Below are 110,688 nucleotides of genomic sequence, written 5' to 3'. Positions count from 1 at the left end.
TGGCGACGCGGAGAAGCTGGCCGAGCTGGAGCGGCGGGTCGCCGCCCACCTCGGCTTCGCGCAGGCGTTCACCTCCGTCGGCCAGGTCTATCCGCGCTCGCTGGACTACGACGTGGTCACCGCGCTGGTGCAGCTTGCCGCCGCCCCGTCCTCGCTGGCCAAGACCATCCGGCTGATGGCCGGACATGAGCTGGTGACCGAGGGCTTCAAGCCCGGCCAGGTCGGCTCGTCCGCGATGCCGCACAAGATGAACACCCGCTCCTGCGAGCGCGTCAACGGCCTCGCCGTGATCCTGCGCGGCTACGCCTCGATGACCGGGGAGCTGGCGGGCGACCAGTGGAACGAGGGCGATGTCTCCTGCTCGGTGGTGCGCCGGGTCGCGCTGCCGGACGCGTTCTTCGCCTTCGACGGGCTGCTGGAGACCTTCCTGACCGTGCTCGACGAGTTCGGCGCCTTCCCCGCCGTGATCGCCCGTGAGCTTGACCGCTACCTGCCCTTCCTGGCCACGACGAAGGTGCTGATGGGTGCCGTCCGGGCCGGGGTGGGCCGCGAGGTCGCCCATGAGGCCATCAAGGAGAACGCGGTGGCGGCGGCGCTGGCCATGCGCGAGCAGGGCGCGGAGCGCAATGAGCTGCTCGACTCGCTCGCCGCCGATGAGCGCATCCCGCTGGACCGGGCCGGTCTCGACGCGCTGATGGACGACAAGCTCTCCTTCACGGGCGCGGCCGCGAACCAGGTCGGCGCGGTGGTCGCCCGGATCGAGGAGATCGTCAAGGAGCGCCCGGCGGCCGCCGCCTACACCCCCGGCTCGATCCTCTGACGCCCGCGATGACCCCCGCCGAACTGGAGGCCGCCCGCGACCGCCTCGTCCCCGATGTGGTCGCGGACGGCCTGCGGGTCCTCTTCTGCGGTATCAACCCCGGGCTGATGACGGCCGCCACCGGCCACCACTTCGCCCGCCCCGGCAACCGCTTCTGGCCCACGCTGCACGCTTCGGGCTTCACCCCGCGGCAGTTGCACCCGTCCGAGCAGTCGGAGCTGGTGCGCTACGGCCTGGGCATCACCAATGTGGTGGCGCGCGCCAGTGCGCGGGCCGATGAGCTGAGCGACCAGGAGTACCGGGAGGGCGGCCGGATCCTGGAGGAGAAGGTGCTCCGGCTGCGGCCGCGCTGGCTGGCGGTGGCGGGGGTCACCGCCTACCGGGTCGCGTTCGGCGACAAGAAGGCGAAGATCGGCCCGCAGACGCGCACGATAGGCGACACCCGCATCTGGGCCCTGCCGAATCCCAGCGGGCTCAACGCGCACTGGACACTGACGACGATGGCGGAGGAGTACGGCCGCCTGCGCACCGCCGCCGAGGCGGACGGCTAGCCGGACGCCGAGACGGGACGGAGGGGCGTCATATCGTGCCCTCCTCCCCTATCGCCACCAGCAACTGGAACGGCAGCTCGCGGTCGCCCTGCCCCACGCCCAGCCCGACCCAGCGGCCGTCGAGGCGCCAGATGCTCAGCTCGGGCACATAGCCGCACAGGGTGTCCAGCGGGGGCGGAACGGGCTCGCCCATCGCCGAGCGCTCCAGGGAGTCGGTGAGATCGAGGACATCGGGGGCGCCCCACCGTAAGGTCAGCACCTGGACCAGCACGCTCAGCTCGGCCTCGAACTCCTCCAGCACTTCCTCGACCCGGGTCAGATCGGCGTCCCAGAATTCCTCGCTGACGCGGAGGTCGGCGACATGGAAGCCGGGGCCGCTCGCCACCCGCCCGTCGGCGGCCCGCTGCGCGGGGAAGTCCCGCGCGCGCAACTGCTCGATCGTGGCCACGTGGTCCGCCGTACTGGTCATGATGTCAGTAAACCGTGCGGGTCGGACATCTGGCCGCCCGTCAGATGACCATCTCGGTGACCGGGCGGTCCGGGTGGGAGGAGACACTCGCCGCCTCCCCGTCCAGCGGATACGATCCGGCAGATACGCACTGGGAGGGAGGCCGACGTTGGGGCGGCTCACCGGCGGGGATCCGTCTCTGCTGCGACGCATCAACTCCGCCGTGGTACTGCACGCGTTGCGCGCGGCGACCGCGTCCGGCACGGCCACCGGCGATGGCCCGGACGACGCGGGCGGCTGTGCCGGTAGCGCGAGCCTGACCGATCTCACGCGGGTGACCGGGCTGTCCCGGCCCACCGTCGAGGGCGTGATCGACGGGCTGGCCGACAGCGGTCTGGTGGTCGAGGTGCCCGCCGAGGAGGGCGGCGTCCGCCGCCAGGGCCGCCCCGCGCGCCGCTTCCGCTTCCGGGCCGAGGCCGGGCATCTGCTGGGCATAGAGATAGGGGCGCACCGGGTCGCCGCGCTCCTGTCGGACCTCGATGGACGCGCGCTCGGCTCGATCGTGCGCGAGGTCTCGGAGAAGGCGTCGGCGGACGAGCGGCTGGAGCGGGTGCGCACCGCCGTGGCGGATCTGCTGCGGCGTGCGGGGGTGGCCCGGTTCTCGCTGCGCGCGGTCGGGGTGGGCAGCCCCGGCATCGTCGAGGCCGACGGCACCGTCCATCTGTGCACGGCGCTCCCCGGCTGGACCGGGCTGCCCCTGGGCGAGCGGCTGCGGCGGTCCTTCCGCTGTCCGGTGCTGGTGGAGAACGACGCGAACACGGCGGCGGTGGCCGAGCACTGGAAGGGCGCGGCGGTCGGCTCGGACGATGTGGTCTTCGTGCTGGCCGGGTTGAGCCCGGGGGCCGGGTCGTTGATCGGCGGTCGGCTGCACCGCGGCTTCGGCGGCGCCGCCGGGGAGATCGGGGCGCTGCATCTGCTGGGCCGCGAGGCCGCCCCGGAGGAGGTGCTCTCCACGACCGGGGAGCCGCTGAGCCCGCTGGACGAGGCGCAGGTCGCGCATGTCTTCGCGCTGGCCCGCGACGGCGACGTACGGGCCACCGCGGCCGTGGACCGCTTCGTCCGCAGGCTGGTGCACGACACGGCGGCCCTGGTGCTGGCGCTGGACCCCGAGGTCGTCGTGGTCGGCGGCTGGGCCGCCGGGCTGGACGGGGTGCTGGCCCCGCTGCGCGATGAGCTGTCCCGCTACTGCCTGCGGGCCCCGGAGGTCACGCTCTCGCTGCTGGGCGAGGCGGCGGTGACCACGGGGGCACTGCGGCTGGCCCTCGACCATGTGGAGCAGGAGCTCTTCGCGGTCGACAGCACGGTGACGACCCGCCGCGCGAGCCGCTGACGCGGGACGCGGGGCGGGCTGGGACGGGCCGGGACGTTTCGGGTTCGGGCCGCGGAGTGCGTACGCGCCGACGACGCGGGGCGGGCCCACGGCACAGAGCGGGCGTCGACAGGGAGCGGGCCCGGATCAGCCCGCCAGCAGCTCCTCGCCCGCCGGGTCGCCGAAGGTGAGCCGGCAGGTGTCGGCCCGGTAGGTGGCCACGGCGACGGCCGCGGTGCGGCCCTCGGCCACATAGCGGGTGGTCACGAGGAGGACGGGGGCGCCGGGCAGCCGGTCGAGCTCCTTGGCGTCGTCCGCGCGGGCCGAGCCCAGCTCCACGGTCTGCTCACGGCCCTCCAGCTCCAGCCGGCGCAGCTCGCGCAGCACCGCGCGGGCGCGGGCCAGCCCGCTGGGGGTGTCGATGGCGGCGAGGCCGGGGACGGAGCCGGCCGGTACGTACAGCAGCTCGGCGGCGAGCGGCTGGCCGTGGGACATCCGGGTGCGGCGCACCCGGTGGACCGGGGTGTCGGGGTCGAGCTCCAGGAGCCGGGCGACCTCGGCGGGCGGCACGGCCTCGGTGCTGTCCACGGTCTGCCAGGTGTCCTCGCCGGAGGTGTCGGTCCAGCCGTGGGCGTAGTCCCCGACGGCCACACCGACGCGGGGCGGGGCGACGGTGGTGCCGACGCCGCGGCGGCGCTGGAGCCTGCCCTCCAGCTCGAGCTGCTCGAGGGCCTGTCGGAGGGTGGCGCGGGCGACGCCGAAGCGGGCTGCCAGCTCACGCTCGTTGGGCAGGATCTCCCCGACCGCGAACTCGGAGTCGAGCGCGTCGCTGAGCACGGTCTTCAGATGCCAGTACTTGGGCTCAGGCACCGATTCAAGCTGCGTGGTCCCCACGCTGTCCCCCTTGATTCCGACGGCCGACAGACGTGCGCGCCTTCACAGTTATGCGCGCTTCTTTATTAAAGGTTGTTGCAGTATCAATGTGACCATAAGGCGGCGTGCGAACTTGGTCAAGACCAATCCTTTGACCGGTTATCGTCGGTGACCGTCGGAACGAAATGCGTAACGGGGCGGGAGCTGAGCTAGCGGATGGGCATGGACCAGGTCACGGTGGTCACCGGGGGCAGTCGCGGGATCGGAGCGGCGGTGGCGGTGCGGCTCGCCCGTGCCGGGCACAGCGTCGCCATCGGCTATGAGAACGCCGAGGACGCGGCCGAGCGGTGGGCGGCGGCGGTGCGCGCGGAGGGTGTGCGGTCGGTGGTCGTCCAGGCCGACACCAGTGACGCGGATCAGGTCGAGGCGATGTTCGACCGGGTGCGGGAGGAGCTGGGCCCGATCACCGGCCTGGTCAACAACGCGGGGATCACCGGGCCGTTGGGCCGTTTCACCGAGACCTCACCCGAGGTGATGCGGCGCGTCGTGGACGTCAATGTGACCGGGGCCCTGCTGTGCGCCCGGCGCGCGGCGCGCGAGATGTCCACGCGCCACGGCGGGCAGGGCGGCGCCATCGTCAATATCTCCTCGGGCGCGGCGACGACCGGCAGCCCCGGGGAGTATGTGCACTACGCGGCCAGCAAGGCGGCGGTCGACACGATGACCGTCGGACTGTCGAAGGAGTTGGCGGCGGAGGGGATCCGGGTCAACTCCGTCCAGCCCGGGATGACGCTGACCGACATCCACGCGCGGATGGGCGACCCCGAGCGGCCGTGGCGCGTCCAGGGGCGGGTGCCGATGGGGCGCCCGGGCGAGCCTGAGGAGATCGCGGGCGCGGTGGCGTGGCTGCTGTCGCCGGAGGCGTCGTACACGACGGGCGCGGTGCTGCGGGTCGCGGGCGGGCTTTGACTTGCTCCTCGGGCTGAAGCCCGAGGATTCTGGCCTTCTCTCTCGTTGCTGTGCCGCTACGCGGCACAGGCTTCGGGAGGGAATCCGTGGCTTCCTGCTTCGTTGCGCTGTGCCAGAACGGGTTCTGGTCTTGTCGGCGCTCCACAGGCCGATACCGCCAGTCCGGCGGCCTTTTTCACGTTGCGTGCCGAGTTGATGTCCCGGTCGAGGAGGGCTCCGCAAGCGGGGCAGGTCCATTCCCGGATGTGGAGGGGTTTGGGTCCGTCCACGTGGCCGCAGTACGAGCAGGTCTGACTGGTCGGCACGAACCTGCCGATCTTGATCAGGGTGCGTCCGTACCGGTCGGCCTTGTAGACGAGCATGGCCACGAACTGTGACCAGCCCGCATCGTGTGCACTCTTGGCCAGTCTGGTGCGTGCCAGTGCGTTCACCGCCAGGTCCTCCACGCCGATGGCTTGGTTCTCGCGGATCAGCTTCGTGGAAAGCTGGTGGTGAAATTCACGGCGCGCGTCGGCGACGTGGGCATGCGCGCGGGCGACCTTCTGACGGGCCTTCTCCCGGTTCCTGGATCCTTTCTGTTTGCGGGACAGCTCCCGCTGGGCCCTCTTCAGCTTCTTCTCCTTCTTCTCCGCGCGGCGCAAAAACCGCGGAGAGTCGATCTTCGTACCGTCATCGAGGACCGCGAAGTGCGTCAGCCCCAGGTCGATGCCGACGGTCTGGTCACTGTCGGGCATCCGGGCAGCGTCGGCAGCCGGGTCGGTGTCAATGCCGAAGGAGGCGAAGTACCTCCCGGCCGCGTCCTTGATCACGGTGACGGAGGTGGGGGTGGTGGGCAGGGTGCGTGACCACTTCACCTTGACGGCCCCGATCTTCGGCAGGCTCAGTCGCCCGCTGCCGGTGACCGACCAGCGGGCGTTGGCGGTGAACCGGATCGACTGCCGGGCATCCTTGCGGGACTTCAACCTCGGCGCCCCCAGTCCGGGCCCCTTGCGCTCGCCCTTGAGGGAGGCGAAGAAGTTCTTGTAGGCCGTCTCAGCATCGCGCAGGGACTGCTGGAGCACGACCGCGGAGACCTCGCCCAGCCAGGAGCGGGCCCCGGTCTGTTTGGCCTGGGTGATCAGACGCGTGGACAGCTCCCCGGCTTTCGGGAACGGGCCTCCCGCCGCCCTGGCGTCCTCACGGGCGCGCACAGCGTCGTTGAACACGACGCGGGCGCACCCGAATGCCCGTGCCAACGCGCCGCGTTGGGCGTGATCCGGGTACAGGCGAAAGCTGTACCGAAGCCGCACGAGAGGCACCGTACCCACTTGGGCTATGGGAGAGATGCAGGAGATCAGAACTGGTCAGCACTGTACTTTCGTATACACGTGCACTTGGCCTTTTGCATAGTTCCGGCACAACGTGTTCACGGACGATCACCTGGTGCGGATGGAGGAGACCATGCGGTCGGTCTGCGCGGACTTCGAGTGCGAGCTGGTGGAGTTCAACGGCGAGGCCAACCATGTCCACCTGCTGGTGAACTTCCCCCCAAGGTCGCCGTCGCAAAGCTCGTCAACTCTCTCAAGGGCGTCTCCTCACGCCACCTGCGTCAGGAGTTCCCAGACCTGGTGCGCCACTACTGGCGGGCCAACAAGCTGTGGTCGGGCTCCTACTTCGCCGGGACCGTCGGCGGCGCCCCGCTCTCCGCGGTCAGGCAGTACATCGAGCAGCAGAACCGACCGGTGTGAGCCCTGCCCGGCTCCGCCGGACCAGATGCGGCGACGCTCCGCGTCGCCACCCTCAGATTCGCTTCACCACCGGGCTGAAGCCCGATGCACTGCGAATGAATCCCGGTAGCGGCGCCCGGCCGGCCGCGCGCATCGCGCACTCGTTCACGGTCGGCGCCGCGCCGTTGATCCGGCCACTGGGACTACCTTCCGGTAACTCTTGCTGACATGCTGTCTCATACGCCGCATGCGCGCCTGCCCGAACGCCGATCGCGAGGAGCCATCCCATGCCCGCGTCCCTCTCCTTTGCCGTCGCCTCCCCCGGCGGCCCCCGCACCGCCCGGGTCGTCCTCGAACGGCGCGGCGCGGGGGGGCCGTTGGTACTGCTGCACGGCATCGGCCACCACTGGCAGGCGTGGGAGCCGGTGCTGGACATCCTCGCGGTCGACCGCGAGGTGATCGCCGTGGATCTGCCCGGCTTCGGGGCGTCGGACGCGCTGCCGGACGGCATCCCCTACGACCTCGACGGCGTCATCCCCGTGCTCGGCGCGCTCTTCGAAGCCCTTGGCGTCAAACGCCCCGACGTGGCCGGGAACTCGCTCGGCGGGCTGTTCGCGCTGGAGCTGGGCCGCCTCGGCCTCGTACGGTCCGTCACCGCGCTGTCCCCGGCCCAGTTCTGGAACGAGGCCGAGCGCCGCTACGCCTTCGGCGTGCTGTCCGCGATGCGGGCCGGCGCGCGGGTGCTGCCGCCGCCGCTGGTCGCCTGGCTGGCCCGCGGCGCGGCCGGACGGGCCGCGCTGACCGGCGCCATCTACGCCCGGCCCGCGCGGCGTTCCCCGGCCGCGGTGGTCGCCGAGACGCGGGCGATGCGTGAGGCGGTCGGCTTCGACGCCATGCTGGCCGCCGGAGACTCCGAGATGTTCACGCATGACATCCCGGATGTCCCGGTCACCATCGCCTGGGGCTCGCGCGACCGGGTGCTGCCGCGCCGCCAGGGCGTCCGCGCCAAGCGGGTCATCCCCGGCGCCCGGCTGGTCCGCCTCCCCGGCTGCGGCCATGTGCCCATGAACGACGACCCCGCGCTGGTCGCCCGCGTCATCCTGGACGGCAGCCGCTGACGACCGGCCTTCCGCCCGGCACCCCGGATCTCCCGCTGTTCCCGCGCGCCGCCCGGTGCGCGGCCCCGTGGGTGTTCCGCACCGGGCCGCGCACCGCGCCGCATACGGCTACTGGCCGACCAGCCCCGGACGGAGAACCTTGGTGAAGAGCACCTTGCCGCCGTCCTCGCGCAGCCGGACCGTCATCTCGGCGCTGTCGCCGTCGATGTCCACCTCGCCGTAGAACTGGAAGCCCTCGGCGGGCGAGACGTTCGCCACGGTCGGCGCCTTGACGTAGGGCTGCTCGGGGCCGAACGTGCCGTCCAGCTTCACCGAGGGGAAGGCACCCGCGTTCAGCGGGCCGGAGACGAACTCCCAGAACGGCGCGAAGTCCTTGAACGCCGCCCGCGAGGGGTCGTAGTGCTGCGCCGAGGTGTAGTGGACGTCCGCCGTCAGCCACACCGTGCCGGTGATCTTCCGGTGCTTGATGTGCCGGAGCAGATCGGCCATCTGGAGCTCCCGGCCGAGCGGTGCGCCCGGGTCGCCCTGCGCGACGGCCTCGAAGTCGGTGTTCCCGTCCGGGACCACCAGACCCAGCGGCATATCGCAGGCGATGACCTTCCACACCGCGCGCGACCGCGACAGCTCGCGCTTGAGCCACGCCAACTGCTCGGCGCCGAGGATGCCCTGGGCGTCCTTCGGCTGGCGGTTCGGCGAGTTGGGGTCGCGGTAGGTGCGGCAGTCCAGCACGAAGACGTCCAGCAGCGGGCCGTGGTGCTGGACCCGGTAGACCCGGCCGCTCGCGTCCGGCCGCAGCGTGCTGATCGGGAAGTACTCGGCGAACGCCTGCCGCGCGCGGGCGGCCAGCACGTCGACGTTCTTCTCGGTGTAGCGGTCGTCGACCAGGATCTCGCCCGGGTACCAGTTGTTGAGCACCTCGTGGTCGTCCCACTGGGTGATGGTCGGCACCTCGGCGTGGAAGCGGCGCAGCGCGGCGTCGAGGAGGTTGTAGCGGAAGTTGCCGCGGTACTCGTCGAGCGTCTCGGCGACCTTGGTCTTCTCCGGGGTGATGAGATTGCGCCAGGTGGAACCGTCGGGCAGCTTGACGGTCTCGGTCATCGGGCCGTCGGCGTAGATGTTGTCGCCGCTGCACAGGAAGAAGTCCGGCTCGCGGCGGCGCATCTCCTCGAAGATGCGGTAGCCGCCGTGGTCCGGGTTGATGCCCCAGCCCTGCCCGGCCAGATCGCCCGACCAGACGAAGCGCACGTCCTTACGGCGCTCGGGAACCGTGCGGAACGTGCCGTGGACCGCCTCACTGGTGCGGCGCGGGTCCTCCGGGTCGGCCAGCAGCACCCGGTAGTGCACCTGGCTCCCGGCGGGCAGGCCGTGCAGTGCGGTGCGGCCGGTGAAGTCGGTGCCGGGGCCGACCAGCGGGCCCGGCCACCGCTTGGCCCGCGCGAAGGACTCGGTCGCGGACGTCTCCACGATCATGCGGGCCGGACGGTCCGAGCGGACCCACACCAGCCCCGAAGACGTCGTCACATCGCCCACCTGGACGCCCCACTGGGCGCTTGGCCGCCCCGACAGCGCCTGAGCGGGCGCCCCGGACGTGCCGGACGTGGCCGATGCGGCCGATGCGGCCGATGCCACGGCGGGCACCGCGAGCGCCGCCGACGCGGCCGCCGATCCCGTCAGTACCGTGCGCCGTCCGATCCCTCTGCCGGATTCCCGCCCCATGGTGCCCTCCGTTGCTCGTAGAACTGCTGTGCTGGTGTGTTTGTTATCGGTGCAAGATGCCGCTCTTACGAACGCCCAGTGAATAACCGGGCGTCCGCACGGGGGAAGTGCCCCGCGCGGCATCCCCGAGAAGGTCCACGGTGTGGGCGATCCGGGCGGGCGCCGGATGGGCGGATCCGGTCGCCGAACGGTGACGGCGTTCAGCGGTGGCGGCCTTCAGCCGGAACCTCGGACTTCAACCTTTTGATTTCGGACAAAATAAGCTTCTGTTATCAGATGCGCCCTTAACCCATAGGTCACAGTCCGTTCGTGATCACGCAACACCTTTGCGCGAGGGTGTTTGCATGACATTTCGAGCGACCCCCGAGCCCCCTTCCCGGCACCGCCCCCGCTGGCGGCACGAGCTGGTCGCATGGTGGTCACGGCGCCAGGACCACGCGCCCCCGGGCAGCTCACCCTCGCCCGCGGCCGACGCGCACAGCGCCCACGCCGCGGGCGCCCCGGAGACCACGGCCCCCGAGGCCACCACGCTGTGGCGGATGCGCACGACCGTAAGAGACGAGCCGGGCGCCCTCGCCGCGCTGTGCGCGGCACTGGCCGGGCACCGGGTCGACATCCTGGCCCTGCAAACCCATCCGCTGACGGACGGCACGGTGGACGAATTCCTGCTGCGCGCGCCCGAGGTCCTGGCGTCCGCCGAGCTGACCGACGCCGTCGCGGCCGCCGGGGGCAGCGACACCTGGGTCGAGCGGGCCGACGCCCACGACCTGGTGGACGCGCCGACCCGGGCGCTGACCCTGGCCACCCGTACCGCCCTGGACGCCGCCGAACTCCCGCTCGCCCTGCGCCAGTTGTTCGGCCGCTGCACCATCCGCTCGGTTCCCGCGAAGTCCTTCAGCGGCCGCTCCCCGGAGAGCACACCGCCCGCCGAAGGTGTCCTGGAGGAGACCGTGATGCGGCTGCGCGACCCGTCCGGCGGCGCGATCGTCATCGAGCGGCCGTATCTGCCGTTCACCCCGACCGAGTTCGCCCGGGCCCGCGCGCTGGTCGAGCTGGACGCCCGGCTCGGCCCGCGGATCCCGCACGACGGCGATGTGCTGACGCTACCCGAGGGCAACGCCATCACCGTGCGCCGTGCCGACAGCGGCGACCTGGCTGCGGCCCGCGACATGCACGCCCGCTGCTCCCCCGCGACGCTCGCACTGCGCTACCACGGCCCGGTCGGCGACGCCGACCGCTACCTGGCCCATCTGCTGAGCCCGCGCTTCGGCCGCACCCTGGCCGCGTACACCGCCTCCGGGCGGCTGGTCGCCCTCGGCCATCTGCTGTGGGACGGGGACGAGGCCGAGGTCGCGCTGATCGTCGAGGACGAGTGGCAGCGGCGCGGCGTCGGCGGGCAACTGCTGGGGCGGCTGGTCGCGATGGCCGCCGAGACCGGCTACGAGAGCGTGTACGCCGTCACCCAGTCGGCCAATACCGGCATGGTGACCGCGATGCGCTCCCTCGAACTGCCGCTGGACTACCAGATCGAGCAGGGCACGCTGGTGATCAGCGCCCGCCTGGACCCGGCACCGGAACCGGCACCGGTCCCCCCGCTGCCGCACTCGCGCTGAGACCGGCCGCACTCGCGCCGACACCCGCCGGGACATCGCCGTAGGCCGCGCGCTTGGCCCGGTGGGCGCCGCGCCCCGCCGGGCCGCCGTCGAGCGCCTGGTCCAGATCGCGCCAGACATCCTCGACGTCCTCGAGCCCGACCGACATCCGCAGCAGCCGGTCGCCGATCCCCGAGGAGTGGCGGTCCCCCTCGGCCACGATGCGGTGGCTGATGGAGGCCGGGTGCTGGATGAGGGTGTCCACACTGCCCAGGCTGACCGCCGGGGTGATCAGCCGCACCCCGGCGATCACCGCATGCGGATCGCCGTGGGTCTCGAAGGCGACCATCGCCCCGCCGATCCGCGGATAGTGGACGCGGGCCACCCGGGGATCGGCGGCCAGCCGCCGGGCCAGCTCGGCCGCGGTCGCCGAGGCGGCCCGCATCCGTACGGGCAGCGTGGACAGTCCGCGCAGCAGCAGATATCCGGCGAGCGGATGCAGCACCCCGCCGGTGGCGAACCGCACCTGGCGCAGCGCCCGGGCGAACTCCTCGTCGCAGGCCACCACGCCGCCCATCACATCGCCGTGTCCGCCGAGGTACTTGGTGGCGCTGTGCAGGACCGCGCTCGCGCCCCGCTCGGCCGGGCGCTGAAGCACCGGTGTGGCGAAGGTGTTGTCCGCGAGCAGCGGGACCGTGCCGCAGGAGTGGGCGACGGCTCGCAGGTCGACTTCGGCGAGGGTCGGATTGGCCGGGGTCTCCACCATGACGAGGCCGGTGTCGGGGCGTATCGCCTCCGCGATCCCGGCCGGATCCACCCAGGTGACCTCGGTGCCCAGCAGCCCGGCGTCCAGCAGATGGTCGCTGCACCCGTACAGCGGGCGGACCGCGACCACATGCCGCAGCCCCTGGGCCCCGCGCGCCAGCAGACACGCGCTGAGCGCCGCCATGCCGCTGGCGAACGCGACCGCGCTCTCGGTGCCCTCCAGCCGGGCCAGGGCGGTCTCGAAGCGGGCGACGGTGGGATTGTCCAGGCGGGCGTAGACGGGCGGGCCGTCCGGCCGGGCGCCGGTGGCGGCGAACGCGTCGATCCTGGCGGCCTCCTGGCGGCTGTCGTACGAGGGGTAGGTCGTCGACAGGTCCAGGGGTACGGCGTGCAGTCCCATGGCCGGAAGGTCCTCGCGCCCGGCGTGGACGGCCTCGGTGGCGAACGCGTGCCGTCCGGTCCCGTCGCGCGGGCCCGGTGCGCCCGGCGCGGTCCCCATGCTCTCCGTGCTCTCCCTGATGTCCATGGGTGAAGGGTGAACAACCACCGGACGCTCGCGGCCGATATCCGTGCTACGTTCGGCCGATGGCCGAAACCGTCGCTCTCGATCCGGTGGACCTCCAGATTCTGCGGCTGCTCCAGAACGACGCCCGGACCACCTACCGCGATCTGGCCGCCCAGGTCGGCGTGGCGCCCTCGACCTGTCTGGACCGGGTGACCCGGCTGCGCCGCTCCGGCGTGATCCTCGGCCATGAACTCCGCCTGGACCCCACCAAGCTGGGACGCGGTCTCGAGGCCCTGCTCTCGGTCCAGTTGCGGCCCCACCGCCGGGAGCTGGTCGGCCCGTTCGTGGAGCGGATCCGGGCGCTGCCCGAGTCCCGGGCGCTGTTCCACCTCGCCGGGCCGGACGACTATCTGGTGCATGTCGCGGTGGCCGACACCGCCGATCTCCAGCGGCTGGTGCTGGACGAGTTCACCTCGCGCCGCGAGGTGGCCCGGGTCGAGACCAGGCTGATCTTCCAGCAGTGGAGCTGCGGCCCGCTGCTGCCGCCCGCCCGAGACGGCTCAGCAATCTCGTAGCACACCTCTGTTCCCGCTCGTCACACTCCCGTGGTGCTGACGCCGCACCCCGGAACGTACGAGGATGGGCCGCATGTCCGATACCAAGAACGCTCCGCTGCCCCGTCAGGTCGCCGACAGCTATGTCGACGCCCTCATCGAACTCGACCCGATCACCGGCACCTACCTGGGCGTTCCCGAGAGCTCCCGGCGCCTCCCGGACTTCTCCCCCGCCGGGGCCGAGGCCGTCGCCGACCTCTCCCGCACCACCCTGGCCCGGCTGGCCGAGGCCGAGGCGCGCCCCGGCGCGGACAGCGACGCCGAGCGGCGCTGCGCCCGGCTGCTGCGGGAGCGGCTGACCGCCGAGCTCGCCGTGCACGACGCCCACGAGGGGCTGCGCGCGGTCAGCAATCTGAGCTCCCCGCTGCACTCGGTGCGCGGCATCTTCACCGTGATGCCCAGCGAGACCGAGGAGGACTGGGCGGCCGTCGCGGCCCGGCTGCGCGCCGTACCGGCCGCGCTGGAGGGATACCGCGCCTCGCTCGCCGAGGGGCTGCGGCGGAGCCTGCCGGCCGGTCCCCGGCAGGTGGCCACGGTCCTCGATCAGTTGACGGAGTGGATCGGCACGGACGGCGGCTGGTTCGCCGACTTCACCGCCGAGGGGCCGGACGCGCTGCGCGGTGAGCTGGACGAGGCCGCCGCCGCGGCGACGGGCGCGCTGGTCGAGCTGCGCGACTGGCTGCGCGGGACCTACGCCCCGGCCATCGAGGGCGCCCCCGATGTGGTGGGGCGCGAGCGCTACCGCCGCTGGGCCCGGCTGTGGAACGGCACCGATCTCGACCTGGACGAGGCGTATGCGTACGGCTGGGCGGAATTCCACCGTATCCACGCCGAGATGCGCACCGAGGCCGAGAAGATCCTGCCCGGCGCCAACCCGTGGGAGGCGCTGCGCCACCTCGACACCCACGGTGCGCATATCGAGGGCGTCGAGGAGACGCGGGTGTGGCTTCAGGAGCTGATGGACGAGGCCATCGAGAAGCTGAACGGCACCCACTTCGACCTGGCCGAGCGGGTCAAGCGGGTCGAGTCGATGATCGCGCCGCCGGGCAGCGCGGCGGCGCCGTACTACACCCAGCCGTCGGTGGACTTCTCCCGCCCCGGCCGGACCTGGCTGCCCACGATGGGCGAGACCCGCTTCCCCGTCTACGACCTGGTCTCCACCTGGTACCACGAGGGCGTCCCCGGCCACCATCTACAGCTCGCCCAGTGGGCGCACGTCTCCGACCAGCTCTCCCGCTACCAGGCCACGGTCGGCATGGTCAGCGCCAACGCCGAGGGCTGGGCGCTGTACGCGGAGCGGCTCATGGACGAGCTGGGCTTCCTGTCGGACCCGGAGCGGCGGCTGGGCTATCTGGACGCGCAGATGATGCGGGCGCTGCGGGTGATCGTCGACATCGGGATGCATCTGGAGCTGGAGATCCCCGCCGATTCGCCCTTCCATCCCGGTGAGCGGTGGACTCCGGAGCTGGCGCGTGAGTTCTTCGGGCTGCACTGCGGCCGTCCGGCGGAGTTCCTCGACAGCGAGCTGGTGCGCTATCTGGGCATTCCGGGCCAGGCCATCGGCTACAAGCTGGGCGAGCGGGCCTGGCTGACGGGGCGGGAGGCGGCCCGTAAGGCGCACGGCGACGCCTTCGACGCCAAGAAGTGGCATATGGCGGCGCTGTCGCAGGGTTCGCTGGGGCTCGACGACCTGGTGGAGGAGCTGTCGGCGCTCTGAGCTCGGTGTCGCCTCCGCGCCTGTGGTGAGGGCGGGCCGCATCCGTACGGGTGCGGCCCGCCCACTACAGGCTGTCCGTCGGACCACGCGGGGGCTTCGCCCCTGCACCTTCCAGCCCCTCCAGGGGGCACCTCCCAGCGGTAGCTGGGGGAGTTTGAGGAGCGGGGTCTGGGGCGGAGCCCCGGTCCGGGGTCTGGGGCGGAGCCCCAGTTGTTGGAAGGGGCGGGGAGGGGAAAAGCAGCCCGCCGCAGGCGTCACGATCCGCCGGACACCCGCTAGTGCGCGGCGGCCATCCGATGCCGTACGGCCGAGCCCTCGCGGCCCTTGACGACCTCCAACTGGGCGGGGATCCGCCGGCGCAGATCGGCGACATGGCTGACGATGCCGACCGTACGGTCCCGCTCGCGCAGCGAGTCGAGCACGTCCATGACCTCGTCCAGGGTCTGCTCGTCGAGGCTGCCGAACCCCTCGTCGATGAAGAGGGTGTCCAGACGGACCCCGCCCGCCTCGTCGGTGACCACGTCCGCCAGGCCCAGCGCGAGGGCGAGCGAGGCGGAGAAGGTCTCGCCGCCGGAGAGGGTGGCGGTGTCGCGTTCGCTGCCGGTCCAGGCGTCGATGACATGCAGCCCGAGGCCGGAGCGGCCGCGTCCGCCGGAGCGGGCGTCGGAGTGCACCAGGGTGTAGCGCCCGGAGGACATATGACGCAGCCGCGCGCTCGCCGCCGCCGCGACCTGTTCCAGCCGGGCCGCCAGCACATACGCCTCCAGCCGCATCCTGCGCTCGTTGTCCGCGGAGGTGCCCGCGGCGAGCGAGGCGAGGCGGGCGATCCGGTCGTGCTCCGCGCGCAGCGGGGCGAGCCGGCGGGCGTCGGCGACCGCCTGCGCGGAGAGCGCGTCGAGGTCCTCGCAGCGGGTGCGGGCCGCGGCGTCCGCGGCCGAGACCTCGCGCAGCGCGCGGGTGGCCGCGTCGGCCGCCGTCTGCGCCGCCGCGGGGTCGGCCGGGGGCGCCTGCGCGGCGGCGAGCACCCTGGCGTCGGACAGCTCGGCCGCGGCCGCCGCCGACTCCGTCTGCCAGGCGTCGAGACGGCGGCGCGCCTCGCGCTGCCGGTCCGGGGGCAGCACGGCCTCGGCGGCCTGCTCCGGAGTCTCGAACCCGGCCCGGTACGCGGCGTCGGCGAGCCGGGCGTCGGCCTCCTTCAACCGGCTCGCGGCCGCCTCGGCACCGCGCACCGCCTCGGCGGCGCGGGCCAGCAGCCCCGCCTGCCGCTCGAGCCGCGCCGCGCGCTCGGCGACGGTGGCGTCCGCACCGCGTGCCCGCTCCAGCTCCGCCAGCAGCGCGGCCCGCTCCCGGGCCAGGGTTTCGCGGCGCGAGGTGCGGGCGGCGGTCCGCCGCTCGGCCTCCTGCCGCTGCGCCGTACGCCGTGCGTGCTCGCCCTCGGCCCGGTCCAGGGCCGCGCGGGCGGCGTGCCCGTCGGCCGCCGCATCACGGGCCTCGGCGTACCCGGCCCGCAACCCGGCCAGGGCCCGGCCGAGTTCGGCCGCGTCCTCGCCCTCCGCCGTGGCCTCCGCGCCCGCGTGGGCCTCGCGGAGTGCGTTCCGGGTGCGCTCGGCCTCCTCGCGGACCTCCTCGGCGCGCTGGTAGTCCGCCAGCGCGGTCTCCTCCGCCGTACGGTCCACATGCCCGGCCCCGGGCCGGGCCGGGCCGGGGTGCTCGGTCGCCCCGCACACCGCACAGGGCTCTCCCGCGCGCAGCCCGGCCGCCAGCTCGGCGGCGATGCCGCGCAGCCGGGCCTCCTTGAGGTCGAGCCAGTTCTGCCGCGCGCCGGCGGCCTCTTCCCGCGCCCGCAACAGCTCGTCCCACGCCGCCCGCTCCTGCCCGGCGAGCCGGTCCCGCCGCCTGGCGGCCTCAAGGCGCCGCTCGGCGGGCTCGATCCGCCCGCCGAGCTGCTCGGCCCGGTTGACGGCCTCCTGTGCGGCCTCGACCCGCCGCTGATGCGCCCGGTGGGTCTCGTCCCACCCGGCGAGCCACTCGGCGGCCTCCTCGATCGTCTCGTCGTCGGCACGGGCCTCCCGGTCGAGCGCACCGATCTCGCCGACCACGGCCTCCGCCCGCGCCTCCCCCCGTCGCGCGGCCCCCAACGCCCCAAGCTCCTCCCGCACCCGCCGCTCAACCCGCCCCAACCACTCGGCATCGGCCTCGCCGAGCACCGCCGAGGCGTCAACGCCCCGCGCCCCGGCCCACCGGTCCCGCTCGCCGTACGCACCGCCCGGGCCCGGAGCCGTCCCGCCACGACTCGCCGAGTTCGCGAACCGACCCGCCGCATCAGGGTGTGACGCACCCTCGCCCCGGGACGTGGGCCCTGACGCCTGCAACGACGCGCCCCGCGCCTCCGTGCCGGCGGTTTCGCCGTCGGACGGCCCCGCCTGGGGCACAGCGCGTCCCCGCGCACCGGGCTCACCCGAGCCCGGCCCCTGTGACGGCACGCTCGAAGCCGCCGCACCGGACGACGCCGGGTCCGGGACGGCACCCCCGCCGCCCGCCGCGGCCGCCCCGGCACCTGCCTGCCCATCCGGGAGGCCCTCGTCCGGCACCCCGCTCTCGGAGGCCGTGGCCCGACCGGTGGCGCGCCCACCCGACGCGCCTTCTTCCGCGGCGGAGACAGCCTCCGGCACCTGCGACGGCATGCCCGGGGCTCCCGCCACCGCGGGCGGCTCCTGGTCCGGCGTGCCCGGGGCCACCCCTGCCTGCGCGGCGGTGCCTCCCACCCGGGCGAGCGCGCCCGTTCCGGTACGCCCGCGCCTGACCGACTGCGCATCGGTGGGCCGCGGCGGCTTCGAGTCTCCAGCGTCACCGAGCGACGCCCGGCCCCGCACGTCCGCCGCGGGATCCTCGTCCGGCACCGCACCCACAGCGGCGGCGGCCCCCGCGGACGCGGTGGCCTCTTCCGGGGACGCGGGGATCTGCGGCGGCAGGGACACGGCGGGCGCAGTGGCCCGGCCAGGAGGTGTGCGTTGGCCGGGGACGTCCGGGGTCGCCGCGAGGGCCGTGGCCGCCAGGCCGGGTTCGGCGGTCAGCCGGGCGCGGGCCTGGCGTTCGGTGGCTTCGGCGGCGTGGTGGTCGCGGGCGGCGGCGGTGCGCAGGTCGAGTGCGGGAACCACCGCGTCGGCCGCGCGGGCTCGTTCCAGCAGCTCGCGCAGCCGGTCGTGGTCGGGCCGCTGCCGTTCGAGGTCGTCCGCCCGGCGGCGGGCCTCGGTGTGGCGGCGCTGTAGCTCGGCCCGTTCGCGTGTCGCGTCGGCGGCCCGCTGGGCGGCGTCGTGGGCCGACTCGGCGGCGCGTACGGCGGAGAGCGCGATGTCCCGCCGTTCGCGCGCGCCGGTGCGGGCGACGGCGGCCCACTCCAGGACGGCGTCGGCGAGCCCCGGTTCCCCGGGGGTCATCTCGGGCAGCGGATGCCCGTCGAGTTCCGTGGTGCGGCCCGCCGCCTGCGCCATCCGGTGGGCGAGCGCGAGCAGCCGCTCGTCCCCCGTCGCGACCCGCTTCTCCGCCGCCCGCCGCAGCTCCGCCAGCCGTTCCTCGACGGCGGCGAAGCGGCCGGTGTCGAACAGCTTGCCCAGCAGCTTGCCGCGCGCCATTTCGTCCGCGCGCAGAAAGCGCGCGAAGTCGCCCTGCGGCAACAGCACCACCTGGCAGAACTGCTCCCGGCTCATGCCGAGCAACTGCCCCATCTCCTCGCCGATCTCCTGGTGGGAGCGGCTGAGTGCCTTCCACTGCCCCGGCCCGGAGGCCGAGCCGGATGCCGAAGCGGGCGCCGCTGCCGGGGCGTACTCGCGCAGCAGGGTCTGCGCCTTCTCCCGCGTCATCCCCGTGCCCCGCTTCTTGGGGCGCGGCTGCTCGGGGCGGCGGGTGATCTCCAGGCGCCGCTCGCCGACGGTGAATTCGAGAACGACCTCGGTCGGGGTCAGCGGTTGGGCGTGGTCGCTGCGCAGCGAGAGCCCGTTGCCCTGGCGGGCGCCGGGCACCTGGCCGTACAGCGCGTAGCAGACCGCGTCCAGGACGGACGTCTTACCGGCGCCGGTCGGCCCGTGCAGCAGGAAGAGCCCGGCGGCGGACAGCTCATCGAAGTCGATCTCCTGGGTGGCACCGAACGGGCCGAAGGCCGTGACGGCGAGCCGGTGCAGCCTCATCGCGCCGCCTCCCCCGCCGTGGCCCGCGCCGCCGTGGTCGCCGCGGCGCCGTTCGCCTCACCGGCCACAAGGCCCTCGTGCGCCTCGCTCCGTACGGCCTCCAGCGCAGCGCCGAGCAGCGCGCGCTCCGCCTCGTCCGGGCCGCGCCCGCCCCGCACATGGGCCACGAAGTCCTCGGCGATCTGCCGGTCCGAGCGGCCGCGCAGCCGCTGTGCGTACGAGGCGAGCGGATCCTCGGGGGGCCGCTCGGGGTCGAAGACCAGCGTGAGTACATGGGGGAAGCGCCGCGCCAGCCGGGCCATCGGCTCATGCGGCCGCATCGCGTCGGTCAGCGTGGCCTCGACCCACGCCTCCTCGTGGCGGTCGAGATCCGGGTCGGCCAGCAACTCCTCGATCGGGCCGCGGATCCGGGCCAGCGGGCGCGGCACCGGGCAGTCCACCCGTTCGCACGACGGGGCCTCGCCCGCCGCCCCCAGCTCCACCACCCACATGGACTTGCGGTGGGCCGCCTCGGAGAAGGAGTACGCCAGCGGGGAGCCCGAGTAGCGGATGCGCTCGGTGATGGTCTGGCAGCCGTGGAGATGGCCGAGCGCGGCGTACTCGACGCCGTCGAAGACATCGGCGGGTACGGAGGCGACTCCGCCGACCGTGATGTCCCGCTCGCTGTCGCTGACCGCGCCGCCGGTGACGAAGGCGTGCGCGAGGACGACGGAGCGGGTGCCGGACGGCCGGGTGGCGAGGTCGGCGCGCACCCGGTCCATGGCGGCGCCAAGCACCGCCGTATGACCGGCCGCGGAGGCGCCCAACTCCTCGCGCACCAGGCCGGGTTCGAGATACGGCAGACCGTAGAAGGCCACCTCGCCGTGGTCATCGGAGAGGACGACGGGGGTGGCGCATCCGGCGGGGTCGGTGCGCAGATGGATCCCGGCCCGGTCGATCAGCCCGGCGCCGACGCCGAGGCGGCGGGCCGAGTCATGGTTGCCGGAGATCATGACCGTGGGCACGCCGAGGTCCGCCAGCCGGTGCAGGGCGTCGTCGAACAGCTCGACGGCGGCGAGCGGCGGCACGGCCCGGTCGTAGACATCACCCGAGACGACCACCGCGTCGATGTGCCGCTCGCGCACGGTGGTGACGAGGTGGTCGATGAACTCCCGCTGCGCGGCAAGGAGGCTGACCCGGTGAAAGGACCGTCCGAGGTGCCAGTCGGAGGTGTGCAGCAATCTCACAAGCGGTCTCCGACCTGCACTTCTGTCCTTCCTCCACCCCAGTGGCCAGCATCACACCCGCGACGTACGCACGGCGCGGGCACCGACCACGTTAGCCGCGGTCGGTGCCCGGTCTCTCATGGACCTCGTATTTCCCGCCCGTGTCCCGGCCGATGTCCTGGCCCCTGCCTAGCCGTGGTAGTCCCTCCACCGCGCTTCCTCGGAGTCCTGGAGTCCCTCGAAGGGGCGAGTGTCCAGGTAGTACCACTCGGCGGACGGGCCCGGCCGGGAAGGTGCGTAGAACGCGTCGTACAGCGCACCGGACGACGACCGCTCGTACGCCCGCTCGTGGGGCTGGGGCGGCGGCCACGACGGGGACACGGGCTGCCGCCGGAGTCCGGACCGGGACTCGGACCGGGACTCGGACCGGGACTCGGGCGAGAACTCGGGCCGCGATTCGGGCGAGGACTCCGGCCGCGGCCTCCGCTTCGGCTTCTGCTTCTGCTTCGCCGCCGGGAGGTCGGGCAGCAGCAGTTCCACGCGTACGGTCTGCGACGCCCGCTTCTGCGCCACGAACTCCTCGATCTGGCTGCGGCACGCATGGTCCAGATGGGTCACCCCCATCAGGTCCAGCCGGATCCGCGGAGTCCCGGCCGACCCCACGGCCTCCAGCGCGTCGATGACCTTGGGCAGCCGCAGGAAGGTGGCGTTGCCGGTCATGACCAGCTCGGCGGCGTCGCCCTCCACTCGGTGCTCGACGGAGGTCTGCGACATCCGCAGCGCCGCCAGGACGATCCCGGCCGCGAGCCCGACCAGCACCCCCTCCAGCAGCGCGGTGGCGACGATCACGCCCGTGGTGATGGTCATCACGACGAACTCGCCGCGGTCCTGGCGCCACATCTTCGGGAACTGCTCGGGCGCGAGCAGCTTCCAGCCGCTGTGCACCAGCACACCCGCCAGCACCGAGATCGGGATCAGGGCGAGGACGCTCGGCAGCAGCAGCGCGAAGGCGAGCAGCCACAGGCCGTGCAGGGTGCGGGAGAGCCGGGTCTTGGCCCCGGCCTGCACATTGGCCGAGCTACGGGCGACGACGGCGGTCATGGGCAGCGCGCCGAGGATGCCGCAGACGGTGTTGCCCGCGCCCTGGGCGATCAGCTCGGTGTTGTAGCGGGTGCGCGGACCGTCGTGCATCCGGTCCACGGCGGCGGCCGTGAACAGGCTCTCCGCCGACGCGATGACGGTGAAGGTGAAGACGGCGGTGAGCACCGCGGGATCGGCCAGGCCCGCGAACTGCTCCGGCCCGGGGAACTGGACGGAGGCCAGCAGATCGCCGACCTGAAGGGTCTTCACCTCCACGCCGGGCAGCGCGGCGACCAGGATGCCGATGGCGACGGCGACCAGCGCGGCAGGGATCTTCCTGACCGGCCCCGGCACCTTCTTCCAGACGAAGCTGAGGACGACCGTGGCGATGCCGAGCAGCGCGGCGATCGCCGTCTGTGCGTCGGTGAAGGTGTCGAGGACGTGTGCGGGGAAACCGAGGATGTTCTCGATGGCCGTGCCGGGGGCGGCGGCATCGGCCAGCGGATAGGACTGGCTGAACATCAGCGGCAGCCCGATTCCGGCGAGCATGCCCTGGACGACGGCGATGGAGATGGCCTGGAACATACGGCCCAGCCGGATCATCCCCAGGCCGATCTGGAGCAGCCCGGACATCAGCACGATCACGCCGAGCATGGCGATGCCATGGGCCTCCACAGTCTCCGCGACGAGTGCGGTGAGCCCCGCGGCGGGGCCGCTGACCTGGAGGGCGCTGCCCCGGGTCATACCGACCACCAGCCCGCCGACGACACCGGAGATGATGCCGAGTTCGGCCGGGGTGCCGGAGGCGACGGCGACACCGATACACAGGGGCAGGGCCACGAGGAAGACGACCAGCGAGGCGGTGATCTCGGTGCCGAGGTCGACGCCCTGACCGGTCCCGCCGAGCTTTCCCCCGACCTTGCCCTTTACCTCGCCCTTGGCCTTGCCCCTGGCGGTGTCTCCCGCCCCGCCATCGGCCTTATGGAAGCCGGGAGCAGATTCCCTTACGGTTCCCGCGGCGGGCGCATATGCGGGCATCGGCTGAGTCGACCGGGCGTCGCGCACCCCTTCCGGCGGGAACACCTCGTCGATGTCGTAGGACGGCGATGAAACGGGCTGAATCCGGCCACGGGCATGTCGTCCACTCGTCATGACCGTGCCCGGACGTCGCCGTCGCTATCGAGATCGAGTTCCTTGTCCGCGTTACGCAGCCGGAATTCGGGAAATTGTCCGTCGGCCAGTTCCCGGTATTCGCCATGGCCGAAATCGGCACGGCGCCGGAACGAGCGGGCGTGTTCGAGCAGAGCCCTCATCATGCCTCCCTGACGGGTGGTTGAACCAGATGCGAATCACCGTAGGGAGGGCTGTACCAGGCGAAGGCTAAACGAACACTAGAGCATGACAAGTTCTTCTCCAATATTCGGACCCGCACTCGCAACATTACAAAAACCAGAAATCCATTCCGGCATTGAGGTACACAGGTCCCCATGACCGTACGAGCGCTGCTCATCGAGGATGACGACACGATCGCCGAGCCCCTCGTCGAGGGACTGGGGCGGTATGGACTGATGGTCGGTCATGTCGGCACAGGAGCTGCCGGGCTGGAGGGGCCGTACGGGGACATCGTTCTGCTCGACCTGGGACTGCCGGACATGGACGGCATCGACGTCTGCCGCCGCATCCGGCAGGTGTCGGACGTGCCGATCATCATGCTCACCGCGCGGGGTGAGGAGGCCGACCGTGTCCTGGGGCTGGAGCTGGGCGCGGACGACTATTTGGCGAAACCGTTCAGCATGCGGGAGCTGATCGCCCGGATCCGCGCGGTGACCCGGCGTACCCAGCGCACCGCCACCGCCACCACCACGGCCACCGCCGCCGACCCGGCCCTCACCGCCACTCCCCCCGCCGCACCCGCGTCAGCCGCCGTGCAACCGCCGCCCCGGGAACAGGAGCCGCTGGTCGTGGACCGCCGGACCCGTCAGGTGTGGGTGGGGGGCACACCCGTCACCCTCACCCCCAAGGAGTTCGAGCTGCTGGCCCTGCTCACCGAGGATCCCGGCGCCGTGTACTCGCGTCAGCAGATCCTCGACCGCGTCTGGGACCCCCACTTCCATGGGCCGACCAAGACGCTGGATGTGCATGTAGCCACTCTGCGCCGCAAGCTGGGCGATCCGGCCTGGATCCAGACCCTGCGCGGGGTGGGCTTCCGTCTCGCCGTCCACCCGGGAGTCCCTTCGGGGGTTCCGTCCGGGATGCCGGGAGTCCCGGAGGCCGCCCGGCCGTGACCCGACGTCTGCTGCTCGGGTATCTGAGCCTCGCCGTTCTGATCCTGCTGAGCCTGGGGATACCGCTGGGCTACGTCTACAGCAGAGCCGAGAGAGAGCAGATCATCTCCTCGGCGGAGGACGAGGCCGAGTCGGTGTCCGCGTTCGCCTCGCTGTCGATCACGGCGGGCCGGGAGCGGCGCGAACTGCCGCACCGGGCGCGGCACTGCGCCGAGCGCATCCGCGGCAGGGTGGTCATCGTCGGCGGCGACGGCAAGCTGCTGGCGACCTCGCATGCGCTGTCCGCCACGGAGTCGCGGAACCTGGCGTCGCGCCCCGAGATCGCCACCGCCCTGCGCGGCCGGGACGCGATCGACGTCCGGACCTCCACCATCGGCGGCGTCCGCTATCTCTCGGTCGCCGCCCCCGTCGTCCACGGCGACGTTCTCCAGGGCGCGGTGCGCCTCACCGTGCCCACGGACGCGGTGGAGTCCCGCGTCCACCGGATCTGGCTGCTGCTGGCCGTGGGCGGGCTCGCGGTCCTTACGGCCATCGCCGCCGTGGGGCTGGTGTTCGCGCGCTGGACCAGCCGCCCCATCCTGGAGCTGGAGCGGTTCGCGCACCGGCTGGCCGACGGACAGTTCACCACGCCCGCCCCGGTGACCTCCGGCCCGCAGGAGGTGCGCAGCCTCGCCGCCACGTTCAACCAGACCGCCGCCCGGCTGGAACATCTGCTGGCCTCCCAGCGCGCCTTCGCCGCCGAGGCGTCCCACCAGCTCAAGACGCCGCTGGCGGCGCTGCGACTGCGGCTGGACAACCTGGAGGCGGAGATGACCGGACACGCCCGGGACAGCCTCAACGCCGCGATGACCGAGACCGACCGGCTGGCCCGGATGGTCGAGGGGCTGCTGGCGATGGCACGGATGGAGGAGAGCGCCGTCACCCCCGAACCGGTCGACCTGGACCAGGTGTGCGCCGAGCGCCTGCACACCTGGACCCCGCTCTTCGAACGGCACGGGGCCCATCTCGCCCTGCTCGGCGACCCGGCCGGCCATGCGCTCGCGGTGCCCGGAGCCATGGAGCAGATCCTGGACAATCTGCTCTCCAACGCGCTGCGTGCCACGCCCCTGGGCTCCACCGTCACCATCGTGCTGCGCTGTACGGCCCCCGACCGGCGCCATCTCCCCGCGCGGCCCGCCTGGATCCAACTGCATGTCATCGACGAGGGGCCCGGCATGACCGCCGATCAGCGCCGCCGCGCCTTCGACCGCTTCTGGCGCGCGCCGGACGCCCCGAAGGGCGGCACCGGCCTGGGGCTGTCGCTGGTGCAGCGGCTCGCCCATGCGAGCGGAGGGGAGGCCACCTTGGCCCGGGCACCCGGCGGCGGCCTCGACGCCGCGATCCGGCTGCGGCCCGCGCCCCGCGCGGGCCAGGGCCGCCCAGCCCAGGGCCGCCCGTCCAGAATCGGCCTGCCCCGGAGAGTGCGGAGCGACCGGAGCACACCGGAGTCCGCTCCGTCCCCGCCCTCGGTGCGCTCACCGGCGTAGGCCAGGGCCGTCCTTACGCGTCCTGGTACGCCTCGCCGCCCAGCTCCAATGCGGCGGTGCCTGCGGTGGCGTCCGCCAGCCAGTCGCGGAAGGCGTCCACATCGGCCTCGGGCAGGCCCAGTTCGATGGTCACGGCCTCGGCGTAGCGCACCTCCCGGACCGCCCGCCCCGTGGCCCGCAGATCGTTCTCCAGCTTTCCGGCCCGCTGGTGGTCGACGGTGACGGTCACCAGCCGGAACCGCTGCCGGGTGACGGTGCCCAGCGCGTCGAGCGCCTCGCCGACCGCGCCGCCGTACGCCCGGATCAGACCGCCCGCGCCGAGCTTCACGCCCCCGTAGTAGCGGGTGACGACGGCCACCGCGTACCGGACCTCGCGGCGCAGCAGCATCTGGAGCATCGGCACCCCGGCCGTACCGCCCGGCTCCCCGTCGTCGCTCGCCTTCTGCACACCGCCGTCCGCGCCGATGACGTAGGCGAAGCAGTTGTGGGTGGCGGTGGGGTGCTCCTTCCTGATGCGCTGGATGACGTCCTGCGCCTCCTGCTCGGTCGCGGCGGGCGCGAGCGTGCAGAGGAAGCGCGATCTGTTGATCTCGATCTCGTGCACGCCCTCGCGCGCGACCGTCCGGTACCGCTCCTGCATCGGGCCAGCTTATGTCCCGGCCCGGGTGCGCTGGTCATGCGTATGTCCCGCCCGGCCCCGCCCCGCCCCGCTGTTTCGCGGGGAGGGCGGCGCACCGCGGAAAGGTGCGGCGTATCCGGGTCAGCGGCCCAGGGCCTTGGCCAGCTCATCCTTGGTCATGTTCGAGCGGCCCTCGATGCCGCGCTGCTTCGCCTCGTTGTAGAGCTGGTCGCGCGTCGGGCCCTTGGGGCCCGTCCGGCTGCCGGAGCGCTGGCCGCCACGCTGCGGCGCGGACTTCGGGTCCTTTGTCGAGGTCTTGCCGGCGGACTTGGACTCGCCCGCGCGGGCGCGCTCCTTGTTCACCGTACGGGCGGCCATTTCCTTCGCCCGGCCGGTGGAGGCGCCGCGCTGCTCGGCGCTTTCCTTGATGTGCTCGTACTGCCGCTCACGCTTACGGCTGGATCCTGCGGGCATGGTCTCTTCCTCTCCTTCCGCCCCCTCGGTCGGTCGCGGTCGGCGGTTCATGATTGCCGAGCGCATGAGTCGGGTTCCCTCCGCTTCCGCCCCTATAACCAGCATGCGTCTCCTGGGCGTCGGCCGGATGCCGTGCGGCGTGCGCAGATGGGGATTGGTCTTTCGGCAGTGTCCGCCGGTCCACGGTTTTCATAAGGTCACCTCTGCGAGTCGGCTGATCACGCAGGTGGGGGACATGACGACACACAGAACCGGATTCATCGGCCGCCGACCGGGGGCCTTCTTGAGCCGCCCGGGGGCTTGCTCGACCGGACACCTTCCGCTCGCGGCCACCGTCGCCGCCGCCGGATTGAGCGTGGTCAGTCTGTGGTGGGTGGTGCCCACGGCGCTGTGCGCGTTCATGGCGGGGTGGCGGCCCGGGCGGACATGGGCCACGGCGGTGGGGCTGACCGGGGTGGTCGCGGGCGTTGTGGTGGCGGTCGCCGCGGTGCCGTCCTGAATCACGTGGGCCGACCGCTTCGTGGCGGTGGTGGCGGGGGCGGTCGTACTGCCGTGGTTCGTGGGGCGGTTCTGCCGTCAGTACCGGGAGTTGGTCCGGGCGGGGTGGGAGCGGGCCGCGCGGCTGGAGCGCGAGCAGCGGCTGATCGCCGAGCAGGCCCGGCTGCGGGAACGGGCCCGTATCGCCCAGGACATGCACGATGTCCTGGGCCACGAACTCAGTCTGATCGCCCTCTCGGCCGGGGCCCTCAAGCTGGCGCCCGGGCTGGCGGACGGCCACCGGGAGGCCGCCCGGGACATCAGGGCCAGGGCGGCGGCCGCCGTGGACCGGCTCGGCGAGGTGATCGGCGTACTGCGCCAGGAGCCGGACGGCGCGCCGCCGGAGCCGGGCTGCGACGGGGTGGCGGAGCTGGTGGAGCGGGCGTCGGCGGCGGGGCTCACGGTCCGGCTGCGGATCGACGGCGAGCCCGGCGAACTGCCGTCGGACGTGGAGCGCGCCGTGCACCGTGTGGTGCGGGAAGCGCTGACCAATGTGGCCAAGCACGCGCCCGGCGCGGAGGCGGCCGTACGGGTCCGGCATACGGCGGCGGAAACCGAGGTCCGGGTGGCGAACGGCCCCGCGCCCACCGTCGTCCCCCTCCGCTCGGGCGGCGCGGGCTTCGGTCTGATCGGCCTGGACGAGCGCGTCAGGCTCGCGGGCGGCACGTTCGGCTACGGCGCCGAGTCGGGCGGTTTCGCGGTCCGCGCCACGTTTCCCCGTAACCCCGTGGCGCGACGTACGGCGCAGGCCACGCCGCGCACCCTTCACGGCACGGACGCCCCGCAGGCCCCGTACGGCACGGACGCCCCGCGCAGCGGGGGCGCCCCGGACGTTCCCGGCAACCCGGACGGCGCGGTGGCGGATGACCACCGGCGCGCCCGCCGCCGGCTCGGCCGCACCCTGGTCGCGGCCCTCATGGTGCCCCTGGTCGCGGGCGCCCTGCTGATCGGGACACTGCGGGTGTGGGACACCCTGAGGGCCCGGCAGTCGGTGCTGGCCCCGGACGACTACGCCCGGCTGCGCATCGGACAGGACCGTGACCGGATCGCGGAGTATCTGCCCGGGCGCCAGACCGGCCACCGGCCGACGGCGGCCGAACCGAGGGGAGCCGGTCTTGTCTGCGAGTACTACGCGATGACGGCCGATCCCTTCGACGACCGGTCCGGGGACGTGTACCGGCTGTGCTTCCGGCACGGCACCCTGGTGACCGCCGACGCCTTCACCGGGAAGGGCGTCCGATGATCCGGGTCCTGATCGCCGACGACGAGCCGATGATCCGCGCGGGCATCCGGGCGGTGCTCACCACCGATCCGGACATCACCGTGGTCGCCGAGGCCGGCGACGGCCGCCAGGCGGTGGAGCTGGTGCACCGCCACCGCCCCCGGGTGGCGGTGCTGGACATCCGCATGCCCGGCACCGGCGGGATCGAGGCCGCCCGGGAGATCCACCGGACGGCGCCGGACACCGGCGTCATCATGCTGACCACCTTCGGCGAGGACGACTACATCCTGCGGGCGCTGGGCGGTGGTGCCACGGGCTTCCTCATCAAGTCCGGTGAACCGGAGGAGCTGATCGCGGGGGTGCGCGCGGTGGCCGATGGCGCCGCCTATCTGTCACCGAAGGTCGCCGCCCGCGTGGTGGCGCATCTCGCCTCCGGTGGCGCGGCGGCCCTGGCCGACCGCCGCACCGCCGCCCGCGAGCGGGTCGGCGCCCTGACCGCCCGGGAGCGCGAGGTGCTGGCCCTCCTCGGCGGCGGGCTGTCCAACGGTCAGATCGCCCGTCGGCTCCATGTGGTGGAGGGAACGGTCAAGGCCCATGTCAGCTCGATCCTGGCCCGGCTGGGCGTGGAGAACCGGGCGGCCGCCGCCGTGGTGGCCCATGAGGCCGGAATCCTTCCCCCACCGGCGTCCGAACAGCGCTGACACCGCCCGCGCGGCCGGAGGGCTCGCCACGATCAGCGTCGCCACCACCACGGCGGCGGCCAGGAGCGCACCGGCGGCCACATCGTGCGGATAGTGCACCCCCACCGCCACCCGCAGCAGCGCCGCCACCCCCGCCAACGGCAGCGCCACGGCGGCGAGCCGGGGCCTGAGCACCGTCAGCCCGACCGCGATCCCGGTGGCCAGGGTGGCGTGGTTGCTCGGAAACGACCAGTCCCCCGCCTCGGGACACTCCGCCGACGCCGCGACTCCCCGTACCGCCCGGCACGGCCGCTCCTCGTCCACCACCAGCTTCACCGCCTCGCTGGCCGCGTAGGCGGCCACGGTGCCGATACCGGTGAGGACGGCCCCGGCCGCACCGGAGGCGTCCGCCCGCCGGAAGGCCGACCACCCCGTCCACAGCAGCAGCAGCCCCAGCGCCACCAGCGTGCCCGCGGTGGCCACCTCCAGCAGCGCCCCCGCCCACGAGGGCGCCCCGGCCACCACATCGGTCACCTCGCGGTACACCGACACCGAGGCGCCGCCCGTGACCTCCTTCCGATCCGCGTCGCCCAGCCCACCGGGCGACAGCCACCTCACCGCTCCCGCCCCGGCGGCACACAGCGCCGCCGAGGCCGACAGCCGACGGCCGAAGCCGTATCGCGTCCTTGATTCCATGGCCAGTGACCGTAGGAACGGCGAAGGCCCGCCACCTCTGGCGAACGGCGAGGACGAGTACCTGACCTTCGTCGGGGTTGACACTCTGGCCGGCCCCCGGCCCCCGGCAAGCGGCAAGCGGCACATCGGCCCGTCAGGTCACCAGGGCACGACACCCCCGTCGTCGAAGAAGCCGCCGCGCGGCCCGTCGTCCGGCAGGGTGGCGAGCCGGATCGCTGTCGCGGCGCCCTGCTCGGGTGTCCGCGGCGCGTTGAAGCCGGTGAAGTCGGTCGCTACATAGCCGGGGCAGGCGGCGTTCACGATGACGTTCGTGTCGGCGAGGCGGCGGGCGTACTGTGCCGTGACGCTGTTGAGCATCGACTTCGACGGTGCGTACGCGGCCATGACCGGGCCGGTCCGGAGTGTCAGTCCCGCTTTGAAGCCGGTCAACATTGCCGCCGGTCAGGGCTCTTTGAACGTCACGCAGATGCAGTTGGAGAACATCAGCGCGACCGTCGTCGACGCCGTCACCGGACAGCCCGTCCGCGGCGCGCAGGTCCATTTCTACGCCGCCGGCGGTCGACTGGAGCCGGTAGGGGTGCGGTTCTTCCGTCTGCGGTCCTGGGCGGCTGACCGCGGCGCCCCGCATCGGCCTTCGGCCGAGGCACGGGAGAGCGGCGGTGTGGCCCCGGTCGGCGCGGTCAACGGCTACGCGGTCCTGCGGACCGTGGCCGCGCCGCCCGTCAGCACCTGGCGCTACCACTGGGAGCCCGAAAGCGTGCGTCACCTCGGACCGATGGCCCAGGACTGGCACGCCGCCTTCGGCTTCAACCAGGACGACACCAGAATCCCCGTCGTCGACGGCCTCGGCGTCGCCCTGGTGTGCGTCCAGGCGCTGCACCGCCGCGTGGAAGAACTCACGGCCGAAGTGGACCGTCTACGGGAGGCCGCGAGCGGAAACGAGCCCGAGACCGTGCGCGAGAAACCCGCGTAATGACTCCGTCGATGCGCCCTCTCCATGGCAGGAGCCCGCTGAAAACCACGCGCGGGCGCACCACTTGGGAGGGCTTGCTCATGGACGGTCAGATGGACCAGCGGACAGCGCTGTTGCTGCTGGCGGGCGGTGGCTCTGTGTACGTCGCATTCGAACATCCTTCCTTCGGCACCGCTCTCCTGGTCGGCGTCGGTGTCGTGACGCTGCTGCACCTTCTGCTGAAGGACCACTGACCCGTGCCTCCGGTTCGGCTGATCCCCCGCGTCGCCCCACCGGATCAGCCGCGCGGTGGAGCGGACCGCGAGCACCGCCGCACGATCCTGACCGATCGGGGCGTCCAGGGAGTCACCCTGCCGACGGATGCTCGCGAATCGAACATCTAGGCTGGCACGGTGACTGATGAGCAGGAGCGGGTGCGGCCGTCGGGAGTGTGGGCCACGGCGGTGGGGGTGGCCAGGGTGCGGGCGCTGGAGACCGAGCGGGAGAACGCGCTGTTCCGCGACCCACTGGCACAGGCATTCGCCACCGCCGGCGGCCTGTGGCCCTCCTCGCCGCCGCCCGATGACGAAGCGGCGCGACGCCGCCGACTGGCCGTGTCGTTCTCCATCGTCATCAGGACGAAGTTCCTCGACGACCTGTTGCGGCAGGCAGCCGCGTCCGGAGTCCGGCAGGTCGTACTGCTCGGCGCCGGCATGGACAGCCGGGCCTTCCGAATCGACTGGCCCGAGGGCACCCGGCTGTTCGAGGTCGACACTGCCGCGCCACTGGACTTCAAGGCTTCGGTACTGCGCCAGGAGCGGGCCGTCGCACGCTGCGAGCGGATCACCGTCGCGGTGGATCTGCGCGAGGACTGGCCGGGCGCGCTGGCCGCCGCAGGGCACGACCCGACCGTGCCGACCGCGTGGATCGCCGAAGGACTACTGATCTATCTGCCCGACGACGCGGTGGAGCTACTGCTGGCCCGGATCAGCACGCAGTCGGCGGCAGGCAGTCGGATGGGGCTGACATTGGGCTCGCGCGGCGTGATCGAGCGCTTCGGCGCGGACGCCGCGCCGGGATCGGCGGCGTCCATGTGGGTCTCGGAGATGCCCGACGACCCGGTGGGCTGGCTGGCCGGGCACGGCTGGGACGCCGACAGCCACACCCTGCGCGAGCGCGCCGCCGCCTACGGCCGTCCGATCAGCACCCCGCCGCAGCGCGAGGAGGGGCCCGGCGGACTGATCTCGGCGGTCCGCCGGTAGAACGCCTCCCGGCTCCCTGGATGATCGATGCCAAGGGGGCCTGATGAGTGGAGCCAGGCGACGGCACACAGCGGACGTGATCCGCCACCCGTCGGGCTGAGGCCAGTGCTCACCACACCACGCCTCCGTCTGCGCCCGCTCTCCGAAGCCGACCAGGGACGGCCCAGGACGCTGCTCGATCCGTGCCCTCGTCCTGCGTCTGGCCAGGGAAAATGCCTCGTGGGGATATCGCCGGATCCACGGCGAACTCGCCGCGCTGGGGATCGACGTCGCCGCCTCCACCGTCCGGGAGATCCTCCGCGAGCACGGCATCCCACCCGCACCCGAACGGCAGAACACCACCTGGGCCGACTTCCTCCGCGGCCAGACCGAGGCCCTTCTCGCCTGCGATCTCTTCGAAGTCCGCACGCTGACCGGAGCGCGCCTGTACGCCTTCGCCGTCATCGAGCACAGCACCCGTCGCATCAGGATTCTGGGCGCCGGCGCACATCCGACCGGGGACTGAAAAACGCCGCCCCATGCCGCCCACTACCCGCACCCATCCCCCAACAAGCCCAGCCCACCCACCTGGAAGTCCACAGACGAGACCGGCTCGGCGGAACGCTCCACCAGTACCTGCCCAAGGGCGCGGACCTTCGCACGTTCAGTCAGGCCGACCCGGACGACATCGCCCACGAACTCAACCACCGTCCGCGCAGGACCCATGGCTATCGCACTCCGGCAGAGGTCTACGCCGGCCTCCTGAACAGCGGTGATGCGCTGACCGCCCGCGCGTCTCGCACGAGCTTTGGCCGTCCGTGCGACGTGACACACTGGCGGCGCAGGCGGCGCAGGCGGCGGTGAACGGGGGCGATCCGGTTGGGTCTGGAGATCGAGAGTCGGCCGTCGGAGTTGCCGTCCATCGAGAGGGTATGGCGCAGCCGCAGCATCGCGGTTGGCCGGATGACGTCGATCGCGGCGTCGCATTGGGAGCTTGTCTTCTGGGAGCACGACGGCCAGGTGCAGGCGGCCGTGCTGGGCCCGGAGCCCAGGGCCTGTCTGGCTCCCGTTCCCAAGGACGCCACGTTCTTCGGTATCAGCTTCGCTCTCGGCACCTCGATGCCTCACGTGCCGATCAGCCGGCTTGTGGGCGGCAGCGCGGAGATCCCCGACGTGACGCGGCGCTCCGTGTGGCTGAAGGGTTCCGCCTGGCACGTGCCCGATTACGACAACGCGGAGGCGTTCGTGCGGCGCATGGTGCGTGAGGGCATCGTGGACTGCGACCCGATCGTGCCCGCGGTGCTCGGCGGCGCGGCCCCCGATGTCTCCGAGCGGACCCTCCAGCGGCGTTTCGTCGCGGCGACGGGCCTCACCCGGGGTGCCATCCGGCAGATCCACCGTGCCCGCGAGGCGGCGGTTCTGATCCAGGAGGGGGTGCCGGCGCAGGACGTCGTGCACCATCTGGGCTATTTCGACCAGCCGCACCTGGCGCGGTCCCTGACCCGGTTCATCGGCCGGACCGCCACTGAGCTGAGTGCTCCGGGCCGGGCGGAGCCGCTGTCGCTTCTGTACAAGCCCTCCTCCCCGGTGCCCGCATAGTCTTCCTGACGTAGCCGACGGGGTCGGCCCGCCCCGCCCGGAGCGCTATTCGGCCGGGACCGGGCAGACGACCCCGAACTCATCACGGAGGAATCATGCGCAAGGTTGTTTCGGGTCTGTTCGTCTCGCTCGATGGTGTCGCCCAGTCGCCGAACGAGTGGCAGTTCGATTTCGACGAGGAGATGGGCGCGGCGCTGGGAAAGACGCTGGAGACGGCCGACACGATTCTGCTGGGCCGGGCGACCTTCACCGAGTGGGCCGGGTACTGGCCGACGGTGACCGACGGCGAGGACGCCGGCTTCGCCAAGTGGATCAATGATTCGCCCAAGTACGTCGTCTCCTCCACGCTGGACAGCGTGGAGGACTGGGCGAACAGCACGCTGATCAACGGCGATCTGCCGGCCGCGATCGAGGAGCTCAAGTCGGGCGAGGGGAAGGACATCACCGTCGCGGGCAGCCCCACGCTGGTGCGTTCGCTTCTGGAACAGGACCTGTTGGACGAACTGGTACTGCTGATCCACCCGGTGGTGGCCGGCGAGGGCCGCAAGAAGCTGTTCGCCGACGACGCCACCCTGAAGAAGCTGGAGCTGGTCAGCGCTCAGCCGACCAGCAGCGGAGTGATCATCGCGACCTACCGTCCGGCGCGCTGAGCACTGCTCGACGAGGGCCGGGTACAGGGACGGGCAGGAGGTCGAGCCGCTTGTCCATGTCGTGGCGGAACGTTGCGAGTGCCGAAAAGGCCATCCGCGCAGGTGAAAGAACGGATCACGTTGTCTTGCCGACGGCTGGTGGGCGGTGTCCCGGGGCTGGGCTGCCTGGGCCAACCCCGTGGGCTTCAAGTTCTACCCAGGCTCATGCGCTCCCACCGGCACAGGGTGATCCAGCCATGAAGTTTCCGTCGATCACCCCGGCGCCCGGGAATCCCTCGCATGCGGTTTCTGTTGTGCTGCGGACAGGGCGACTCTCGCACTCGCAGGAGGCAAGCATGTACGGCGATCCGGCGACGGTCCGCAAGATCCTCACGGAGCTGGGAGACACCTGGGCGGTAGTCGGCCTGTCCTCCAACCAGCAGCGCGCGGCCTACGGGGTCGCGGGGGTTCTCCAGCGCTACGGCAAACGGATCATACCCGTACATCCCAAAGCCGAGTCGGTGCATGGCGAGCAGGGATACCCGACACTCTCCGCAATTCCGTTCGAATTCGATGTCGTGGATGTCTTCGTCAACAGTGACCTGGCGGGCGCGGTCGCCGATGAGGCCGTTGCCATCGGCGCCAAGGCCGTCTGGTTCCAGCTCGACGTCATCGACGAGGCCGCGTACGAACGCACCCGCGCCGCCGGGCTCGCCATGGTCATGGACCGCTGTCCCGCCATTGAGATTCCACGACTGGGCTGAGGACATTCACGGCGCGCATTCCATACGAAATGGGATGGCACCTGATGCGGAGGGATGGCAGAGCACCAGCGGCGGGCACCGGAGTCGCCTTCTCGTCCGCCAGAACCTCCATGATCTCCTGCCACAGTCCTGAAGCCATCCAACGGTGGTAGCGAGACTAGCGTGCGCTCAGCGGCTGCTCAGCGGCTTGCCGTACTTCTGAACCGTGGACAGGTACGGGAGGCGGAGCGTGCGGGGCGAGAAGGCCGTCGAGCCGGCGGCCGAGCCGCTGCGGAAGAGCCATGCGGCGCCCAGGGAGGCATTCTCGCCGGGGGATCCGACCGTGACATCCGGTACACCGTCGGCGTTGCAGTCACCCGAGGCGACCGCCGCGCCGAAGGTGTCGCCCGCCTCGGCGACGCCTGGGACACCGGGCGTGTCCTGGTTCCAGGAGACGGATGTGGCAGCGCCGCCTGCGTCGAGCAGGCCCTGAGCGCTGCCGGAGAGCAGCCAGGCGGCGCCCGCCCCCGCTCTGCTTCCGATGGCCTCACCAGGAGCGCCCGCGATCAGGTCGTCGCGGCCGTCGCGGTTGACGTCGGCGACCGCGAGGGCGGCGCCGAAGCGGTCGCCGTCCTCGGCCACGCCCGGGACACCCGCCGTGTCCTGGTTGAGAGTCTGGGTGCGGCTGCCGAACGAGCCGCTCGCGGGGCTTCCGTAGTGGAGGTGGATGCCGCCGCCCTTGGCGAGTTCTTCGGGGCCGCAGGGGTCGTCGATGTTCTCGTCGGCGATCTCACGGCACTCGCCGAGGGCCAGGTCGTCGTGGCCGTCGCCGTCGAAGTCGCCGGCGGCCAGGGCGGTCACGCCGGCGTTGTCCGTGTTCCAGAAGTTGGCCATCTCGGACCGGTCGGCGTCCCACTTCCACAGGCGCACGTGAGACTGCGTGTTGGGGTTGCCCGCGGTCCAGTACGCCACGGCCAGGTCCGCCGTGCCGTCGCTGTCGAAGTCGCCAGTGGCCAGGACGGGGGCGCGGCCGCCCATCGGGGCGGCGACGATGGTGGTGATCATGCTGTCTTCACCCTGGATGACACGAGCGACGACCTTGTCCGTGCCGCCGATCACGATCTCCTTGTTGTCGTCGCCGGTCAGCTCGGCTGCCGCGACCGATTTGCCGTACGCAGCCGACGGCGACGGCCCGGTCAGGACCGTCGCCCCCGGTCCCGGCTCGTCCGTCGAGCCCCCTATGGCGATGACCATGCCTGCGTCCGTACCGCGGTCGGTGACGTCCTCGCCGGGGACACCGGCGAGCAGTTCCGCGATGCCGTCGCCGTTGAGGTCCACCAGGGCCACGGACGCGCCGAAGCGGTCGCCCGCCTCCGGGGTGCCGGGAACCTCGGGAGTGGCCTGGGTGACACGGATGCTTCCGTAGGCGCCGACGCCTTTCGGCCCACCCCAGACGACGTTCACGTACCCGGCCTTGGCCTGGCCGCCGACGGTCCCATCCGGGACGCCGACAGCGAGGTCCGCGTAGCCGTCGCCGTTGAAGTCGCTCGTGGCGGTACGGGGCGCGGCAGCGGTGGCGCCGGACGGGAACACCAACCCGGCGGTGGCCACAGCACCGGCTGCGATGGCGTACGTCAGGACGCGGCATCTGTGTGGCACGGAGGCTCCCACTCGGTCGACGGGTGCGGGTTATCTGGTGTGACCGTCGAAAGGCGGAGCTGGTTGTACGGAGTTCACCGGTGGTTGGCGCCGGGTTATCGGTAGGCGGGCCTCGATCCGAGCGGACACGGACGGCGCAGCCGATGACTGTTACGCCCGCGTGGACGCGGACGGCTGCGAAGGCATCGCGTCCGTGTCCTGTTTCGAATCCTTTCGAAGCCGACCGGGCTCAGTGACGCGTTCGCCCACTACGGGCGATCGGCCGGAAATTCGGCGGGGTGCTTACACTGCCGGAAACCCGGAGCGGGCCCGGTCGCCGACGGAGCCGTCACCATCGGCGCCAAGGCCGTCTGGTTCCAGCTCGACGTCATCGACGAGGCCGCGTACGAGCGCACCCGCGCCGCCGGGCCCGCCCTGGTGATGGACCGCTGCCCGGCCATCGAAATCCCCCGGCTGGGCTGAGCGCACCGCCGTACTGCCGATGTTTGGAGTTCCGCGTTACCCAGGGCGCGCAGGCGTCACACTGTCGCGGTGAGGAATTGCGTCTGGATCGGGATGGACTGGCCGCCTACGGGAAGCTCGAAGTGATCGGCTGCCGTCACCTCGTCAGCGCCCTCGATCTGCCATCCGTTCCGCTTGAAGAGTGCCAGCCAGGCGTCGCGGGATTGGATCGTGCGCAGGGGACTGGCACCGCCGAACATCACGTCGTCCACAGTCGACACGACGAGGCCGGAGTCGAGGCCGACAGGATGCACTTCGGCGGTGATGGCCAGGGCGCTCCTGCTCGCGGCACGGCCGGAGACCCCGGCGAGGAGCCGCTCGACGTCGTCCGGTTCGAGGAACAGAACAAGATGTTCGGCGATGAAGAGGGTCGGCCGCCGAGCGTCGTGTCCGGCGCGGGCCAGCACCTCGGCGACATCGTCGGTGCCGAAGTCCACTGCGGCCAGGGTGACGTGCGTGGTCTCGGTGTCCATTGCTTCGAGCCGACGAGCCTTGTCGGCGACGATGTCGGGCAGGTCGAGGTCGAAGAACCGCACGCCGGAATGCCGGAACCGCAAGGCGCGGTCATCGTAGCCGGCACCGAGGTTGACGACCTGGGGAATCCCCGTCGCGACAGCGTCCAGCACGAGCTGGTCGAAGTACGGGGCGCGGGGCGCCAACAGCTCGAGTGACAGGGAGATGTCACTGGGCCCACCGCCCGGCTCGATCGCGTGCAGTCCCTGTACGAGCGCACGCCCGGCGTCGGGGTCGCCCTCGGCGGTGTGCGGTCGTTCGAACTCGACACGTCCGAGGGCGCACACCTCTCGGACCATGGTCAGTGTCTGGTCTGCTTGCGTCATGGTGACGGCACCTTTGCTTGCTGGGCACGCTTGTCCGGGCAGGTTCGAGCGCGTGTCGGCCGATGCCGGCACGGGGGAATGGGAAGTGGTTTTGGCGTCTCGGCCGAGCGCGTTACGAGTCGCCCGGGTTCGGCAGATGAGCGGTGATCTTGTCGAGCAGCGCCTGGAGAGCGGCTCGCTCCGACCTGGTGAGCGGCGCGAGGATCGACTCGTCCACAGCGATCATCGCCTCCTCATGTCCAGCGATGAGTTCAATGCCGGCATCGGTGGCGAAGACGCGCTTGCTGCGCTCATCGCCGTCTTCGAAGCGGCGTTCAACGAGACCCCGCGCTTCGAGTCCACGCAAGACGCCCGAGACATTCGCCGCGGTCGTACGCGTCGCCCGCGCGATATCGCGCTGGATGGCACCGGGGTTGTCGGCGAGGTAGCTGAGCACAAATGCCTGCTGCAAGGTGAGTCCCCGGGAGCGAATCCAATCCTGTCCGGCCCGCACCTGAGCCCAGTTGATGACCTTGAGCCGTTCGAGCGGACTGGTGGGAGCGCGTTCCGACTGGTCCATGCCTCGAACGCTAACAGTTAAGGACTTAACGGTAAACCCCCGAACCGACCCGCGCCGTCCCGCCCGCCTGGGACGCGCGGGCCACGACCCCGCCCGGCGCCACGAGGGAAGCGCACGGACGGGGTCGCCGTCGGAGCCGATGGTCTACGGAACGACACCCTTGCCGCCGCACCTGTTGCGGCGCCATGTCGGGGTTGTTGACCATGACCGTGTCGACGACGGCCGCTCGGTCCTCGTCGGACAGCAGAGCTGTACCGTGATTCATGCGCGTGCCTCTTCTCTGTGCGTGGTGCGCTTCTGTGCGTGGTGTGCTGCCCTCGCCCTGGTCACTGGCCTCCAAGCACGCGACTGGGGCGAAGCTGTGTGCGGCCCCCGCTCCTCCACTCGCCACACAACGGGAATCGGAGCGGAGGCCACGGCCCGGGACGGAGCCGACCAAGGCAATCCCGGACCGCTTCCTGCCCGCCCTGGCGTTCCAGCACCACGACAGGCAGGGGCTCTGGTGGATGAGGGACGAGGAAGCCAGTCAGGTACGCGGCTTGCCGTTCGCGTCGACGCCACGGATGGCCGCAGGTTCCGACCTGGGCTGCACCTCACCGGCCGCGTCGTCGACCGCTACGCACACCCCGTCGATATTGCTCACGAGCTGCCGCAGCCTGTCACTGGTGACCGGGTCGTAGGCAATGCGCTCCCAACTCGCCACGAGACATACGAAGCGCCGACCCCGGCCTTCATGGCGCATCGCGGCGATCATGCCTTGCCAGAACGGGCGGCGTTCGGATACGGCAGCATCTCCGCGATCAACCCACTGGCCGACCACCTCCCAATTCATCTGGGCGGCGAAGGCTCGGCAGAGGGCAATGCGCGTGTTCAGCCGATCCGTCTGCGTCGTCTCCTCCCGGTCGTAGATGAATACGAGGGTCCTTGGCTCGTCGTGAGTGGTCATCGCGGCTCCCGGTCACTTGTTTCCCCTGTGTGACCAGATAACTGCGGGTGGCTCGTGATCAGTTGACACAAAGCTTGCACAACAGACCGTCAGAAGCCGTTCGTGGCAAGGACGCAGGCGAATTGGCGTGCGACAGTGGACCTATGCACAGCGCACCGTCAGCCGGTGAGAACATCGCGGTACTCCGGAAAGTCCGCGGGACGAGTCAAGCCAGCCTGGCCCGACAGATGGGGATCTCCCTGTCGTATCTGAGCAAGATCGAGACAGGGCTGCGCCCGGCGACTCCGCCCCTCGTCGCCTCCGCGGCCTCCGCGCTGCGCGTGACAACGGCCAGGGTCTACGGCGATCCGTTCAGCGATCCGTCGAAGCAACACGAGCTGATGGACGCTCTTCGCACCGTCGTCCGCCGCCACACCTTGCCGCGCGAGGACGTTCCGCCACCCAGTGAACTCGCTGCCTCGCTCCAGCGTGCCGCCCGGCTTCGGGCGGACACGAACTACCTGGAGTTGCTCCAGCTCCTCCCCAGACTGCTCGGCCAGGTCACCGCGACGGCCATGGAGAGCGACGGCGACGCCACGGCGTGGGGGCAAGTTGCTGACGTCTATAGCTGCGCGTACGCCTGCGCCCATCGGTTTCGCCAGCCTGACCTGGCGGACATGATCGTCAGCCGTCAGCAGTGGGCGGCCCATCAGACGTGGAACCCTTCGGCCGAGGCGGCTGCCGCGTGGAACGAAGCGGGGACGTACCAGTCGGCCGGCGAGTACTCCGACGGGTTGGCGATCATTGAACGCGCCATCGTTCGCTACGAGCTGGCTCCGGGCGACGACCTGGAGCGGGTCGTCCATCTGGGCTCGCTGCATCTGCGCGGCGTCGTCCTGGCGTCCAGACATGAGGACAAGGCTGCCACCGCGGACCATGTCCGTCGGGCAACGGCACTCGCCGAGCGGATCACCGGCCCTGACGTCCTTCAGCACAATCTGACGTTCGGCCCCGGCAACACAGCGCTGTACGAGTTGGCCGCCCGCATCGAACTCGGCCAGCCGGACAAGGCGGCGGAGGTCGCGACACCGCTGTTGACGACGCCTCCCGCAGGTCTCAAGCCGTCGCGCATCGGCCGACTGGCCATCGACGCCGCCCGCGCTCGTCTCGCGACGAAGGATCTCGTCGGCGCGGAGGAGGCGCTGAAGCAAGCCTTCCGGGTCGCCCCGCAGATGGCGGAGATCCACCCGATGGCGCGGGAGGTGCTGCGCGTTCTGTGGACCATGCACCAGCGCAGCCGCCGGGACCTCCTGGCCATGGCGAAGCGGTCAGGGTTAGCGTCCTGACCCACGCAAACAGCCCCTGCCGGGGTCGCCAGTGCGGACGGGTTCAGGCGCCAGGGGCGCCCAGGCCCTCCAGGACCACCGCGCCCGGCAGGGCGCCCAGCAGCTTGCCCGGGACGATGAGTTTGCCGCGTCGGCTGCCGCTGCCGATGAGCGCGTAGGGGATGTCGGCGACGGCGGAGTCCACCAGGAGCGGCCAGGTGGCGGGCAGGCCGATCGGGGTGATGCCGCCGAACTCCATGCCGCTTTCGCCCGTCGCCGTGTCGATCGGGGCGAACGACGCCTTGCGTGCGCCGAGATGGCGGCGCACCACGCCGTTGACGTCCGCGCGGGTGTGGGCCAGGACCAGACAGGCGGCGAGGGTGGTCTCACCGCCGCGCTTGCCCGCGACGACGACGCAGTTGGCGGACTGCTCCAGCAGCCAGGGGCCGTAGTTCTCGACGAGCGTGGCGGTGTCGGCCTTGTCCGGGTCCGTGTCCACGAACAGCACCTGCTCCACCGGCTCCGAGCCACGCCAGTCGCGCAGCGCCTCGGCGACGGGGGCGGTCAGCAGGTCCAGGCACTCGACGGCGGGCCGGACGTCGTCGAAGGCATCCATCGGCGTACTCATGCCGTCAAACTAGCAGGCCGTGCGGGGGACGAAGGGGCGGATGGCGTCAGCGGGCGGGCGGTACCGACACGGCCATGGTCATCTCCACCGGCGCCGCCCCCTCGTTGCGGTAGGTGTGCGGGGTGTTCGCCTCGAAAGCCGCGGAGGTGCCGGCCGGGACGGTGTGCGCCTCGCCGCCGAGCACCAGGGTGAGCTCGCCCGCCGTCACATGGATCAGCTCGACCGTGCCGGACGGATGCGGATCGGAGGCGCTCTCGTCGCCGGGCATCAGCCGCCATCCCCACATCTCCAGCGGACCGCCCGCCTCGGTGCCGACGAGCAGCGCCGTATAGCTGCCCGCTTCGGTGGACCACATCCGCACCGCCTGCTCGGGCGGGACGAAGGTCACCCGCGGCCCGTGCTCGTAGTCGAGCAGGGTGGTGATGCTCACGCCGAGCGCGTCCGCGAGCTTGACCGTGGTGCCCACGCTCGGATTCGTACGGGCCTGCTCGATCTGAATGATCATGCCCCGGCTGACCCCGGCGCGGGCCGCGAGGGCATCGAGGGTGAAGCCGCGTTCATTGCGCCACCGCTTGAGGTTGCGGGCGAGCGACTGGGTGAGCTGATCGAGGTCCGTCACGATCCGGTCCGTCCAAAATAGTGAATGGCGTAGTCGAGTGCAGTGAACTACTGTGGGCTGTACTCCCACGTCCACCACACTGTACGGCGAGGTTTCACCATGTCCGCGCTCTTCGCTCTTGCCACCAGCCTGCTCTGGGGGCTGGCCGACTTCGGCGGAGGGCTGCTCACCCGGCGCACACCCGCGCTCACCGTGGTCGTCGCCTCCCAGATCATCGCGGTTACCGTCCTCGGCGCCATCGTGGTGGCCACCGGCGGCTGGTCCGAGGCGGGCCCGCAGTTGTGGTTCGCGGCGGCGGCCGGTGTGGTCGGCCCGGCCGCGATGCTGTCCTTCTACCGCGCCCTCGCGCTCGGCCCGATGGGCGTCGTCTCCCCGCTCGGCGCGCTCGGCGGGGTCATCGTGCCCCTCGGCGTCGCTCTGGTGCTCGGCGAGCGTCCCGGGCTGCTCCAGGTCTCGGGGGTCGTGGTGGCGGTCGCGGGCGTGGTCCTGGCGAGCGGTCCGCAGACCGGCGGTGCGCCCGTCCAGCGGCAGACGCTGCTGCTCACCCTGGTCGCCGCGCTGGGCTTCGGCTCGGTGATGGCGCTGATCGCCGAGGCGTCGTCCACCCTGACCGGGCTCTTCCTCGCGCTGTTCGTCCAGCGGGTGTGCAATGTGGCGGTCGGCGGCTCCGCGCTCCTCTTCTCCGTGCGGCGCGGAAACCCCGGGCTGCCCGAGGGCGGGATGGGCGTGGTGTGGGCATCGCTGCCCGCGCTCGCCTTCGTGGGCCTCGCCGACGTGGCCGCGAACGGCACGTACAACCTCGCCGCCCACCACGGCCCGGTCACCGTCGCCGCGGTGCTCGCCTCCCTCTACCCCGTGGTGACCGCACTCGCCGCCCGCGGACTGCTCGGCGAGCGGCTGCGCGTGGTCCAGGCGACGGGCGCCGGACTCGCCCTGGTCGGGACGCTGCTGCTGGCCACGGGCTGAGCGGGCCGCGGACCGCGGACGCGGACCGCTGGCCTGGGCACCCTGCTGATCCAGGCCCGGAACATCTGGCATGACATCACCCCGGACACCTGACCCCGCGCCTCGGCCTCCTCTCGGCCTCCTCCTCGGCCTCCTCCTCGGCCTCGGCCGTGGAGAGGGCATGGCACCCCCGCCGTCGGGGTACACCGCTCCAGTCCCCGCGGTGGTGTCGGGGCGGAGTGTGAGGAGTGGTGCCCATGAAGCCGATCGGCCACGCACGGCCGGGATTCCCCTGCTGGGTGAGTCTCGCCGCCCCCAGCCTCCAGGCGGCGCAGGAGTTCTACACCGCGGTGCTCGGGTGGACCTGGCGTCCCACCGGGCGGGGTGAGGAGTTCCGTACGGCGCTGTTCGGCGGCGCGCCGGTGGCCGGGGTCGGAGCACTCGCGAGCAGCCTCCGGAGCGCGGCCGCCTGGACGCCGTTCTTCGCCGTCGAGGACGCGGACGCCACAGCGGCACGGATCCATGAGCGGGGCGGCACCGTCGGCGTCGGCCCGCTCCCCTTCGGCCCGGGCCGCCGCGCCGCGCTGGCCGCCGACCGCGACGGCGCCGTCTTCGGCTTCTGGGCGGGCGAGGCGCTGCCCGGCTGGCCGTCGGGTCCGGACGGCGCCCCGCCCTGGCTGGAGCTGCGCACCCGTGACGCGTTCGCGGCCGCCCTCTTCTACGGCGAGGTCTTCGGCTGGGCATCCCCGGCGGGCAACTGCTCGATCGGGTACGAGAACGACGAGGTGACCGTGCGCAAGGCGGGGCGCAAGCTGGCGGTGGTCCACGGCGGCGCCGTCGAGCAGGCCCCCGACCCGGAGGTCCGGCCGCGCTGGTACGTCCACTTCCGCGTCCCCGATGTGACGGCCGCGGTGGCGGCGGCCCGCGCCGCCGGAGGCACCGTCGCCCTCGCGCCGACCGCCTCCCCCACGGGCCGTCAGGCGATCCTGCGCGACCCGGACGGCGGGCTGTTCACCGTCACCGCCGCCTGACGGACGACCCGCCCCGGCTTCACCTTGAACTGGCTCGGCCCGGCTGAGCCCCACCCGCTCCGGCTCGGCTCGGCTAAGTCCACGCCACCTCACCCCGCCCCGGCCCCGCTGAGCCCACGCCGCCCCGCCCCGGCCCGGCTGAGCTCACGCCGCCGGCTCCCGTCCGGGCTCGCCCCACCCCGCCCCGGCTCGGCGTATGGCGGAAAGACGGCGCGGACCGGTGACGAAGCCCGTCCGGCCGGGAAACCGTGGTGGCGACGGGCGCGCGGGAACACCCTGCCGTCGGGACCGTCGTCAGAACTGTCGTCAGGACGGAGAGCGGTGATGGCCACCACGGCGGACGAAACCCGGGCCGGTCTGCCCACACCGCACACCATCCGGCTGCCGGGGATCGTGCTGGGCGTGGGGCTCGGCGGATTCCTCGACGGGATCCTGCTGCACCAACTGCTTCAGTGGCATCACATGCTCAGCAGCACCAACCACGACCGCGTCGGGGTCAGGTACTACAACCCGCACACCGTCTCCGGGCTGGAGATGAACACCGTGTGGGACGGGATCTTCCACGCCGTGTGCTGGATCGCGGTCCTGCTGGGGCTGGCCCTGCTCTACGCCCGGGTCACCCACGACCGCCGCCGGGTGTGGGGCTCGCGCGTCCTGTGGGGCTGGATCCTGGTCGGCTGGGGCCTGTTCAACCTGGTCGAGGGGGTGCTGGATCACCAGATCCTCGGCATCCACCATGTCCGCAGCGGCCCGGAGCAGCCGTGGTGGGACGCCGGTTTCCTGATCCTGGGCGCCCTTCTGGTGGCCGGTGGCCATCTGCTGCAACGCGGCGGCACGGCCTCCGACCCCGAGGCGCCCCGCGCCACCGGACACGTGTGATGGGTGGCGGCGCGGCGCACCCCGCCCATGGGCACGGCGGGGGCGGTGGGGGTGGCGGGGGCGGCGGCCCCCTGGACGTATGGCTGCCCGCCCTCGCCCTGCTGGTGTGTGCCGCCGCCTACGCACTGGCCGTCCGCCGGGCCCGCCGCCGCAACCCCGCCCAGGGCTGGCCGCCCACGCGATCGCTGAGCTTCGCGGCCGGGCTCGTCCTCCTGGCCGTGGCGCTGCTCCCCCCACTCGCACCGTTCGCCCATCGGGACTTCCGCGGCCATATGGCCCAGCATCTGCTGCTCGGGATGTACGCACCCCTCGCGCTGGTGCTCGCGGCCCCGGTCACCCTGCTGCTGCGCGCCCTGCCCCCACACCGCGGCCGACGGCTGACCGCCGTGCTGCGCTCCCGCCCCGCGCGGCTGCTCGCCCACCCCGTCACCGCCCTGCTGCTGACCACCGGCGGGTTGGTGCTGCTGTACTTCACCCCCCTCTACGACACCGTCATGGGCCGACCCGGGTGGCACTGGTTCACGCACGCCCATTTCCTGCTCTCCGGCTGGCTGTTCGCGTATGTCATCGCCGGTCCCGACCCGGCCCCCGCCCGGCCCGGTGTGCCGGCCCGGCTGGTGGTCCTCGGTCTCGCCATCGCGGCCCACGCCACCATCGCCCAACTGATGTACGGAGGCTTCTGGGTCGGGGTCCACGCCCCGATCGCCGAGGTCCAGGGCGGCGCGGAGATCATGTACTACGGCGGCGACGTCGCCGAACTCCTGCTGGCCGCGGCCCTCGTCGCCACCTGGCGCCCGGTACGGACCCCTCCGAGTGGGTACGGGACACGGCTACGCTCGGTGCGGCGCCCGACCCGGCGGCTCGAGGAGGGGATTCGTGATGGCGGACCGTGAGGACCAAGACGGAGTGGTGGTGTACTGGCGGCCGCTGTGCCCGTTCTGCATGCACCTGCGTACGCGGCTGCGCCTCGCCAAGCTGCGGCACACCGAGGTGAACATCTGGCGGGATCCGGAGGCGGCCGCGTTCGTCCGATCGGTCGCGGACGGGAACGAGACCGTGCCGACCGTGACGGTGGCGGGCCGGCCCATGGTGAACCCGTCGATGGGCGAGCTGATGGAGGCGGTCAGGACCCACGCCCCGCACGTCCTGTCCAAGGACGGATGAGGGCGGACGGATGAGGGTGTCGCACCGGGCGGGCCGGGTACCCGCCCCGCAAGCCGTCGGCGAACCCCCGGGGGAACTCGGTGGCCAGGCCCTTCCGGTCCAGACCACGGGCCGGAAGAGCCGTTCGGCTGATGCGTCGGCTCCGGCCGATGCGTCAGCCGTCGATACCGCATACCGCCCGTCCCGATGCGTCAGCCGTCGATACCGCATACCGCCCGTCCCGATGCGTCAGCCGTCGATACCGCATACCGCCCGTCCCGATGCGTCAGCCGTCGATACCACCCGTCAGCCGTCGCACCGCCCGTCAGCCGTCGATACCGCCGCTCTCGCAGATCTGCCGGGCGAGGTCGCGCAGCTTGACGTTCCGCTCCTGGGACACCCGCCGCATCAGCGCGAAGGCGTCATCCTCGGTGATCTTCAGCCGTTCCATGAGGATGCCCATGGCCTCCCCGATGGTGTGCCGGGTCTCGATCGCCCGCTGGAGCTGGTCCGCGGTACGGGCGCTGGAGAAGGCGACCGCGGCGTGCGAGGCGAGCAGCCAGCCGGCCGTCTCGCTGGCCTTGGTGAAGGCGGCGGGGCGCGCCGAGTAGAGGTTCAGGGCGCCGAGGTCCTCGTGCTCGGTGTAGAGCAGGAATCCCATCATGCTGCCGATGCCGAGGTCGCGGGCCTGGCTGACGAAGGCCGGCCAGCGCTCCTCGGGCTGGGTGAAGTCCCTGATCCGGAAGACCCGCTCACCGCCCAGCCGCCGGGCGGCGTCGTAGCAGGGCCCCTCGCCGAGCCGCTCCTGAAGCCGGTCGGAGCGGACCACCAGACCGTCGGTGGGGGCGAGGGACTCCGCCCGCTTGCCGTGGAGCATCAGAATGCCGGCCGCGTCGCAGCCGTCCACGATGTCCACAGCGCACTCGGAGATCCGCTCGAGAGTGGCCTCCACGGATGCCTGCGCCAGCAGGTCCCGCGCCATGGTGGCCATGCGCTCGGCGAAGGCTTCCCAGTCCATGACCACCATCCGATCACATCGAGCTACTCGCCGCCTCTGAGCGCTTCCCGGTACTGCTTCGCCCGGTCCGCGTACACCTGGGCGTTGAGCTTGATGCCTTCCCGTTCCTCGTCGGTGAGGGCGCGCTTGACCTTCGCCGGCACTCCGGCCACCAGGGAGCCGGGCGGTATCTCCATCCCCTGCGGCACCAGGGCCTGGGCGGCGACCAGCGATCCGGTACCGACCCGGGCGCCGTTGAGGACCGTGGCCCCCATGCCGATCAGCACATCGTCCTCGACCGTGCAACCGTGCACGACCGCGTTGTGCCCGACGGAGACCCGCTCGCCGATCGAGACGGGGAATCCGGGGTCGACGTGCACCGTGCAATTGTCCTGGATATTGCTGTCGGCGCCGATGACGATGGGGCCGCCGTCGCCCCGTAGCACCGCCTGGTACCAGAGGCTCGATCCCGCGGCCAGCACGACCTCGCCGATCACCACCGAGGTGGGGGCGACAAACGCCTCGGGGGCGATCTGTGGCTCCTTGCCGCTGATTCCCATGATCAAGGCGTCGTGCACCGTTACTCCCACCTGGTCGTCCCCTTCACGTTCCTCGCCCTGGCCGGTCCCATCGCTTCGACCGGCGGGGGCCGCTCTGGTCGCCGGATCGCTTCGACCGGCGGGGCCGTCCTAGTCGCCGGCCGGGACCGGCTGCGGCGGCTCGGCCGTCTCGGAGTCGGCCGCCGTGACCGCGGCGGGCTTGGCCTTCTTGGAGCGCCACTTCATGACGAGCATCGAGCCGAGCCCGAAGAGCAGGGCCAGTACGAGCCCGAGCCAGGAGAAGCGCTTGAGCCAGTCCTCGGCGACCTTGCCCAGGGAGTAGATGACCGCGGTGGTGCCACCGGCCCAGATGATGCCGCCGAGCACATTGGCGATGAGGAACTTCCAGTACGGCATCTGAAGCACACCCGCGAGCGGGCCCGCGAAGATACGCAGCAGCGCGATGAAGCGGCCGACGAAGACCGCCCACATGCCCCACTTCTGGAAGGAGCGCTCGGCGGTCGCCACATGTTCGGCGCTGAAATGCTTGGGGAATTTACGGCCCAGCCAGGTGAGGAGTGGCTGTCCGCCCTTGCGGCCGATGAGATAGCCGATGGAGTCGCCGATCACCGCGCCCGCGATGGCGCTGGCGCCGAGGACGTAGGGGTTGATGTGGTCCTGCGAGGCCGCCAGCAGCGTCGCGCTGACGAGGACGATCTCACCGGGAAGCGGGATTCCCAGGCTCTCCAGGCCGATGACGAGACCCACCAGCAGATACACGCTGACCGCGGGTACGGTCTCAAGCCATTCCTCGATATGCAACGCCGGTTCCTCCCCATGTGGCGATCGCTTCCCGGCGTGCGCCGGACGGGAGTGCGGCGCACCCCGGGAAGACTACTCAATCGGCGCGCGGTCGCCATCATCCCCAGGTCGTGCTCCCGCTCGCGTCGACTCCGGCGAAGGGATGACCGCTCAGGACTGGGGACGCAGGGTCCATACGATGGACATCTCGCCCGTGACCGCGCCGTCCTCCCGGGTGATCGCGATGTTCACCGGGAATTCGGGGCGCTTCCCCGCGTCCAGCTCGGCGACCACCTCGGCGGCGGTCCGGCCGAGGGTGGCGGTCGCGGTGACGGGACCCTTGGCGAGCTTCTTGTAGCCGATCTCGGCGCGCACGGCCAGCGGCACGGCACGGCCGAGCTGATCGCCGAACGCCGCCAGCACGATCGCGCCGCTCGCGGACTCGGCCAGGGTGAACATCGCGCCCGCGTGGGGGCCGCCGACGTGGTTGTGGAAGTCGGGCTGGTCCGGCAGGCGCAGCACCGCTCGCTCGGGCGACGCCTCGAGGAACTCCAGGTTCAGGGTGCGCACCATGGGAACCGTGGCGGCGAGCATCTCACCGACGGAAGGCTGAGTTTCTGACATGCCACGGAAGTTACCATCCAGTAGCAAACGGCGGAAGGGGCGGTTCGCAGGGCAGACGTAGCAGCCGTCATCGGCCCCCTCTATCGTTACTCGCCATGTGGCCAGGACAGCAGCCGCCCGGGGGCGAGCAGAACAACCCGCAAGGTCAGAACCCCTATCAGCAGCCGGGGTACCAGCAGCCGGGATACGACCAGTCCAACCCGTATCAGCAGCCGGGATACCAGCAGCCGAATCCCTATCAGCAGCCTCCCCAGCAGCAGCCGGGGCAGCCGGGCCAGCCGCAGCAGCCGGGGTACGGGCAGCAGCCGGGCTACGGCCAGCCGCAGCAGCCCGATTACGGCCCGCCGCAGGGTCCGCCTCAGGGGCCGCCGCAGCCGACCGGCCAGCAGTGGGGCGCGCCGTCCGGCCCGCCCGGCGCGCCGCAGCCGCCGCGCGACAACAAGAAGCGGACGACGACCATCGCCATCGTCGCGGCGATCGCGGTCGTCGCGGCCGCCGCCATCACCGGTGCGCTGGTCCTGGGCAAGGACGACAGCGGCGGCGGTGACGAGTCCAAGGGGAAGGACAAGACGTCCACCGCCCCCTCGTCCGCTCCGGCCTCCGACGAACCGACGACCGAGGACCCGGCCGGCGGCGGTGCGGACAACCCGCGCGCCGGAGGCGACGCCGGCGACGTCAAGGCGGTCATACCCGGCTGGAAGCCGGTGGTCAGCCCCAAGCGGCACAACGCCTTCGACGTCCCCCCGGAGTGGACGGTCGAATCGCCGGGGCTGAGCACGGGCTTCGAGGACGACAAGGGCAAGCCGCTCGTTGTCATGTCCGCTCCGGCCAGGTACAAGAAGGACTACTGCTCGGTCAAGGACAAGGACGGCTACGTCAACAAGAGCCATGCCGCCGGAGCGGGCTCCAAGGGTGCGCAGGGCGCCAAGAGCGAGGCGTCGGCCGCCAAGATCGAGGCCGAGAACTGGGTCTTCGCCGCCTTCGACCAGGACCAGACCGGGACCCGTAAGGTCACCGACGCCAAGAAGTTCACCAGCGACCACGGCCTCAAGGGCTACACCGCGTCGGCCACCGTCACCGGCGTGAAGAAGACCGACAAGTGCACCACTGACGGCAAGTCCGTCACGGTGACCTACACGGACACCAACGGTGACTTCGCGACGTGGGTCCTCTACTCCGTCAAGGGCACCAAGGAAGAGGTCCCGGACTCCACCATCAAGAAGATCATGAGTTCGCTGCGGCCGGTGAAGTCGGAGGTCTCCTGACCACCGACTGACCGCCCGCCGACGGCGGCCGGAATACGGTTGGACGCCGGGGCCCGCCCCCAGGGATAGTCCCGATGTGACGACTCCTCCGGCCCCGCGCCGCCGACCGCGCCGCCCCGCGTGGGCGGGTCGCAACTACACACTGCTGACCACCGCCGCCGTGGTGACGGGCCTCGGAAACGCCGGAGCCCTCATCGCGGCGGCGTTCGCGGTGCTGGAGGCGGGTGGGGACGGCGGCGACGTCGGGCTCGTGGCGGCGGCCCGCACGCTTCCGCTGGTCGTCTTCCTGCTGATCGGCGGCGCGCTGGCGGACCGGCTGCCCCGCCACCGGGTGATGGTCGCCGCCAACAGCCTCAACTGCCTCTCGCAGGCGCTCTTCGCCGTGCTCGTCCTGTCCGGCGAGGCGCGGCTGTGGCAGATGGCCGTGCTCTCCGCGCTCGGCGGCACCGGGCAGGCGTTCTTCTCCCCCGCCGCCGAGGGCATGCTGCTCTCCAGCGTCACCGGCGAACAGGCCGCCCGCGCCTTCGCGCTGTTCCGGATGGGCATGAACGGTGCGCAGATCGGCGGGGCGGCGGTCGGCGGTGCGCTGATCGCGGTGGTCGGCCCCGGCTGGATGCTGGCCGTCGACGCCGCCGCGTTCGCGATCGCGGCCGCCCTGCGCGCCCTGCTCGACGTCAGCGCCGTGGCCCGGCGGAAACCCGGGGGCGGCATGCTGCGGGATCTGCGCGAGGGCTGGCACGAAGTCATCTCCCGGCCCTGGCTGTGGTCCATCATCGTGCAGTTCGCCGTCGTCAACGCGGTGGTGGGGGCGGCCGAGTCGGTGTTCGGCCCGCTGGTCGCCGAGGAGCATCTGGGTGGCGCGCGCCCCTGGGGGTTCGCGCTCGCGGCGTTCGGCGCGGGCACCATCCTGGGCGGTCTGCTGATGATGCGCTGGCGGCCACGGCGGCTGCTGCTCGCGGGCTCCTTGAGCATCCTGCCGCTCGCCCTGCCATCCGCCGCGCTGGCCGTCCCGGTGGCGATTCCGGCACTGGTCGTGGTGATGTTCCTGGTCGGCCTCTCGGTCGAGGTGTTCGGGGTGTCCTGGATGACCGCGCTGCACCAGGAGATCTCCGAGGACAAGCTGTCGCGGGTCTCGGCGTACGACTGGTTCGGCTCGGTCGCCATGGTGCCGGTCGCCACGGCGCTCGCGGGCCCGGCCGAGGAGACGTTCGGCCGGTCGGCGTCGCTGTGGGGCTGTTCGGCGCTGATCCTGGCGCTGACGCTGGCGGTGCTGGCGGTCCCGGACGTACGGCGGCTGCGCCGGCGCGAGACCACGCCCGTCACCGAGGGCGGACCGGCCGCCACGGACACCGCCCCGGAGCAGGTCAGCCCACGCTGAACGCCCCGTCCGGCGGTTCGGGCGACGGTGTGGCGTCCGCGTCCCGTACCGGCTCCGCGCCGCCCATGAAACGCTCCAGCGCCGCCCCGTACTCGACCCTGGCCGGGAAGGCGTCGGCCGCCGTGCGGCGGGCCAGCACGGCGACCGGCGGTTCGGACCGGGAGGCCACCAGCACGGCGTTGCCGAACCGGCGGCCGCGCAGCACGGACGGCTCCGCGATCAGGGCGAGATACGCGAACGCCGTGCGGTAGGTGGCCAGTTGGGAGCGGAGGAAGGCGAACGGCGCCCCGTCGGCCAGATTCGCGACGTACCAGCCGCCCGGCCGCAGCACCCGGGCCGCGGCGCGGGCGTACTCCACGGAGGTCAGATGCGCGGGCACCCGCGAACCGCCGAAGACATCGGCCACGATGACATCGGCGGACCCCTCGGACGCGGTCTCCAGCGCCGTCCGGGCGTCCTGCGGCCGCACCGTGATCCCCGCGTCGGACGGCAGTGGAAGATGCTCGGTGACCAGCTCCAGCAGCCCCCGGTCGGCCTCGATCACCACCTGGTGCGAGCCGGGGCGGGTGGCGGCCAGATAGCGGGGCAGCATCAGCGCCCCGCCGCCCAGGTGCAGAACGTCGAGCGGGGCGCCGGGGTCGGCGGCCGCGTCCAGGACATGGGCGATCCGCCGCGCGTACTCGAATTCGAGATGGACCGGATCGTCGAGGTCGACATACGACTGCGGGGCGCCGTCCACCGTGAGCAGCCAGGCGTGCGGGCGGTCCAGGTCCGGCATCAGCTTGGCGGTGCCGCCGTCCACGGCGCGGCTTACGGGTATCGGCTCGTTCACCGTCTCATTGTGCCGTCACGGGGCTCGTGCCCCGTGACGGCACGGGCTCCGTGGCTCCCGCTCGCCCGCCTCCTGCCGGAGGTGGCGGGCGAGCGGGACCGGTCGTCGCTACGCCTGGTCGAGCACGGTGGTCACCGTGCCCGCGCCCACCGTGCGGCCGCCCTCGCGGATCGCGAAGCCGAGCCCCGGCTCCAGCGGTACGGCGCGGCCCAGCTCGACCGCCATGGTGACGGTGTCCCCGGGGCGCGCCACCGCGACGGGCCCCAGGTCCACGGCGCCGACCACATCGGCCGTACGGAGGTAGAACTGCGGGCGGTAGCCGGTGGACACCGGGGTCCGCCGGCCGCCCTCGGCCTCCGACAGCACATACACCCGCGCGGTGAAGCGCCGCCTCGGCACGAGGCTGCCGGGCGCGGCCACCACATCGCCGCGGCGCACCGCGTCCCGCGCCACCCCGCGCAGCAGCAGCGCGACATTGTCGCCCGCCTCGGCCGCCGCCATGGACTTGCCGAAGGTCTCCACACCGGTGACCACCGTGGCCACTTCGGTGCCGGGCACCTCGACACGGTCGCCGACCCGTACCGTGCCGCGCTCGATGGCGCCGGTGACGACCGTGCCGCGGCCGGTGATGGTCAGCACGTTCTCCACCGGTAGCAGGAACGGGGCCTGGGTGTGGCGCACGGGCGTCGGCACATAGATGTCCACGGCGTCCAGCAGCGCCTCGATCGCCCCGGTCCACCGCGGATCGCCGTCCAGCGCCCGCAGCCCGGAGACCCGTACGACGGGCGTGGTGTCGCCGGGATAGCCGTGCGCGGAGAGCAGTTCGCGCACCTCCAGCTCGACGAGGTCGGTCAGCTCGAGGTCGCCCGCGTCGGCCTTGTTGAGGGCCACCACGATGTGGTCGACGCCGACCTGACGGGCCAGCAGCACATGCTCGGCGGTCTGCGGCATCACACCGTCGAGCGCGGAGACGACGAGGATCGCCCCGTCGATCTGGGCGGCGCCGGTCACCATGTTCTTGATGAAGTCGGCGTGGCCGGGCATGTCGACATGCGCGTAGTGGCGGGTGTCGGTCTCGTACTCGACATGCGCGATGTTGATGGTGATGCCGCGCGCGGCCTCCTCCGGCGCCCGGTCGATGCGGTCCGCCGGTACGTAGGCGCCGCCGGTGCCGCGCTCGCTCAGCACCTTGGTGATGGCGGCGGTCAGCGTGGTCTTGCCGTGGTCGACATGGCCCATGGTGCCGATGTTCAGATGCGGCTTGGTGCGCACATAGGTCTGCTTGGACATGCGACGGTCTCTCCTCGTCAGCGGGGGTGGGAAGCGCGGACCCCAGAACCTCGCCGACCCTCCCCCTGGGGGATCCGTCGGAGTTGTCCGAGGAGGGTCAGCTTCGGGCGCCGTGGAGGCGGACGGCGGGAACGGCGGCGGGCGGATCCGTGGTGAGGGCGGCGACCGCGGCCGGAGCGAGAGAGGGGACGGCAGCCTTCGGCGCGTCCGCGACCGCGGACGTCGGTGTGAGGAAGGCGAGCCGGAACATGCTGTGATCTTCGCGCACTGTACGGTCCGCGTCGAATGGTTTTCGGTGTGCACGGGGCCGGTGGGACCGGAGGTCCGGGAGCGAACGCCCGGTGCCCTTGAGATGGTTGGCCGGGGGTCCGGCCTGCCCGTTTCCGGTGGTCCGGCCCGGGCCCGGCGGCTGGTCTCGGACCGCCCGGCGGGGGCTCGGACCGCCTGCCGACCGGTTTCGGGCCGTCCGGCGGCTGGTTTCGGGCCGTTCGCCGACTGGTTCGAGACGGTCTGCCGACCCTCTGTCGACGGTCTGCCGACAATCGGACGACAACGCGACGACATCACGGTGCCCGCCCGGCTTGGTCGGTTACGCTCCACCGATGCTCGATGTCGCCGCACCGCCCGCGAAACCGGCCACGCGCCGCGCCCGCGCCGTGCTCCTCTCGCCGTGGTCGCGGCTGGGGCTGCTCGCCGCGCTGCTCATCGGTTCCGCGATCGCGGTCTGGCTGTGGGAGCCGCAGCGGCTGCTGACCCACGGCTGGCCGGAGCTGTCGGGCGGGACGGCCGTGCTGCTGTTCACGGCCGCGTACGGGGTGGGCACCGCCGCGCTGGTGCCCAGGCCGCTGCTGAACCTGGCGGCCGGTGCGCTCTTCGGCATCCAGGCCGGGCTGCTCACAGCCCTCGGCGGCACGGTGATCGGCGCCGGGATCGCCTTCGGTCTCGGCCGGCTGCTGGGGCAGGACGCGCTGCGTCCGCTGCTGCGGGGCCGCTGGCTCACGGCGGCGGACCGGCAACTGAGCCACCACGGGTTCCGGTCCATGCTGGCGATCCGGCTGTTCCCCGGCGTACCGTTCGCCGCCGCCAACTACTGCGCGGCCGTCTCACGGATGGGCTGGCCGTCGTTCCTGCTGGCCACGGGGCTGGGCAGTGTGCCGAACACCGCCGCTTACGTGGTCGCGGGCAGCCGCGCCACCACCCCCACCTCGCCCGTCTTCCTCCTCGCGATGGCCTTCATCACGGTGCCCGCCGTCGCGGGGGCGCTGGTGGCCTGGCGCAAACGCGGCCGACCGCGGCTCACGGGCCCCGGGGAGCGCCTCCGCGAGGACGCGACCGCGAGCGAGACACCACCGTCGACCTGACGAGCAGCGGACCCGCGGTGGGCGACCCGCTCAGCCCCCGGCCGGTCCGTGCGCGGAGGCGGAAGCGGCCGCCGCGCGGGCGGACAGCGGCTCGGCGATGTCCTCGAGCGGGCGCTGTTCGGCAGGGATGGCGAGGAAGGCGGCCACGAGCCCGGCGGCGACCATGAGCGCCGCCCCGATGGAGAAGGCCAGCGCGGTGTCGGCGACGACTCCGCTCTGTGTCAGATTCGAGAAGATCAGCGGCCCGGTGATGCCTCCGGCCGCCGTGCCGATGGCGTAGAAGAAGGCGATGGCCAGGGCGCGCGTCTCCATCGGGAAGACCTCGCTGACCGTCAGATACGCGGAGCTCGCACCGGCCGAGGCGAAGAAGAGGACCACACACCAGCAGGCGGTCATCGTGGTCGCGCTGAGCCAGCCGTTGCCGAACATCCAGGCGGTGATGAACAGCAGCACACCAGACAGGATGTACGTCCCCGAGATCATCACGCGGCGGCCGACCGTGTCGAAGAGCCCGCACAGCAGGGCCGGACCGAGGAAGTTGCCGAAGGCGATGACCGCGAAGTAGTAGCCGGTGTCGCCGCTGGGCACATTGAAGAACCGCACCAGGATCGAGCCGAAGCCGAAGGTGATGGCGTTGTAGAGGAACGCCTGCCCGATGAAGAGGGCCAGCCCCAGGACCGCGCGCCGGGGATACGCCCGGAAGAGCGTCCGGGCGATCTCGATGAAGCCGGTGCTCTTCCGCGTCTTGATGGTGATGGCATTGTCCGGCTCCGGGAGGCGCCGCCCGGTCTCGTCCTCGATCCGCCGTTCGGCCGCCGCGACCAGCTCCCCCGCGCCCTCCGCCCGGCCGTGGATGAACATCCAGCGAGGGCTCTCCGGGACGTTCCGGCGCACCAGCAGGATGACCAGGCCGAGGACGACGCCGAGGGCGAAGGTGAGCCGCCAGCCGACGTTCAGCGGGAAGAAGTCCGGGTTGAGCATCAGCACGGAGAGCAGCGAGCCGCCCATCGCGCCGAGCCAGAAGCTCCCGTTGATGACCAGATCGACGCGGCCCCGGTATCTGCTGGGGATCAGCTCGTCGATCGCGGAGTTGATGGCCGCGTACTCCCCGCCGATGCCGAAGCCGGTGAGAAAGCGGAAGAGGAAGAACCACCAGGCGGAGAAGGCGATGGCGGTGAGCGCGGTGGCGGCCAGATAGACCCCGAGGGTGATGAGGAAGAGTTTCTTGCGGCCGTAGCGGTCGGTGAGCCAGCCGAAGACCAGCGCCCCGGCGCAGGCCCCGGCCACATAGAGGGCCGCCGCGACCCCGGTGACCTGCGCGTCGGTGATGGGCAGCCCGCTGCCGGGCTCGGAGAGGCGGCTGGCGATATTGCCGACGACGGTCACTTCGAGACCGTCCAGGATCCATACGGTGCCGAGGCCGATCACGATCATCCAGTGCCAGCGTGACCAGGGCAGCCGGTCCAGCCGTGCCGGGACCTTGGTGGTGATCGTCCCGCCGGGCCCGTTCCCTCGGCCTCCCTGTCCTCCGTCGTGCCCGATCGCGGTCATACGGTTCGGCTCCTCGGCTCCTCGGCTGTCCGGGCTGCTGACTGGGCTGTCCGGGCTGTCCACGGCTGATCACAGCCGTCCACGGCTGATCCTCACCAGGACGCCCGCGGCCGGGCGGCCGAGCGCCGAGTACCCAAGGTCAAAGCGATGAACCGATGGTCCGACCAGGCCCTTGATGGGCCGCGCACCCGGGGACGCTACGCTGCCCACACCCGGCAGTTGATCCTCGACCGCCGGCTTCCCACCGACCACCCCGCCTGAATCGGTCACGCCTGGCCATCTCTGGCCAGAAATCGATCAGCGCACGATCAGCCTCTGGATAGCGAAGACTCAATGTCGTGGTTTGAATCATTCATCCTCGGGCTGGTCCAGGGGTTGACTGAGTTTCTTCCGATCTCCTCCAGCGCCCATCTACGGCTCACGGCCGCGTTCGCCGGCTGGAGCGACCCTGGGCCCGCGTTCACCGCGATCACCCAGATCGGCACGGAGCTCGCGGTGCTCATCTACTTCCGCAAGGACATCGTCAACATCGTGTCGGCGTGGTTCCGCTCGCTCTTCAGCAAGGAGTGGCGCGGCAACCACGACGCCCAGATGGGCTGGCTGGTGATCGTCGGCTCGCTGCCCATCGGTGTGCTCGGGCTCACCCTCCAGGACGCGATCGACGGTCCGTTCCGCGATCTGCGGCTCATCGCCACGACCCTCGTGGTCATGGGCGTCGTCCTGGGCTTCGCGGACCGGCGTGCGGCGCGCGATGAGTCGGGCGGCCGGCATCGCGTCGCCAACCAGCGCAAGACGCTGAAGGAGCTCAGCATCCGCGACGGCCTCATATTCGGCGTCTGCCAGGCGATGGCGCTGGTGCCGGGCGTCTCCCGGTCCGGCGCGACCATCAGCGGCGGACTGCTCATGGGCTACACCCGCGAGGCGGCGGCCCGCTACTCCTTCCTGCTCGCGGTCCCGGCGGTGCTGGCCTCGGGCGCCTTCGAGCTGAAGGACGCGTCCGAGGGGCATACGGCATGGGGCCCGACGATCTTCGCGACCGTTATCGCCTTCGTTGTCGGATATGTCGTTATCGCGTGGTTTATGAAGTTTATTTCCAGCAAGAGCTTCATGCCGTTTGTGATCTACCGGATTCTGCTGGGCCTCGCGCTCTTCGCACTGGTGGGCTTCGGTGTGCTGAGCGCCCACGCGGCCGAGTCGGCGGGCTGACGCGCTTCTCCACACGGACAGGGAGATGGGCCGCCGGCCGAGGAGGGAGGAGTCCGGCGGCCCCTTCGCTCAGGTCTGGCGCCCCCTGAGCGGCATGGGACGAGTCAATCGCCATGCGGGGCACCGGGGAAGGGTGTGCGGTAGATATATGCAAGCACTCGCATCACACCGGGTGTGAATTCCTCACCCAGCGCACGCCCCTGCCCTGAGCCGGCAGGCCACGGGGACGCTCACACCGACCGTTCGGCGACGATCTCCACCAGCTCACTCAACGAGTCGATCCGCCAGTCCGCCATCGCCGCGTCGGCGGTATCGGCCCACAGATAGGCCCACGGCCCCCGGCGGATATGCGCGGCCCGCAGCCCGGCGGCCTTCGCCGGCCGGATGTCGAAGGCCGGATAGTCACCCACGTACAGCGTGTCCCCCGGCGCGGCCCCGCCGAGCGCCACCACCCGCCGGAAGAACTCCGGATCGGGCTTGGCGACCCCCCACTCACTGGACGTCGCCACGGCATCGACCGGCAGCCCCAGCTCCCGCAGCAGCGCACCCGCCCGCAGCGTCTGATTCCCGGCCAGCACCACCCGCGGCCCCGACTCCCGCAGCCCGGCGAGCGCGGACCGCACATCGGGGTACACATCCGACTCGTCCAGCCACTCCCCCCGCCCCGCCGCCTCCCGCGCCCGCCACTCGGCGTCGATGTCCACGCCCGGCCGCACCAGACGGAGCGCGTCCTTGTCGTCCCGCCCCTGCGCGACGACGGCCCCCACCAGCGCGGACAGAGTGTGCCGCGGCACCCCGAGCCAGTCGGCCCAGGAACCCCAGTAGCGGTCCTCACGGACCAGGGTCGAGCCGATGTCGAACACAACGCTCTCGATCACCGCGGCCCCTTCCTCCGGCCCCTGGCCTCACACCTTCTCGGGCCCCTGACCCTCCCAGTCCGCGTAACGGATCCGGGCCAGATCCAGCACCTCACCGACCGTGCCCCACTCGTTCTTCCCCAGCCGGGACAGCGGCCGCAGCCGGGTGATCTCCGCATGCCCGTCGACCATCACCGCGTCGTCGATCGCGGCATGCACCACCCGCCCGAAGACCACCGTCGAATTGCCGAGCCCCATCGTGCTGTGCACCACACACTCCAACGCCACCGGCGACCCCGCCACCCGAGGCGGCTTCACCCGCGCACTCGCCTCCTGCGCCACCCCCACCGCCTCGAACTCGCTCACCCCGTGCGGAAAGTCCGTCGCGGTCGCGTTGATCTGCTCGAACAGCCCCTCCGGCGCGAGGTTCACCACGAACTCCCCGGTGTCCTCGACGTTCCGCAGTGAGTCCTTACGCCCCACGGAGGTGAACTGCACGATGGGCGGAGCCACGGCCGCCACGGTGAAGAACGAGTGCGGAGCGAGATTCGCGGAGCCATCCCGGCCCACCGTCGACACCCAGGCAATCGGCCGAGGCACGATCACCGAGGTCAGCAGCTTGTAGAACGGAGTGGGCCCCATGGCCTCGGGCTCGAAGTCAATACGCATGCGCCCAGTATCCGCGCATGCGGCGGCGCACCCCAACGACGGATCGCGGCATGGTCCAGCCCCTGGGCGTCGACCGTCGGCACAAAGACGCCGAGGATACGCGCCGTCGCCTGCGCTGGGGCCCCTTCGCCAAGATCTACAAGGAGAACGACACCTCCGCGTTTCAAGAAGCGCACGAGAACACAGAAATCCGGACGGCCCCGGGTGACCTGTGCCACGCTGATGGAACCGTTGGCACTGGTGGGATCACATGGGGGAGTTGGGCGTGCCTGAGGAACCGACAGAGCCAGTGCAGCGACTGCACACCGAGAACTCCTTGTCCGACCGTTCGCACGTGGACGGTCCGGTTGTCCAAGCGGGCGTCATTCATGGTGGCGTCACCATCCACCACGCCAACCAGTCGCGGAAACTCGAGACCCCCTGTATGGCGACCGGTTCAGGCATCCGGACGGCCAATGACGTCTACCGGTGGGCAGACGAACCAGCCGCCCCCCATGCGTGGGCAGGCACGTGGACTCCGGAAGATGGGGCCAGCGTGCTCGTGGAAGGGCTCGCTGCACAGGCCGTGGTGCTCAGGGGAATGCGTCCTGTCGTGCTCTCCCGTAAAGTCCCGCGTCCTGCACAACATTGGGGCCTGATCATGAGCCACCTGGAGACACGGGGGTTCACCACCGACCTGGACGCAGATCACCCGGTTCTCCGGCCCCTGGACGGCCCGGACTTTCCGTTCACCGTCACCAGCAGTGACCCTGAACTATTCGAGGTCCACCCCGCTGCCTCGGCCTTCGAGATCGAGTGGCTCCTTGAATTGGAGTGGTCGAGTGCCGGCCGTCACGGGACGCTCACTGTTGACAACGGCGGCCGTCCCTTCCACTTCGTGCCGCGCCCCCGGACGCCCGCGCAGTGAGCGTTTGGATCTTGAGACCACGAGCAGCCCATGGCAGGCTCATGCCGCGTGATCGATGAATTCGCGAAAGACAACCTGCACGGGAGGCTGCGGCGGGACCGCAAGGCGCTGCTCTGGAAACTCGACGGCTTGTCCGAATACGACGCCCGCCGGCCTTTGACAGCGACCGGGACCAACCTCCTCGGCCTGGTCAAACACGTGGCCACCGTGGAGGCCAGGTACTTCGGCGAGGTCTTCGACCGCCCTTCCCCGGAACCGCTGCCCCGGTGGCAGGACTCCAACGGCAGCGATCTGCGGGCGACCGAGGACGAGACTCGCGATCAGATCATCGAGTTCTACCGGCGCACATGGGAACACTCGGATGCGACGATCAACGAGCTTCCCCTCGACGCCCCCGGCCACGTGCCGTGGTGGCCGGAGCCTTATCCCAACACGAACCTGTTCGCCATCATGGTCCATGTCCTCGGCGAGTCCATCCGGCATGCCGGGCACGCCGATATCCTGCGCGAGGGCCTCGACGGCCGGACCGGGGTGCGCGCCGAGAACGAGCAGCAGATCGACGAGGAAGCCCGTGCGGCCTACTACGCGAAGATCGAGCGGGCCGCCAGGTCGGCCGCACCGATCAAGGCTTAGAGGTTGTCTCACGTGACGTGATGCTCGTGCGGCACGATGCCGGTCGTGGGTGCTGATCTATCGAAGCGTCTGGTTCCTGATGAACTCTGGGAGCTGACCGCCCCGTTGCAGCGTGGTCGGGGTGGTGTTGTCCCCGGCCATCAGGCGCCCTGGAACTCCGAGGCCGAGGATGCCAGTCGGCGCTCGGCGATCTGGTGGGCCGCTCGCAGCGGGGTGGTGCCCGTCGAGTGCGCCAGGTCAAGGATGTGGGTCACGGTGTCGCCGATGCCCTCCACCCGTTGCTGCGCGGCCTCGTGGCTGTAGCCTTCCGACTCCCGGCTCAGGGCGTAGGCGATACCGCCGGCACTGGCGACATAGTCGGGCACCCAGACGATGCCCCGCTCCGCGAGGACATCGGCCACCCGCTCCTCGGTGAGCTGGTTGTTCGCCGGGCCGACGACCAGGCGCGCGGTGATCCGGGGGACGGTCACGTCATCGAGTACGCCGCCGACGGCGGCCGGGACCAGGATGTCGGCCGGCGCGGACAGAGCCCGACCGGGCTCGACCCAGCCGTATCCGCTCGCCAGGGCCGCCTCCTTACGGGAGGCTTCCAGGTCCGACACGACGACCTGCGCGCCCTCGGCGGCCAGGCCGGCGGCGATACCGCTGCCCACCGATCCGAAGCCGCTGATCACCACGGTCCGTCCGGTGCAGGAGGCATCGCCGAATACATGCCGCGCACCGGCGCGCAGGGCCGCCAGGACGCCGGTGGCGGTCGGGCCTCCGGAGTTGCCGGTACCGCCGTGCTCCTCGGGCGCGCAGTACGCGTACGGCGAGAAGCGCCGCAGGACCACCATGTCCTCGGGGCCGGTGCCGACGTCGGGGCCGGTGCGGTAGGAACCCTGGAAGGAGGCGATCAGCTCGCCCAGGTCCTCCAGCGCTGCCGCACGCGACTGTGGGGTGAGCGCGGTGTCGTTGTCGAGGGCGACCACGCTCTTGCCGCCGCCGAAGTCCAGACCGGCCACCGCGGCCTTGTAGGTCATCGCCTCCGACAGGCGCAGCGCGTCGGCCAGTCCCTGCTGCCAGGTGTCGTAGCGGCGCAGTCGGCAGCCGCCGACCGCCGGGCCCAGGGCCCGGGAGTGGATGGCCACGATCAGCGGCAGCCCGGAACGGCGGCCACGTCGAATAGTCACGTCTTCGTGTGCAAGCGCTCGGCTCATGCCGCCAAAGCTAGGCTGATGCACGGAATGGTTGACGTGACGCCGAAGTAAGTTCGGTATGGCGATCCAGGAGGCAGTCATGGATGAACTTGATTCGGCGATCGTGCACCATCTACAGGCCGATGGTCGGCAGTCCAACCGGGCCCTCGCCGAGAAGCTCGGTATCGCCCCCTCCACCTGCCTCGAACGCACCAGGTTGCTGCACAAGCGCGGCATCATCCAGGGCTACCGGGCCCAAGTCTCGCTGCGGGCGCTCAACCGCTCCGTGCAGGCGATGGTCTTCACCCAGGTCCGGCCGCTGCGCCGGGAGGTCGTCGCCGCCTTCGAGCAGTCGGTGACCCAGCTTCCAGAGGTGGTCTCCGTCTACACGATGGCCGGCAGCGACGACTTCCTCGTCCACGTCACGGTCCCGGACATCGACCACCTGCACGCCTTTCTCCTGGACCAGTTCACCAACCGCCGGGAGATCGTCGGCTTCCGCACCTCGATCATCTACCAGCACCTCACCAACCCCGTGCTCGACCCGCTGCCCACGCAGACAGAGCGCCCGTGACACCACGCACGCCACGCGGTCACCGGAGCGGGCCGTCAGCGTCGTGGTGGCCGTTTTCAGTCCGCGCGCATGGCTGCTGGTGAACCGGCCGGACTGGGCGGCGTCGAGCGGCCGAAGGTGCGGCGGTAGGCGGTGGGGGTGGTGCCCAGTGCGCGCCGGAAGTGCAACCGCAGGTTGGCCGCCGTGCCCAGTCCGCAGTCCCGCGCCACCCGGTCCATCGGGTGGTCCGTGGTTTCCAGCAGTTCCCGCGCCCTGCTCAGGCGGGCGCCCTGCAACCACTGCAACGGGGTCGTGCCCGTCTCCTCGGTGAACCGGCGCATGAAGGTGCGCTGCGAGACACCCGCGTGCCGGGCGAGTACGCGCAGTGTGAGCGGCTCGCCCAGCCGGTGCAGGGCCCATCCCCGGGTACCGGACAGCGATGCCTCACCGGCCACCGCGACGGGAGCCGGTACGTACTGGGCCTGTCCACCGTCCCGATGGGGGGCGGCCACCAGACCGCGGGCGATCTCGTTGGCCACCACCGCGCCCAGGTCGCGGCGTACGAGGTGCAGGCACAGGTCGATACCGCAGCACACCCCGGCCGACGTGAGCACATCGCCCTCGTCGACGTAGAGCACATCGCGGTCGACCTTGACGGCCGGGAAGTCCCGTTCGAGCTCGTCGATGTGTTTCCAGTGGGTCGTGGCGTGCAGCCCGTCCAGCACGCCCGCCGCGGCCAGTGCGAAGGCGCCCGTGCAGATCGACACCACACGTGTGCCTCGGTCGCGGGCCTCGGCCAGCGTGCCGAGCACGGCGTCCGGCAGCCGGAGGTTCGGTTCGAATCCCGGCACGACCACGGTGTCGGCGGTGCGCACCTGCGCCAGCTCCCCGTCGGCGACCAGGGCGAAACCCGCGCTGGTGACCACCTTCGCGTCCAGCGCGCACAGGGTCATCTCGTAAGGGGTTTCCGGCCGGGTGGTGAAGATCTGCGTCGGGATCGCCAGGTCGAGCGGGGTGACCCCGTCCAGCGCCAGGACCGCGACTCGATGCACTGTCATGGCAAGATTCTATCGAAGTAAGGAAATTTTGCCTCTCGCCAGGTCAGGGCGGTCGCGGCGAGGCTGAGGACATGACCGGATCTACCCACGAGGCGGCCGCCGACCTGATCACGCTGCCCGGCACACCGCTTGCCGACGCCGTCGTGAACCTCGTCCGACCGCTGGAAACGCCGTCCGTGTTCAACCACAGCGTCCGCAGCTATCTGTTCGCCCGGCTGGTGGCCGGCCGCCTCGGCCTGGCCGTCGGCCACGACTACCACGACGACCTGTTGTTCGCCGCGTGCGCGATGCACGACCTCGGTGTGGCGTCGGACGGCCCGCACAGCCATCGGTTCGAGGTCGAAGGCGCCGACCGGGCGGCCGCGTTCCTCATCGAACGCGGAGTGCCCACGGCCGACGCCGACCAGGTCTGGCAGGCCATCGCCCTGCACACCTCGCCGGGTATCGCGGAACGCCACGGCACGCTGTGCGTGCTCGTCCGCGAAGGCGTCGCCCTCGACTTCGGCGGCCCACTGGGGGGCGGCCACATCGACGCCGTCACCGATGAGCAGGCCGACGCCGTGCACGCCGCCTATCCACGGCTGGACATGATCCGCTCACTCACCGACGCGATCGTCGCGCAGGCCGCGAAGAACCCGGCGAACGCACCTCGGTACACGATTCCCGGCGAATTCCTCCGCGAACGCGAAACCTACGGCCGGACCCGGCTGGAGCACGCCTGTAGTTCGTCCCGCTGGGGCAACTGACTCCGCCGACTCCACAACTCCGTCAACAAGGAAAAGGAAGCACCACAATGACCGTCCACACCGTCGAGATCCCCGAGGACAACGCGGTCTTCGGGCAAACCACCAGCGCCTTCGCGGGCTTCGGCTATTCCGCCGCGGTCCGCGCGCACGGCCTTCTGTTCATCGCGGGAACGATCGGCCGCCGAGCCGACGGAACCATCCCGGACACCATCGAGGAGCAGACCGAGATCGCCATCCGGAAGATCGAGGAGATCCTTCGGCTGGAGAACCTCGACCTGTCCGCCCTCGTCGACGTCACCAGCTACCACGTCGACATCCGCCAGCACCTGTCCGGCTTCGTCGAGGCCAAGCAGCGCCTCGTCGAAGCGCCCTACCCGACCTGGACGATCATCGGGGTCAGCGGCCTCGCCAGCCCGGGACTCCTCGTCGAAATCCGCGCGACCGCCGCGTACCCCGACTCATCCCGGTAGCCGCCGCCCGTGGGCCCGCTCCCCCGCCCGCTCGTGGGCCCGCGAGGGGGCGAGGAGGTAGGAGTGGAGCTGGCCGAGCAGTTCGGCGATGCCTTCCCGGTCGGCGCGGTAGCGGACCAGTTTGCCGCTGCGCGTCGACTGGAGCAGGCCACCGCGCCGGAGGACCGCGAGGTGCTCGGAGGTGGTCGACGGGCCGAGTCCGGTGCGCTCGGCGACCTCACCGACGGTCAGCTCCTCGCCGTCGAGGAAGTGTGCGAAGAGCCTCTGCCGGGTTCCGCTGGTCAGCGCCTTGAGGAAGACCTGGAGGTCGTCGCCGGGTACGGCGGCCCCGGGTCGTATCCCCTGCGCCGCACCGGAGTCGGCCCGCTCCGACGCCTGGTCACCGGCCACCGGCGGGAGCTCGTCCGGGCCCCGGTACGGGCGGGGGACGCGGAGGGGGCGGTGGAGGTCGAATTCGGTCGGGGGGATGTCCAGGGCCGAGCAAGCCTCGCGGACGACGTCCCGTTCGCTGTCGTCGAAGTAGCCGTCGGCGCAGCCGATGACGATGCCGATCTGGATGACGGCCCGGGCCTCGGCGGGCCTTCTCCTCGCCTTGCCGATCTCCCGCATGGCGCTCGCCATGCCGAGGGCGAAGTCCGTGGTGAGCGCGTCGAGGTGGTCCTCGAAGCGGCGGTGCAGCTCGTCCGGGGGAAAGTTCTGGAGCACGTCGTTGGTGGCGATGAGCTGGGCGACGCGCTGCCGTTCGGACAGATCGATCGTGCCGTCCGCCGCGGCCACCAGGGCGCACATCGCCATGCTCGCGTCCCGGAAGGCCCCGCTCCGCAAGTCGTTCTTCTTCGCCGTGAGCTGAGCCTGCATCGTCTGGACCGTGTCCTTGAGGCGGTCCCACAGCGTCATCTGCATCTCCTTCTCAGTAATACCTCCATTGTGAGGAGAAAACAGAATCTACAGGTTTGTAGAGTCCCCTCACGCGCCGCCGCGGCACCCCTCGCCCCCTTGGCTTCAAATGATCGGTTGCGGCACACCCCTGCTTCTACAGTGCTGTAGATTTATGGCCGGATCCGGCACCCGGCGACAGCGGAAATCTACTTCCGCGAGCCTTCGCGCCCGTCCGCCCCCCGTGTGTTGGTCACTTGAAACCCAGGAGCCGTGCCCCGTGACTGTGAGCCTGCCCAAAGGCGGCAATCCCGCCTCAGGCGGAGTCGGCCGTCTTCGTGGTGTGACCGCGGAATAAGAGGCATCCGTGAGCACGATCGACGAGGTGGGCTCGGCGGCGCCGCCGAGCCGCCCGCCAGGCAGATGCCTTCGGCCGCGGGGCGTGGTCGACCTGCGCGGGAGGGCCGACGCCCCCGCCGTCCTGGCCTACCCGGCCAACGCCGTGGTGGTCGTTTCCGGCCTGCCCGGCAGCGGAAAGAGCACGTTGATCGCACGCTGGTCCAAGGCGGCGCCCGCCATCGATCCGCGGGCGGTCCGGCTCGCCTGCGAGGCGGCCATGCCCGATTGGCTGCCGTACGGCGTATACCGGCCATGGTCTCGACTCAGACATTTTCAGGGGTTACGTCGGCGGATGCGCCGCCTGTCCCCCCTGCTGGTGCACGACTGCGGCAGTCGGCCCTGGCTCCGCCGCTGGCTGGCCCGGCACACCCGGCGGGAGCAACGGGAGTTGCACGTGGTGCTCCTGGACGTCGGGGCGGACGAGGCGCTGGCGGGGCAGAAGGCGCGGGGCCGGTGGGCTCCACCACGCGTCTTCGCCCGGCACCAGCGGGGTATTGACCGCCTGCTGCACGCGTTACCCGGGCCCGACACGGCATACCCGGACGGTGCCGTGCGGCCGGTCCCCGAACCGGTGGCGGAAGCGGCTTCCATCGTCCTGCTCGACCGGATATCGCGAAAGCACGTAGGGGCAGCGGTGTTCGGCCTGCTGCCATAGGTGGATACGGGGCAACCTCGGCTGCGAGTGGCGGCTCAGAACTGATGGAAGCGAGATGGTGAACGGTACTGCCGCGCCCAAGGTGCACGCCCTCGTGGAGGGTTCCCGCCGGGTCGTCGACTCGGGCTGGTTCGGTGGGGTGGTCTTCAGCGTCATCATGGCCAATGCCGCGGTCCTCGGCGTCGAGACGTACAGCGGTGTGGTGGCGGACTGGCACACCGAACTGAAGGCGCTGGAACACGGGTTCCTGGCGATTTTCACGGCCGAGATCCTCTTGCGGATGGTGGCCCACGGGGACCGGCCCGGGGACTTCTTCCGCGATCCCTGGAACCTGTTCGACATGGCCGTCGTGGCGCTGGCCTTCCTGCCCATCACACGCGAGAACGCGACGGTTCTGCGGCTGCTGCGCCTGGCACGGGTGCTGCGGGCCGCGCGGTTCCTGCCACAGATACGGGTGGTGATCACGGCCATCGGCAAGAGCCTTCCCGGCACCCTGAGCTTCCTGCTGGTCGGCACGCTGGTGCTGTATGTGTACGCCATGGTCGGCTGGGTGTTCTTCGCCGATGACGACCCGGAGCACTACGGCTCGATCGGCCGGGCCGTCCTGACCCTCTTCCTGCTCATCACCCTGGACGGGCTGGGGGACGCGGTACGGGCGGGACTGGAGATCTCCCGCTGGACCATCGTCTACTTCGCCTCGTTCGTACTGCTGGGCTCATTCGTCCTGGTGAACCTGCTCATCGGCGTGGTCATCAACTCCCTCGAGGAAGCCCGCGCCATAGAGGAAGCGGAGCAGGCCGAACCGCCGGGCCCCGCACCCATCGGACCCGCTCCGGAGCCGCTGCGTCAACGGATCGCGGCCGCTCGGCAGGCCCTGGACGACCTCGAAGCGGACCTGGGCACCACGAGCGGCAGGCCACACGCCCCTCGCGGCGGCGTCAGCGCGGTCCGGTGCCGCTGCTCCCGCTGCCCGGCTCGGGGTCCGTCGTCCGGGAGCTGATCACATCGCCGGGCTGGGCCTGGATGACCCTCGGGACGGAGGGGTCCCGCCGGCTGTCGTCATCGGATGCCATCGCCTTGGCTTCGCTCTTGAAGATACGGGCCGACTTGCCCATGGAACGGACCAGATCGGGGAGCTTCTTGGCCCCGATGACGACGATGACAACGATGAGGAGGAGGGCCAGCTCGCTTATCCCTAGCATGGGTGCCTGCTTTCTCCATGGATGAGTGGGGTGGTGGCATCGAAAATCTACAGCACTGTAGATGGCCGTGGCGCGTAGACCGAGTCCCCGCGCATGGCCGCGGCGCGATCGATGGCCGCGGCGCCGCCGGGGCGGACGGCATGAACAGCCGGTCACAGACCGGTCGCTACGCGGATCAGGTCGGCGACCGCGCGAAGTCGGCTCTGCGCGGGCCAAGCGATCACCGTGGTCACCGGCGGAGCATCCAGGACCGGCACGGCGGCGAGATCCCGGCGCAGGTCGGCGCCGGCGGACTCGGGGATGATCACGGTGCCACGGCCGAGCGCGATCAGTTGGAAGAGCTGTGTCAGGTTCCGTACCTCTGCCCCCGGTCCCTTCGGATAGGTGCCATCGGGACCGGGCCAGCGAGCCATCGGAAGTTCCGGCAATTCGGTGACCTCGGCCATCCGGAGCTGTGGGCGCCCGGCGAGTGAATGAGAGGCGGGCACGATCGCCACCTGTCGCTCGGTATGCAGAATTTCGGTGTCGAGTCCGGCCACCGAATCGAATGGCAAGTGCAGCAGGGCCACATCGGCTTGCCCATTCCGCAGCAGTTTCTGTTGCTGATGCGCCTCACAGAGCAACAGGTCGACGGTGGCCGCGCCGGGCTCCGCGCGATAGGCGTCCAGGAGTTTGGCCAGCAGCTCACCGGCGGTGCCGGATTTCACGGCGAGGACAAGGCGGGAGCACCTTTGCGCGGCCTGCTGGGTACGCCGCTCGGCCGCGGCCACCGCGCCGAGGATCGCGCGCCCCTCGGACAGCAGCACCGCCCCGGCCTCGGTGAGCGTGACCTTGCGGCTGGTGCGCTCGAGAAGTGTGACCCCGAGCTGTCGTTCGAGCCCGGCGATGGCGCGGGACAGGGGCGGCTGGGCCATCTCCAACCGTTCGGCGGCCTTGCCGAAGTGCAGTTCCTCGGCGATGGCGACGAAGTACCGCAGCTCGCGTATCTCCATCCACGCACCGTAACTCCGGTGGAGTTCGATCGATGCCGCCCGGGTATCGCTGCATGACCGAGACGGTGTTGGTGCCCGGTCGAAGCGCGGCCATGCTCGCTGTCATGAGTGAGAAGACCATCGCGCTGGTCACCGGCGCGAACAAGGGAATCGGGTACGCGATCGCGGCCGGGCTGGGCGCATTGGGCTGGAGTGTCGGTGTCGGCGTGCGAGACGAGCAGCGCAGGGTGGACGCCGTGGCCGCACTGCGCGCGGCGGGTGCCGACGCGTTCGGCGTGCCCTTGGATGTCACCGACGACGCGAGCGTGACCGGCGCGGCGCGGCTGATCGAGGAGCGGGCGGGACGCCTTGATGTGCTGGTCAACAACGCCGGAGTCGCGGGCGGTTGGCCGGAGGAGCCGACCACCATCGAGCTGGAGACCGTGCGGCGGCTGGTGGAGACCAATGTCTTCGGCGTCATCCGGGTCACCAACGCGATGCTGCCGCTGCTGCGCCACTCGGCGCACCCGCGGATCGTCAATCAGTCCAGCCATGTCGGCTCGCTGGCCCTCCAGACCACGCCCGGCGTCGACCTCGGAGGGATCAGCGGGGGCTACGCGCCGACGAAGACCTACCTCAACGCCGTCACCATCCAGTACGCCAAGGAGCTGAGTGGCACCAATATCTTGATCAACAACGCCTGCCCCGGCTACGTGGCCACCGACCTCAATGGGTTCAGCGGCACTCAGACCGCCGAGCAGGGCGCGGCGATCGCCATCCGGCTGGCCGCGCTGCCCGACGACGGCCCCACCGGTCAGCTCTTCGACGACAACGGAGTGGTGCCCTGGTGATGTGCCCAGGTTCACGGCGATGAGTGGGGTGGCCCGCCACCCCGCATCCCGTCTGAGGCAAATGGGTGAATTTGCGGGCCCTATCCCACCGTCCTAACGTCGAATTATGGCTATTGCGACGACGAGTCCTGTGACAGGTGAGGTCCTCAGGAGGTATGAGGAGCTGACTCCGGAGGAACTGGAGGACAAGCTCGCCCGGGCGGCGGCCGCGGCCGCCTCGTACCGGCTGACGAGCGTCGAGGAACGGGCGGCATGGCTACAGCATGCGGCCGAACGCCTGGAGAAGGAGATCGAGAGCGTCAGCCGGATGATCACCACGGAGATGGGCAAGACCTTCCGGGCGGCGGAGGAGGAAGTGGCCAAGTGCATCCACGGGCTCCGCTTCTACGCCGCCGAGGGCCCCGCGTTCCTGCGGGACATGGACGCCGACGCCGGGCGCGTGGGCGCGAAGCAGACGTTCGTCTCGTACCAGCCGATCGGTGTGGTGCTCGCGGTGATGCCGTGGAATCTGCCGTTGTGGCAGGCCATGCGGTTCGCCGCGCCCGCGCTGATGGCGGGGAACGTGGGCCTGCTCAAGCACGCCTCGAACGTGCCGCAGTGCGCCTTGTACCTGGAGGAACTCTTCCGTGACGCCGGGTTCCCCCAGGATGTGTTCCAGACTCTGCTGATCTCCTCGGGGAGGGTGGAGCAGGTGCTGCGCGACCCGCGGGTGGCGGCCGCGACGCTGACCGGCAGTGAGCCGGCAGGGCGGTCGGTGGCGACCATCGCGGGCAATGAGATCAAGAAGGTGGTCCTCGAACTCGGCGGCTCCGATCCGTTCATCGTCATGCCCTCCACGGATCTGGAGCGGGCCACCGATGTCGCGGTGAAGGCGCGGTGCCTGAACAACGGGCAGTCGTGCATCAACGCCAAGCGGTTCTTTGTGCACCAGGACATCGCCGACTCCTTCATCGAGATGTTCGTGGCGAAGATGGGGGCGCTGGTGGTGGGTGACCCGATGGACGAGGCCACCGATGTCGGGCCGCTGGCCACCGAGTCCGGCCGGCAGGATGTGGTGGGTTACGTCGACGATGCCGTCGGCAAGGGCGCGACGGTACTGCTGGGCGGCGAACGCCCGGACGGGCCCGGCTGGTTCTACCCGCCCACCGTGCTGACCGGCGTCACGCCGGAGATGCGGATGTACCACGAGGAGGTCTTCGGCCCCGTGGCGCAGGTGTGGGCGGTCCCCTCGCTGGAGGACGCCCTGCGCGAGGCCAACGGGCACCCCTACGGCCTCGGATCGAACCTGTGGACCGAGGACGAGGCCGAACGCGAACTGTTCGTCCGCGATGTGCAGTCGGGCATGGCCTTCGTGAACGGCAACACGACCAGCTACCCCGAGATCCCCTTCGGCGGCGTCAAGCGCAGCGGCTACGGACGCGAACTGTCGGACCTCGGCATGCGGGAGTTCATGAACGCCAAGACCGTCTGGATCGGCCAGGACGCCTGACCCCCTGGTGCCCGCATGGAGGCGCGACGATGAGCGCAGCGAACCGGACCTCGTCGTCCGGGCAGGGAAGGCCCGTGGTCGCGGTGCTCGGCACGGGCACCATGGGGAAGGCCATGGCACGCAATATCACGGCGGCGGGACTGGGACTGCGCGCGTGGAACCGCACCCGCGCCGCCGCCGAACCGCTGGCCGACACCGGCGCCACGGTGTGCGACACGCCTGCCGAGGCGTGCCGCGGCGCCGATGTCGTACTGACGGCGCGCTCCTCGGCAGCAAGGAACCGGCCGTGGCCGGCACCCTGACCATTCTGGCCGCCTCCCCCCAGCAGAAGGCGCGGGAAGAGGTGCGGTCCTGACCGCCGTCGAGGGCATCGCGGAAGTCGTGAGCGAACGCCTCCACCTCGCCGCCGACGACGGACTCGGCCGCGCGGGCGTCGCCGCGACCTACCGCACGTCCCGCCGCCAGGCCGCGTCCTGACCGGACCGCCGCCTCGAGGGATTCGCGAGAGGCGAGAGATTCGAGAGAGGCGAGGGAGGAACGATGACCCGTGCCGGCCTCGCCGCCGCGCGTTCGAGCACGGCGCAACTAGCCGAGATCGTCCCCCAGGTGGACGACGGGCAGTGGGAGCTGCCGTCCGCGTGCGCCGGCTGGCGCGTCATCGACGTGGTGGCCCACCTCGCGGCCCTCGCCTCCGAGGCGGTGGATCCGCCGCCACCCGACCCCTCCCTGCCGAAGAACCGCGAGCGCTACCACGATCTGCGCGTCGACGAACGCCGTGGCCGGAGCCATACCGAAGTCCTCGACGAGTGGCGGCACAGCACCCCCCGGCAACTGGACCTCCTGGAAGCGGCCCAGGAACCGCCCGGCGCAGACGAGCCCGTCGAGGTGCCCGGACTCGGGACGTATCCGCGCCATCTCCTGGCGAACACCATGGCGTTCAACGTCTTCTGCCACCTGCGCGACGACATGCTCGCCCCCGACGGACCGCTCCCCTTCACCCTGCCGGAACCGACCGACGACCAGGTCGCCCCCGCCATCGACTTCATGCTCGCCGGCCTCCCCCAGATGCAGGGGCCCGAACTCACCGCCACCGTCGGCCAACCCCTCGTCCTCGATCTGACCGGGCCGGGCGCCACCACCGTCACCATCCTCCCCGCGACCGGGCCGGACGGGCATCTGACCGTGGCACCCGGCGCGGACGCCACCACCCAGGTCCACAGCACGGCCCTCGACTTCATCGCCTGGGCCACCACCCGCAAACCCTGGCGCGACCACTGCCACATCACGGGGGACACATCCGCCGCGACACCGTTCCTCGACCGCCTCAACATCATCTAGACGCTGAGCCGATTGCCCGCACCTCTTCGTCGTCGAGGCACAGTGACGCGGCCGCGACATTCTCTTCGAGATCTCAGTTGACACCATTGAGTTCTCGGAGGGCACCGACGACTTCCTCGTACAGGATGAGCTGGTCGATGACACGGTCGCAGAGATGGGCCCGGTGGCACGGCTGCTGAGGGTGCCTGACATCGGGCACTACCCGCCGTTCGAGAACCCGGAGTGGGCCGCGCAGGTCGCGGACGATTCCGTGAGGACAGTAACGGTCATGGCGGGCTGATCATGTGTCCTGGACCACCGAGCGCGCTCAGCGGCACAGGGCGCTCAGGGCGGTGAGGCAGTCCGCGGCCCGGCGCTGCGGGTCGGTGTCGGTGCCGGCCCAGGCGATCCGGGCGTCGGGCCGGATCAGGACGGCGGTGACGTCCCGCCAAATCGGGTCCGCCGCTTCGGTGTTGACGGTGGCCGCCCGCTGTTCCAGATCACTCGCGGGGCACGGCGTCCGCGTCCCGCCGAGGTCCAGCAGCAATGGCCGGCCGTGGTGCATCAAGGGGTGGGCGGTGGGTGCCTGTGGCGTGTCCAGGGCGAGGCCGGCCAGGCGGGTGCCGTTCAGCGGGTGCGCGCCGGGTGCGGTGTCGGCGGTGAGCGGATCGCCGAAGCCGGCGATCCGGCGGGCCCACAGGCGGTTGGTCTCCGGTTCGGCCAGCGCGGCGGACCACACCTCGCGCAGCGCGATCTGCTCCGGGCTCGCCGCGGCGAACAGGGCGAGCTGCGCGCGGGTGTTGTCGATGACGGCGCGGGCGGCCGGCCGACGCTCCGTGTCGTAGCTGTCGAGGAGTCCGTCGGGCGCCCGGCCCTGGAGGGTTGCGGCGAGCTTCCAGCCCAGGTTGGTGGCGTCCTGGATACCGACGTTCATGCCCTGGCCACCGGCCGGGAAGAACATGTGCGCCGCGTCCCCGGCCAGCAGCACCCGTCCGGCCCGGTACCGTGCGGCCTGGCGGGTGGCGTTGCCGTAGCGCGACAGCCACCGGGGGTTGCGGATACCCAGCTCCCGTCCCAGCAGTGCGCGGGTCTGCTCGTGTACCTCCTCCAGGGTCAGCGGATCGCCGGTGTCGCGGTGCATGGTGGCCGTGGACAGGCCCGCCAGCCGGTGGACACCGTCGCCGATCGGGGCCGCCAGGAACGAACCGGCCGGTCCAGTGGCGGCGAGCGGCGCGGTGGGCGGATCGTCGAGTTCGACGTCGGCGAGCCACCCGGTCAGCGTGGTGTCCTGACCGGGAAAGTCGATGCCGGCCGCCTGGCGCACCGCGCTGCGGGTGCCGTCGCAGCCCACTACCCAGCGGGCCCGCACGGTCCGGTGGGTGCCGCCGGCCCGGATCACCACCTCGACGGCGTCCGGCCCCTGGGTGAGCGAGACGGCTTCCTCCCCGCGCAGCACCCGGGCGCCCACGGAAACCGCGTGCTCCTCCAGGAGCTGTTCGGTGACGGCCTGACCGAGCGCCAGCATGTACGGGTGCACCGCTCCGACCGTGGAGAAGTCCAGCCGGGTGGTCGCCGCGCCGAAGTGTCCGGTCGGCACCGGGGTGCCGCGTTCGATGAACCGCTCCGCGAGTCCGCGGGTGGCGAAGGTGTCCAGCGTGCCGGCCTGCATGCCGACCGCGCGCGACCGTCCGTCCGGTGCCGCGCGGCGTTCCACGACGGTCACTTCCGCTCCGCGCAGGCGCAACTCCGCGGCGAGCCAGAGTCCCACCGGGCCGGCCCCGGCGATGAGCACGTCGAGCATGACAACCACTTCCTCTCACCCTTGTCCGTTGGACAAGGGTGAGCATGCCCTAGAATTGTCCACTGGACAACAGGCATCTGGAAGCCGACCGGAAGGCGCATCGGATGGGCACGACACGGGACGAGATCGTCACCGCCACACTGGCGGTCCTCGACGAACACGGACTGGGCGGGGTGACCATGCGCACCGTCGCCGCCCGGCTCGGCGTACAACACAACACCGTCCGCTGGCACGCCTCCAGCAAGGGCCGTCTCCTCGAACTGGCCGCCGACGAACTCCTCGCGCACTGTCTCGACGAGCCGCTGCCCGAGGCGTTCCCCGACCGCCTCAAAGAGCTGAGCCGCCGCTGCCGCGCGGCGCTGCTCTCCCACCGCGATGCCGCCAGGATGGTCGCGGGCGTCTTCGCCGCCGAGCCCCACACGCTGCGCTACGCCGACACCGTGATCGCCACCTTGCTGGCAGCCGGCCACACACCATGCACAGCCGCGTGGACCCACTGGTCGATCTTCTATCTGACCCTGGGCCTCACCCAGGAACAGCAGGCCGCCCAGGAGACCGCACCGGCCCTCCCCCCGGACCAGGTCCCGGCCGGCACCTACCCAGCCCTGGCCGCGGCCCTGCCCTACGTCGGCCCCGACAACTTCGACCAACGCTTCGAATTCGCCCTCGACCTGATCGTCACCGGCCTTCCCCGAACGAAGACTCTCGCGATGGGCGGTCCGGACCTTACGGGACCGGCTGAGGCGCCCCGAGCCTGACGGACACGGCTCCCAGGGCCTCCGCCGCGAACCGGGGCATCCGCGAAATTCGTCATGCCGTCAGACGGCGGTCTGGGCGGCGGCAATGCGCAAGTACTCCAGCTTTTCCTCGTCCGACGTGCCCGGCTCTGCCGTGTAGGTGACGACCCTCACATCGTGGTCCGGCATCTTCAGCACATCGTTGTCGAGACTTATCTCCCCCACAAGCGGATGCCGCAGGCGTTTGTGGCCGCCCAGGCGGGAGCCGAGTGCTGGGGTGCTCCACAGGGTCCGGAACTCTTCGCTGTCACTCATGACCTCATCAATCAGAACTCCGAAGTCCTCATCATGAGGATATGCTCCGTGCGTTATCCGAAGGTCTGCGACGAGAGCGGCTTTGAATTCCGCGGTGCCCTGCTCGGCGGGAAAGAGCGGATGACCCGTGTCCGATGGCTCGTTGAATACCGCGCGCACCAGGTTTCGTTCTTCCGGCGATCGACGGGACGGGTCACCCAGCAAGGCCGTCCACATGGATGTCCATGCCAGCAGGGTCCATGAGGCGGAGAACACTCCCACCGGAATGTTTCCCCAGCGGCTGACGAGTCGTTGTACACCAGGCGGCATCAGTTGCGGGATTTTGGGAGGCGTCGGCGGAAGGAGCCTGGCCACCAGGTGCAGATGGCAGGTTTCATCCGTACTGAGTCGCAGCGCGCGGGCGAGTGAGGCCACGACGTCGCGGGATGGGCGCTGGGACCGGCCCTGTTCAAGACGGAGAAGGTAATCCGTGGATATTCCCGCCAGATGGGCAAGCTCCTCGCGGCGCAAGCCGGCGGTGCGTCGCCGGCGGGTGGCCGGCAGTCCCACGTCTTCCGTCGTGATTCGGGCACGCCAGGTACGCAGCGCGTTCCCCAGCGAGTTCTCGGGACGACTCATGTTCCCATTGTTGCCGACCCTGCGGTCGGTAGCATGGTACTGCCGTTCCTGGGATAAAGCCGCCGCGGTCGCCTTAGTCCTGGTGACCGAGATGGGCCGTCAGAAGATTCGCGTCACCGCCTGTGGTGAGCGCACCGCTGGCGACGTAGACCGCATCGCCGTCGACCGCCACCGATGTGGTGTTCTCCAGACCGTCGCTCTCATCGAGGACGGTACGGTCGGGCTTGCCCGGAGTGATGAGGAGCAGCTCGCTCGGGATATTGAGTGCGGCCAGTAGCTGATCACCGCGGCCGGTGAAGGCGAAATCATCGACGCTGTCGAGTCCGGATGCCATGACCTGATGGGGACCCGCGGTTCCCTTGTCCGTCAGCGGTATCCGAAGGATGGTTCCTCGATCGATGTTGGAGACCCAGACAGCTCCGTTGTGCACCTTCACGCCGTTGGCGCCGAAGAAGTGAGTCGGGGCGAGATCCTCTCCCGCGGCCCAGAGCTTGGCAGTTCCGCCGTGCGGTCCGACCTGCCACACTCCGCCCTGGGTGGAGTCGGTGAGGTAGAAGTTCCCCGTACGGCCGTCCCTGGCAAGTCCGTTGAGGAAGCTCGACGCCGGCAGGGCGGCGACGCGCTCCGGCTTGCCTCCCCGGCGCAGTTTCCATAGACCGGTGAGGCGTTCGTCCCCTGCCGAATACAGGAAGTAGAGGGTTCCATCTCCCGTTCGTTCGATGCCCGTCACCGAGGCGGATCCGGTGCCGGGGGTGTTCACTCCCCCATCCGCGGGGAGAGGCATGGTCGCCAATACCTCAACACGTCCGTCGAGCGCGACGTGAGCCACCTGCCGGGACAGGATGAGACCGACATCCGCCGACCCGTCCGGCCGCACGGTGACGCTCTCCGCCACCTGCCCGGCCGGACGGTCGAAGTGGGCGACGATCCGCGGGTGCGAGAGGGGCGGCGCGGCCGCTTCCGCCGTTGACGAGACCGCGGTAAGTCCGATCACGGCGCCGGCAGTGGTCGCCGCCAGGTGGAAGAGAAGGTGTTTCGGCATGATCGCCTCCGAAGGTGATGCGCTTCTTCACAGGCGGGCCGGCCTGTGGGAAGAAGCATCAGCGCACCCGCGGGGCTCAACCAGTACCCGGCTTATCCCCGGAATCGCAGGACCACGCTGTCCGGGGACTACTCCTGTTCGTGCCTGCGGCCCGCGCTGACGACGGTCCTGACCCGCCCCAAGGCATCCAGATCCTTGAGCGGGTCACCGTCGACAAGGACGAGATCGGCCCGGAGGCCCGGGGCGACACGTCCTGTCACCTCGCCGAGCCCCAGCGCCTCGGCGGCCCGGCGGGTGGCCATGTCGAGGACGGTGCCGTTCGGGATGCCGAGGTGTGCGTAGAAGGTCAGCGCGCCGGGCATGCCGTCGAAGCCGGTGCGCTGGACCCCGGCATCGGTGCCGACGATCACTCGTGCTCCGGCCTCGGCCATCTTTCGCACCTGGTCGAACATCACCTTCGCGCGCTCCTCGCCGAAGACCTTGGGCAGCATGCGCCAATGGGGGCTCACGGTCACACAGACCGCGATATCGCGGTCGACGATGCGCCGGAGGACATCACGGCGGAGGTCGAACCCGGTCTCGGTCATCCAGGTGCAGTGTTCGAGGGTGTCGACCCCGGCGTCGACGGCTTCGGTGATCGCGTCCGCTCCATGGGCGTGCGCGGCGACCGGCAGTCCCGCGGAGTGTGCCTCATCGACCAGAGCGTGGAGTTCGGCGCGGGAGAACTGACTCTGCCAGCTTCGCGGGCCGTCCTTGGTGAGCCCTCCCCCACTGGTCATGACCTTGATGACGGCGGCTCCCGCGGCGATGTTACGCCGGACCAAGTCGCGGGCCTCGGTCTCGCCCGAGACCTCACCGCCGAGAAAGTGGCAGTGACCACCCGGCGGGGTCGCCGGAGTTCCGGCCGCGAGGATACGCGGGCCGGGCAGGCTGCCCTTCTCGATCTCCCGGGCGACGCGGAACGCGAGTCCGTCGCGGTCTCCCAGATCGCGCGCCGTCGTCACGCCGGTGTGCAGCAGCCGCTCGGCGCGCTGCCGCATCTGGCCGAGCAACTCCTCGTCGGTGGCACGCAGGACGGCGACAGGATCCGGGCTGCCGTCAAAGATCAGGTGAACGTGGGCGTCCACGAGGCCGGGCATGACCGTGCCGGAGAAGGAGATGTGCTCGGCATCCGGCGCTGCCTGCCGAATGACCTTCTCCCTCGGGCCTACGGCGGTGATCGTCTCGCCATCGGTGAGGACGGCCCCGTCCTCCAGGTAGGTGTCCGTGTCCACCAGGACTCGGTCAGCGGTGATGAGCATCGTCCGATTCTCCTCGATCAGGAGGACACGACATCACCGAAGCCGGCTCGAGGACATCAACGAGAATCTGGAAGCTCTGGGGCGCGGCGAGTCCGGGCCGTCAGCCGATGCGCACGGCGCGGGCCAGGAAGTGGTGGGGCGCGTCCTCGTAGCAGGTGGGCGCCCAGCCCGCCGCGCTGAGGGCGGGGCGCAGGTTCTGCTCGGCCAGCGGGTCGTCCGGGTCGAGGGGACGGCCGTGGCGGGCGGCGCGTTCGGCGCGGCCGGAGGGGTGGAAGAGCAGCAGGACACCGCCGGGGGCGGTGACCCTGGCCCACTCCCGCAGGGCCGCCGCCGGGTCGGGCACATGGTTGACCAGGCCCGCGCTGAAGATGCCGTCCACCGCCCCGGCCGGCAACGGCAGTCGGCAGGAGTCGGCCAGCAGCAGCCGGGCGAGGCCGGCGCGGCCTTCCTTCACGGTGGCCGTGAGCATCGCCGGGGTGACGTCCACGCCGAGAACGACACCCTCCTCGCCGACCTCGGCACGCAGTGCGGGCAGCGCCAGGCCGCTGCCGCAGCCCACGTCCAGCGCGCACTGCCCCGGACGCAGCCCCATCCGGGAGACGGCCGCCGCGTAGACCGGGCCTTGGGCGGTGAATCGCTCTTCCCATACGGCGGCGCGGGGTGTGAAGAAGGTACGGGTCGCGGTCAGCGCCGCCCGCTCCGCGACAAGGGCGGCGAAGCGGCGGAACACGCCGTCACGGTGTGGTGCCAGGGCGGCCAGCTCAACGGGGGCGGACTCGACGAGCTCCGGTGCGAGGGCCGCTTCGGCCGGGAACGCCTCGGCGAAGGCGCCGACCGCCGTCGCGTCCACTTCCAGGTGGAACTGAAGACCCCAGGCCGAGCCGCCGATCCGGAACGCCTGGACCGGATAGCGGTCGCAGGAGGCCAGCAGGGTGGCACCGGACGGCAGGTCCATGGTGTCGCCATGCCAATGCAGGACGCGGAGCCGCTCGGGCACGCCGGTGAAGAGCGGGTCGGTGCGCGCGGCCGGAGACATCCGTATCCCGCCCCAGCCGACTTGCGGACCAGCGGTCCCGGCACGGCCCATGCCGCCCGCCGCCACGGCCAGCAGTTGGGCACCCAGACACACGCCGAGCACCGGCACCTCGGCATCGAGCGCGGCACGCAACAGCGCCAACTCCCGCGTACGGCTGGGAAAGTCCTCGTACGCCGCCATCGGCCCGCCCATCACCACCAGGGCGACCACATCGGCCGGCGTGTCCGGCACCGGGTCCCCCGCCCACGTCCGGCACACCCGCACCGGAAGCCCGGCCGCCGCCAGCGCCGTACCCAGGGCGTACGTGCCCTCATGCGGCATGTGCTCCACGACCAGGACACCCGCGACCCGCGCCGGACTCATCAGGCTCCACTCATACCGGGGCAGCCGCCGTCCACCCGGGCTACCGCCTCCCGGATGACCGTACCCGAACCCGCGTCCGGTGCATATGCAGATGCCAGCCCGATTGACTGATGGACCAGCTCATGCCATGTAGAGCAAGCGCTTTGCCTCGCAACTGCGGATGCGGCTGACCCGTTTCGATGGTGCGCGGTTGCCGACGATCATGGCGCGTACGCTCGTGTACATGGCTGAGCATCGAATGGTCGACACGAACGGGATTCGGCTGCACATCGCCGAGGCGGGCGAAGGCCCCTTGGTGGTGCTTCTGCACGGCTTCCCCGAGTCCTGGCACTCCTGGCACCACCAGTTCGGCCCCCTGGTCGAGGCGGGCTTCCGGGTCGTCGCCCCCGACCAGCGTGGATACGGGCGCAGCGACCGTCCCGACGACGTCGAGGCGTACAGCATCCTCCATCTGGTCGGCGACGTCGTCGGCCTGATCCGGGCGCTGGGCGAGGACAAGGCGTATGTGGTCGGGCACGACTGGGGCGCGCCGGTCGCGTGGAACACCGCGCTGCTGCGGCCGGACATGGTGCTCGGGGTGGCCGGTCTGAGCGTGCCACCTCCCTTCCGCGGTGCGCAGCCTCCGCTGGCCGCCATGGAGAAGAGGTTCGGTGGCCGCTTCTACTGGAACTACTTCAACCGCCCCGGTGTCGCCGACGCCGAGTTCGCGAGGGACACCCGCACCTCGTTGCGGAAGATCTTCTACGCGATTTCCGGCGACGCTCCCGGCACGGTCGAGCTGCCGCTGGTCGACCCCGAGCGGGGCTGGCTCGCGACCATGCCGGACCCCGAGGTACTGCCGCGGTGGTTCACCGAGGACGACCTCGACACGCTCACCGAGAGCTTCTCCAAGGGGTTCACCGGAGCCCTCAACTGGTATCGCAACCTCGACCGCAACTGGGAACTGACGGCGCCGTGGCAGGGCGCCGTCATCACCCCGCCCGCGCTGTACATCTACGGCGACCGCGACCCCGTTCCCGCCTTCCCCGGCACGCCCGAACTCATCGCGAGCCTGCCCGATCTGATGCCCAGCCTGCGGCGCGAGCCGCTCGAACTGGCGGGCTGCGGACACTGGACGCAGCAGGAACGCCCGGCAGAGGTGAATGCCGCGCTCATCGAATTCCTCACGGCCCGCTCATGAGCCCGGTCCTCAGCCGGGGCGCTTGGCCATGATGACCACACCGGGCCCGGTGTGCTCATCCGCGGGGAGCCGAAGTTCGGCGACCGGGTGCAGGCCGGCCCGCTCGATCAGGTCGACGAACTGTTCGGGCCGCCACTTGTGTGTCGTCCAGTTCACGGGCACACCTCCGTAAGCCTCGGTGCGCATCAGGTCCTCGTCGCCGACGTGTGTCGCGGTGATCAAGTGTCCGCCCGGCTTCAGGGCTCGCACGAACAGGGCGAGGACCTGGGGAAGGACGTCGCGAGGGAGGTTGAACAGCGACCACCACCCGAGTACGCCGCCGAGGGACGCTTCCGCGAGGTCGAGGTCGGTGGCGGAGGCGACGCTGAAACGGCATCGCGGATGAAGACGGCGCGCGTTTTCGATCATGCGGGGAGAGAGATCGACTCCGGACACGTCGAGTCCGCGTTCGGCGAGGTAGGCGGTCACCGTTCCGGGTCCGCAGCCGACGTCGAGGACCGGCCCGAGGTCGCCCACGGTGTCGGCGAAGGCGTCGATGGATGCCTTGAGCCAGGGATGGCGACGGATGTCGCCGACTCCCGTCGTCACCACCATGTGGGCGTAGTTGTCGGCCACCCGGTCATAGGACTCACGGACCACATCGAGATCGGCTGGGCGGTCTATACGGTGTGCGCGCATCGGCCAACAATATGTTCCACGGCGCCCTCCTGCCCTCGGATTCCCGGCTCGGCTCGTCCCTGGCTGCCGGTCCGACATCAGCCCTTACGGGTCTTGACCTCCTCGGTCAACCGCGGGACGACCTCGAAGAGGTCACCGACCACGCCGTAGTCGACCAGATCGAAGATCGGAGCCTCGGCGTCCTTGTTGACCGCCACAATCGTCTTCGAGGTCTGCATACCGGCCCGGTGCTGGATCGCACCCGAGATACCCGCCGCCACGTACAACTGCGGCGAAACCGTCTTACCGGTCTGACCGACCTGATTGGTGTGCGGATACCACCCCGCGTCCACCGCCGCACGCGACGCACCCACGGCCGCACCCAGGGAGTCGGCGAGGGCCTCGACGACGGGGAAGTTCTCCGCACCGCCCACACCACGCCCACCGGAGACCACGATCGCCGCCTCGGTCAGCTCCGGACGGCCCGTCGACTCACGCGGCGTACGCGAGACCACCTTCGTCCCCGTCGCCTGCTCCGAGAACGACACCGACAGCGCCTCGACCGCACCCGCGGCCGGAGCGGCCTCCACAGCCGCCGCATTCGGCTTCACCGTGATCACCGGCGTCCCCCTGGACACCCGGGACTTGGTGGTGAAAGCGGCGGCGAACACCGACTGCGTGGCGACCGGGCCCTCGTCACCGGCCTCCAGATCCACCGCGTCGGTGATGATGCCCGACCCGATACGGACCGCGAGACGCGCCGCGATCTCCTTGCCCTCCGCGGAGGACGGGAACAGCACGGCGGCCGGGGACACCGCCTCATACGCGGCCTGGAGCGCGTCGACCTTCGGCACCACGAGGTAGTCGGCGAACTCGGACGCGTCAGCGGTCAGCACCTTCACCGCACCATGCTCGGCCAGGGCGGACGCGGTGCTCTCCGCACCAGCGCCCAGCGCGACCGCGACGGGCTCGCCGATACGGCGGGCCAGAGTCAGCAGCTCCAGGGTGGGCTTGCGGACGGCACCGTCCACGTGGTCGACATAGACACCGTCCACGTGGTCGACATAGACAAGGACTTCAGCCATGGGAATCGCTCTCCTGCGACATGCGAAAGAAACGGACGGTAAGGACAGCGGGGCTCAGATGAACTTCTGACCCGCGAGGCGGCATCAGATGAATTTGCGCTCCGCGAGAAAGGCGGCGAGCTGCTTGCCGCCCTCGCCCTCGTCCTTGACGATCGTGCCCGCGGTACGGGCCGGGCGCTCCGTGGCGCCGTCCACCGCGGTCCAGGCGCCCTCGAGACCGACCTCGTCCGACTCGATCTCCAGGTCCTCCAGGTCCCAGGAGGTCACCGGCTTCTTCTTCGCCGCCATGATGCCCTTGAACGACGGATAACGCGCCTCACCCGACTGGTCGGTCACCGACACCACCGCCGGAAGCGCCGCCTCCAGCAACTCGGTCGCACTGTCCCCGTCACGGCGCCCCTTCACCGTGCCGTCCTCGACCGACACCTCCGACAGCAGCGACACCTGCGGCACACCCAGCCGCTCCGCCAGCATCGCCGGAAGCACACCCATCGTCCCGTCCGTGGACGCCATACCGCAGACCACCAGGTCATAGCCGGTCTTCTCAACGGCCTTGGCCAGCACCAGCGACGTACCCAGCGCGTCCGTACCGTGCAGATCGTCGTCCTCGACATGCACGGCCTTGTCCGCACCCATCGACAACGCCTTGCGCAACGCGTCCTTGGCATCCTCCGGACCCACCGTCAGCACGGTGATCTCGGCATCGTCGGCCTCGTCGGCGATCTGGAGGGCCTGCTCAACGGCATACTCGTCCAGCTCCGACAGCAGGCCGTCCACATCGTCGCGATCGACGGTCAGGTCCTCGGCGAAGTGCCGGTCGCCGGTGGCGTCGGGCACGTACTTCACACAGACAACGATCCTCAAGCTCACGCCGGCTCTCCTTACTGTTCGTGGATGTCCGCGCTGCCCCACCGGAGCACCTGAACGAGGGTATGGCACTCGGTACCCTCAGTAAAGGTACTCAGTGTCGCCCTCGCCGCACGCTGATGCTACGTTCCCTTCATGGCGGACGTAGGCGACGAGGGCAGGGCGGCCCAGCGGTGAGCGGGCCCGAGCCGTCCGGCAAGGCACCCATGCGCGAGGTGCTCATCGAGGCCGCGTTCCAGCTCTTCGTGGAGCATGGCTTCGAGCGGACCACGGTGGACGACATCGTCGCGCGGGCCGGAGTGGGGCGCCGGTCGTTCTTCCGCTACTTCCCGTCCAAGGAAGACGTCGTCTTCCCCGACCATGAGCGCTGCCTGACCGAGATGAGCGCCTTCCTCGCGACGAGCACCGACGGCGAACCGCTCGATGTGATCTGTGACGCGGCCCGCCTCGTCATGCGGATGTACGCCGCGAACCCGGAGTTCTCCGTGCAGCGTTATCGGCTCACCCGCGAGGTGCCCAGCCTGCGCGGCTACGAGCTGTCCGTCGTACACCGCTACGAGCGCACCCTGGCCCACTACCTGCGGCAACGCTATGCGGGGGACCCGAACGGAGCGCTGCGGGCCGAAGTGCAGGCCGCGGCCATCGTCGCCGCGCACAACAACGGACTGCGGACCTGGCTGCGCGGCGGGGGCCACGGCGATGGTGCGAAGGCGGTGGATCAGTCGCTGGCATTCGTCCGGCAGACGTGGGGCAGTGCCGACGGATCCACGGAGAGCGGCGCCGAGCCCGTCCCCGCGCCGGAGAGCGAGGAGGACGATGTGGTCGTCATCGTCGCGCCGCGGAAGGCTCCCCTGTGGCGCGTGGTGCAGAAGATCGAGAAGACGTTGGGGGACGACTAGCCACTGACTGGCCACCGGCGTGGCACTCAGCGCCTTGGGAGGGTACTCAGTGCCATACCGTGTTCAGTTGCCGGGTTCATGAGGGCGGCGTCAACCCGCCCGGTGCCGCTCGCGAGTACTGATGCACACCGTCGGCGAATGCCACCGTCGCCCGGCCCCGCAGCACCAGGACATCCAAATGCGCGGCCGTCTCATTGATCGCGAGCATCTGGTTGAAGGCGCTCAACTCCGCGAACGGCACGGCCCGGCGCGTCCAGGCGAGCCGGCGCGCCACCGCGTGGGCGTCGAGTGTCTTCTCGCCCAGCGCCGCCAGGCTTCTGGCCAGCCGCTCGTCGTGATGGTCGAGCAGTTCGGCGACCCGGGTGTGGGTGCTGTCGGCCACCGGCCCGTGTGCGGGCAGCAGGCGGGCGTCGGCGTAGCGGGTCATCAGCCGCAGCGAGTCCAGGTAGTCGGCGAGCGGGCGGCCGCCGGGCTCGGTCAGCTCGAAGCCGATGGACGGGGTGATATGCGGCAGGACGTGGTCCCCGGAGAACACCAGCCCCCGCTCTTCGTCCAGGAAGACCACATGGCCCTTGGTGTGTCCGGGGGTGGGGACGACACGCAGTTCGCGCTCGCCGAAGCGCAGGGTCTCCGCGCCGAGCCAGCGGTCGGGTGCCTCCCACACACTCGGGTCGTAGCCGCCGTGGTCCATCGCCTCGATCTGGTCGGCGAGGTCCCCTGCTCCCGCCGCGCGCAGGGTCCGCAATGAGCCCACCGGCTGGTCGCTGCGCAGCCGGTGGAGCATCTCCAGGCCGGGGCGTTCCCCCGCGCCGAGGTAGACGCGCGAGCCCAGCAGCCGGCGCAGTTCCACCGCCTGGGTGTAGTGGTCGCGGTGGATGTGGGTGACCAGGATGTGGCTGATGTCGCCGGGGTCGCGGTCGATGGCGGCCAGGGCGTCCTCGAGCACCTTGCGCGCCTCGGGGATCGCCCAGCCCCCGTCGATCATGACGATGCCGTCGTCGGCCAGATCCTCCAGGAGGTAGACATTGACGGCGCGCAGCCCGTCGCCCGGAAGTGGCAGCGGCACGCGGTGCACCCCGGGCTGTACGGTCTGGATTCCGGCCGCCGCCCAGGGAGCCTGGTCGAACCGTGCCGTCATGATCCTCCTTCGCGGGTGTGCAGCCTGATGGCCAGGTCCCGGGCTCCGCCCCGGTCGAGCTTGCCGACCTTCGTCTGGGGCAGTTCCTCGACGTCGTAGACGTACTCGGGCCATTTGGTCTTGGACAGACCGACGCTCTCCAGATGGCCGGTCACCTCGGCCAGCTCGACGCCGCCGCCGTCCTCGGCGACGACGAGCAGCGCCACGCGCTCGCCGAGGACTTCGTCGGGGACCGGCACGACACAGGCTGTGGCCACGCGTGGATGGCTGGCGACCGCGCGCTCGATCTCGGTGATGTCGATGTTGCGGCCGCCGCGGATGATGATGTCCTTCTCGCGGCCCATGATGGTGAGGGTGCCGTCCTCGTGGACCATCAGCAGGTCGCCGGTGGGCAGATAGCCGTCCTCCGTCAGCGTCGGTGGATCGGTTCTGCCCTCGCGGGCGTATCCGAGGAAGAGGGAGGGGCCGCGGACCTGCGCCCGGCCGGTCACTCCCGGCCCGGCCGCCTGACCGTCGATGGTGAGCGCGCGTACGTCCGTCCCCGGGAAGGGGCGGCCGTCCCTGCCGAGCCGGATCTCCTCGGGGTCGTCGGGGCTCGGCGTGGTGTGGCCCAGGCATTCGGACATGCCGAAGACACGGAGGATCTTGGTGCCCAGGGACTGTTCGGCCCTGGCCAGGGCTCCGCGGTCCATGGGCCCGCCGCCGACGGTGATCGACCGGACGCCCCGCAGGATGCCGGAGCCGGCCGCTTCGGTGCCCATCTGAAGCGCCATGGTCGGTACGCACATGGTCCAGCGGACACCGGCCTCGGCCATCCGCCGCAGTGCGACCGCCCGGTCCCACTTCCCGGTCAGGACGAGGGGCCCGCGCAGCACGAGGGAGAGATAGACCCCGAAGCAGTAGGCCGCCGTGGACGACAGCGGCACGATCGCGGCGATGGCGTCGCCCGGCGCCAGGCCGTTGACGTCGATGGTGCTCGTGGCGGCGTAGCGCAGGGCCTGCTCGGACTGGACGACGCCTTTGGGACGCCCGGTCGATCCGGAGGTGAGGCCGATGAGGGCACCGCCGGACCACCGCGACACCTCGCGTTTTTCGGGTGCGGACCGGCAGGCCCAGCCGTCGAGCACCGTCCGTGCCGGGTCGGGCAGCCGGGTGGGCACCGCCCACTCGTCCATCGCCGAGGGCTCGGCGACGACGGCGTCCGGGCGGATGTCCTCCCATGCGGCGGTGAACTCGGCGGGTGTGGTGTGCCGATTGACCACCGCGAGGACTCCGCCCCGCAGTCCTACGGCGAGGGTGGCGGCGACAGTGCGCCATGAATTGTCCGCCTGGACCAGGACGGTGCCGACCGAGCCGTCGGGCTCGCCCGCGGACAGCGCTCCGGCCAGCCGCTGGGCCTCGTCGAGCAGTTGCCGGGCCGTATGGCTGCCGGTGTCGTCGATCACGGCGATGAAGTCGGCCTCTTCCGCCTTCTGCTGGAACTCCCGCACTACCTGTCGCATCCTGCCCCTCGTTGCGCTGTGCCGAACTCCGTTTGCCGAACTCTGGTGCTTGCCCTGCCGCCGGACCGCGCCGGGCGGCCCGGAATCCTCAGGCGGCGAACATCTCCGCCTCGTGTCCCATGACCGCGATCCGGCGGCCCTTCATGTCGCCGACCTGGGCGACGGCCGCGGCCCACTCGGGGCTCGCGAGGGCCTTCTTCAGGTCCTCCGGGGAGTCGAAGCTGAGCACGGAGATCCCGTCCCAGCCCTCGGAACGCGGCTCCAGAGCGGTGTCGATATCGGTGTGGCGCCAGGCGCGCAGCCCGGGCAGGCGGTAGGTCAGCTCCGCGTGGTCGCCGCGCCACCAGGTGATGAACTGCTCATGCGTCCACTCCGGGGGCCGGGCTGCCAGCAGGACGAGGTTGTACATGACGGTGCTCCGCACGGGGTCGAGGGGATGGGGGTGGTGAGCGGATCCGATACCGCTCAGGTGAAGCGGATCTCGGATGAGCGCCCGATCAGCAGGCGCCGCAGCCGGCCTTCGCCGTTCACCTGCCCGGCGGCGACGAAGCTGGCCTCGGGGACGCCCGCGCGCCGTACCTCGCCCAGGAACAGCTCGTCCTGGCCGAGCGTGGTGGCCGACAGCATGTGGTGGGTGCGGGTGCCCTTCTCACGCTGTTCGAGATAGCCGACGAGAGCGGCGCGGTCCCCGGCGAAGTCGGTGGCGTTGCCGTCGCCGGTGGAGAACAGGATGGACAGCGAGAAGTCGTCGCTGATCAGGTCGAGGATCCGGGACGGCTCGTCACCGTCCAGTATCTCGAACCACGCGGTGAGGAAGGGGGCCGCGGCCGGGGTGTCCGTCATGCCCGGCTCCCGTCGTCCGCCCAGTCGACCAGTTCGAAGGAGGTGGTGAAGAAGGACTGGTAGCGCGAAAGGAGCCCGCCGGGCGAGATCACCGCGGCGGAGAGGAAGGAGCCGGTGTACCGCCCGCCCTCCGTCACCACCCCGTACACGGTCTCGACGTCGCCGTCCCGGCTGTGGCGCAGGATCTCATGCGACCGGTCCTTGGGATTCCGGCCGGCGATGTAGGCGGCGAAGTCCTCCTTGGACTTGCCGGTGACCTCACTGCCCGGCAGGGCGATGAGGAAGCGGAAGTCGGGTTCGAGCAGGTCCAGCGTCCGTTCCGGCTGGTCGCTGTCCATACTGGCCATATACGTGCGCAACGTCATGACTGCGCCCTTTCGATGGGGTGGCCGAGCGCTCCCGGGGATCCGGGGCCGCTGCGACGGCCCCCAGATCAACCTGAGTTCAGTTCAATTCAGGTTGGATGCTAATCCCGGGGAAACACGGCTGACAAGAGTCCGTACGAAACGTGAAACGGCCCCCGGCGGATATCCGCCGGGGGCCGGAAGCGACAGGGGGCCGCTCAGGGGGTCAGGTGGCGACCATGCGTACGCAGGCGCCCTCGATCAGCTCGCTGACCTCCGACAGCGGCGTCGGCCCCGAGGGCCGGTACCACCGCCAGACGCTGACGATCAGGCCCAGCACACCCGAGCCCAGCAATTGTGCGTCCCGGAGCGGGAAGGCGCCCATGGACATGCCCCGGACCAGCAGGTTCGTCCAGTTCCGCTCGACGAGCTGGACCAGCTTGCGGGCCTCGACGCGCTCGGCCTCCTCCCGCTTGGACTTGCGCGTGCCGGAGAGCAGATCCATGTGGTTGTGCAGGATCCGCATCTGGAGGACCTCTTGGTCCGATACGTCGTAGGCCGCGCGCACGGCCGCCCGGAGCGCCTCGGTCGGGTCCTCGACGCCCTCGGTCGCCTCCGTGAACTTGTCATGGGACCGCTGGAGCTCCAGCCGCATGATGGTCAGCAGGCAGTGCGTCTTGGACTCGAAGTAGTGGTACAGCGCGGTCTGCCCGATGCCGACCCGCTCCGCCACGGTGGACCACTTGGTGGCCTCGAACCCCGTCTCGCCGAAGCAGTCGACGGCGGCCGCCAGGATGGCGGCGCGCTTGGACCTCGGTCCCGCTTCCGGTTCAACGATTCTCGTCGCCATGCCTCGTCTCCTGGCTGCCGCCCACCGTGTCCGTACCCGAGAGTAGCCCCAAGCTGAACTCAGTTGCCAATCGACGTGAACAGAGCCGGGTCAAAGGCGCTCCAGCACGGTCGCGTTCGCCATGCCGCCGCCCTCGCACATCGTCTGAAGACCGTAGCGCCCACCGGTCCTGCGCAGTTGGTGGACGAGCGTGGTCATGAGGCGGGCGCCGGTGGCGCCGAGGGGATGGCCGAGCGCGATGGCGCCGCCGAAGGCGTTGACCCGCTGCGGGTCGGGGCCGATCTCCTTCTGCCAGGCGAGGACGACGGAGGCGAACGCCTCGTTGATCTCCACCAGATCGATGTCGCCGATCGACAGCCCGGCCCGGTCCAGGACCTTCTCGGTGGCGGGGATCGGACCGGTCAGCATATGGATCGGATCGGAGCCGACGACGGCCATGGTGTGCACGCGCGCGAGCGGGGTCAGGCCGTGGCGGCGCACCGCCTCCTCGGAGGCGATCAGCAGGGCGGCGGCTCCGTCGGAGATCTGGCTGGAGACCGCGGCGGTCAGCCGGCCGTCCTCGGTGAGGGTCTTCAGCCCGGCCATCTTCTCCAGGGTGGTGTCGGCGCGCGGGCCCTCGTCGGCGGTGAGCCCGAAGGCCGGGGTGATCTCGTCGTCGAAGGCGCCGTCGGCCTGGGCGGCGAGGGCGCGCTGGTGGCTGGTGAGCGCGAATTCCTCCATGTCCACCCGGGAGACGCCCCACTTCTCGGCGATCAGTTCGGCCCCGCGGAACTGGGAGACCTCCTGGTCGCCGAAGTGCTCGCGCCAGCCGTCACCCGCGTACGGGCTGCCCATACCGGCCTGTTCGCCAACGGTCATGGGGCTGGCGATGGGCACCAGGCTCATCACCTCCACCCCGCCGGCCACCACCAGATCGGCGGCCCCGGAGCCGACCGCCTGGGCGGCGAAGTGCACGGCCTGCTGGGAGGAGCCGCACTGGCGGTCGATGGTGGTGCCGGGGACGTGCTGCGGCAGCCCGGCCGACAGCCATGCGGTGCGTGCGACGTTGCCGGTCTGCGCGCCGATCTGGCTGACGCACCCGAAGTACACGTCGTCCACGGCGCCCGGGTCGGCTCCGGTGCGCTCCAGCAGGGCGCGCAGTGCGTGGGCGCCGAGATCGGCGGGGTGCACGCCGCTGAGCGTGCCCTTGCGGCGGCCGACGGGGGTGCGGACGGCTCCGACGATGAATGCTTCCGACACGGTGGGGCTCCAGGGGTTTCGGGGAGGTGTCAGGTGCTGGGGGCGGCGCGGGTGAAGTCGGGCGCCCGCTTGCCCAGGAAGGCGGCGACGCCCTCGCGGCCCGCGGCGGAGGAGGCCGCGGCGGCGATCGCACGGGCCTCGCGGTCCAGGTGCGTGCCGAGGTCCGAGGTCAGCCCGGTGGCGACGAGACGGCGGGTGGCGCCGAAGGCGGCGGTGGGCCCGCCGCACAGCGCCTCGGCCGTGCGGAGGGCCTCGGCGGCCAGCAGGTCGGGGGCGACGGTCCGGCTCACCAGGCCGATGGCCTCGGCTTCCGCCGCCTTGATGCGGCGGTTGGTCAGCAGCAGGTCCAGGGCCCGCTTCGGGCCGATGAGCCGGGGCAGGAACCAGCTCACTCCGGCGTCCGGTGAGTAACCGATCCCGGTGTAGGCGGTGGTGAACGAGGCGTTGTCGGCGGCGAGGGTCACATCGGCGGACGCGGCCAGGCCGATGCCCGCACCGGCGACGGCGCCCTGCACGGCGGCCACCACGGGCGCGTCGCCCGCCGCGAACATGCGCAGGGCCTCGTGGAGCGCGCCGGTCACCGTGATGAGGTGCTTCTCCAGCGGCTGGCCGGAGAGCCGGGAGAACTCCCCGAGGTCGCCGCCGACGCAGAAGGACTTCCCCTCGCCGGTCAGCAGCACGGCCCGTACGGACTCGGCCGCGCAGACCCGCGCCGCGTCCAGCAGTCCGTGTGCCATCTCCAGGTCGATGGCGTTGCCCGCCTCGCCGCGGCGCAGGGTGACGCGGGCCAGTCCGTCGTCGATCTCGATGCCGACCCTCATCGCGCGGTCCATCCGCCGTCGACGGTCAGCACCTGCCCGGTGCAGTACGAGGAGGCGTCCGAGGCCAGGAACAGCAGCGCGCCGTCGAGTTCCTGGGCGTCGCCGCCGCGCCGCAGCAGGGTGTTGCGCTCGACCCAGCGGCTGGAGCGCTCGTCGTCGAAGAGGTCCGCGGTCATCTCGGTGCGGAACCAGCCAGGGGCGAGCGCGTTGACGCGGGTCCCGCTTCCGCCCCACTGTCCGGCCAGCTCCCGGGTCAGCCCGATCAGCCCGGCCTTGGACGCCGCGTAGCTCGCGCCGCCCAGGGGGGCGGCGGTGACCAGGCCGAGGATGGAGGAGACGTTGATGACGCTCCGGGTCGGGTCGCCGTCCACGGCGGGTACCTCCGCCACCAGGCGTGCCAGGTGGAAGGGGGCGGTGAGGTTGACGCCGAGAACATCGGCGAACGCGTCCGGGGATTCGTCCTCGGCGCGGGTCTCGCCGGATGTGGCCGCGTTGTTGACCAGGATGTCGATGCGGCCGGTGGCGGCCAGCGCCGTCCCGGTGAGCTGCGCGCGGTCGGCGGCGAGCGAGACGTCGCAGGCGACGGGGTGGATGCGCGTGTCGGAGTCGGCGAGTTCCTTCAGCCGGTCGATCCGCCGGGCGGCGGCGAACACGGTGGCGCCGGCCTGTGCGAGGACGGCGGCGAAGCGTGCGCCGAGCCCCGCGGACGCACCGGTGACCACGGCCGTCCTGCCCCGCAGCGAGAACAGCTCCGCGGCGGGCCGGGGCGCGCTCATCCCTCCACCCCGATCGGCAGGGCGGTCGCGCCGCCGTCGAGCACCAGGGTCTGGCCGGTCATCCAGGAGGAGGCGTCGGAGGCCAGGAACAGCGCGGCGTGGGCCACGTCCTCCACAGTGCCCAGGCGCCGCAGCGGCAGCTTGGCGGTGAGGATCGGCTCGCGGACCTCCCATACCGCCCGCGCCAGCTCGGTCTTGATCAGGCCGGGGGCGATGGCGTTGACGCGGGCGTGCGGCCCCAGTTCGTAGGCGAGCTGCCTGGTCATATGGAGCATGGCGGCCTTGGTGGCGTTGTAGTAGCCGATATGCGGGTCGACGATGAGCCCGCCGACGGAGGCGATGTTGACCACCGCTCCCCCGTGTTCGGCCATCCAGGCCCGCCAGGCGCACCGGGTCCAGGCGATCATGCCGTACTGGTTGACGCGGACGGTCTTCTCCGCGCGCGGCAGGTCCAGGTCGAGCAGATCGCCGTGGTACGGGTTGGTGGCCGCGTTGTTGACGAGGATGTCGAGGCGGCCGAAGCGGGCCATGGTCTCCTCGACACACCGCTCGGCCTGCTCGGGTTCACCGGCGTTCGCCACCACCGTGTGCACATCGCCGTCGCCCTTGACGCGCAGCAACTCCTCGCGGGCCTCGGCGAGTCCGGCCGGTTTACGGGCCGCGATCACCACATGTGCGCCGGCCGCCCGGTAGGCGGTGGCGATGCCGAGGCCGATGCCACGGGATCCACCGGTGATGACGGCCACCTTGCCGTCGAGGCTGTTGGCGCTCACGCCGCTCCTGTCTCCGTGCCGGTCTTCTTCTTGTATTGCGCGAGTTCCTGGCGGGCCACCGTGCGCAGATGGACTTCGTCGGGGCCGTCGGCGATCTGTAGCGCCCGGGTGATGGCGTACAGCCGGGCCAGTACGGTGTCGTCGCTGACGCCTGCCGCGCCGTGTGCCTGCACCGCCCGGTCGACCACCTTGTGCGCGACCTCCAGCGCCGCGACCTTGATGGCGGCGACCTCCATACGGGCCGCGGAGTTGCCCACCGTGTCCATCAGCCAGGCCGACTTGAGGACGAGGAGACGCAACTGCTCGATCTCGATGCGGCTGCGGGCGATCCACTCCCGGACCACTCCCTGGTCGGCCAGCGGTCCGCCGAAGGCGGTGCGTTCGGTGACGCGCTCGCACATCAGCCGCAGGGCGCGCTCGGCGAAGCCCACGGCGCGCATCGCGTAGTGCATCCGGCCGGGACCGAGCCGTCCCTGGGCGAGCGCGAAGCCCTCGCCCTCCCCGCCGAGGATGTTCTCGACCGGCACGCGGACGTTCTCGAAGAGCACATCGCCGTGTCCGAGCCGGTCGGTGTAGCCGAACATCGGCAGGTCGCGCAGGACCGTGACGCCCGGGGTGTCCCGGGGGACGAGCAGCATGGACTGCTGCCGGTAGGTGGGCGCGTCCGGGTCGGTCTTGCCCATCAGGATGATCAGCTTGCAGTCGGGGTCGAGGATCCCGGAGGTGTACCACTTGCGGCCGTTGACGACGTAGCTGTCGCCGTCGCGGGTGATGCGGGTGCGGATGTTGCGCGCGTCGGAACTCGCGACCTCCGGCTCGGTCATGGCGAAGCAGGAGCGGATCCGAGCGTCGAGCAGCGGGCGCAGCCAGCGGTCCTGCTGCTCGGGGGTGGCGTACAGGGCGAGCAGTTCCATGTTGCCGGTGTCGGGCGCCGAGCAGTTGAACACCTCGGGGCCGATGATGGAGCGGCCCGCCAGCTCCATGAGCGGCGCGTATTCGAGGTTGGTGAGCCCCGCGCCCCAGTCGCCGTGGGCCATGAAGAGGTTCCACAGGCCCTCGGCGCGGGCCTTCTCCTTCAGCTCGGCCATCACCGGCGGCAGGGCGTGCGGGTTCTCCCCTTCGGCCAGTTGCCGGTCGTACGTCGCCTCCGCGGGGAAGACGTGTTCGTCCATGAACGACCGCATGCGGTCCTGGAGTTCACTCGCCCGTGGCGAGTATCCGAAATCCACGATTGCTCCTGTTGGGTGGGGGCGTACCGCTGCCGGATCAGCCGAGGATGTCGCGGGCGGTGCGGATCATCGCGGCGATGGTGGGCGGCAGGCGTTCCTGGTCCGGGTCGTGGTGCTTGCCCTCGCGGTGCCGGCGCAGGTTGTGGCCCATGATCGCGGCCATCTTCATGCGGCCGAGTGCCCGGAACCAGTCCATCGCCGGCAGCGCGGGCCGCCCGTCGAGGTAGGTGTCCAGCAGTTCGGCCTCGCCGGGCAGTCCGGGCACGGCGTGTCCCAGTTGGGGGAAGTTGCGGTGGTCGGCGAAGAGCAGAAACCAGCCCAGGTCGATGCGCGGGTCGCCGACGCTCCAGATCTCCCAGTCGACGACGGCCACCGCGCGCTCGCCCACGCACAGCACATTGCCGAGCCGGAAGTCGCCGTGCAGCAGTACCGGCGGAAGGCCGTGGGGTACGCCGTCGGCGAGACGCGCCAGCAACTCCTCCCCGCCGGGCCGCAGTTCGACGGGAACGGCCCGCAGGGTGCGGCTCCACCGCTCCAGCTCACCGGCGGCGTCCAGCGGTGCGGGCGCGTCGAGCCCGGGCGTGTGCACATCGGTGCCGTGCAGCCGGCGCAGGACGGAGGCGATCTCCAGCATCCGGGCGCGGGCCGTCGCGGGGGCCACCTCGTGGTCGTCCAGTACCGGCTCGATGGCCTCCCCGGCCGCGAAGTCCATGGCGAACCAGGCCGGTTGGGTCTCGTCGACGGCCACGACGCCCGGTACCGGCACCATGGATCCGGCCAGCGCGCCGAGCACCCGTGACTGGCGCAGGACGTCGTTGCGCCCGACGGGCCGCTGCCCCGGAGGCACCGCCTTGACGACGTAGCGGGCGTCCCCGGCCGCGACCTCGTAGGTCAGCCCGGAGTGGCCGCCCGGCAGCACCGTCAACTCGCCGACCGGCGTGCCCGGGTGGTGGCGGGCGAGCCGGTCGCGGACCCGGGCGGCCAGCTCCGGCACCTCGGTGGCCATGCTCATCGGACGGGCTCCTTGGGCAGGCCGAGTACGCGCTCGGCGAGGATGGTGCGCTGGATCTCGTCGGTGCCGCCCGCGATGCTGTAGCCGGGGGCGCCCAGGAGGTGTTCCGTCCAGGCGTAGGTGCCCCACTCCCCGGTGTCCGCCACGAGGCTCGGTCCCAGCAGCTCGGACACCAGGTCGCTGGTGCGCCGCATGGTCTCGGTGGCGTAGAGCTTGCCTACCGATGCCTCGGCGCCCGGTTCGCGCCCGGCGACGAGGGCGGCGGTCACCCGCAGTCCCATGAGCCGCTGGACGAGGGTGCGGAGGTGGAGGTCGGCGGCCCGCTGCTGTTCGCCACCGGTGAGCGGGCGCGCCAGGTTTCCGGCCAGGTCCAGCGCCCGGTCGGCGTTGTCCAGGCCGAGGCTGCCGGAGTCGAGCCGTTCGGCGGCCAGCACACTGAGCGTGACCCGCCATCCCTCGCCGACCGGCCCGAGCCGGTCGGTGTCGGGCACCCGCACACCGTCCAGGTAGACCTCGTTGAAGCTGGTGCCACCGGTCATCTGCCGGATGGGCCGTACGGTGACCCCCGGCGCGTCCATGCGCACCAGGAAGACGGTGATCCCGGCGTGCTTGCGGACGTCCGGATCGGTGCGGCACACCGCCACGCCCCAGGTCGCCACGCGGGCCCCGGAGGTCCACACCTTGTGCCCGGTCAGCACCCAGGTGTCGCCTTCGCGCACCGCCCGGGTGCGCACCGCGGCGAGGTCGGAGCCCGCCTCGGTCTCCGAGAACAACTGGCAGGCCAGTTCGTCGGTGCGCAGCATGGGCACGAGCCAGCGGCTCTTCTGTTCCTCGGTGCCCCACAGGCCGATCGCGGGGGCGACGAGCGCTTGGGTGACGGGGAAGATCTCGGGGCGGTGCGGTACGTCGAAGGCCGCCTCCTCGCCGCGGTAGAGCTGCTCGTAGTACGCGGGCAGACTCCGTCCGCCGTACTCCTGCGGCCAGTTGAGCGCGGACCAGCCCTGGTCGTAGCGGGTGCGTTCCCACTCCTGGACGCGGGCGGTGTGCTCGCGCTCCTGCTCCTCGGTCCAGTTCTCGAATACGGCGACGGAGTCGGAGCCGCTGCCCCACTCCCCGCCCGTGGCGCGGGGCCGGGCCGCTCCGGCGAGCCACGCCCGGGCCTCGGCGCGGAACTCATCGGGTTCCGGGATACCGCTCATCTCTTCCTCCACCTCCGATCGGGGGCAGTTCGGCGGGACATTCCGCCGGACATTCGGCGGGACTTTCAACGGGACAGGACCGTGCAGGCGCTCACGCCGGGGGCGCCGTACACATGGGTGAAGCCGATCCTGGGGCGGTCCGGGACCTGGCGCTCACCGGCCCGGCCGCGCAGTTGCTGGACGACCTCGTAGACCTGGCGCAGTCCCGAGGCGCCGATGGGTTCGCCGTTGGCGATGCAGCCGCCGTCGGTGTTGACCGGCAGTGTCCCGCCGATCCCGGTGGCGCCGGAGGCGATCAGCCGCTCCTGCTCGCCGTCCTCGCAGAATCCGCACTCGGCCATGTGCATGACCTCGGCGCCACTCTCGGTGTCCTGAAGCTGGCAGACGTCGACATCGCCGGGGCCGAGCCCCGCCTCCTCGAAGGCGGCGGCCGAGGCGTCACGGCTGACGCTGGTCAGTGTGCCCCCGGGAATCCACGGGCTGAACACCTCGAACGAGCCGAAGCGCCGGGTGCGTACGGCCGCCGAGCGCAGGGTGACCGGTGTGCCGTCCATCGCGCGGGCGGCCTCGGGCGAGCAGAGGACCAGCGCCGCCGCGCCCGCTCCCGGGGAGCAGAACATGAAGCGGGTCAGCGGGTCGCTGACCATGCCGGATTCCAGGATCTCCGCGGCGGACACGGGTTCGCGCCGCCATGCCTCGGGGGTCAGGCCGCCGTTGCGGTACGCCTTCTCGGCGACCAGTGCCAGGGTCCGCGGGGTGATCCCGTGGTCGTGCATATAGCGCTGGATCTTCATGCCGAAGAACTGGGTGGTCACCATCAGCCCGTCGCTGCCGTACTCCGCGCCCAGACCCCAGTCCTCGGGCCTGGGATCGAAGGCGCCGCGCGGGTGTTTGTCGAAGCCGACGGCGAGGACGACGTCCGCCATACCGGAGCGGATCGCGTTCACGGCGGAGATAAGTGCGCTGCCACCGGTGGCGCAGCCGTTCTTCACATTGACGAACGGCAGCCCGGTGAGGCCGAGTTGGGCCACCAGGGTGTCCGCGAGGCCCGCGCTGTCGCTGCCGCCGAACGCGGCCCGCACCCGCGACCACGCGATCCCGGCGTCCGCCAGCGCGGCGTTCACGGCGGCGACGGCGAGCTGCCGGCCGGTCGCCTCCGACCGGCCGAACGGGGTGCGCCCCGCGCCGCAGATCAGCACATCGGTGCTCAAGAGCCCTCCTCGCTCAGGGGTGTGGGCCTGGCCCGGGGCACCCCGGGACCGGCGGTCACGGAGAGCGGCATGCCGATGCGGACGGCGTCGAGGTCGTCGACATCGAGGACGGCGGCCACCCGCACGCCCTCCGCCAGCTCGACATAGCCGAGTGCGAACGGCTCGAAGCCTCCGGGCGGGGCCTGGTAGGGCGGCGACTTGGGGGCGTACCGCTGCACCGTCCAGGTCCACAGCGTGCCCGTGCCCTGGAGGGCCGCCGGATCGGCCGGCCCTCCGCAGCGCGGGCACGTGTCGTCCGCGGGGTACACCGTCACCGAGCAGCCGGAGCAGCGTGCGCCCTGGAGCCCGCCGGCGGCAGGGCTCCGCGGATCCGTGGTCATCCGGATCAGCGCCCCTGCCACTTGGGTTCGCGCTTCTCCAGGAACGCCGACACGCCCTCGTTCGCGTCCTCGGAGTTGAGCGCCACGCCCACGGCGAGGTGCTCCATCACCATCAGGGACTGGGTGTCGGCGTCCAGGCTTCGGTCGATCGTCATCTTCGTGAGCCACATGGTGAAGGGGCTCTTGTCGGCGAGGTGGCTGATGAACTCCTCGACCGTCGCGTCCAGCTCCTCGGCCGGGGCCGACTTGTTGATCAGGCCGAACTCGGCGGCCTCGACGCCGGAGAGCAGCTTGCCGGTGAGCATCAGCTCCTTGGTCTTACGGATGCCGATCATGCGCGGCACCCGGTAGATCGGACCGGCCCCGCCGAACAGCGCGCGGCGGATGTGGAAATCGCCGATCTTCGCGTCGTCGGCGGAGATGGCGAAGTCGCAGGAGATCATGATCTCGAAGCCGCCCGCGGTGACATGGCCCTCCAGGACCGCGACCGAGGGGGTCTTCATCGAGTACAGGCGGTCGCACACCTTCGCGGACTTCACCGCGACGTCGATCGCGTTCGACTTGCCGACGTAGTCGGCCTTCAGGCTGTCGAGGTCGAACCCCGAGCAGAACGTGCCGCCACGGCCGCGCACCACCAGGACCCGCAGCTCGGGGTCCTCGTCCACCTCGGTGATGATCTCGTCGAGCCGGTCCAGGATCGGCACGGTGACGCAGTTCTTCTTCCACGGACGGTTGAGCCACACACGGGCGACGTGGCCGTCGCGCTCGAACTGGATCTCTTCTTCCGTTGTCATCCCTCACCCCTCTGAAACTGAACTGAATTCACTACAACTTTGATTCCAGAGCCGCACGGTGTCAAGCCCTTGATCGAGACATACCTATTCGGGTTCAGGCGGCGGGCCGGATGGCGAGGCCCACGAGCCCGGCGAGCCGGGTCCGGTGCTGGTCCGCCGTACCGAACAGCACCTCGGCGCCGCGCGCCCGGCGCACGTACAGATGAGCCGGGTGCTCCCAGGTGAAGCCGATCCCGCCGTGCAACTGGACGTACTCGGCCGTCGCCAGGCGGAAGGTCTCGGAGCAGACCACGGCGGCGGCACAGGCGGCCACCGGCAACTGCGGCGAGGCGATGGCGGCGCAGGCGGTCGCATACGCGGACCCCGAACGCGCCGCCTCCAGCGCCACCAGCACATCGGCCAGCCGGTGCTTGACGGCCTGAAAGGACCCGATGGGGCGGCCGAACTGGTGGCGCTGGGTCACGAAGGCGACCGTGGCGTCCAGCGCGTGCCCGCTGCCGCCGACCTGCTCGGCCGCCAGCGCGGCCCGCCCGGTGTCCAGCGTGGCCGAAACAGTGCCCTCGGCCTCCTCCGCCGTGCCCACGGCGGTGGCCGGGGCACCCCTGAACTCCACCAGCGCCTGGCGCCGCGTCTCGTCCAGGACGCGGCGCGGAGTCCGCAGGCAGGTGTCAGGGGCGGGCTCACAGGCGAAGATCCGAGGTCCGGCGGGCGTTCCGGCGCGTACGAGGATCAGCTCGGCGCCGGCCCCGTCGAGCACGAAGTCCGCCCGGCCGCGCAGCACCCAGCCGTCGCTCCCCTGCTCCGCGGTGACGGCGGGCTCGCGGGACTCACCGGGGCGGTCGTCAGGGCCGAACCCGGCCACGGTGGCGGTGAGCGTGCCTTCGGCGATCCGGGGCAGATAGCGCTCGCATGCCGTACGGTCGCCGCTGAACAGCAGGGCGTGTGCGGCCAGGACCACCGTGGGGAGCAGCGGCGCGCAGTACAGGGCGCGCCCGGATTCCTCCAGGGCCACGGCCAGCTCGGCGAAGGTGAAGCCCGACCCGCCGTACTCCTCCGGAATGGCCAGGCCGTGGACGCCGATCTCGCCCGCGAGCCGGGACCAGAGCGCCTCGTCGTATCCGCGCGGGGTGGCCAGATGCTTGCGCACCTCCTCGACGCCACTCGCCTCGGCATAGAGGTCCCGAAGGACGGTGCGCAGTTGTCGCTGCTCGTCCGTTTCGGACAGCAACTGGGGGTCGATCTCGGGGTGGCGACGGTGCATGGGATCTCCATCGTGCTCGTACGGCGGGCGAGGAGCGCAAGAATTGAACTCAATTCATGACCGTAGGCATGGGACTCCAGGCAGGCAAGACCATCCGGCGCCAGGATCGGGCGGGCGGGATCGACGCGCGCCCCGGATCGGGGTGCGCCCGGCTCCGCTCAGGCGGTGAACCGGCCGCCGTTGGCGAGCAGCACCGCGCCGACGAGGTTCGCCGCGGCATCGCTCGCGAGGAAGAGGGCGATCTCGGAAATCTCCTCGGGCGTCGCGTACGGGCGCACCCGCGGGTCGGCGAAGGCCGACCGCAGCGCCTCGGGGGTGCGGGCCGCCATCCCCGTGTCCGTGGGCCCCGGCGCCACCAGGTTCACCCGGATCCCGGACGCGATGACCTCCTTCGCCACGGCCTGGGCCAGGGCGTGCACACCCGCCTTGGAGGCGGCGTAGTGGGGGTAGCCGACGGGCGCGTCGAAGGCCGACGACGATCCGATCACCACGATCGCCCCGGCCCCGCGGGGCCGCATGACCCGCACCGCGGCGCGCAGCACATGGAAGGTTCCGTCCAGGTTCACGCGCAGGACCCGCTGCCAGGAGGCGTCGTCGAGGGAATCGGTCAGCTCGACCGGACGGCCTTCGACGGCCGCGTCCGCGATGCGTTGCTTCGCCTGCGGATCGTCGACCCCCGCCGCGTGCACCAGGATGTCGAGGCGCCCGTACCGGCGCCGTACATCCTGGACGGCACTGTCGACGCCCGCCACGTCCGTGACGTCGAGTGCGAGTGCCCGGGAGGCGGGCAGTTCCCCGGCCACGGCCGCCGCGCCGTCGCCGTTCACGTCCGCCAGGACGACGGCCCGCGCCCCTTCCGCGGCCAGTTGCCGGGCGACCGCCGCGCCGATGCCCGAGGCGGCTCCCGTCACCATCGCGACCCTGTCGGCGAACCTCCCCGCGCGGACCTCTTCGCTCGTCACACCGATCCCCTTCCGTTGCCTCAGACATCTATTGAACCGACTTCACCTCTGTTACCGTGGCAGTCGCAGCGCTGACAAGACCCGGGACGGTGAAGATGAGGGCACTGCGGCTTACGGCTTGGGGCGAGGCTCCGGCACCGGCAGAGGTCGAGCGGCCCGTCCCCCACGGCACCGAGGTGCTGGTGCGGGTCGAAGCCGCCGGTCTGTGCCGCTCCGATCTGCATGTCATCGACGGTGCTCCGGGCGCGCTCCCCTACCGGCTGCCGTTCACCCTCGGCCATGAGGTCGCCGGGCAGGTCGCGGCCCTGGGGCCCGCCGCCGACGGGGTGAGCGCAGGTGACCGCGTGGTGCTCTACGGGCCGTGGGGCTGCGGCTCCTGCGCCCGGTGCGCCGCGGGCTCCGACAACTACTGCGACCGGCGGAACACCCTCGGCTGGCACGGGGCCGGACTGGGCCGGGACGGCGGAATGGCCGAGTATCTGCTCGTTCCCTCCGCCCGCCATCTGGTGCCGATCGGCGATCTGCCGGCCGACCAGGCCGCCCCGCTCTCCGACGCGGGCCTGACGTCCTACCACGCCGTGGCCGGACTCCGGCACGCCCTCGGCGAGGGCACCACCGCCGTCGTCATCGGTGTCGGCGGGCTCGGCCACCTCGCCGTCCAGGCCCTCCGCGCGACCACCGCGAGCCGTGTGCTGGCGGTGGACGTCCGGGAGGACGCCCTGGCTCTCGCGGACCGCTCCGGCGCGGACTTCGGCACCCTGATGCGGCCGGACACCGCCCGCGTCCTGAGGGAACGCAGCGGTGGCGTGGGAGCGGACGCCGTCTTCGACTTCGTCGGCGCCCCACAGACGCTGGAACTCGCGACCGGCATCCTGCGCCCCGGCGGCGAACTCTCCGTCGTGGGAAGCGGCGGCGGCAGCCTGACGGTGTCCAAACCGGGTGTCCTCCCACCCGGTTTCCGGCTCTCACTGCCCTTCTGGGGAACGCGCCAGGAACTGGCCGCGGTCGTCACGCTGGCACGTTCGGGGGCGCTTCACGTCGAGACGGAGCGCTTCCCGCTGTCCGCCGCCGCGGAGGCGATCGACCGGCTTCGCCGGGGCCGGGCGCAGGGCCGGACCGTGCTCGTACCGGACTGATCGCATTCGCGGTGGACTGATGGCTCCGGCTCATGGACACGGGGCCCACGGACGCGCGGGCTTGTGGACACATGGGCGCGCGGGCTCACGGGCGCACAGGCTCACGGGCGCGCGGGCTCACGAATGCGGCAACGCACGGACGTCGGCAACTCACGTACGCGGAAGGGGAGTTCAGCATGCGCTTCGACGGAAAAGTGGCGATCGTCACCGGCGGTGCCCGGGGCATGGGTGCCACACACGTACGGGGCCTGATCGCGGAGGGCGCCCGGGTCGCCGTCTGTGACGTCCTGGACGACGAAGGGGAGGCCCTGGCCGGGGAACTCCCCGACACCCGGTACTGCCACCTCGACGTCACCGACGAAGCGCAGTGGCGGTCGGTCGTGCGCACGGTCGAGGACACCCTCGGTCCTGTGGATGTCCTGGTCAACAACGCGGGGATCATGCACTACGGCGGTGTGGAGCAGCAGTCGCCCGAGCACTTCCGCCGGATCATCGACGTCAATCTGGTGGGCGCGTTCCTCGGCATGCACACCGTCCTCCCCGGTATGCGCGAGCGCGGCCACGGGGCCGTCGTCAATGTCTCCTCGGCCGCCGGTATGACGGGTTTCGCCGGTGGCATCGGCTATGTGGCGAGCAAGTGGGGGGTGCGCGGGATGACCAAGGCCGCCGCACTGGACATGGCGGGCAGCGGGGTGCGGGTGAACTCCGTCCACCCGGGTGTCATCCGTACGTCCATGGGTGAGACCGCCTCACCCTCGCTCTTCGCCCATCAGCCGGTGCGGCGTATCGGGGAGCCCGAGGAGGTCACCCGCATGGTGCTCTTCCTCGCGAGCGACGACGCCTCGTACACCACGGGCGGGGAGTTCCTCATCGACGGCGGCCAGACCATCGGCCACGGCGGCCACTCCGCCGCGGATTAGCGCGGCGCGCGGATTGGCGTGGCGCCGAGATGCCCGCGGCCGGGCGTGGCGGCCTGCCGCCGCCACGGGTCGACCGCCCGCTATACATCCTTGCGGACGGTGAGCAGGGAACCGATGCCGATCAGGCAGACCAGCATGACGAAGAACGCCGGGGAGAGCAGGTTCCCGGTCCGGTCGACCAGGAAGGCCGCGATGTACGGAGCCGTACCGCCCGCGAGGACGGTCCCGACGTTGTACCCGATGGCCATACCGGTGTAGCGGACCCGGCGCTCGAACAGATGCGGCCACAGACTCGCCGCCGGGACCTGCACGAACGCACTGCTCAGCATGAGGAGCATATACGCCAGACCGGCCAGCGCCAGGCTGTCCTGGCCCATGAGCGCCATCGCGGGGTAGGCGGTCACCAGGAAGCCCAGCAGCCCGCCCATCAGGACACGCCGGCAGCCGAATCGGGCGGCGAGCCGGCCGGCCGGCACCATGAGCAGCACGGTGACGAGCACGACACCCGCACTCAGCCAGTACACCAGCGTGGTGTCGTATCCCAGGTTGGTGGTCATGTAGATGCCGATGTACGTCAGCCCGAGGAAGATGGCGCCGCCCTGTGCCATGGCCAGGCCGACGGACTGGAGCAGCGCCGTACGGTGAGTGGCCAGGACCTCGCGGATCGGAGCCGTGGGGATGTCGGCGCGCTCTGCGGCCTCCTTGAATTCCGGGGTGTCCTCGATCCGCAGCCGGGCCCACAGACAGAGGAGCGTGAGCGGCACGGCCATCAGGAAGGGCAGCCGCCAGCCCCAGTCGCCCATCTGTTCCTTGGTGGTGAGGGCGGAGATCACTCCGGCCGTCGCGGCCGCGAACATGAACCCGAGGTTGGACCCGATGGGCGTGACGGAGCCGAGGAAGGCTCTGCGCTGGGGTGGCGCCGACTCGTAGATGTAGGTGTAGGCGCCGACCGATTCGCCACCCGAGGAGATGCCCTGCACCAGCCGGGTGATGAACAGGAGTACCGCGGCGAGCACACCGATCTGGCCGTAGGTCGGCAGCAGTCCGGTGATGCTGCTGGCCACCCCCATGCACAGCACCGAGGAGACCAGCGCCTTGCGACGCCCCCAGCGGTCGCCGATCCATCCGAAGAAGACACCGCCGATCGGCCGCACCACGAGGCCCGTGGCGAACACCGCGAGCGCCGCCAGCGTCGAGGCCGCTGGATCGTCGCCCGGGAAGAACTGCGGAGCGATCGCCACGGCGAGATAGCCGTAGATGCTGAAGTCGTAGTACTCGATCAGGGTGCCGATGCTCCCGGCGAGCATCGCGCGGCGCACCGTACGCGGATCGTACGACGCCGACTCCTCCGGCGGCGCGGGCTCCTCCCCCGGCGGCGCTGGCTTCTGTGTAGTGCTCATGATCCGGCTCCCTTCCCCGCGGCACGGTCCGTACCCTGCCGACGCCCGGGACGCTACAGAACTGAACTCAGTACAGCTAGCCATCGAACACGAGTTTTCTCCGGGGGAGCGGCAGAGGCCATGGACATGATCAGGCACACAGACCGGAAGGGCCCGTGCATACAGCGCACGACCTGCGGCTCAGCCTGGGGCGGAGCGCCGCGCGAAAGGGTCGCCCCATCCACACACGCCCGACCGGTTGAGGATCTGAATTGGATTCGGTTTACTCGTAAGGAGCGGGGTGTGCCGTGTGCGGTCCCCCGCGCTTCAGACCAGCTTCGCTTCGTGGGTACGCGGTCGCGCGCCCACGAAGCGAAGTGTCGCCGTACAAGTAGGCAGTAGCCAAGCTCGGGAGTGCAACGTGCCCATCGGGTTCGAGATCGATGAACGGGTCGCCGGGATCGCACGGCGCACCACCGAGTTCGTACGGGAGGTGGTGATACCCGAGGAGCAGGCGTGTGACGGCAACGTCCATGCCGGGCCGGAGCCGCTGCGCCGCCGCCTTCAGGACGCGGCCCGCGAGGCGGGCGTGTTCGCCCCGCACGTCGGCGCCGAATGGGGCGGACTCGGGCTGGACCTGTGCGGACAGGCAGTGGTGTTCGAGGCGGCCGGGTACTCGCTGCTGGGACCCCTCGCGCTCAACTGCGCGGCTCCCGACGAGGGCAATACGCATCTGCTCGAGGTGGTGGCCACGGAGGAGCAGAAGGAGCGGTATCTGCGCCCGCTGGCGGCCGGTGAGGCACGCTCGTGCTTCGCGATGACCGAACCGGCGCCGGGCGCCGGCTCCGACCCGCGTGCGCTCACGACGACCGCGACGAAGATCGACGGCGGCTGGCGGCTCGACGGCCGCAAGTGGTTCATCAGCGGTGCCGACGGGGCGGCCTTCGCCATCTGCATGGCCCGCACCAGCGGCGACCCCGGCGACCCGGGCGGCGCCACGATGTTCCTCGTCGCCGCCGACAACCCCGGCATGAAGCTCGTCCGGAATATCGACACCCTGGACCAGGGCCTCTTCGGCGGGCACAGCGAAATCGCCTTCGAAGGCTGCGAGGTCGCGGACGACGCCGTACTGGGCGAGGTGGACCAGGGCTTCGCGTATGCCCAGGTGCGCCTCGGGCCCGCGCGCATGACCCACTGCATGCGCTGGCTCGGCGTGGCCCGGCGGGCGCAGGACATCGCCCTGGAGCGCGCCGCGGACCGTTCCGCCTTCGGCAAGCCGCTGGCCGAACTGGGCATGGTGCAGCAGATGCTGGCCGACTCCGAGATCGACATCGAGACCAGCCGGGCGGTGCTGTGGCGGGCCTGCTGGGAGCTGGACCAGGGCCGCCCGGCCGCCCAGCACACCTCGATCGCCAAGACCTACGTGTCCGAGGCGGTGAACCGGGTGGTCGACCGGGCCGTCCAGATATGCGGTGCGCTCGGCATCTCGGGGGACGCCCCGCTGTCGCGGCTGTACCGCGAGGTGCGTCCGTTCCGTATCTACGACGGCCCATCCGAAACCCATCGCTGGGCCATCGCCAAACGCGCGGTGCGGGCGGCGCGGGAGCGGCGGGGCATCCGGTGACCGGCTCCGGGACGACGGTGGCCGGAGTGGACGTGGCCGCGTTGCAGCGCTACTTCGAGCGCCACGTACCCGAGTGCGCGGGCCCGCTCACGGTCACGCTGCTTCAGGGCGGGCGCTCCAATCTCACCTACGCGGTGACCGACGGCGTACACCAGTGGGTGGTGCGACGGCCGCCACTGGGGGTGCTGACACCGACCGCACACGACATGGACCGCGAATACCGCGTCGTCGCGGCGCTCGGCGACACCGCGGTGCCGGTCGCCCGGGCCGTACTGTCGTGCACGGACCCGGAGGTGATCGGGGCGCCGTTCTGCGTCGTCGACTTCGTGGCGGGCACGGTGCTGCGCGACGGCGACGAGGCCGCAGCGCTCCCGCCCGACGACGCGCGGCGCGCCGCTGACGCGCTGGTGGACGCCCTGGTCACCCTGCACTCGGTGGACGCCGCCGGCGTCGGGCTCGGCGACTTCGGCCGGCCCGACGGCTATCTGGAGCGCCAGGTGCGGCGATGGCGTGGGCAGTGGGACAAGGTCGCCACGCGGAGCCTGCCCGGCCTGGACGAACTGCACGGCAGGCTGGCCCGCTCGCTGCCCGCGAGCGGCGCCCCGGCCATCGTGCACGGCGACTACCGCCTGGACAACGTCATCCTGGCACCTGGCGAGTTCGGGCGGATCGCCGCCGTCCTGGACTGGGAAATGGCCACGCTCGGCGATCCGCTCGCCGACCTGGGGATGCTGCTCATGTACTGGGACCGGACCTGCGAACCGGTCCTCGCGGCGCGCCACGTCCCGACGGCCAATCCTGGCTTTCCCTCGGGCCGCGAGGTGGCCGAGCGATACGCCGAGAAGTCCGGACGGGACATCGATGGCCTGCCCTTTTACCAGGCGCTTGGCTGTTTCAAGCTCGCCGTCATCGCGGAGGGCATCCACGCCCGCTATTCGGCGGGGCAGACGGTCGGAACGGGATTCGAGCGGGTCGGCTCCGCGGTGCCCGCGCTGCTGCGCTCGGGGCTGGAGCTGCTGCCGTGACCGCTGACGCCGGAGATGCCGCGGCCGACACCGAAGATGCCACGCGAAACGCCACGCAAGACGGAGGAGAGCCCGTGCGAGACCGACTGTCCGGACAGATCGCCCTGGTCACCGGCGCGACCGGGGGTATAGGAACCGCCATCTCGCGGCGGCTTGCCGCCGAGGGCGCCAGGGTGGTGGTGACCGATGTGGACGCCGACCGCTGCGAGCAGTTGGCGGAGGAGCTGACGAAGGATCTGGCGGCCGATGGGGCGCGGGCGCTGGGCCTCGCGCTGGACGTGAGCGACGAGGAGGCGTGGCGCGGCACGGTCGAGCGCGTGGTCTCCGAACTGGGCGGCCTGTCCGTGCTCGTCAACAACGCGGGTATCGCCCGGATGCGCACCGTGGAGACGGAGACCCAGGAGTCCTGGGACAAGGTCATCGCGGTGACCCAGGGTGGTGTGTGGCTCGGCATGAAGTACGGCGGACCCGCGATCGAACGTTCCGGTGGCGGCTCGATCGTCAACATCGCGTCGATCTTCGGCACGGTGGGCGGCTTCGGCAGCCAGTTCTCGTACCACGCGGCGAAGGGTGCGGTGCGGCTGATGACGAAGAACGCCGCCCTGCACTGGGCCACGCGCGGTGTCCGCGTCAATTCGGTCCATCCCGGTTTCATCGAGACCCCTCTCTCGCGCGAACTGTGGCGGGGCACTCCCCGTCACACCGCGATGGTCGAGGGCACCCCCATGGGGCGGCTCGGCACGCCGGATGAGGTCTCGGGGGCCGTGGCGTTCCTCGCCTCCCAGGACGCGAGTTTCGTGACCGGCTCCGAGCTGTACGTGGACGGTGGCTGGACGGCACGCTGACGCCCCACCGCCCCGTCGCGGGGACGATGCCCCACCACCCGGTCGCGGCGGACGAGCCGGGTGGTGGGGCGGTGAGCGGTCAGGCCGTCGCCTGTGACGCCCTCGTCTGTGCCGCCGTCGCCGTCGTGGTGGCGGCGGTGGCGGTGTCCGCGGCGGTCAGGCCGAACACCAGGGCCGAGGCGATGCCACCGGCGTAGGCGCGATGCCACAGGCCGCCGGTGTCCGACCCGGCCGCGAGGAGTCCGTGGAGCGGTTCGCCGTCCCGTCGCAGGACACGGGCCCGGTCGTCGATGCGTACACCGTGAAAGGGGAACGTGATGGCCGGTACGGTCTCGATCACGTAGTACGGCGGTTCGTCCAGCGGGAGGCGGTCGAGCTGTCGGCCGGGCACCGGCTCCAGCCCCGCCGCGGCGTCTTCGTTGAACAGCTTGACCGCGTCGCGTACGGCCTCACCCCGATACCCCCATTCCTCCGGGAGGTAGGCCAGTTCCTCGAGGTCTTCGGCGAGTCCCACACGGCCGCCCCGCTTGCCGGCCAGAGCGAACTTGTCCACGGCGACCGCGCCTTCGACGTACGACCCGACGACCCAGTCACGGAACACCCGGGCGTCGGCGATGAGCAGACCCCGGCTCTCGGGCTGCTCCAGCAACGCCATGGCCGTGAGGTGGTCGCCCAGCGTCTCGTCCACGAACCGGTCGTTGAGCAGGTTGAACAGGAGGGCGTGCTCGCTGTAGTAGAGCGACAGGTCGACGAAGTCGGCCGGGTCGGCGAACGAGACGCCGCTGGGGATGAGATGGCCGTAGAAGCCCGCGTCATCGTAGCCGGTGGCGGCACCGACCTGGGTGGCCAGACGGTAACCGCCGCCGTGGCTGAAGGAGTTGGAGCGGAGCTGCATGTCTCCGGCACGGGGGTGCACATGGGCGGTACGGAGTTCCGGATCGCCCTGAAACCCGCCGGTCGCGATGAGCGTGGACCCGGCACGCACACGCATGCGCGCGCCATCGGCCGGCCGCAGCTCCGCCCCCGCCACGACCCCGTCCTCGACCACCAGCCGTTCGGCACACGTCTCCAACAGCAATGTGCCACCGCCTTCACGGACGGTCCGACGGCAGGTGTCGACATACTGATGGGTGTCGAACTGGTGCCCGCGGCCGAAACTGAGGACGCGCTGCGCGTCCTTGATGTCCACGCCGAGTGAACGAATCCATGCGACGCCTTCGGGAAACCGATCCACGAGGGCGCGCTTGAGCGCGGTGTCTCCCGATGGATTGTGCTGGTCCATGACGTCATGGCTCGGCGCGGTCCATGCGTAACCCGCGAAGCGCGCGGAACCGCCGACGTCCGTACCGATCTCCACGACCATGACGGACAGACCGTTGCGAACGGCGCGGGCACCGGCGGTCAGCCCCGCCATGCCCGCACCGATGACCAGCAGGTCCACATTCTCCACGCGCATGCGACTCCCCTCCGGCGATGAGCTCGATGGCTCGCCGAGGGCGACGGCACGCCCTTGACGACCCTTCCAGCAAAACCGAATCCAATTCAAAATACAAGCATCGGACCGGGATACATCGGCATCGCCGAAGTGAATCGCTTTCAGGATGCGGAAGAGCTCTCAGCGCTCCTGGAGTGCCGCCAGGGCGTGGACGGTCGCGGCGGTGTCCGGGTACAGCCGCCGGTAGAGGGCGTACAGCTCGTCGTAGCGCACGGTGTGCTCGGCGCGGGGTGTCACCGTCTCGCGCACCGGGTTCCAGTCCTCGATGGTGGCGTCCCCGACGAGCTGCGCGGCCAGCAGAGCATCACCGTAACCGGCGCCGATGGTGATGGTGCGCAGCTCCTGCGGGCGGCCGGTGATGTCGGAGACGATCTGCGTCCACAGGGAGCCCTGGGTGCCGCCGCCCACGGCCACCACGCGGCGGATGTCGCCGCCGGCCGCCTCGATGACCTCGATGTTCTGGCGGACACCGAAACCGGTGGCTTCGAGTGCGGCCCGGTAGAGGTCGCCACGGGTGTGGGACAGGGTCAGCCCGGCGATCACTCCGCGGGCGTCCGGGTCCATGATCGGGGTCCGCTCGCCGGAGAAGTACGGGAGCATCAGCAGGCCATTGGCGCCGGGGCCCGACTCGGCGGCCAGCGCGGTGAGTTCGGCGTGGTCGCCGTCGGCGAACAGGTCCCGCAGCCAGTTGGCGACCGCGCCGGAAGTGGCCATGCCACCGGCCAGATTCCGGGTTCCGGGCAGGGCGCCGACCGTGCCCCACAGGGATGGGCTGGTCAGCGGCTTGGGCACGGTGTGGATGAGGAACATGGTGGTGCCGTACATCAGCATCAGATCGCCGAGGTGCTGGGCCCCCACGCTCAGGGCCTCGGCCCAGGCGTCGATGGTGCCGGTGGTGACGGGGATCCCGGCGGGCAGACCGGTTTCCTCGGCGGCCTCGGCGGTGAGGGCCCCGGCCGCCTCACCGGGCCAGCGCAGTGGCGGCAGTTCGATGCCGGGGGCGACCTCGGCGGCCCAGGGGGCGTACCACTCGCCGGCGAGCGTGTCGTACAGCGGGGTGCACTGGCTGGCCGAGTGGTGGTCCAGGACGTAGTTTCCGGTGAGCTTCCTGACCAACCAGGAACTCGGCATGTACAGCCGCCGTGCCCGCGCGTAGACCTCGGGCTCCTCCTCCGCGATCCAGGCGATTTTGGGCCCGGCGGCCTGTGTGGTCAGGGCGGAACCGCAGCGGCGGATGATCTCCTCGGCGCCGAGCCGCGCCTCGATGCGCTGGATCTGCTGGACCGAGCGGGTGTCCACCCCGTACAGAACGGCGGGGCGAAGCGGGGTGTCGCGCTCATCGGCCAGCAGAACGCAGGGCCCCATGCCACTGACCCCGACGGCGACCACGGCGGTGTCACCGGAGGCCGTATCGGCGGCGGCGGTATCGGCGGCGGTCAACTCCCGGGCGAGTTCGACGAACTCGCGCCACCAGACGGCAGCGTCCATCTCGAAGTGACCGGGGCCGGGCCTTGCGGGGGTGTGCTCCCGAGTGGCCGAGCGGATCAGTGTGCCATCGAGGCCGACGAGAACGCCCTTGCTGCTCGAGGTACCGATGTCCACACCGATGACTGCGTTGCGAGGCATGGCGAGCACGCTGGCAGAAGGCGATTTCGGCGTCAAGGGAGTCATGACATACGGCCTCTATCCGGGAGAAAAGCCATATCAACTACGAGCAGTTGTGGCGCAGATCACGTCCGTTTTGCCGGATTACCGGGTTCCCGCGCCCCGCCATGATGCCCGTCAGGAATCAACAGCGGGAGCGAGGATCGCCTATGGACAGCAGTCGAAGCGTCGGGTCGTGGCGGGAACTTGGCGGACATTCGG

The 110,688-nt window shown here is 71.1% G+C and carries 109 protein-coding genes and 7 pseudogenes (2 of these 116 cut by a window edge); 52 read left to right on the top strand and 64 right to left on the bottom strand.

Annotated elements, in window-relative coordinates; translation table 11 throughout:
• Positions 1-820, top strand: partial view of an adenylosuccinate lyase gene (gene purB, locus ACK1X7_RS41300; RefSeq protein ID WP_385139576.1) — the 3' portion only. 614 nt of this gene lie to the left of the window's left edge; 820 of the gene's 1,434 nt are visible here — the last part of the coding sequence; the start codon falls outside the window, past its left edge; its stop codon occupies positions 818-820.
• A gap of 8 nt (positions 821-828) precedes the next feature.
• On the top strand, positions 829-1,371 hold the full coding sequence (gene mug, locus ACK1X7_RS41295) for a G/U mismatch-specific DNA glycosylase (RefSeq protein WP_385139573.1): 543 nt from the start codon (positions 829-831) through the stop codon (positions 1,369-1,371).
• A gap of 28 nt (positions 1,372-1,399) precedes the next feature.
• On the opposite strand, the gene ACK1X7_RS41290 is transcribed toward mug, so the two are convergent.
• The gene (locus ACK1X7_RS41290; RefSeq protein ID WP_137968614.1) at positions 1,400-1,840 is read right to left on the bottom strand and encodes a hypothetical protein; all 441 of its coding nucleotides are present in this window, start codon (positions 1,838-1,840) and stop codon (positions 1,400-1,402) included.
• A gap of 148 nt (positions 1,841-1,988) precedes the next feature.
• On the opposite strand from ACK1X7_RS41290, the gene ACK1X7_RS41285 reads away from it, so the two are divergent.
• Positions 1,989-3,209, top strand: coding sequence for an ROK family protein (locus tag ACK1X7_RS41285; protein ID WP_385139568.1), 1,221 nt, complete (start codon positions 1,989-1,991; stop codon positions 3,207-3,209).
• Positions 3,210-3,335: 126 nt separating this feature from the next.
• Here the strand turns inward: ACK1X7_RS41285 and ACK1X7_RS41280 are convergent, their stop codons facing one another.
• The gene (locus ACK1X7_RS41280; RefSeq protein WP_385139565.1) at positions 3,336-4,082 is read right to left on the bottom strand and encodes a GntR family transcriptional regulator; all 747 of its coding nucleotides are present in this window, start codon (positions 4,080-4,082) and stop codon (positions 3,336-3,338) included.
• 201 nt (positions 4,083-4,283) lie between these two features.
• Between ACK1X7_RS41280 and ACK1X7_RS41275 the strand changes: the two genes are divergently transcribed.
• Entirely contained in the window at positions 4,284-5,030 is a 747-nt protein-coding gene (locus ACK1X7_RS41275; protein ID WP_385139562.1) for an SDR family oxidoreductase, read from the top strand.
• A gap of 56 nt (positions 5,031-5,086) precedes the next feature.
• Here ACK1X7_RS41275 and ACK1X7_RS41270 read toward each other — a convergent pair whose 3' ends face one another.
• On the bottom strand, positions 5,087-6,319 hold the full coding sequence (locus ACK1X7_RS41270; RefSeq protein WP_413116471.1) for an RNA-guided endonuclease InsQ/TnpB family protein: 1,233 nt from the start codon (positions 6,317-6,319) through the stop codon (positions 5,087-5,089).
• Positions 6,320-6,344: 25 nt separating this feature from the next.
• On the opposite strand from ACK1X7_RS41270, the pseudogene tnpA reads away from it, so the two are divergent.
• Together tnpA and ACK1X7_RS41260 are read left to right on the top strand one after the other, a co-directional pair.
• A pseudogene (gene tnpA / locus ACK1X7_RS41265) lies at positions 6,345-6,757 on the top strand (IS200/IS605 family transposase).
• Positions 6,758-7,023: 266 nt separating this feature from the next.
• Positions 7,024-7,854, top strand: coding sequence for an alpha/beta fold hydrolase (locus tag ACK1X7_RS41260; RefSeq protein WP_413116470.1), 831 nt, complete (start codon positions 7,024-7,026; stop codon positions 7,852-7,854).
• 108 nt (positions 7,855-7,962) lie between these two features.
• Here ACK1X7_RS41260 and ACK1X7_RS41255 read toward each other — a convergent pair whose 3' ends face one another.
• Positions 7,963-9,570, bottom strand: coding sequence for an alkaline phosphatase D family protein (locus ACK1X7_RS41255; protein ID WP_390794059.1), 1,608 nt, complete (start codon positions 9,568-9,570; stop codon positions 7,963-7,965).
• Between the two features lie 344 nt (positions 9,571-9,914).
• On the opposite strand from ACK1X7_RS41255, the gene ACK1X7_RS41250 reads away from it, so the two are divergent.
• Positions 9,915-11,183, top strand: a complete 1,269-nt coding sequence (locus ACK1X7_RS41250) for a GNAT family N-acetyltransferase (protein ID WP_390794058.1) — start codon at positions 9,915-9,917, stop codon at positions 11,181-11,183.
• Here the strand turns inward: ACK1X7_RS41250 and ACK1X7_RS41245 are convergent.
• Positions 11,119-12,426: a trans-sulfuration enzyme family protein gene (locus ACK1X7_RS41245; RefSeq protein WP_385139666.1), complete on the bottom strand. Its 1,308-nt coding sequence runs from the start codon at positions 12,424-12,426 to the stop codon at positions 11,119-11,121. The two genes, ACK1X7_RS41250 and ACK1X7_RS41245, sit on opposite strands and share 65 nt — an antisense overlap.
• 86 nt (positions 12,427-12,512) lie before the next feature.
• Here ACK1X7_RS41245 and ACK1X7_RS41240 point away from each other — a divergent pair, with 86 nt between their 5' ends.
• Positions 12,513-13,007, top strand: a complete 495-nt coding sequence (locus ACK1X7_RS41240) for an Lrp/AsnC family transcriptional regulator (protein ID WP_216347392.1) — start codon at positions 12,513-12,515, stop codon at positions 13,005-13,007.
• 73 nt (positions 13,008-13,080) lie between these two features.
• On the top strand, positions 13,081-14,763 hold the full coding sequence (locus ACK1X7_RS41235; protein ID WP_385139551.1) for a DUF885 domain-containing protein: 1,683 nt from the start codon (positions 13,081-13,083) through the stop codon (positions 14,761-14,763).
• Positions 14,764-15,038: 275 nt separating this feature from the next.
• Here ACK1X7_RS41235 and ACK1X7_RS41230 read toward each other — a convergent pair whose 3' ends face one another.
• From ACK1X7_RS41230 to ACK1X7_RS41215, 4 genes are all read right to left on the bottom strand, one after another.
• Positions 15,039-18,947: an AAA family ATPase gene (locus ACK1X7_RS41230; protein WP_413116469.1), complete on the bottom strand. Its 3,909-nt coding sequence runs from the start codon at positions 18,945-18,947 to the stop codon at positions 15,039-15,041.
• Positions 18,944-20,173, bottom strand: a complete 1,230-nt coding sequence (locus ACK1X7_RS41225; RefSeq protein WP_413116468.1) for an exonuclease SbcCD subunit D — start codon at positions 20,171-20,173, stop codon at positions 18,944-18,946. The genes ACK1X7_RS41230 and ACK1X7_RS41225 overlap by 4 nt, the downstream gene beginning before the upstream one ends.
• A 168-nt stretch (positions 20,174-20,341) precedes the next feature.
• Complete coding sequence (locus tag ACK1X7_RS41220) at positions 20,342-22,270, bottom strand: SulP family inorganic anion transporter (RefSeq protein WP_413116467.1); 1,929 nt, start codon at positions 22,268-22,270, stop codon at positions 20,342-20,344.
• 110 nt (positions 22,271-22,380) lie between these two features.
• Entirely contained in the window at positions 22,381-22,545 is a 165-nt protein-coding gene (locus ACK1X7_RS41215) for a hypothetical protein (protein ID WP_385139539.1), read from the bottom strand.
• A 174-nt stretch (positions 22,546-22,719) separates the two neighbouring features.
• On the opposite strand from ACK1X7_RS41215, the gene ACK1X7_RS41210 reads away from it, so the two are divergent.
• Both ACK1X7_RS41210 and ACK1X7_RS41205 read left to right on the top strand, forming a co-directional pair.
• A complete protein-coding gene (locus tag ACK1X7_RS41210) occupies positions 22,720-23,517 on the top strand; it encodes a response regulator transcription factor (protein ID WP_385139536.1) in 798 nt (265 codons plus the stop codon).
• Entirely contained in the window at positions 23,514-25,043 is a 1,530-nt protein-coding gene (locus ACK1X7_RS41205) for a sensor histidine kinase (RefSeq protein WP_385139533.1), read from the top strand. The genes ACK1X7_RS41210 and ACK1X7_RS41205 overlap by 4 nt, the downstream gene beginning before the upstream one ends.
• Positions 25,044-25,056: 13 nt before the next feature.
• Here the strand turns inward: ACK1X7_RS41205 and ACK1X7_RS41200 are convergent, their stop codons facing one another.
• A complete protein-coding gene (locus ACK1X7_RS41200) occupies positions 25,057-25,683 on the bottom strand; it encodes a YigZ family protein (protein WP_385139530.1) in 627 nt (208 codons plus the stop codon).
• Positions 25,684-25,803: 120 nt separating this feature from the next.
• A complete protein-coding gene (locus tag ACK1X7_RS41195) occupies positions 25,804-26,136 on the bottom strand; it encodes a plasmid stabilization protein (RefSeq protein WP_216341209.1) in 333 nt (110 codons plus the stop codon).
• Positions 26,137-26,371: 235 nt separating this feature from the next.
• Here ACK1X7_RS41195 and ACK1X7_RS41190 point away from each other — a divergent pair, with 235 nt between their 5' ends.
• Genes ACK1X7_RS41190 through ACK1X7_RS41180 form a run of 3 tightly spaced genes read left to right on the top strand, consistent with a single transcriptional unit; the run spans position 26,372 to position 28,596 of the window.
• Positions 26,372-26,635, top strand: coding sequence for a hypothetical protein (locus ACK1X7_RS41190; protein WP_385139527.1), 264 nt, complete (start codon positions 26,372-26,374; stop codon positions 26,633-26,635).
• Between the two features lie 21 nt (positions 26,636-26,656).
• Complete coding sequence (locus tag ACK1X7_RS41185) at positions 26,657-27,916, top strand: sensor histidine kinase (RefSeq protein ID WP_413116466.1); 1,260 nt, start codon at positions 26,657-26,659, stop codon at positions 27,914-27,916.
• On the top strand, positions 27,913-28,596 hold the full coding sequence (locus tag ACK1X7_RS41180; protein WP_385139518.1) for a response regulator: 684 nt from the start codon (positions 27,913-27,915) through the stop codon (positions 28,594-28,596). Before ACK1X7_RS41185 ends, ACK1X7_RS41180 begins: the two co-directional genes overlap by 4 nt.
• Before the next feature lie 90 nt (positions 28,597-28,686).
• Here the strand turns inward: ACK1X7_RS41180 and ACK1X7_RS41175 are convergent.
• Together ACK1X7_RS41175 and ACK1X7_RS41170 are read right to left on the bottom strand one after the other, a co-directional pair.
• A pseudogene (locus tag ACK1X7_RS41175) lies at positions 28,687-29,271 on the bottom strand (phosphatase PAP2 family protein); the annotation flags it as partial.
• 138 nt (positions 29,272-29,409) lie between these two features.
• Positions 29,410-29,679, bottom strand: a pseudogene (locus tag ACK1X7_RS41170) (SDR family NAD(P)-dependent oxidoreductase); the annotation flags it as partial.
• A 58-nt stretch (positions 29,680-29,737) separates the two neighbouring features.
• Here ACK1X7_RS41170 and ACK1X7_RS41165 point away from each other — a divergent pair.
• The 7 genes and pseudogenes from ACK1X7_RS41165 to ACK1X7_RS41140 all read left to right on the top strand — a co-directional run bounded on the left by ACK1X7_RS41165 (position 29,738) and on the right by ACK1X7_RS41140 (position 34,456).
• Positions 29,738-30,244: a tail fiber domain-containing protein gene (locus tag ACK1X7_RS41165; RefSeq protein ID WP_413116465.1), complete on the top strand. Its 507-nt coding sequence runs from the start codon at positions 29,738-29,740 to the stop codon at positions 30,242-30,244.
• A gap of 92 nt (positions 30,245-30,336) precedes the next feature.
• The gene (locus ACK1X7_RS41160) at positions 30,337-30,477 is read left to right on the top strand and encodes a hypothetical protein (RefSeq protein ID WP_167543182.1); all 141 of its coding nucleotides are present in this window, start codon (positions 30,337-30,339) and stop codon (positions 30,475-30,477) included.
• Between the two features lie 195 nt (positions 30,478-30,672).
• Positions 30,673-31,485, top strand: a complete 813-nt coding sequence (locus ACK1X7_RS41155) for a class I SAM-dependent methyltransferase (RefSeq protein WP_385139664.1) — start codon at positions 30,673-30,675, stop codon at positions 31,483-31,485.
• A 603-nt stretch (positions 31,486-32,088) separates the two neighbouring features.
• Positions 32,089-32,253, top strand: a pseudogene (locus ACK1X7_RS48320) (IS30 family transposase); the annotation flags it as partial.
• Between the two features lie 174 nt (positions 32,254-32,427).
• Positions 32,428-33,063: a helix-turn-helix domain-containing protein gene (locus ACK1X7_RS41150; protein WP_398161615.1), complete on the top strand. Its 636-nt coding sequence runs from the start codon at positions 32,428-32,430 to the stop codon at positions 33,061-33,063.
• 95 nt (positions 33,064-33,158) lie between these two features.
• On the top strand, positions 33,159-33,713 hold the full coding sequence (locus tag ACK1X7_RS41145; RefSeq protein WP_413116464.1) for a dihydrofolate reductase family protein: 555 nt from the start codon (positions 33,159-33,161) through the stop codon (positions 33,711-33,713).
• A gap of 335 nt (positions 33,714-34,048) precedes the next feature.
• The gene (locus ACK1X7_RS41140; RefSeq protein ID WP_385152044.1) at positions 34,049-34,456 is read left to right on the top strand and encodes a CoA-binding protein; all 408 of its coding nucleotides are present in this window, start codon (positions 34,049-34,051) and stop codon (positions 34,454-34,456) included.
• Positions 34,457-34,624: 168 nt separating this feature from the next.
• Here ACK1X7_RS41140 and ACK1X7_RS41135 read toward each other — a convergent pair whose 3' ends face one another.
• A complete protein-coding gene (locus ACK1X7_RS41135; RefSeq protein WP_390795590.1) occupies positions 34,625-36,094 on the bottom strand; it encodes an FG-GAP-like repeat-containing protein in 1,470 nt (489 codons plus the stop codon).
• A 303-nt stretch (positions 36,095-36,397) separates the two neighbouring features.
• Here ACK1X7_RS41135 and ACK1X7_RS41130 point away from each other — a divergent pair.
• A pseudogene (locus ACK1X7_RS41130) lies at positions 36,398-36,556 on the top strand (CoA-binding protein); the annotation flags it as partial.
• A gap of 56 nt (positions 36,557-36,612) precedes the next feature.
• Here ACK1X7_RS41130 and ACK1X7_RS41125 read toward each other — a convergent pair.
• The 3 genes from ACK1X7_RS41125 to ACK1X7_RS41115 all read right to left on the bottom strand — a co-directional run bounded on the left by ACK1X7_RS41125 (position 36,613) and on the right by ACK1X7_RS41115 (position 38,939).
• Entirely contained in the window at positions 36,613-37,506 is an 894-nt protein-coding gene (locus ACK1X7_RS41125) for a class I SAM-dependent methyltransferase (RefSeq protein WP_413116463.1), read from the bottom strand.
• A 40-nt stretch (positions 37,507-37,546) separates the two neighbouring features.
• Positions 37,547-37,993 (bottom strand): MarR family winged helix-turn-helix transcriptional regulator, encoded by a 447-nt coding sequence (locus ACK1X7_RS41120; protein WP_413116462.1) that lies wholly within the window; start codon positions 37,991-37,993, stop codon positions 37,547-37,549.
• A gap of 526 nt (positions 37,994-38,519) precedes the next feature.
• Positions 38,520-38,939, bottom strand: a complete 420-nt coding sequence (locus tag ACK1X7_RS41115; RefSeq protein WP_385152032.1) for a recombinase family protein — start codon at positions 38,937-38,939, stop codon at positions 38,520-38,522.
• 143 nt (positions 38,940-39,082) lie between these two features.
• On the opposite strand from ACK1X7_RS41115, the gene ACK1X7_RS41110 reads away from it, so the two are divergent.
• The gene (locus tag ACK1X7_RS41110; RefSeq protein ID WP_385152029.1) at positions 39,083-40,264 is read left to right on the top strand and encodes a helix-turn-helix domain-containing protein; all 1,182 of its coding nucleotides are present in this window, start codon (positions 39,083-39,085) and stop codon (positions 40,262-40,264) included.
• Between the two features lie 43 nt (positions 40,265-40,307).
• Here the strand turns inward: ACK1X7_RS41110 and ACK1X7_RS41105 are convergent, their stop codons facing one another.
• Together ACK1X7_RS41105 and ACK1X7_RS41100 are read right to left on the bottom strand one after the other, a co-directional pair.
• Positions 40,308-40,871, bottom strand: a complete 564-nt coding sequence (locus tag ACK1X7_RS41105) for a YbaK/EbsC family protein (RefSeq protein WP_385152025.1) — start codon at positions 40,869-40,871, stop codon at positions 40,308-40,310.
• 46 nt (positions 40,872-40,917) lie between these two features.
• Complete coding sequence (locus ACK1X7_RS41100) at positions 40,918-41,490, bottom strand: helix-turn-helix domain-containing protein (protein WP_216341196.1); 573 nt, start codon at positions 41,488-41,490, stop codon at positions 40,918-40,920.
• Between the two features lie 99 nt (positions 41,491-41,589).
• Here ACK1X7_RS41100 and ACK1X7_RS41095 point away from each other — a divergent pair, with 99 nt between their 5' ends.
• The 5 genes from ACK1X7_RS41095 to ACK1X7_RS41075 all read left to right on the top strand — a co-directional run bounded on the left by ACK1X7_RS41095 (position 41,590) and on the right by ACK1X7_RS41075 (position 45,509).
• Positions 41,590-42,456, top strand: a complete 867-nt coding sequence (locus tag ACK1X7_RS41095; RefSeq protein WP_385152022.1) for an EamA family transporter — start codon at positions 41,590-41,592, stop codon at positions 42,454-42,456.
• A 236-nt stretch (positions 42,457-42,692) separates the two neighbouring features.
• Complete coding sequence (locus tag ACK1X7_RS41090) at positions 42,693-43,466, top strand: VOC family protein (RefSeq protein ID WP_413116461.1); 774 nt, start codon at positions 42,693-42,695, stop codon at positions 43,464-43,466.
• 324 nt (positions 43,467-43,790) lie between these two features.
• Positions 43,791-44,345 carry a DUF2243 domain-containing protein gene (locus tag ACK1X7_RS41085; protein ID WP_385152016.1) on the top strand — a complete coding sequence of 185 codons (555 nt, stop codon included), beginning with the start codon at positions 43,791-43,793 and terminating at the stop codon, positions 44,343-44,345.
• Positions 44,345-45,238 (top strand): cytochrome c oxidase assembly protein, encoded by an 894-nt coding sequence (locus ACK1X7_RS41080; protein ID WP_385152013.1) that lies wholly within the window; start codon positions 44,345-44,347, stop codon positions 45,236-45,238. The genes ACK1X7_RS41085 and ACK1X7_RS41080 overlap by 1 nt, the downstream gene beginning before the upstream one ends.
• Complete coding sequence (locus tag ACK1X7_RS41075) at positions 45,225-45,509, top strand: glutaredoxin domain-containing protein (RefSeq protein WP_216341191.1); 285 nt, start codon at positions 45,225-45,227, stop codon at positions 45,507-45,509. The genes ACK1X7_RS41080 and ACK1X7_RS41075 overlap by 14 nt, the downstream gene beginning before the upstream one ends.
• A gap of 304 nt (positions 45,510-45,813) precedes the next feature.
• Here ACK1X7_RS41075 and ACK1X7_RS41070 read toward each other — a convergent pair whose 3' ends face one another.
• From ACK1X7_RS41070 to ACK1X7_RS41055, 4 genes are all read right to left on the bottom strand, one after another.
• Positions 45,814-46,506 carry a GAF and ANTAR domain-containing protein gene (locus ACK1X7_RS41070; RefSeq protein WP_385152009.1) on the bottom strand — a complete coding sequence of 231 codons (693 nt, stop codon included), beginning with the start codon at positions 46,504-46,506 and terminating at the stop codon, positions 45,814-45,816.
• A 23-nt stretch (positions 46,507-46,529) separates the two neighbouring features.
• On the bottom strand, positions 46,530-47,045 hold the full coding sequence (locus tag ACK1X7_RS41065; RefSeq protein ID WP_385152047.1) for a gamma carbonic anhydrase family protein: 516 nt from the start codon (positions 47,043-47,045) through the stop codon (positions 46,530-46,532).
• 129 nt (positions 47,046-47,174) lie between these two features.
• Complete coding sequence (locus ACK1X7_RS41060) at positions 47,175-47,846, bottom strand: DedA family protein (RefSeq protein ID WP_385152006.1); 672 nt, start codon at positions 47,844-47,846, stop codon at positions 47,175-47,177.
• Positions 47,847-47,996: 150 nt separating this feature from the next.
• On the bottom strand, positions 47,997-48,449 hold the full coding sequence (locus tag ACK1X7_RS41055; RefSeq protein WP_093466689.1) for a DUF4442 domain-containing protein: 453 nt from the start codon (positions 48,447-48,449) through the stop codon (positions 47,997-47,999).
• Between the two features lie 95 nt (positions 48,450-48,544).
• Here ACK1X7_RS41055 and ACK1X7_RS41050 point away from each other — a divergent pair, with 95 nt between their 5' ends.
• Positions 48,545-49,714, top strand: a complete 1,170-nt coding sequence (locus ACK1X7_RS41050; protein ID WP_385152003.1) for a hypothetical protein — start codon at positions 48,545-48,547, stop codon at positions 49,712-49,714.
• 76 nt (positions 49,715-49,790) lie between these two features.
• Positions 49,791-51,092 carry an MFS transporter gene (locus ACK1X7_RS41045; protein WP_398161611.1) on the top strand — a complete coding sequence of 434 codons (1,302 nt, stop codon included), beginning with the start codon at positions 49,791-49,793 and terminating at the stop codon, positions 51,090-51,092.
• On the opposite strand, the gene ACK1X7_RS41040 is transcribed toward ACK1X7_RS41045, so the two are convergent.
• The 3 genes from ACK1X7_RS41040 to ACK1X7_RS41030 form a co-directional block, all read right to left on the bottom strand.
• Complete coding sequence (locus ACK1X7_RS41040) at positions 51,079-51,924, bottom strand: spermidine synthase (protein WP_385151997.1); 846 nt, start codon at positions 51,922-51,924, stop codon at positions 51,079-51,081. The genes ACK1X7_RS41045 and ACK1X7_RS41040 overlap by 14 nt on opposite strands.
• Before the next feature lie 108 nt (positions 51,925-52,032).
• A complete protein-coding gene (gene tuf / locus ACK1X7_RS41035) occupies positions 52,033-53,214 on the bottom strand; it encodes an elongation factor Tu (protein WP_398161609.1) in 1,182 nt (393 codons plus the stop codon).
• A gap of 97 nt (positions 53,215-53,311) precedes the next feature.
• On the bottom strand, positions 53,312-53,464 hold the full coding sequence (locus ACK1X7_RS41030) for a hypothetical protein (RefSeq protein ID WP_216341183.1): 153 nt from the start codon (positions 53,462-53,464) through the stop codon (positions 53,312-53,314).
• Between the two features lie 352 nt (positions 53,465-53,816).
• Between ACK1X7_RS41030 and ACK1X7_RS41025 the strand changes: the two genes are divergently transcribed.
• Positions 53,817-54,575 (top strand): TVP38/TMEM64 family protein, encoded by a 759-nt coding sequence (locus tag ACK1X7_RS41025; RefSeq protein ID WP_390795600.1) that lies wholly within the window; start codon positions 53,817-53,819, stop codon positions 54,573-54,575.
• Between the two features lie 30 nt (positions 54,576-54,605).
• On the opposite strand, the gene ACK1X7_RS41020 is transcribed toward ACK1X7_RS41025, so the two are convergent.
• On the bottom strand, positions 54,606-56,126 hold the full coding sequence (locus tag ACK1X7_RS41020) for an MFS transporter (RefSeq protein ID WP_385146683.1): 1,521 nt from the start codon (positions 56,124-56,126) through the stop codon (positions 54,606-54,608).
• A 333-nt stretch (positions 56,127-56,459) separates the two neighbouring features.
• On the opposite strand from ACK1X7_RS41020, the gene ACK1X7_RS41015 reads away from it, so the two are divergent.
• Positions 56,460-57,332, top strand: a complete 873-nt coding sequence (locus ACK1X7_RS41015) for an undecaprenyl-diphosphate phosphatase (RefSeq protein WP_385146685.1) — start codon at positions 56,460-56,462, stop codon at positions 57,330-57,332.
• Between the two features lie 230 nt (positions 57,333-57,562).
• On the opposite strand, the gene ACK1X7_RS41010 is transcribed toward ACK1X7_RS41015, so the two are convergent.
• Together ACK1X7_RS41010 and ACK1X7_RS41005 are read right to left on the bottom strand one after the other, a co-directional pair.
• Positions 57,563-58,210, bottom strand: a complete 648-nt coding sequence (locus tag ACK1X7_RS41010; protein WP_385146687.1) for an HAD family hydrolase — start codon at positions 58,208-58,210, stop codon at positions 57,563-57,565.
• A gap of 27 nt (positions 58,211-58,237) precedes the next feature.
• Positions 58,238-58,858 carry a flavin reductase family protein gene (locus tag ACK1X7_RS41005; RefSeq protein ID WP_385146689.1) on the bottom strand — a complete coding sequence of 207 codons (621 nt, stop codon included), beginning with the start codon at positions 58,856-58,858 and terminating at the stop codon, positions 58,238-58,240.
• Positions 58,859-59,123: 265 nt separating this feature from the next.
• Between ACK1X7_RS41005 and ACK1X7_RS41000 the strand changes: the two genes are divergently transcribed.
• Both ACK1X7_RS41000 and ACK1X7_RS40995 read left to right on the top strand, forming a co-directional pair.
• Complete coding sequence (locus tag ACK1X7_RS41000; RefSeq protein ID WP_385146691.1) at positions 59,124-59,765, top strand: hypothetical protein; 642 nt, start codon at positions 59,124-59,126, stop codon at positions 59,763-59,765.
• A gap of 48 nt (positions 59,766-59,813) precedes the next feature.
• Positions 59,814-60,398 (top strand): DinB family protein, encoded by a 585-nt coding sequence (locus ACK1X7_RS40995; RefSeq protein WP_413116460.1) that lies wholly within the window; start codon positions 59,814-59,816, stop codon positions 60,396-60,398.
• A 140-nt stretch (positions 60,399-60,538) separates the two neighbouring features.
• Here the strand turns inward: ACK1X7_RS40995 and ACK1X7_RS40990 are convergent, their stop codons facing one another.
• A complete protein-coding gene (locus ACK1X7_RS40990) occupies positions 60,539-61,570 on the bottom strand; it encodes a Glu/Leu/Phe/Val dehydrogenase dimerization domain-containing protein (RefSeq protein WP_390795601.1) in 1,032 nt (343 codons plus the stop codon).
• Between the two features lie 106 nt (positions 61,571-61,676).
• Between ACK1X7_RS40990 and ACK1X7_RS40985 the strand changes: the two genes are divergently transcribed.
• A complete protein-coding gene (locus ACK1X7_RS40985; RefSeq protein WP_385146697.1) occupies positions 61,677-62,150 on the top strand; it encodes an Lrp/AsnC family transcriptional regulator in 474 nt (157 codons plus the stop codon).
• 56 nt (positions 62,151-62,206) lie between these two features.
• Here ACK1X7_RS40985 and ACK1X7_RS40980 read toward each other — a convergent pair whose 3' ends face one another.
• A complete protein-coding gene (locus ACK1X7_RS40980; RefSeq protein ID WP_385146699.1) occupies positions 62,207-63,187 on the bottom strand; it encodes a GlxA family transcriptional regulator in 981 nt (326 codons plus the stop codon).
• A gap of 71 nt (positions 63,188-63,258) precedes the next feature.
• On the opposite strand from ACK1X7_RS40980, the gene ACK1X7_RS40975 reads away from it, so the two are divergent.
• Together ACK1X7_RS40975 and ACK1X7_RS40970 are read left to right on the top strand one after the other, a co-directional pair.
• On the top strand, positions 63,259-63,933 hold the full coding sequence (locus ACK1X7_RS40975; RefSeq protein ID WP_385146701.1) for an HD domain-containing protein: 675 nt from the start codon (positions 63,259-63,261) through the stop codon (positions 63,931-63,933).
• 47 nt (positions 63,934-63,980) lie between these two features.
• Entirely contained in the window at positions 63,981-64,403 is a 423-nt protein-coding gene (locus ACK1X7_RS40970) for a Rid family hydrolase (protein ID WP_385146703.1), read from the top strand.
• On the opposite strand, the gene ACK1X7_RS40965 is transcribed toward ACK1X7_RS40970, so the two are convergent.
• Both ACK1X7_RS40965 and ACK1X7_RS40960 read right to left on the bottom strand, forming a co-directional pair.
• A complete protein-coding gene (locus ACK1X7_RS40965) occupies positions 64,392-64,793 on the bottom strand; it encodes an ArsR/SmtB family transcription factor (protein ID WP_385146731.1) in 402 nt (133 codons plus the stop codon). The genes ACK1X7_RS40970 and ACK1X7_RS40965 overlap by 12 nt on opposite strands.
• A gap of 54 nt (positions 64,794-64,847) precedes the next feature.
• Positions 64,848-65,300 (bottom strand): annotated as a pseudogene (locus ACK1X7_RS40960) (tellurite resistance TerB family protein); the annotation flags it as partial.
• Between the two features lie 346 nt (positions 65,301-65,646).
• Here ACK1X7_RS40960 and ACK1X7_RS40955 point away from each other — a divergent pair.
• Both ACK1X7_RS40955 and ACK1X7_RS40950 read left to right on the top strand, forming a co-directional pair.
• A complete protein-coding gene (locus ACK1X7_RS40955; protein ID WP_390795602.1) occupies positions 65,647-66,333 on the top strand; it encodes an AAA family ATPase in 687 nt (228 codons plus the stop codon).
• Between the two features lie 55 nt (positions 66,334-66,388).
• Positions 66,389-67,333, top strand: coding sequence for an ion transporter (locus ACK1X7_RS40950; protein WP_413116459.1), 945 nt, complete (start codon positions 66,389-66,391; stop codon positions 67,331-67,333).
• On the opposite strand, the gene tatA is transcribed toward ACK1X7_RS40950, so the two are convergent.
• Positions 67,272-67,535, bottom strand: a complete 264-nt coding sequence (gene tatA, locus ACK1X7_RS40945; protein WP_361498128.1) for a Sec-independent protein translocase subunit TatA — start codon at positions 67,533-67,535, stop codon at positions 67,272-67,274. The two genes, ACK1X7_RS40950 and tatA, sit on opposite strands and share 62 nt — an antisense overlap.
• Before the next feature lie 152 nt (positions 67,536-67,687).
• Positions 67,688-68,527 carry a LysR family transcriptional regulator gene (locus ACK1X7_RS40940; protein ID WP_413116458.1) on the bottom strand — a complete coding sequence of 280 codons (840 nt, stop codon included), beginning with the start codon at positions 68,525-68,527 and terminating at the stop codon, positions 67,688-67,690.
• Positions 68,528-68,619: 92 nt separating this feature from the next.
• On the opposite strand from ACK1X7_RS40940, the gene ACK1X7_RS40935 reads away from it, so the two are divergent.
• The 4 genes and pseudogenes from ACK1X7_RS40935 to ACK1X7_RS40920 all read left to right on the top strand — a co-directional run bounded on the left by ACK1X7_RS40935 (position 68,620) and on the right by ACK1X7_RS40920 (position 72,184).
• Positions 68,620-69,357, top strand: coding sequence for an SDR family NAD(P)-dependent oxidoreductase (locus ACK1X7_RS40935; protein WP_385146733.1), 738 nt, complete (start codon positions 68,620-68,622; stop codon positions 69,355-69,357).
• 106 nt (positions 69,358-69,463) lie between these two features.
• Positions 69,464-70,846 carry an NADP-dependent succinic semialdehyde dehydrogenase gene (locus ACK1X7_RS40930; protein WP_385146711.1) on the top strand — a complete coding sequence of 461 codons (1,383 nt, stop codon included), beginning with the start codon at positions 69,464-69,466 and terminating at the stop codon, positions 70,844-70,846.
• 29 nt (positions 70,847-70,875) lie between these two features.
• Positions 70,876-71,103 (top strand): annotated as a pseudogene (locus tag ACK1X7_RS40925) (NAD(P)-binding domain-containing protein); the annotation flags it as partial.
• A 283-nt stretch (positions 71,104-71,386) separates the two neighbouring features.
• Complete coding sequence (locus tag ACK1X7_RS40920) at positions 71,387-72,184, top strand: maleylpyruvate isomerase family mycothiol-dependent enzyme (protein WP_385146713.1); 798 nt, start codon at positions 71,387-71,389, stop codon at positions 72,182-72,184.
• Positions 72,185-72,491: 307 nt separating this feature from the next.
• On the opposite strand, the gene ACK1X7_RS40915 is transcribed toward ACK1X7_RS40920, so the two are convergent.
• Positions 72,492-73,964, bottom strand: coding sequence for an FAD-dependent monooxygenase (locus ACK1X7_RS40915; protein WP_413116457.1), 1,473 nt, complete (start codon positions 73,962-73,964; stop codon positions 72,492-72,494).
• A gap of 104 nt (positions 73,965-74,068) precedes the next feature.
• Here ACK1X7_RS40915 and ACK1X7_RS40910 point away from each other — a divergent pair, with 104 nt between their 5' ends.
• Entirely contained in the window at positions 74,069-74,722 is a 654-nt protein-coding gene (locus ACK1X7_RS40910) for a TetR/AcrR family transcriptional regulator C-terminal domain-containing protein (RefSeq protein WP_385146717.1), read from the top strand.
• A gap of 60 nt (positions 74,723-74,782) precedes the next feature.
• On the opposite strand, the gene ACK1X7_RS40905 is transcribed toward ACK1X7_RS40910, so the two are convergent.
• The 4 genes from ACK1X7_RS40905 to ACK1X7_RS40890 form a co-directional block, all read right to left on the bottom strand.
• The gene (locus ACK1X7_RS40905; protein WP_385146719.1) at positions 74,783-75,634 is read right to left on the bottom strand and encodes a helix-turn-helix domain-containing protein; all 852 of its coding nucleotides are present in this window, start codon (positions 75,632-75,634) and stop codon (positions 74,783-74,785) included.
• A gap of 73 nt (positions 75,635-75,707) precedes the next feature.
• Complete coding sequence (locus ACK1X7_RS40900; RefSeq protein ID WP_398161601.1) at positions 75,708-76,676, bottom strand: hypothetical protein; 969 nt, start codon at positions 76,674-76,676, stop codon at positions 75,708-75,710.
• A 128-nt stretch (positions 76,677-76,804) separates the two neighbouring features.
• Entirely contained in the window at positions 76,805-77,977 is a 1,173-nt protein-coding gene (locus tag ACK1X7_RS40895) for an amidohydrolase family protein (protein ID WP_413116456.1), read from the bottom strand.
• A gap of 100 nt (positions 77,978-78,077) precedes the next feature.
• A complete protein-coding gene (locus ACK1X7_RS40890; protein WP_413116455.1) occupies positions 78,078-79,376 on the bottom strand; it encodes a methyltransferase domain-containing protein in 1,299 nt (432 codons plus the stop codon).
• Between the two features lie 223 nt (positions 79,377-79,599).
• On the opposite strand from ACK1X7_RS40890, the gene ACK1X7_RS40885 reads away from it, so the two are divergent.
• A complete protein-coding gene (locus tag ACK1X7_RS40885) occupies positions 79,600-80,556 on the top strand; it encodes an alpha/beta fold hydrolase (RefSeq protein WP_385146727.1) in 957 nt (318 codons plus the stop codon).
• A 9-nt stretch (positions 80,557-80,565) separates the two neighbouring features.
• On the opposite strand, the gene ACK1X7_RS40880 is transcribed toward ACK1X7_RS40885, so the two are convergent.
• The 3 genes from ACK1X7_RS40880 to ACK1X7_RS40870 all read right to left on the bottom strand — a co-directional run bounded on the left by ACK1X7_RS40880 (position 80,566) and on the right by ACK1X7_RS40870 (position 83,168).
• On the bottom strand, positions 80,566-81,234 hold the full coding sequence (locus tag ACK1X7_RS40880) for a class I SAM-dependent methyltransferase (RefSeq protein ID WP_385146729.1): 669 nt from the start codon (positions 81,232-81,234) through the stop codon (positions 80,566-80,568).
• 77 nt (positions 81,235-81,311) lie between these two features.
• On the bottom strand, positions 81,312-82,298 hold the full coding sequence (locus ACK1X7_RS40875) for an electron transfer flavoprotein subunit alpha/FixB family protein (RefSeq protein ID WP_413116454.1): 987 nt from the start codon (positions 82,296-82,298) through the stop codon (positions 81,312-81,314).
• An 84-nt stretch (positions 82,299-82,382) separates the two neighbouring features.
• Positions 82,383-83,168, bottom strand: coding sequence for an electron transfer flavoprotein subunit beta/FixA family protein (locus tag ACK1X7_RS40870; RefSeq protein ID WP_386948215.1), 786 nt, complete (start codon positions 83,166-83,168; stop codon positions 82,383-82,385).
• A gap of 203 nt (positions 83,169-83,371) precedes the next feature.
• On the opposite strand from ACK1X7_RS40870, the gene ACK1X7_RS40865 reads away from it, so the two are divergent.
• Positions 83,372-84,064 carry a TetR family transcriptional regulator gene (locus ACK1X7_RS40865; RefSeq protein WP_385146445.1) on the top strand — a complete coding sequence of 231 codons (693 nt, stop codon included), beginning with the start codon at positions 83,372-83,374 and terminating at the stop codon, positions 84,062-84,064.
• Positions 84,065-84,140: 76 nt separating this feature from the next.
• Here the strand turns inward: ACK1X7_RS40865 and ACK1X7_RS40860 are convergent, their stop codons facing one another.
• The 18 genes from ACK1X7_RS40860 to ACK1X7_RS40775 form a co-directional block, all read right to left on the bottom strand.
• The gene (locus tag ACK1X7_RS40860; RefSeq protein ID WP_385146441.1) at positions 84,141-85,202 is read right to left on the bottom strand and encodes an MBL fold metallo-hydrolase; all 1,062 of its coding nucleotides are present in this window, start codon (positions 85,200-85,202) and stop codon (positions 84,141-84,143) included.
• Positions 85,199-86,704 (bottom strand): class I adenylate-forming enzyme family protein, encoded by a 1,506-nt coding sequence (locus ACK1X7_RS40855; protein WP_390793392.1) that lies wholly within the window; start codon positions 86,702-86,704, stop codon positions 85,199-85,201. The genes ACK1X7_RS40860 and ACK1X7_RS40855 overlap by 4 nt, the downstream gene beginning before the upstream one ends.
• 88 nt (positions 86,705-86,792) lie before the next feature.
• Positions 86,793-87,113 carry an EthD domain-containing protein gene (locus ACK1X7_RS40850; RefSeq protein ID WP_385146443.1) on the bottom strand — a complete coding sequence of 107 codons (321 nt, stop codon included), beginning with the start codon at positions 87,111-87,113 and terminating at the stop codon, positions 86,793-86,795.
• 56 nt (positions 87,114-87,169) lie between these two features.
• Entirely contained in the window at positions 87,170-87,547 is a 378-nt protein-coding gene (locus ACK1X7_RS40845) for a hypothetical protein (protein WP_361508894.1), read from the bottom strand.
• Positions 87,544-87,912, bottom strand: coding sequence for a nuclear transport factor 2 family protein (locus tag ACK1X7_RS40840; protein WP_361508891.1), 369 nt, complete (start codon positions 87,910-87,912; stop codon positions 87,544-87,546). The genes ACK1X7_RS40845 and ACK1X7_RS40840 overlap by 4 nt, the downstream gene beginning before the upstream one ends.
• A gap of 205 nt (positions 87,913-88,117) precedes the next feature.
• Complete coding sequence (locus ACK1X7_RS40835) at positions 88,118-88,741, bottom strand: TetR/AcrR family transcriptional regulator (RefSeq protein WP_211122485.1); 624 nt, start codon at positions 88,739-88,741, stop codon at positions 88,118-88,120.
• A 90-nt stretch (positions 88,742-88,831) separates the two neighbouring features.
• The gene (locus ACK1X7_RS40830; protein ID WP_385113308.1) at positions 88,832-89,980 is read right to left on the bottom strand and encodes an acetyl-CoA C-acetyltransferase; all 1,149 of its coding nucleotides are present in this window, start codon (positions 89,978-89,980) and stop codon (positions 88,832-88,834) included.
• Between the two features lie 29 nt (positions 89,981-90,009).
• Positions 90,010-90,801, bottom strand: coding sequence for an enoyl-CoA hydratase/isomerase family protein (locus ACK1X7_RS40825; protein WP_413116453.1), 792 nt, complete (start codon positions 90,799-90,801; stop codon positions 90,010-90,012).
• Positions 90,798-91,577, bottom strand: coding sequence for an SDR family NAD(P)-dependent oxidoreductase (locus ACK1X7_RS40820; protein ID WP_385146435.1), 780 nt, complete (start codon positions 91,575-91,577; stop codon positions 90,798-90,800). Before ACK1X7_RS40820 ends, ACK1X7_RS40825 begins: the two co-directional genes overlap by 4 nt.
• The gene (locus ACK1X7_RS40815) at positions 91,574-92,350 is read right to left on the bottom strand and encodes an SDR family oxidoreductase (RefSeq protein ID WP_385146433.1); all 777 of its coding nucleotides are present in this window, start codon (positions 92,348-92,350) and stop codon (positions 91,574-91,576) included. Before ACK1X7_RS40815 ends, ACK1X7_RS40820 begins: the two co-directional genes overlap by 4 nt.
• A complete protein-coding gene (locus tag ACK1X7_RS40810; RefSeq protein ID WP_385146431.1) occupies positions 92,347-93,579 on the bottom strand; it encodes an acyl-CoA dehydrogenase family protein in 1,233 nt (410 codons plus the stop codon). The genes ACK1X7_RS40815 and ACK1X7_RS40810 overlap by 4 nt, the downstream gene beginning before the upstream one ends.
• Positions 93,580-93,616: 37 nt before the next feature.
• On the bottom strand, positions 93,617-94,591 hold the full coding sequence (locus ACK1X7_RS40805; RefSeq protein WP_413116452.1) for a phosphotransferase family protein: 975 nt from the start codon (positions 94,589-94,591) through the stop codon (positions 93,617-93,619).
• Positions 94,588-95,790: an acyl-CoA dehydrogenase family protein gene (locus ACK1X7_RS40800; RefSeq protein WP_413116451.1), complete on the bottom strand. Its 1,203-nt coding sequence runs from the start codon at positions 95,788-95,790 to the stop codon at positions 94,588-94,590. Before ACK1X7_RS40800 ends, ACK1X7_RS40805 begins: the two co-directional genes overlap by 4 nt.
• Before the next feature lie 65 nt (positions 95,791-95,855).
• Entirely contained in the window at positions 95,856-97,001 is a 1,146-nt protein-coding gene (locus tag ACK1X7_RS40795) for a thiolase family protein (RefSeq protein WP_385113294.1), read from the bottom strand.
• Positions 96,998-97,381 carry a Zn-ribbon domain-containing OB-fold protein gene (locus tag ACK1X7_RS40790; RefSeq protein ID WP_237514857.1) on the bottom strand — a complete coding sequence of 128 codons (384 nt, stop codon included), beginning with the start codon at positions 97,379-97,381 and terminating at the stop codon, positions 96,998-97,000. Before ACK1X7_RS40790 ends, ACK1X7_RS40795 begins: the two co-directional genes overlap by 4 nt.
• 5 nt (positions 97,382-97,386) lie before the next feature.
• On the bottom strand, positions 97,387-98,175 hold the full coding sequence (locus ACK1X7_RS40785; protein WP_385146425.1) for an enoyl-CoA hydratase/isomerase family protein: 789 nt from the start codon (positions 98,173-98,175) through the stop codon (positions 97,387-97,389).
• A 94-nt stretch (positions 98,176-98,269) separates the two neighbouring features.
• A complete protein-coding gene (locus ACK1X7_RS40780) occupies positions 98,270-99,436 on the bottom strand; it encodes an acyl-CoA dehydrogenase family protein (protein WP_390793395.1) in 1,167 nt (388 codons plus the stop codon).
• 158 nt (positions 99,437-99,594) lie between these two features.
• Positions 99,595-100,398 carry an SDR family NAD(P)-dependent oxidoreductase gene (locus ACK1X7_RS40775; RefSeq protein WP_413116450.1) on the bottom strand — a complete coding sequence of 268 codons (804 nt, stop codon included), beginning with the start codon at positions 100,396-100,398 and terminating at the stop codon, positions 99,595-99,597.
• A 95-nt stretch (positions 100,399-100,493) separates the two neighbouring features.
• On the opposite strand from ACK1X7_RS40775, the gene ACK1X7_RS40770 reads away from it, so the two are divergent.
• Entirely contained in the window at positions 100,494-101,534 is a 1,041-nt protein-coding gene (locus ACK1X7_RS40770; RefSeq protein ID WP_398161281.1) for an NAD(P)-dependent alcohol dehydrogenase, read from the top strand.
• A gap of 176 nt (positions 101,535-101,710) precedes the next feature.
• Complete coding sequence (locus ACK1X7_RS40765) at positions 101,711-102,454, top strand: SDR family oxidoreductase (protein ID WP_390793398.1); 744 nt, start codon at positions 101,711-101,713, stop codon at positions 102,452-102,454.
• 80 nt (positions 102,455-102,534) lie between these two features.
• On the opposite strand, the gene ACK1X7_RS40760 is transcribed toward ACK1X7_RS40765, so the two are convergent.
• A complete protein-coding gene (locus ACK1X7_RS40760; protein ID WP_385146415.1) occupies positions 102,535-103,854 on the bottom strand; it encodes an MFS transporter in 1,320 nt (439 codons plus the stop codon).
• Positions 103,855-104,254: 400 nt separating this feature from the next.
• Here ACK1X7_RS40760 and ACK1X7_RS40755 point away from each other — a divergent pair, with 400 nt between their 5' ends.
• The 3 genes from ACK1X7_RS40755 (at position 104,255) to ACK1X7_RS40745 (ending at position 107,327) form a co-directional block, all read left to right on the top strand.
• On the top strand, positions 104,255-105,457 hold the full coding sequence (locus tag ACK1X7_RS40755) for an acyl-CoA dehydrogenase family protein (RefSeq protein WP_385146413.1): 1,203 nt from the start codon (positions 104,255-104,257) through the stop codon (positions 105,455-105,457).
• A complete protein-coding gene (locus tag ACK1X7_RS40750) occupies positions 105,454-106,482 on the top strand; it encodes a phosphotransferase family protein (protein WP_390793400.1) in 1,029 nt (342 codons plus the stop codon). Before ACK1X7_RS40755 ends, ACK1X7_RS40750 begins: the two co-directional genes overlap by 4 nt.
• A gap of 74 nt (positions 106,483-106,556) precedes the next feature.
• Positions 106,557-107,327: an SDR family NAD(P)-dependent oxidoreductase gene (locus ACK1X7_RS40745; RefSeq protein ID WP_390793401.1), complete on the top strand. Its 771-nt coding sequence runs from the start codon at positions 106,557-106,559 to the stop codon at positions 107,325-107,327.
• Between the two features lie 79 nt (positions 107,328-107,406).
• On the opposite strand, the gene ACK1X7_RS40740 is transcribed toward ACK1X7_RS40745, so the two are convergent.
• Together ACK1X7_RS40740 and ACK1X7_RS40735 are read right to left on the bottom strand one after the other, a co-directional pair.
• Positions 107,407-108,783 (bottom strand): FAD-dependent oxidoreductase, encoded by a 1,377-nt coding sequence (locus ACK1X7_RS40740; protein ID WP_390793402.1) that lies wholly within the window; start codon positions 108,781-108,783, stop codon positions 107,407-107,409.
• 159 nt (positions 108,784-108,942) lie between these two features.
• Positions 108,943-110,448 carry an FGGY-family carbohydrate kinase gene (locus tag ACK1X7_RS40735; protein WP_390793403.1) on the bottom strand — a complete coding sequence of 502 codons (1,506 nt, stop codon included), beginning with the start codon at positions 110,446-110,448 and terminating at the stop codon, positions 108,943-108,945.
• A gap of 146 nt (positions 110,449-110,594) precedes the next feature.
• On the opposite strand from ACK1X7_RS40735, the gene ACK1X7_RS40730 reads away from it, so the two are divergent.
• Positions 110,595-110,688, top strand: the 5' end (the start) of a protein-coding gene (locus ACK1X7_RS40730; RefSeq protein WP_385146403.1) for an MFS transporter. It continues 1,379 nt past the right edge of the window; 94 of the gene's 1,473 nt are visible here — the first part of the coding sequence; the start codon lies at positions 110,595-110,597; its stop codon lies beyond the right edge, outside the window.

Origin of the sequence: Streptomyces sp. CY-1, assembly GCF_047218265.1 — a bacterium.
Taxonomy (GTDB): Bacteria; Actinomycetota; Actinomycetes; order Streptomycetales; family Streptomycetaceae; genus Streptomyces; species Streptomyces niphimycinicus.
This window is presented reverse-complemented; position numbering and strand designations above follow the sequence as displayed.

Coding starts and splice junctions, on each gene's coding strand:
- ACK1X7_RS41250 (WP_390794058.1), top strand. CDS start 9,915: ATGACATTTCGAGCGACCCCCGAGCCCCCTTCCCGGCACCGCCCCCGC.
- ACK1X7_RS40915 (WP_413116457.1), bottom strand. CDS start 73,964: ATGCTCGACGTGCTCATCGCCGGGGCCGGCCCGGTGGGACTCTGGCTC.
- tatA (WP_361498128.1), bottom strand. CDS start 67,535: ATGCTAGGGATAAGCGAGCTGGCCCTCCTCCTCATCGTTGTCATCGTC.
- ACK1X7_RS40880 (WP_385146729.1), bottom strand. CDS start 81,234: ATGCGCGCACACCGTATAGACCGCCCAGCCGATCTCGATGTGGTCCGT.
- ACK1X7_RS41080 (WP_385152013.1), top strand. CDS start 44,345: ATGGGTGGCGGCGCGGCGCACCCCGCCCATGGGCACGGCGGGGGCGGT.
- ACK1X7_RS41210 (WP_385139536.1), top strand. CDS start 22,720: ATGACCGTACGAGCGCTGCTCATCGAGGATGACGACACGATCGCCGAG.
- ACK1X7_RS41075 (WP_216341191.1), top strand. CDS start 45,225: ATGGCGGACCGTGAGGACCAAGACGGAGTGGTGGTGTACTGGCGGCCG.
- ACK1X7_RS41255 (WP_390794059.1), bottom strand. CDS start 9,570: ATGGGGCGGGAATCCGGCAGAGGGATCGGACGGCGCACGGTACTGACG.
- ACK1X7_RS40760 (WP_385146415.1), bottom strand. CDS start 103,854: ATGAGCACTACACAGAAGCCAGCGCCGCCGGGGGAGGAGCCCGCGCCG.
- ACK1X7_RS41180 (WP_385139518.1), top strand. CDS start 27,913: ATGATCCGGGTCCTGATCGCCGACGACGAGCCGATGATCCGCGCGGGC.
- ACK1X7_RS41005 (WP_385146689.1), bottom strand. CDS start 58,858: ATGCGTATTGACTTCGAGCCCGAGGCCATGGGGCCCACTCCGTTCTAC.
- ACK1X7_RS41085 (WP_385152016.1), top strand. CDS start 43,791: ATGGCCACCACGGCGGACGAAACCCGGGCCGGTCTGCCCACACCGCAC.
- ACK1X7_RS40800 (WP_413116451.1), bottom strand. CDS start 95,790: ATGAGCGGTATCCCGGAACCCGATGAGTTCCGCGCCGAGGCCCGGGCG.
- ACK1X7_RS41055 (WP_093466689.1), bottom strand. CDS start 48,449: ATGTCAGAAACTCAGCCTTCCGTCGGTGAGATGCTCGCCGCCACGGTT.
- ACK1X7_RS40860 (WP_385146441.1), bottom strand. CDS start 85,202: ATGACGGCACGGTTCGACCAGGCTCCCTGGGCGGCGGCCGGAATCCAG.
- ACK1X7_RS41115 (WP_385152032.1), bottom strand. CDS start 38,939: ATGACCACTCACGACGAGCCAAGGACCCTCGTATTCATCTACGACCGG.
- ACK1X7_RS41065 (WP_385152047.1), bottom strand. CDS start 47,045: ATGGGAATCAGCGGCAAGGAGCCACAGATCGCCCCCGAGGCGTTTGTC.
- ACK1X7_RS41095 (WP_385152022.1), top strand. CDS start 41,590: ATGTCCGCGCTCTTCGCTCTTGCCACCAGCCTGCTCTGGGGGCTGGCC.
- ACK1X7_RS40985 (WP_385146697.1), top strand. CDS start 61,677: ATGGATGAACTTGATTCGGCGATCGTGCACCATCTACAGGCCGATGGT.
- ACK1X7_RS40980 (WP_385146699.1), bottom strand. CDS start 63,187: ATGACAGTGCATCGAGTCGCGGTCCTGGCGCTGGACGGGGTCACCCCG.
- ACK1X7_RS40840 (WP_361508891.1), bottom strand. CDS start 87,912: ATGACGTTGCGCACGTATATGGCCAGTATGGACAGCGACCAGCCGGAA.
- ACK1X7_RS41025 (WP_390795600.1), top strand. CDS start 53,817: ATGCTCGATGTCGCCGCACCGCCCGCGAAACCGGCCACGCGCCGCGCC.
- tuf (WP_398161609.1), bottom strand. CDS start 53,214: ATGTCCAAGCAGACCTATGTGCGCACCAAGCCGCATCTGAACATCGGC.
- ACK1X7_RS41150 (WP_398161615.1), top strand. CDS start 32,428: ATGACGTCGATCGCGGCGTCGCATTGGGAGCTTGTCTTCTGGGAGCAC.
- ACK1X7_RS41050 (WP_385152003.1), top strand. CDS start 48,545: ATGTGGCCAGGACAGCAGCCGCCCGGGGGCGAGCAGAACAACCCGCAA.
- mug (WP_385139573.1), top strand. CDS start 829: ATGACCCCCGCCGAACTGGAGGCCGCCCGCGACCGCCTCGTCCCCGAT.
- ACK1X7_RS41235 (WP_385139551.1), top strand. CDS start 13,081: ATGTCCGATACCAAGAACGCTCCGCTGCCCCGTCAGGTCGCCGACAGC.
- ACK1X7_RS41215 (WP_385139539.1), bottom strand. CDS start 22,545: ATGAGGGCTCTGCTCGAACACGCCCGCTCGTTCCGGCGCCGTGCCGAT.
- ACK1X7_RS41245 (WP_385139666.1), bottom strand. CDS start 12,426: ATGGGGACCGCGCCGGGCGCACCGGGCCCGCGCGACGGGACCGGACGG.
- ACK1X7_RS40740 (WP_390793402.1), bottom strand. CDS start 108,783: ATGCGCGTGGAGAATGTGGACCTGCTGGTCATCGGTGCGGGCATGGCG.
- ACK1X7_RS40950 (WP_413116459.1), top strand. CDS start 66,389: ATGGTGAACGGTACTGCCGCGCCCAAGGTGCACGCCCTCGTGGAGGGT.
- ACK1X7_RS40940 (WP_413116458.1), bottom strand. CDS start 68,527: ATGGAGATACGCGAGCTGCGGTACTTCGTCGCCATCGCCGAGGAACTG.
- ACK1X7_RS40735 (WP_390793403.1), bottom strand. CDS start 110,448: ATGCCTCGCAACGCAGTCATCGGTGTGGACATCGGTACCTCGAGCAGC.
- ACK1X7_RS41105 (WP_385152025.1), bottom strand. CDS start 40,871: ATGAGTACGCCGATGGATGCCTTCGACGACGTCCGGCCCGCCGTCGAG.
- ACK1X7_RS40885 (WP_385146727.1), top strand. CDS start 79,600: ATGGCTGAGCATCGAATGGTCGACACGAACGGGATTCGGCTGCACATC.
- ACK1X7_RS41230 (WP_413116469.1), bottom strand. CDS start 18,947: ATGAGGCTGCACCGGCTCGCCGTCACGGCCTTCGGCCCGTTCGGTGCC.
- ACK1X7_RS41090 (WP_413116461.1), top strand. CDS start 42,693: ATGAAGCCGATCGGCCACGCACGGCCGGGATTCCCCTGCTGGGTGAGT.
- ACK1X7_RS41140 (WP_385152044.1), top strand. CDS start 34,049: ATGTACGGCGATCCGGCGACGGTCCGCAAGATCCTCACGGAGCTGGGA.
- ACK1X7_RS41120 (WP_413116462.1), bottom strand. CDS start 37,993: ATGGACCAGTCGGAACGCGCTCCCACCAGTCCGCTCGAACGGCTCAAG.
- ACK1X7_RS41220 (WP_413116467.1), bottom strand. CDS start 22,270: ATGCCCGCATATGCGCCCGCCGCGGGAACCGTAAGGGAATCTGCTCCC.
- ACK1X7_RS40975 (WP_385146701.1), top strand. CDS start 63,259: ATGACCGGATCTACCCACGAGGCGGCCGCCGACCTGATCACGCTGCCC.
- ACK1X7_RS40770 (WP_398161281.1), top strand. CDS start 100,494: ATGAGGGCACTGCGGCTTACGGCTTGGGGCGAGGCTCCGGCACCGGCA.
- ACK1X7_RS40865 (WP_385146445.1), top strand. CDS start 83,372: ATGCGCGAGGTGCTCATCGAGGCCGCGTTCCAGCTCTTCGTGGAGCAT.
- ACK1X7_RS41240 (WP_216347392.1), top strand. CDS start 12,513: ATGGCCGAAACCGTCGCTCTCGATCCGGTGGACCTCCAGATTCTGCGG.
- ACK1X7_RS41290 (WP_137968614.1), bottom strand. CDS start 1,840: ATGACCAGTACGGCGGACCACGTGGCCACGATCGAGCAGTTGCGCGCG.
- ACK1X7_RS40900 (WP_398161601.1), bottom strand. CDS start 76,676: ATGCCGAAACACCTTCTCTTCCACCTGGCGGCGACCACTGCCGGCGCC.
- ACK1X7_RS40875 (WP_413116454.1), bottom strand. CDS start 82,298: ATGGCTGAAGTCCTTGTCTATGTCGACCACGTGGACGGTGTCTATGTC.
- ACK1X7_RS40920 (WP_385146713.1), top strand. CDS start 71,387: ATGACCCGTGCCGGCCTCGCCGCCGCGCGTTCGAGCACGGCGCAACTA.
- ACK1X7_RS40910 (WP_385146717.1), top strand. CDS start 74,069: ATGGGCACGACACGGGACGAGATCGTCACCGCCACACTGGCGGTCCTC.
- ACK1X7_RS40790 (WP_237514857.1), bottom strand. CDS start 97,381: ATGACCACGGATCCGCGGAGCCCTGCCGCCGGCGGGCTCCAGGGCGCA.
- ACK1X7_RS41275 (WP_385139562.1), top strand. CDS start 4,284: ATGGACCAGGTCACGGTGGTCACCGGGGGCAGTCGCGGGATCGGAGCG.
- ACK1X7_RS40850 (WP_385146443.1), bottom strand. CDS start 87,113: ATGTACAACCTCGTCCTGCTGGCAGCCCGGCCCCCGGAGTGGACGCAT.
- ACK1X7_RS40765 (WP_390793398.1), top strand. CDS start 101,711: ATGCGCTTCGACGGAAAAGTGGCGATCGTCACCGGCGGTGCCCGGGGC.
- ACK1X7_RS40785 (WP_385146425.1), bottom strand. CDS start 98,175: ATGACAACGGAAGAAGAGATCCAGTTCGAGCGCGACGGCCACGTCGCC.
- ACK1X7_RS41020 (WP_385146683.1), bottom strand. CDS start 56,126: ATGACCGCGATCGGGCACGACGGAGGACAGGGAGGCCGAGGGAACGGG.
- ACK1X7_RS41030 (WP_216341183.1), bottom strand. CDS start 53,464: ATGTTCCGGCTCGCCTTCCTCACACCGACGTCCGCGGTCGCGGACGCG.
- ACK1X7_RS41165 (WP_413116465.1), top strand. CDS start 29,738: ATGCAGTTGGAGAACATCAGCGCGACCGTCGTCGACGCCGTCACCGGA.
- ACK1X7_RS41070 (WP_385152009.1), bottom strand. CDS start 46,506: ATGGACTGGGAAGCCTTCGCCGAGCGCATGGCCACCATGGCGCGGGAC.
- ACK1X7_RS41145 (WP_413116464.1), top strand. CDS start 33,159: ATGCGCAAGGTTGTTTCGGGTCTGTTCGTCTCGCTCGATGGTGTCGCC.
- ACK1X7_RS40835 (WP_211122485.1), bottom strand. CDS start 88,741: ATGGCGACGAGAATCGTTGAACCGGAAGCGGGACCGAGGTCCAAGCGC.
- ACK1X7_RS40845 (WP_361508894.1), bottom strand. CDS start 87,547: ATGACGGACACCCCGGCCGCGGCCCCCTTCCTCACCGCGTGGTTCGAG.
- ACK1X7_RS41190 (WP_385139527.1), top strand. CDS start 26,372: ATGACGACACACAGAACCGGATTCATCGGCCGCCGACCGGGGGCCTTC.
- ACK1X7_RS41015 (WP_385146685.1), top strand. CDS start 56,460: ATGTCGTGGTTTGAATCATTCATCCTCGGGCTGGTCCAGGGGTTGACT.
- ACK1X7_RS41260 (WP_413116470.1), top strand. CDS start 7,024: ATGCCCGCGTCCCTCTCCTTTGCCGTCGCCTCCCCCGGCGGCCCCCGC.
- ACK1X7_RS40970 (WP_385146703.1), top strand. CDS start 63,981: ATGACCGTCCACACCGTCGAGATCCCCGAGGACAACGCGGTCTTCGGG.
- ACK1X7_RS40905 (WP_385146719.1), bottom strand. CDS start 75,634: ATGAGTCGTCCCGAGAACTCGCTGGGGAACGCGCTGCGTACCTGGCGT.
- ACK1X7_RS40825 (WP_413116453.1), bottom strand. CDS start 90,801: ATGAGGGTCGGCATCGAGATCGACGACGGACTGGCCCGCGTCACCCTG.
- ACK1X7_RS41110 (WP_385152029.1), top strand. CDS start 39,083: ATGCACAGCGCACCGTCAGCCGGTGAGAACATCGCGGTACTCCGGAAA.
- ACK1X7_RS40855 (WP_390793392.1), bottom strand. CDS start 86,704: ATGCGACAGGTAGTGCGGGAGTTCCAGCAGAAGGCGGAAGAGGCCGAC.
- ACK1X7_RS40895 (WP_413116456.1), bottom strand. CDS start 77,977: ATGCTCATCACCGCTGACCGAGTCCTGGTGGACACGGACACCTACCTG.
- ACK1X7_RS40805 (WP_413116452.1), bottom strand. CDS start 94,591: ATGAGCATGGCCACCGAGGTGCCGGAGCTGGCCGCCCGGGTCCGCGAC.
- ACK1X7_RS41195 (WP_216341209.1), bottom strand. CDS start 26,136: ATGCCCGCAGGATCCAGCCGTAAGCGTGAGCGGCAGTACGAGCACATC.
- ACK1X7_RS41160 (WP_167543182.1), top strand. CDS start 30,337: ATGGACCAGCGGACAGCGCTGTTGCTGCTGGCGGGCGGTGGCTCTGTG.
- ACK1X7_RS40935 (WP_385146733.1), top strand. CDS start 68,620: ATGCTCGCTGTCATGAGTGAGAAGACCATCGCGCTGGTCACCGGCGCG.
- ACK1X7_RS40820 (WP_385146435.1), bottom strand. CDS start 91,577: ATGAGCGCGCCCCGGCCCGCCGCGGAGCTGTTCTCGCTGCGGGGCAGG.
- ACK1X7_RS40890 (WP_413116455.1), bottom strand. CDS start 79,376: ATGAGTCCGGCGCGGGTCGCGGGTGTCCTGGTCGTGGAGCACATGCCG.
- ACK1X7_RS41200 (WP_385139530.1), bottom strand. CDS start 25,683: ATGCAGGAGCGGTACCGGACGGTCGCGCGCGAGGGCGTGCACGAGATC.
- ACK1X7_RS40930 (WP_385146711.1), top strand. CDS start 69,464: ATGGCTATTGCGACGACGAGTCCTGTGACAGGTGAGGTCCTCAGGAGG.
- ACK1X7_RS40780 (WP_390793395.1), bottom strand. CDS start 99,436: ATGCACCGTCGCCACCCCGAGATCGACCCCCAGTTGCTGTCCGAAACG.